This is a genomic window from Bradyrhizobium sp. 141, assembly GCF_023074055.1.
Taxonomy (GTDB): Bacteria; Pseudomonadota; Alphaproteobacteria; order Rhizobiales; family Xanthobacteraceae; genus Bradyrhizobium.
The window spans coordinates 1-103,620 of record NZ_JADPKR010000018.1 but is presented as its reverse complement, the minus strand read 5'-3'; the positions used below and the strand labels follow the sequence as shown (position 1 = coordinate 103,620).

Genomic DNA, 103,620 nt, shown 5'->3' with positions numbered 1-103,620 from the left:
AACTAAGCTTGCCGGGTTTGGGCGTATGCATTCACTCAGTCATCACGTCCTGCTCGGCTGGACGATTGCGGACTCGCAAGAATAGCAAGGCTAGAACAGGGTCGAGTGTAACAATATCGCTATTACTTCCCGCCCCCACCGCAAGCCGATCCAATAGACATTTCCCGGCCCCGGCGGCATCCTGCCGCCATCAACCGATAACAGAGCGCCACGAGAGGCGGGGGAAACACATCATGTTGCAGACACGGTTCACCAAGCTCGTCGGCGTCGAGCACCCGATCGTCCAGGGCGGCATGCAATGGGTCGGCCGCGCCGATCTGGTCGCGGCCGTCGCCAATGCCGGCGCGCTCGGCTTCATCACCGCGCTGACCCAGCCGACGCCGGAGGACCTCAGGAAGGAAATCGCGCGCTGCCGCGACCTCACCGACAAGCCGTTCGGCGTCAACCTCACCATCCTGCCCGCGATCAAGCCGCCGCCTTACGCCGAGTATCGCGCCGCCATCATCGAGAGCGGCATCAAGGTGGTCGAGACCGCCGGCAACAAGCCGCAGGAGCATGTCGACGAGTTCAGGAAGCACGGCGTCAAGGTCGTGCACAAATGCACCAGCGTGCGCCACGCGCTCTCGGCCGAGCGCATGGGCGTCGACGCCATCTCGATCGACGGCTTCGAATGCGCCGGCCACCCCGGCGAGGACGACACGCCCGGCCTGATCCTGATCCCGGCCGCCGCCAACAAGATCAAGATCCCGATGATCGCCTCGGGCGGCTTCGCCGATGCCCGCGGCCTCGTCGCTGCGCTGGCGCTGGGTGCCGACGGCATCAACATGGGCACGCGCTTCATGGCCACCAGGGAAAGCCCGATCCATCAGCTCATCAAGGAGAAGATCGTCGCCAATGACGAGCGCGAGACCGAGCTGATCTTCCGCACCATGCGCAACACCTCGCGCGTCGCCAGGAACGAGATCTCGACCAAGGTGGTCGCGATGGAGAAGGAAGGCGCCAAGTTCGAGGACATCCGCGAGCTCGTCGCAGGGGCCCGCGGCAAGATGGTCTACGCGACAGGCAATTCCGACGAGGGCATCTGGTCGGCCGGCCAGGTGCAGGGTCTGATCCAGGACATCCCGACCTGCGCCGAGCTCGTCTCCCGCATCGTGCGCGAGGCCGAAGCCATCATCCGCAGCCGGCTGGAGGGCATGATCGTTCAGCCGCAGCGCGAAGCCGCGGAATAATCACTGCAAGAAGCGAGAGCAATCCATGAAGGCTTACGTCTACGGCCCTGAAGGCGCTCGGATTTCCGACGTCGCTCAACCAAAGCCGAAAGGCACGCAGGTGCTGGTCAAGGTCCGCGCCTGCGGGCTCAACCGGGCCGACACCGGCATGCGCAAAGGCCACGCCCATGGCGCGGCCGGGGGCGCCGGCACCGTGCTGGGCATGGAATGGGCCGGCGAGGTCGCCGAGCTCGGGCCGGATGCCAAGGGCGTCAAGATCGGCGACCGCATCATGGGCTCGGGCGGCGCGGCGTTTGCCGAATACACACTGGCCGATCACGGCCGGCTGTTCCGCGCGCCGTCGAACATGAATTTCGAGGAGGCGGCCACCCTGCCCGTCGCGCTCGCGACCATGCACAACGCCGTCGTCACCGTCGGCGGCGTGCAGCCGGGCCAGAGCGTGCTGATCCAGGGCGCCAGCTCCGGCGTCGGGCTGATGGCGATGCAGATCGCCAGGCTTAAAGGCGCAAGCCTCGTGATCGGCTCGTCGACCGACGCCACCCGCCGCGGCCGGCTGAAGGAGTATGGCGCCGACCTCGCGGTCGATAGCTCTGATCCGAAATGGATTGACGAGGTCCTGACGGCGACGAACGGAGAAGGCGTCGACCTCATCGTCGATCAGGTCTCGGGCAAGGTCGCCAATCAGAACCTCGCCGCGACCAGGGTGAAGGGCCGCATCGTCAATGTCGGCCGGCTCGGCGGCACCCATGCCGATTTCAACTTCGACCTGCATGCGGCCCGCCGCATCGACTATGTCGGCGTCACCTTCCGCACCCGCACCATCGAGGAGGTCCGCGAGATCTTCGAGGAGGTCCGCAAGGACATCTGGGGCGCGGTGGAGTCGCGAAAACTGCAGCTGCCGATCGACAAGGTGTTCGCGTTCGACGACATCGACAAGGCGTTCGAGCACATGGAGGCGAACAAGCATCTGGGGAAGATCGTGGTGACGGTATGAGGCGCCAAAGCGGCGGTCCCGTAGGGTGGGCAAAGGCGCGTTAGTGCCGTGCCCACCTTTCGTCAGTGATGGATACAGATCGTGGGCACGCTGCGCTTTGCCCACCCTACGAGACTGGCGCACGCGGCCGCTCAATTCGGAAGCATTCGCAATTGCTTCGCTCCTGCAACTCACTAGCGACTACAGCTGTGGATCGCGCTTGATGTTCACCCACGCCCTGCTAAATCCCCCGCCATGACCTCCCAGCACAACAAGACTTCGGTCGCCGCGATCTCGATCTTCGCCAGCGGCGGCATGGCGGCGGCCAAATTCGCGGTCGGGATCGCGATCGGCTCGCTCGCGCTGATCTCCGAGGCCCTGCACTCCTCGATCGACCTGGTCGCGACCATCATCACCTGGGCGGTGGTGCGGGTGTCCGACAAGCCGGCGGACGATGAGCACCATTACGGCCACGGCAAGCTGGAGAGCGTCTCGGCGCTGGGCGTCACCGCCCTGCTCTACGTGCTCGCCGGCGGCATCCTGGTCGAAGCCTACAGCCGGCTGCGCGAGGGGACCTCGCCGCCGACCATTTCGGCCGTGCCCTTCGTGGTGCTGGTGATCGACATCGTCGTCAATCTCTGGCGCGCCCGCGCCCTGCACCGCGCCGCGCGCGAGACACGGAGCCAGGCGCTCGCGGCCGATGCGCTGCATTTCGCTTCCGACGTCATGGGCTCATTCGCCGTCATCGCGGGTCTGATCCTCTCCGCCCTCGGCTTCTGGTGGGGCGATGCCGCCGCGGCCGCCGCGGTCGCCGTGATGATCGCCCTGCTCGGGCTGCGCATGGCCGGCTCGACGGTGCAGACGCTGGTCGACCGCGCCCCGGAGGGTGCGCAGGAAAAGGCCACGGCCGCGATCCGGAGCGTGCCCGGCGTGATCGACGTCGAGCGGCTGCGGGTGCGCATGGTCGGGGCGACCACATTCATCGACACCATCGCCAAGGTGCCGCGGACCTATCCGATCGACCGGGTCGAGGACATCAAGCGCAACGCGCAGACCGCCGTCACCAAGGCGTTCGGCGATGCCGACCTCACTTTCGCCGCGGTGCCCGTCGCGCGCGACAACGAGACCGTGCGCGACCGCATCATGGTGATCGCGCGCAATTCCGGGCTCGCCATCCACCACGTCACGGTGCACGATCTCGGCGCCAAGCTGATCGTCAGCATCGACCTCGAGGTCGACGCCGGGATGCAGCTCGACGCCGCCCATGACGTCGCCAACACGCTGGAGCGCAACATCCAGGAGGAGTTCGGCGAGGACGTCGAGGTCGACGTTCATATCGAGCCATTGGAACCGGAACTGCCGTTCGGGGTCGATGCCACGCCGGAACGGGTGCGGACGATCGCCGCCGCGCTGACGGAATATGCCGCCGGCGGCGAGATCCACGACATCCATAATGTCCGCGTCCGCAACACCGATGCCGGCGAGATCGTCAACTTCCACTGCCGCGCCACACCGTCGATGAGCGTGATCAAGGTGCACGAGCATGTCGACGCGATCGAGCGCGCGCTGCGGCGCGCGTTCCCGAGCGTGAAGCGCGTGATCAGTCACGCCGAGCCGCCGCGCGCATGACGAGGCGCACGAGACGAAGAACGTGCGAGGAGTCACACGTTCTCGTTTCGGACTCCTCGCGCCCGTGAGTTTGCGGGCGCACGACGCGCAAACTGCCCGTTGGATAAGAATAATTTCGCGTTAACGATTCGTTGACTCTCGACAGCCCGCGAAAACTGGATTCAAATCGCTGTGATTCGGAAGCGATGTGGGGCTGCTTCCGGACTTCAGTTGCAAGCTGGTTTTCAGGGGGCCGAAGGCATGTCGCGTGCAGACGCCGCGAACGCGTGCGTCCAATCCGATTCGATCAAAGGATTGGCGCAATCGATCGCGAAACCTGCCTATCATCGGCTCTTGATCGCAGAGCCGGCGCTTCGTCGCGCCGTGCCGACGCTCATCATCGCATTCCTGATCACGATCTGCCTCGGCGCGTTCGTGCAGGTCGTCGATCAGACGCGTCAGAAGCGGCTGGTGATCCGCCACGACATCTCGGCGCTCGCCGATCTGCTCTCCGAACGCATCGACCGCCTCACCTCGGTGCGGCAGGAGCGGCTCAAGAACATCGAGAGCCTGCCGACGCTGCTGCCCGATCTGATCCCGACCTGGGGCACGGCCTCGGGCCGGCACGTCATCGTCACCTCGGCCGGCATCGACCGCCGCGTCCTCGCGCGCATCCCGATCGACAACGCCCCCTCAGGCAACGACCGCCTGCTCGATGCGATCACGACGGCGCAATTGCTCGCGGCGCCCACGCGCGACGGCAACATCTCCGACATGACGCTGCCGAGCGGCAACGCGGCAATGGCGACCTCGCGGCAGATCAAGTCGATGCCCGGCTTCGTCACCGTGATCCAGGAGCGCAACGAGCCGATCTGGGGCTCGGACGCCGCGCTCTCGGTGACGCTGTCGGCGACCACAGGCTTCGTCGTCCTGATCCTCGGCTTCGCCTTCCACTGGCAGTCGACCCGCGCCCGCGAGGGCGACCTCATTAACGACGCCGTGCGCGGCCGCATCGACACCGCGCTCAACCGCGGCCGCTGCGGACTGTGGGACTGGGACCTGTCGCGCGGCCGGATCTTCTGGTCGCAATCGATGTTCTCGATGCTCGGCCTCGACGGCCGCCACGAGCTCCTCACCTTCGGCGAGGTCAACGCGCTGGTGAAGTCCGACGACATCGACCTGTTCGAGATCGCCGACCAGCTCATCTCCGAGAAGATCGACCACATCGACCAGACCTTCCGCATGCAGCATGTCGACGGCCACTGGATCTGGCTCCGCGTCCGCTGCGAAAAGACGCGCGGGGCTACCGATTCCAGCGTGCACCTGATCGGGATCGCCGTCGACATCACCGAGCAGAAGAGCCTCGCGGAGAGGACCGTGGAAGCCGATCTCCGCCTGCGCGACGCCATCGAGACCATTCCGGAAGCCTTCGTGCTGTGGGATGCGAGCGACCGCCTGGTGCTCTGCAACTCGCACTTCCAGCGCCTGCACAAGCTGCCCGACAGCGCCGTCATTCCGGGCACCTCCTACGAGACCGTGCTCGAGGTCGGCCGCATGCCGGAGGTGCGCACCCGCCACAACGAGACCGCGAGCCAAGGCCCCGGCGCGCGCACCTTCGAGGCGCAGCTCGACGACGGCAGCTGGCTGCACATCAGCGAGCGCCGCACCAAGGACGGCGGCTACGTCTCGGTCGGCACCGACATCACCCGCATCAAGGAGCACGAGCAGAAGCTGGTCGACAACGATCTGCGCCTGCGGGCCACCGTCATCGACCTGAAGCGTTCGCAAGCCGCGCTGGAGCGCCAGGCGGTCGAGCTCGCCGATCTCGCCGAGAAGTACCAGCGCGAGAAGACCCGCGCCGAGGAAGCCAACCAGACCAAGTCGAAATTCCTCGCCAATATGAGCCACGAGCTGCGCACGCCGCTGAACGCTATCATCGGCTTCTCCGAGATCATGGGCTCGGGCATGTTCGGCGAGCTCGGCAGCGAAAAGTACCAGGAATACTGCCAGGACATCCTGACCAGCGGACACTACCTGCTCGAGGTCATCAACGACATCCTCGACATGTCCAAGATCGAGGCCGGCCGCATGAAGCTCGACATGGAAGAGCTCGACCTGGCGCAGACGCTGGCGGAATCCCTGCGGGTCGTCACCGGCCGCGCCCAGGACAAGCACCTGACACTCGACGCCGACATCGCAAAATCCATCTCCGTCGTCGCCGACCGCCGCGCCACCAAGCAGATCATCGTCAATCTGCTCTCCAACGCCGTGAAGTTCACCCCCGACGGCGGACGCATCGTGGTGCGCAGCCGGCAGCTCGACGACAGGATCGTGCTGATGATCGCCGACACCGGCATCGGCATCGCGCCGCATTCGCTGACACGGCTCGGCCGCCCGTTCGAGCAGGTGGAGAGCCAGCTGACCAAGACCTACCACGGCTCGGGCCTCGGCCTCGCGATCGCCCGCTCGCTGGCGCAGCTCCACGGCGGCTCGATGCGGCTGCGCTCCAAGCTGGAGGTCGGCACCGTCGTGCGCGTGACCCTGCCGCGCGACGCGATCAAGGCGGCGTCCGGGATATCGGCCGCGGCCTGATCCCTACAATTGCAGCGTCGGCGCTACTTCGCGCGCGACATTGACCAGGGCTGCGATCAGCGGCGTCATCGGATCGCGCTGCGGGATGACCATGCCGATGCTGTAGTTGACGTCGGGATCGACGATCGGGATCGAGCGCACCGTGTCGGAAAGACCGAGCGTCTCGGCAAGCTTGGCCGGCATCACGCTCGCCCAGCGCCCCGTCTTCACATGCGTGAACAGCACCAACAGCGAGTTCGAGGTCAGCGTCGGCGTCGCCTCGGCGCCGACCGAGCGTAGCGCGCGGTCGATGATGCGGCGGTTCTGCATGTCGGGCGTCAGCAGGCATAGCGGGACCTGCCCGACCTCCGTCCAGGTCACCGTCTCGCGGTCACCGAACATCGCGTCCGGCGCGGTCAGAAGACGATAGCTCTCATTGTAGAGCGGAATGGTCCGCACCTTGCCGATCGGCTCGTTCTCGATATAGGTCAGCCCCGCATCGACCTCGAGATTCTCGAGCAGCCCCAGCACCTCGGACGAGGTGGTGGACTGGATCCGGAAGCGCACCTCGGGATGCCGGGCGCGGAACGGCGTCGTCAGCGCGGCGACCATGCCGAGCACGGTCGGGATCGCCGCGATACGGATCTCGCCGGAGAGATGGTGCTTCAGCCCGTTGATCTCGTCACGCATCGCGCGGGCATCGCCCACGATCCGCCGCGCCCAGTCCAGCGCCCGCTCGCCTTCCGGCGTAAAGCCCTGGAAACGGGACCCGCGCTGGACCAGCATCACGCCGAGGATCTCCTCGAGCTGCTTGAGCCCGGTCGACATCGTCGGCTGTGTCACGCCGCAGACCTCCGCCGCGCGTCCAAAATGACGCTCCTTCGCCAGCGCCAGCAGCAGTTCAAGCTTGTCGAGCAACCGGGCGTCCCCTCGAATTCTGTCGTGGCATGCAAGCTAGCACGCCTGCGCTCTCCCAAACACGCAAAAACGCGCTGCGGAACGCCCTCAATTGCAATTTCGCATCGCTTGATCGCATTCGCCAATCGATCGGAATCCGCAATCGCCGCACGGGACAGCTTTATTGATCTTCGAATGATTCCAACTAGTTTGCGGCGAGGGAACGCTCAATTTGAGAACGAAGAATGACAGCGAGTTACGGGCCTTGGGACGAGACGCGCGGCGCCGAAATCATCGCCGAACATGCCAACCAGGAGGGCGCGACGCTGGTCATCCTCCACGCGCTGCAGGAGGCATTCGGCTACGTGCCGGAGGCGGCCATTCCCATGGTGGCGCAAGCGCTCAATCTGTCGCGCGCCGAAGTCCATGGCGTATTCACGTTCTACCATGATTTCCGCCACAAGCCGGCCGGCCGTCATGTGCTCAAGCTCTGCCGTGCGGAGGCCTGCCAGGCCGCGGGCGGCGATGCGCTGGCTGCGCGCGCGGAAGCCAAGCTCGGCGTGTCGCTCGGCAACACCACGGCCGATGATCGCGTCACGCTGGAGCCGATCTACTGCCTCGGCCTGTGCGCGACGGCGCCGTCCGCGATGCTCGACGGCCGCCTGATCGGCCGTCTCGATCAGAAGCGCCTCGATGCGCTGGTCGCGGAGGCGCAGCGATGAGCATCCGTCTATTCGTCTCACGTGATGCCGGTGCACTGGCCGTCGGCGCCGACGAGGTTGCGCTGGCGCTGGAGCAGACCGCCGCGAAGCGTGGTGTGGCCGTCGAGATCGTCAGGACCGGCTCGCGGCATGTACTGGCTGGAGCCACTGGTCGAGGTGGCAACGCCGCAGGGCCGGATCGCCTTCGGCCCTGTCACCGAGACCGACGTACCCTCCCTGCTCGATGCGCTCGCCAGCAACACGCCGCATCTGCTGCGATTGGGGGCGACCGAGGAAATCCCCTGGCTGAAGCGTCAGACCCGGCTCACCTTCGCCCGCTGCGGCGTGATCGATCCGCGCTCGCTCGACGACTACCGTGCGCACGACGGCTACAAGGGACTTGAGCGCGCCCTGTCGCTCGGCTCGGACGGCATCCTCACCGAAGTCACGGCATCGGGCTTGCGCGGCCGCGGCGGCGCGGGCTTCCCGACGGGCATCAAGTGGAAGACCGTCGCGCAGGCCAAGGCCGACCGCAAGTTCATCGTCTGCAACGCCGACGAAGGTGACAGCGGCACCTTCGCTGACCGCATGATCATGGAAGGCGATCCCTTCCTCGTGATCGAGGGCATGACCATCGCCGGCATCACCGTCGGCGCGACCAAGGGCTACATCTACATCCGCAGCGAATATCCGCACGCGGTGGAGGCGATGAATGCCGCCATCGTAGCCGCCAGGCGCAGCGGCTATCTCGGCGACAAGATCGGCGGATCCACGTACAGCTTCGATCTCGAAGTCCGCGTCGGTGCCGGCGCCTATGTCTGCGGCGAGGAGACCTCGCTGCTGGAAAGCCTCGAAGGGCGCCGCGGCATCGTGCGCGCCAAACCGCCGCTGCCGGCGCATCACGGACTGTTCGGCAAGCCGACCGTCATCAACAACGTGTTGTCATTCGCGGCAATCCCCTTCATCCTCGCCGAAGGCGCCAAGGCCTATGCAGATTTCGGCATGGGCCGCTCCCGCGGCACGATGCCGATCCAGCTCGCCGGCAATATCCGCCATGGCGGGCTGTTCGAGACCGCGTTCGGCGTGACGCTCGGCGAGCTCGTCGATGACATCGGCGGCGGCACCTTCACGGGCCGCCCGGTCCGCGCCGTGCAGGTCGGCGGGCCCCTCGGCGCCTATTTCCCGCGCGCGCTGTTCGACACGCCGTTCGACTACGAGGCCTTCGCCGCGCGCGACGGCCTGATCGGCCATGGCGGCATCGTCGTGTTCGACGACAGCGTCGACATGCGCAGGCAGGCGCGCTTCGCCATGGAGTTCTGCGCCGTCGAATCCTGCGGCAAGTGCACGCCGTGCCGGATCGGCTCGACCCGCGGCGTCGAGACCATCGAGAAGATCATCAACGGCGAGCGCGTGAGCGAAAACCTCGCGCTCGTCGAGGACCTCTGCAACACCATGAAATTCGGCTCGCTCTGCGCGCTCGGCGGCTTCACGCCCTACCCTGTGCTCAGCGCATTGAAGCACTTCCGGGAGGATTTCGTCCCAGCGCCGACCACGCTTCAGGCCGCGGAATAGGAGAACGACAATGTCTCTGATCGAAGAAATCGACTTCGGCACGCCGCGCTCGAAATCGGAAACGATGGTGACGCTGACCATCGACGGCAATGAGGTCACGGTGCCCGAGGGCACCTCCATCATGCGGGCCGCGATGGACGCGGGCCACCAGATTCCAAAGCTCTGCGCCACCGACATGGTCGACGCGTTCGGCTCCTGCCGTCTCTGCCTCGTCGAGATCGAGGGTCGCGCCGGCGCGCCGGCGTCCTGTACCACGCCTGTCATGAACGGTCTCGTCGTCCACACCCAGACCGAGCGGCTGAAGAAGCTGCGCAAGGGCGTGATGGAGCTCTACATCTCCGACCATCCGCTCGACTGTCTCACCTGCGGCGCGAACGGCGACTGCGAATTGCAGGACATGGCCGGCGCAGTCGGTCTGCGCGACGTGCGCTACGGCTATGAGGGCGAGAACCACGTCTTCGCGAAGTCGGACGGTTGCGCCAACGACCATTGGATGCCAAAGGACGAGTCCAACCCCTACTTCACCTACGATCCTTCCAAGTGCATCGTCTGCTCGCGCTGCGTCCGCGCCTGCGAGGAGGTGCAAGGCACGTTCGCGCTGACCATCTCCGGTCGTGGCTTCGACAGCCGCGTCTCGCCGGGCATGAGCGAGAGCTTCCTCGGCTCCGAATGCGTCTCGTGCGGCGCCTGCGTGCAGGCCTGCCCGACCGCAACGCTGACCGAAAAATCCGTGATCGAGATCGGCCAGCCCGAGCACTCCGTCGTCACCACCTGCGCCTATTGCGGCGTCGGCTGCACCTTCAAGGCCGAGATGCGCGGCGAGGAAGTCGTGCGCATGGTGCCGTACAAGGACGGCAAGGCCAATCGCGGCCATTCCTGCGTCAAGGGCCGCTTCGCCTGGGGCTACACCAACCACAAGGAACGCATCCTCAACCCGATGATCCGCGAGCGGATCGAGGATCCCTGGCGCGAAGTGTCGTGGGACGAAGCGTTCTCGTTCGCCGCCGCCAGGATGCGCGGCATCCAGAAAAAATACGGCCGCGACGCTATCGGCGGCATCACCTCGTCCCGTTGCACCAACGAAGAAACCTATCTGGTGCAGAAGCTGATCCGCGCCGGCTTCGGCAACAACAATGTCGACACCTGCGCCCGCGTCTGCCATTCGCCGACCGGCTATGGCCTCGCCACCACCTTCGGCACGTCAGCAGGGACGCAGGACTTCGACTCGGTCGAGGATACCGATGTCGTCGTGATCATCGGCGCCAATCCGGCCTCCGCTCACCCGGTGTTCGCCTCGCGGCTGAAGAAGCGGCTGCGCCAGGGCGCCAAGCTGATCGTGATCGATCCGCGTCGCACCGAGATGGTGGAATCGCCGCATGTGAAGGCGCTGCACCTGCCCTTGATGCCGGGCACCAACGTCGCCGTCATGACCGCGCTGGCGCATGTGATCGTGACCGAAGGCCTCGTCAACGAGGCTTTCGTGCGTGAACGCTGCGACTGGAGCGAGTTCGAGGAATGGGCGGCGTTCGTCGCCCAGCCGAACAACAGCCCGGAAGCCACAGCCATCCTCACCGGCGTCAATCCGAAGGATCTTCGCGAAGCAGCCCGCACCTACGCGACCGGCGGCAACGGCGCGATCTATTACGGCCTCGGCGTCACCGAGCACAGCCAGGGCTCGACCACCGTGATCGCGATCGCAAACCTCGCGATGGTCACAGGCAATATCGGTCGTCCCGGCGTCGGCGTGAACCCGCTGCGCGGGCAGAACAACGTGCAGGGCTCCTGCGACATGGGCTCGTTCCCGCACGAGCTGCCCGGCTACCGCCACATCTCCGGTGATGCCGTACGCGACCAGTTCGAGGCGCTGTGGAACGTCAAGCTCAATCCTGAGCCGGGCCTGCGCATCCCTAACATGTTCGATGCCGCGGTCGAAGGCACGTTCATGGGGATCTACGTTCAGGGCGAGGACATCCTCCAGTCCGACCCCAACACCAGCCACGTGGTGGCGGCACTGTCGGCGATGGAATGCGTCATCGTCCACGACCTCTTCCTCAACGAGACCGCGAACTACGCCCATGTCTTCCTGCCCGGCTCGAGCTTCCTCGAGAAGGACGGCACCTTCACCAATGCCGAGCGGCGCATCCAGCGCGTGCGCAAGGTGATGACACCGAAGAACGGCATGGCCGACTGGGAGGTCACCATGGGCCTTGCCAAGGCGATGGGCTTCGAGATGAACTACAGCCACCCGTCCGAGATCATGGACGAGATCGCAGCCCTCACCCCGACCTTTGCCGGCGTCTCCTACGCCAAGCTCGACGAGCTCGGCTCAGTGCAGTGGCCCTGCAACGACAAGGCGCCCGAGGGCACGCCGGTGATGCATATCGACGGCTTCGTCCGCGGCAAGGGCAAGTTCGTCGTGACCGAGTATGTCGCAACCGATGAGCGCACCGGCCCGCGCTATCCCCTGCTGCTCACCACCGGCCGCATCCTCAGCCAGTACAATGTCGGCGCCCAGACCCGACGTACCGAGAACGTGGTGTGGCATGCCGAGGATCGCCTCGAGATCCATCCCCACGATGCCGAGCAGCGCGGCGTGCGCGAGGGCGACTGGGTGCGGCTGAAGAGCCGTGCCGGCGAGACCACGTTGCGTGCGGAGATCACCGACCGTGTCGCGCCCGGCGTCGTCTACACCACCTTCCACCATCCGGATACGCAGGCCAACGTCATCACGACGGAATATTCGGACTGGGCGACCAATTGTCCCGAATACAAGGTCACGGCGGTGCAGGTGTCGCCCTCGAACGGCCCGTCCGACTGGCAGAAGGCCTATGACGCGCAGGCGCGCCAATCGCGTCGCATCGCGCCGGCCGAGGCCGCGGAGTAACGGCATGCACGTCCCGGTCCAGGCGATCGATCGCGAAATCTGGCGCAACGGTGTGGCGTCCGAAGGAACGCGATTCATTCCGGAGGAGACGCCGCTGGCGCTGACCTACAATGGCGGTACCTACGCCGTGATGATGGGAACGCCGCAAAACCTGGAAGACTTCGCCGTCGGCTTCAGCCTGAGCGAAGGCATCATAAAGTCAGTCGACGACATCAAGTCGCTCGAGGTTGTTCGCCTCGATGACGGCATCGAGCTCAGGATGTGGCTGGCGCCGGATGATGCCGCACGCATCAGCGAGCGCCGTCGCCATGTCGCCGGCCCCACCGGCTGCGGCATCTGCGGCATCGAGTCCATCGCCGAAGCCGTGCGGCCTGCGGCGGTGGTGTCGCAGGGGCAGAGCTTCACGCCGGAAGAGATCATGGCGGCGATGCAGGCCATCGCGCCGCTGCAATCGATCAATTTGCAGACCCGCGCCGTGCACGCCGCCGCATTCTGGTCCCCCGCCGGCAGCATCGTCGCATTGCGCGAGGACGTCGGCCGCCACAACGCGCTGGACAAGCTCGCGGGCTCGCTGGCACGCAGCCGCACGGATGCGCGCGGCGGCATGGTGTTGCTGACGAGCCGCGTCTCGGTCGAGATGGTGCAGAAGGCGGCCGCGATCGGCGCCCCGGTGATGATCGCGGTCTCCGCGCCGACCGCGCTCGCAGTGCGCACCGCGGAAGCCGCCGGCATTACGCTGATCGCAATCGCCCGACAGGACGGATTCGAGATATTTACGCACGGCAGCCGGATCGCGGCTCGCCATGCCACGGAGGTTGCCGATGTCGCCTGACCGCCTGATCTACATGGCCAACCAGATCGGCACGTTCTTCCGCAGCCAGGGCCACGGCAAGGCCGTGCCGGGGATTGCCGAACACATCAAGAAATTCTGGGATCCCAGGATGAAGCACGCGATCTTCGCGCATCTCGATGCCGGCGGCGCGGGCCTCGAGCCTGATGTCCGGGAGGCGATCGCCTCGCTGAAGCAGGCTACGCCTCTTCCAGTAGCGCCCTGAACACGCGCCGCACCTCGCTCTGCGTCTCCTTCACGCGCGCCTCCAGCGACGAGAAGTCCGGGGCGTCGCCGGCCCGCGCCATCACGTGCTGCAGATCGGTGCCGGCGGTTTCCGGCTTGAAACGGTCGCTGACGCAGAGCCGCAGGATCTGCGTCAGGTCGTGATAGAGCCGTGCCGCCGCACGCAAGATCTCGGTCTCCGACTGCGGGAGCACGCCGAGCCTGCATGCGTTCTCCAGCACCTGCATGGTGCTGACGTCGAGGATCTCAGGCTTGTCGTGCGCGTGCACGAGCTGGAGATATTGCGCGATGAAGTCGATATCGACCATGCCGCCGGCGGCGTATTTGAGATCCCAGCAATCGGCCTCGCCCTTCTCCTGAGCGATCGCGCGCCGCATGTCGGCGACGTCGTTGGCGGTGATTCCGGGATCGCGGCGGCGGGTCAGGACGTCGCGGATGACCCGCTCGATCCGTTCCCGAAATTCGGGCGAGGCCGACACCACGCGGGCGCGGGTCAGCGCCATATGCTCCCAGGTCCAGGCCTCGTTGGCCTGGTAGTCGGCGAACGAGACGAGGCTCGAGGCCACGGGGCCGGCGCGTCCCGAGGGCCGTAGCCGCATGTCGATCTCGTAGAGCACGCCGTAATTGGTGCGCGTCGTGAACGCGCTGATCAGGCGCTGGGTCAAGCGGGCAAAGTAATGCGCGCCCTGTAGCGACCTCGCCCCATCGGAGTCAGGATTGTCGCTGTCGAAATCGTAGAGCAGGATCAGGTCGAGATCGGACGAGGCCGTCATTTCGCGGCTGCCGAGCCGGCCCATCGCGATGATCGCGGTCTCCTGGCCCTGGATGCGGCCGTGCTGGGCGGCGAAGCGTTCGGCGACGAGGCCGTGCACGGTGTGGACGATGCCTTCGGCGACGTCGGCAAAGGCCGTGCTCGCCTGCTGCGCCGAGACGGTGCCGGACAGGATCCGCGTGCCGATCAGGAACAGGCTCTCCTGCCCGAACAGGCGCAGGCGATCGAGGAACTCCTCGTAGGAGCCGGCATCCTGCACGGTCGCAGCTAACCGTCCCGATAATTCCTGCCGGTCCGGCATGGCGCCGAAGAAGCGCGGATCGATCAGGCCGTCCATGAGCTGCGGCTGCCGTGCCAGCATCTCTCCGAGCCGGGGCGCTGCGCCCAACACCAGCGCCACCAGCGCGACGAGATCACGGTTCTGGCCGAGCAGCGTGATCAACCGGCCGCCGCGCTGGAGCGCACCGAGAAAATGATCGAACGCCACGGCGGCGCGATCCGGCTCCTCGGCATGGGCAAGGCCGTCGATCAGGGCCGGCACAAATTCGACGAAGGCGTTCCGCGTCGCCTCATTGCGGAACACGCGATACTCGCCGGTGACCCAGTCGCGTACCGTCTGCGCCAGGGCGGCCGGCTTCTTGAAGCCGAGCGTCGCCAGGTGCTGGAGCAGGCGCGGATCGTCGGGACCTGCACTGTAGTCGAGCGCCGGCAGCTTGGCCGTCCCGGTCGGATCGTCGCCCTCGAACAGTTTTTCGTAGTGCCCCTGCACGATCTTGAGCTGCCGCAGCAGGTCGCTCGCAAAGGCTTCGCGATCCGGATAACCGAAGAAGCGCGCGAAACGCTCGACCGCTTCCTTGTCTTCGGGCAGCGTATGGGTCTGCTCGTCGGCAATCATCTGAATGCGATGCTCGACCCGGCGCAGGAATTCGTACGCCCTGGTCAATTCGTCGCGCGCAGCGGAGGTGATCCAGTTGCTGGAGGCGAGAATGTCGAGCGCGCTAAGCGTCGGCCGCACCCGCAATTCCGGATGACGGCCGCCGGCGATCAATTGCTGGGTCTGGGCAAAAAACTCGATCTCGCGGATGCCGCCGCGGCCGACCTTGACGTTGTGTCCCTCCACCGCGACCTCGCTCTGGCCGCGATAGGTCTGCATCTGCCGCTTCATGTCGTGGACGTCGGCGAGCGCAGCGAAGTCGAGATGCTTGCGCCAGACGAACGGCGCGATCTCGGCGAGCAACGCCTCGCCCGCCCTGGAATCGCCGGCGCAGGCGCGCGCCTTGATCATCGCGGCGCGCTCCCAGGTGCGCCCTTCCCGTTCATAATAGTTCAGCGCCGCGTCCCGCGAGATCGCCACCTGCGTCGAGGACGGATCGGGCCGCAGACGCAGATCGACGCGGAAGACGTAGCCGTCGTAGGTGCGTTGCTGCAGGATACGCGCCATGCCTTGCGTGACCCGGACGAAGAACGGCTGCGGCTCGATGTCCGCTGCCAGCGTCGTCGCATCGGGATCGAAGAACACGATGAGATCGATGTCGCTGGAATAGTTCAGCTCGCCCGCGCCCATCTTGCCCATGGCGAGCACGATCAGCCCACAGCCCTCTTCGGGCGCCTCGGGATTGGGCGGCGAGAGCTTGCCGCGTGCGGCTTCCTGCCGCAGCAGATATTGCAGCGCCGCCTGCACCGAGGACACAGCGACATCGGTCAGCGCCGCCGTCACCCGCATCACCGGCCATACGCCGCCGATGTCGCACAAGGCAGTCAGGAGCGCGGCCTCCGCTTTCATGCGGCGAAGCAGCCGCATCACCTCCGCCTCATCCGCCGCCGCAAGCACGGCGCCCCTCGCCTCCGCGATCAGCGCCGTCAGATGCGAATCCGGATCGCATTCGAGCAGCCGGATCAGGCGCAAGACATCGGCGCGCACCAGATCGAACAGATAGGGCGAGAATTCCGCGATACCGGCCAGGATATCCCTCGCGAAGGGATGAGCCAGCAGCGCTTCGAGACGGGCCGATTGTGCCGGCTCGAGCTCGCTCAGCCAGCTTTCGAAACGTCGTTCGTCGGTTGTGGAAGCGGCAATATGGGGAGCTTCCGCAAAGCGCGCGGCCAGCCTCTCACCATGCTTGTCCGCGTTTCCCGGCGCGGAGTGGTTCATGCCACCTTCTGTGGCACATCCGGTATTGGCGGAGCAACCCTGTCGCCGGCGCCGGCGCGCGCCGGCAGCACAAGCGTGGCGACGAGACCGGGCTGGGCGTCGCCCAGCCGCAATTCGCCGCCGTGCAATGTCGCAACCGCGGAGGCGAGGCTGAGGCCAAGACCGGAGCCCGGCAGCGTGCGACTGGCTTCCAGCCGCACGAATCGCTCGACGGCATGCTTGCGGTCGGCCTCGGGGATGCCGGGGCCGCGATCGGTGACGCTGAGCAGCACCTGGTCGCCGTCGCGCCTGGCCTCGATCGTGATCGGCCTGGAATCCATGCTGACCACGGTTCCGCCAGTCTGCGCGACCGGCTTGCCATATTTGATCGCATTCTCGACCAGATTGGCCAGCGCCTGGCTGATCAATTCGCGATTGGCGTGAACCGGTGCCGGCTCGGCCCTGACCTTCAAGGTCATGCCGTCGTCCTCGGCGAGCGGCTCGTAGAGCTCGTGGATGCCACCCGCGACCTCGGCGGCGTCGAAATCATCCATGTTGCCGCGCGCCTGTCCGGACTCGGCGCGCGCGATCATCAGGAGCGCGTTGAAGGTGCGGATGAGACCGTCGGATTCCTCGATGGTCCGCTCCAGTGCCGCCCGGTAATCGGCCTCGCAGCCCGATTTCGCCAGCGCCTCCTCGGCGCGGTTGCGCAACCGCGTCAGCGGCGTCTTGAGATCATGGGCGATGTTGTCGGAGACCTCCTTCAGCCCCGCCATCAGCGCCTCGATCCGCTCCAGCATGGCATTGAGGTTTTCGGCGAGGCGATCGAGCTCGTCGCCGCTGCGCCCGACCGGCAGGCGCTCGCTGAGATCGCCGGTCATGATGCGCTGCGCGGTCCCCGTCATGGCGTCGATGCGTCGGAGCACGCGGCGCGCGACGAAGACGCCGCCGCCGAGGCCGAGCACCACGACGATCAGGACCGACCATTGCGCGGCCTTGGCGACGATGCCGAACAGCCGCCGTCGCTCGGCAAGGTCGCGGCCGATCAGGAGTCGGAAGCCATTTTCCAATTCGGTGACGCGCACCAGCGCACGATGGTCGCGGTCATCCGCGTCCTCGATGCGCCGGTAGGCGGTCTCCGACCAGCCGCGCGTCGCCATCACGCCGGGCGCCAGCGAGCCGACATTGCCGGCAATCGCCTGCCCGGTCGGCGTGGTCACGAGATAGAGGTTAGCGCCCGGCCGCAGCGCCCGGTACTCGATCGCGAGCACCAGGCCGCGCAGGCCGCGGCGGCCGTAGATCTCGGAGATCTCCGAGGTCTCGGCATTGACCGTCTGCGTGATCTCTTCAGTGATCAGCCGCCGCGTATTCCAGGCGAAATAGGCCAGCAGCGACGCCGCGAACATCGCGAACAGCAGCAGATAGACCAGCGTGAGCCGGAACGCCGTGGTGCGGACGAGTTTACCGAATGCCGTCACGGATCATGTACCCGGCGCCGCGGATCGTGTGCAGCAGCGGCCGCTCAAAACCCTTGTCGATCTTGGAGCGCAGCCGCGAAATGTGCACGTCGATCACGTTGGTCTGCGGATCGAAATGATAGTCCCAGACGTTCTCCAGCAGCATGGTACGCGTCACCACCTGTCCGGCATGCTTCATGAGATATTCGAGCAGGCGGAATTCACGCGGCTGCAGCGTCAGCTCGTCCTTGCCGCGGGCGACGCGGTGGGAGAGCCGGTCGAGTTCGAGATCGCCGACGCGGTAGAGCGTGTCCTCGGCGGGACCGCCGCGGCGGCGCGACAGCACCTCGACCCGGGCCAGGAGCTCGGCGAAGGAATAGGGTTTTGGCAGATAGTCGTCGCCGCCGGCACGCAGGCCCTTGATGCGGTCGTCGACTTGTCCGAGCGCGGAGAGAATCAGCACCGGCGCCGTGTTCCCCTTGTCGCGCAGCGCGCCGATCAGCGACAGGCCGTCGCGCTTGGGCAGCATGCGATCGACCACCAGCACGTCATAATCGCCGTTCTCGGCCATGGCGAGGCCCTCCTCGCCGTCGGCGGCGTGATCGGCAATGTGTCCGACTTCGCGAAACGCCTTCACGAGGTAGTCGGCGGATTCGCGGTCGTCTTCGATGATGAGGAGGCGCATCGTGCGTTCGGCGGCGGTCAAGGAGGTCAACCTTCTCTAAACATGGCGCGAGCGGCAATCGCATGCAAGCCGAGGGGGAGACTCTGGCATCGAGAAAAAGGCGGGCGGTGAAGCTGGGGGACTCCACCGCCCTAGGCCTTCCGACGGAGGGGGGCGTAATTCCACCGGAAGGTAGATTGGGGAAGCGAAATTTACGCTGCTTCCCCGAAGGGCGCCGGCGGCGGGGGCGACTGATGCCGACGACACCCTTCATCTCAAGAGCCTCCTGAGGCTTACCCCTTGGCGATGGGCACGGCGACGAAGCGCGACTGGCCGCCGCTCTTCACGCGCATCAGGACGCTGTTCTTGTTGTCGGTCCGCGCCGTATTGATGGCATCGCGGACTTCGCCGGCGGTAGCGACGCTCTTGCCGCCGACTTCGAGAATCACGTCGCCTTCCTTGAAGCCGCGTTCGGCCGCGGCGCTCTTCGGATCGACTTCGGTGACCACGACGCCTTCCTTGCCAGCGCCGGCCACGGAATTGGCGGGTGCGACGGTCATGCCGAGCTTGGGCACGTCGGTGCCCTTGCTCGCACCCTTGCCGCTGTCAGTGTCAGTGTCGGCCTTGGCTTCCACCGTGTTCGGCAGCTGGCCGAGGGTGAGGTTGATGACCTTGTCCTGGCCCTTGTGCAGCACGTTGAGCTTCACGGTCGCGCCGGGCGCCATGCCGCCGATGGTGCGGGCAAGCTCGCGGGCGTCCTTGACGGATTCGCCGTTGACCGACGTGATGACGTCGCCGGACTCGATGCCCGCCTTCGCCGCCGGACCGTTGGCCTGCGGCTCCGCCACCAGCGCGCCTTCGGCCTTCTTCATGCCGAGGCTGTCGGCGATGTCGGACGTGACGGGCTGAATCTGCACGCCGATCCAGCCGCGGCTGACCGAGCCCTTGTCCTTGAGCTGGGCGACCACGCTCTTCACAGTGCTCGCCGGGATCGAGAACGCGATGCCGACGCTGCCGCCGGAGGGCGAGTAAATCGCGGTGTTGACGCCCATCACCTCGCCGTTGGTATCGAAGGCCGGACCGCCGGAATTGCCCTTGTTCACGGGCGCGTCGATCTGGATGAAATCGTCATAGGGACCATTGCCGATGTCGCGGCCGCTCGCCGAAACGATGCCCGCGGTCACGGTGCCGCCGAGGCCGAAGGGATTGCCAACGGCGAGCACCCAGTCGCCGATCCGCGGCTTGGCGTCGGCGAGCTTGGCGAACGGGAAGCTCGAGCTGCCCTCGACCTTGATCAAAGCGAGGTCGGTGCGCTGGTCGGTACCGATCACCTTGGCGGTGTAGGTCTTGCCGTCGTCGGTGGTGACCTCGACCTTGTCGGCTCCGTCGACCACGTGGTTGTTGGTCACGGCGAAACCGTCGGCCGAGATGAAGAAGCCGGAGCCTTGGCCCTGCACGACGCGGCCACGGCCGCCGCCCTTCAGACCGGGGATGCCGTCCGGACCGCCGAAGCGGCGGAAGAAGCGTTCCATCGGCGAGCCCGGCTGGAACGGCGAGGAGGAATCATCGCCGTCGTCGTTGCTCGCGGTCTTCTCCTTCATGTTGACCTTCACCGAGATCACCGACGGCTTCACGCGCTCGACGATGTCGGCGAATCCGACCGGACGCTCGACCTTCCGGACCTCGTTGTTGACCTGCGCATGCGCCGGGCTCGAGAACAGGTCGGCCGGCGAGGTCGACGGGCTGAACCCATAGACGGCCGCGCCGAGACCGGCGACGACCGAGGCCATCAGCGCGATCTTGCGCGCTGAGAAGACCGAGCGGGGCTGCCGGTTGGAGGGGAGGTTCGAGAGGTCGGGACGGTCGGTCATGCAGAGATCTCCAGGGCCTTGAAATCCATTTGGTGCCTGAGGGCGGCGCCTTACGGACCTGAAGATGGGGGCTCCCGCCTTACCGCGCGCTGGCGAGCGGGTTAAACTTTTGTAATGAAGGGACGGAGCGGATGCGGCAGTTCAGCGCAGGCCGAAAATCGTGGCCTTACAGGAACTTAATCGAGTTCCCGCAACAGCGTGCAAGCGCGATTTTCTTGAATGATCAGCTCGCCCTGACGCTGACGATGAACTCGTCGACCTCGCGCTTCAAGGTTTCGGCTTGCTGCGACAGGTCGACCGCGGAATCCCGCGCCTCGGCGGCCATGCGGCCGGTCTCCGCGGAGGTCGAGGTGATCTGGACGATATGATTGGAGACGTCGAGGGTTCCACGCGCGGCGTCCTGGGCGCTGCGCGTGATCTCCTGCGTGGCGTTGCGCTGCTGGGCGGTGTCGACCTCGATGCCGGACATGATGGACGAGATCTCCGACAGCGTCCTGGAAATGCCGTCGATCGCGCCGCGCGTCTCCGCGGTGATGCCTTGAATGCTGGCGACATGGGAGGTGATCTCCTCGGTCGCCTTGCTGGTCTGATGCGCCAGATTCTTGACCTCGGAGGCGACCACCGCAAACCCCTTGCCGGCCTCCCCTGCCCGTGCCGCCTCGATGGTGGCGTTCAGCGCCAGGAGATTGGTCTGCGAAGCGATCGCCTGCACGAGCTGCACGACCTCGCCGATCTTGTCTGCTGCGTCCGACAGCGTGTGGATGGTGTCACGACTCTTCTCCGCCTGCTCCGCCGCGCCCTCGGCGCGCTGGGTCGCATCCGTGACGCGGCGGCTGATGGTGCCGATCGAATTCGTCATCTCCCCGGCAGAACCTGCGACCGTCTGCACGCTGGCGCTGGCCTGGCTCGCGGCGCTCGCGACCGCATTGGCCTTGGTGCTGGTGTCGTTGGCCGTCCGCGACAGCGTCTCGGCGTTGCTCTTCAGATGCACGGCCGATGACGCCACGCTGTCGACGACGCTGGCGACGAGATCGTTGAAGCGCTTGATCCGGTCGTCCAGGAATTTCGATCGCTCGGCCTGGTGCTGCGCTTCACGCAGCTGCCGTTCGGTGAGGTGGCGCCGCTCGAGGCCGTTGGTCTTGAACACCTCCAGCGCACCGGCGAGCAGGCCGATCTCGTTGGTGCGGCCGAGGCCCGGCACGGGCGTCTCGAATTTCTGGTTGGCGACCTCGCGCATGGCATGCACGATCGCCGCCAGGGGACTGAGGATGCCGTTGCGCACGGCGAACCAGGTGGTGAGGCAGATCGCGACGGCGACGATGGCGATCACGCCGCAGGCGATCAGGAAGTACGAGAACGCGGTTTGCGCCTGCTGATAGATCTGCATGGCATGGTCGCGCACGGGGCCGCTCAGCGCGGCAAAGTCCGAGGACAGGCTGGTAATCTCGTTGTTGAGATAGAGCACCGCAATGAAGCCGGTGCCGCCGCCGATGCCCAGCAGGAACAATAATGCAGCGACGACGGCGCCAACCAGGAAGCGGATCGTCAGATTGCTGTTCGCGAACATCGGGCACTCAGAGTCTGGAATCGAATGTCGCGACAAGGTTCCAGACAAAGGTCAATATAGCATGAAGCACGCGCTAACGGCCGCTACGTAGCGTTGCGCTACCAGGACGACGTCACGTCGCTAGGAAGATTTGGCTTCGTCCGACATCAACGCAGCGAGCCGCGCCTTCTCGTCGGGCGAGAGCGGCGGTGCTGGTACATCTGCACCGCTTCGCGCGCGACGCCGGATTTGCAGCCACAGCGCCAGGCCGCCCCCGATCAGCAGCAGCGGCCCGAGCAGCCACAGCAGCAGGTTCTGACGCTCGAAGCGTGGTTTCAGCAGCACGAACTCGCCGTAGCGCGCGACCAGGAAGTCGAGCACCTGCGAGTTGCTGTCGCCGGCGCCGATGCGCTCGCGCACCAAGAGCCGCAGATCGCGCGCCAGCGGCGCATCGGAATCGTCGATCGACTGGTTCTGGCAAACCATGCAGCGAAGCTCGCGCGACAGTTCGCGCGCACGGGCTTCCTTGGCGGGGTCCGACATGATCTCGTCGGGCTGCACCGCGTGCGCCGCAGGCAGAGCCAGCAGCATCAGCAGGGCGAAGGCGGCCATCATCCGGCGCATCGGATCACTCCGCCGGCTGAAGGCGCTGCTTGGCCCGCGCCGGCTTCGGCGCGCCGACCCGCAAGCGCCGGTCGGATAGGGACAGCACGCCGCCGAACGCCATCAACACCGGCCCCCACCAGATCAGGAGCACCAGCGGCTTGTGATAGATGCGCACGGCGATGGCGCCCTCGGCGGTGGCGTCGCCGAGTGAAATGTAGAGCTGGCTCGCCCCGCGCGTCAGCAGCGCGGCCTCGGTGGTTGACGAGCCGCGAGTGGTGAAGCTGCGCTTGGAGGGCGTCATGACGCTGAGGGTCTCGCCATCACGGCTGACGTTGAACTCGGCGATCATCTCGCGGTAGTTCGGGCCCTGACGCTGAAGCAACCCGTCGAGCTTGACGTCGAAGCCGGCGATCTGGGCGACGTCGTTCTGCTTCATCGTCGCGATATGTTCGCTGTTCCATGTGGTCTCGCAAACGATCCCGATCAGCGCGACGCCGAGGCCGGCATGCGCAAGCGCCGAGCCCCAGGCCGAGCGCGGCAGGCCGCGCGCCCTGTGCAGCGCCGTTGCGAACGGCAGCCGCACGAGGCCGGTCCGCTCGACGATGTCGGTGACAGCGCCGGCGATGACGAAGATGCCAAGCCCGATCGCCAGCGGCGCCAACGCACTGCCGCCACGCGCCCAGCCCCAGACGATGGCGACGGCAACAAGGCCGGCAACGCCTGCCGCGAGCAGGCGTTGCGTCACGCCGAGCAGATCGCCGCGTTTCCATGCCAGCATCGGCCCGAATGGCACGGCAAGCAGCAACAGGGTAAATAGCGGCGCGAAGGTGAGGTTGTAGAAGGGCGCACCGACCGACATCTTGAAGTCGGCGAGCATCTCCATCGCCAGCGGATAGAGCGTGCCGAACAGCACGACCGCGCAGGCGACCGTGAGCAGCAGATTGTTCAGGACCAGCGCGCCCTCGCGCGAAATCGGCGCGAACAGGCCGCCCTGCTTCAACGAGGTGGCACGGCCCGCGAACAGCGCCAGGCTGCCGCCGATGAACAGGCAGAGGATCAGCAGAATGAACACGCCACGGGTGGGATCGGTGGCGAATGCGTGCACCGAGGTGATGACGCCCGAGCGCACCAGGAAGGTGCCGAGCAGCGACAGCGAGAAGGTCAGGATCGACAACAGGATGGTCCAGACCTTCAGCGCGTTGCGCTTCTCCATCACCAGAGCGGAATGCAACAGCGCGGTGCCGGAGAGCCACGGCATCAGCGAGGCGTTCTCGACCGGATCCCAGAACCACCAGCCGCCCCAACCGAGTTCGTAATAGGCCCAGTACGACCCCATGGCGATGCCGAGTGTCAGAAAGATCCAGGCGACCAGCGTCCACGGCCGCACCCAGCGCGCCCAGGCCGCGTCGATCCGTCCCTCCATCAGCGCCGCGATCGCGAAGGAGAACGAGATCGAGAAACCGACATAGCCGAGATAGAGCATCGGCGGATGCACTGCGAGCCCGATGTCCTGGAGCACCGGATTGAGATCGCGTCCCTCGATCGGCGGGCTCGCGATGCGCAGGAACGGATTCGATGTCACGAGGATGAAGAGGTAGAAGGCGCTGGCGACCCAGGCCTGGACGGCCAACACATGCGCGCGCAGCGACAGCGGCAGATTATTGCCGAAAGCCGCGACCAGCCCGCCGAACAACGCGAGGATCGACACCCACAGCAGCATCGAGCCTTCATGGTTTCCCCAAACGCCCGTGATCTTGTAGAGCAACGGCTTCATCGAGTGGGAGTTCTCGTAGACGTTGGCGACGGAGAAGTCCGAGTTCACGTGCAGCATGACGAGAGCTACGAACGAGGCGCCGACGAACAGGAGCTGCGCCAGCGCCGTGGAGCGCGCCACGTTCATCAGCGCGGCATCGCGCAGACGCGCACCGATCAACGGCACGATCGACTGGATCAGTGCGAGCCCAAGCGCCAGCACAAGCGCGTAATGTCCTGATTCCGCGATCACCGCACCGCTCCCTGCGGATTGCCCTGCGCCGTCGTGGCTTGAGGCTTGCTGCCGCCCGAAGCTTTGGGGTCGTAATCGTCCTTCCAGTGCCCCTGCTTCTTCAGGGCATCGGCGACGTCCTTGGGCATATAAGTTTCGTCGTGCTTGGCAAGCACGGTATCGGCCTTGAAGACGCCGTTGGCGTCGAGCGCGCCTTCGGCGACGACGCCCTGCCCTTCGCGGAACAGGTCGGGCAGGATGCCCTTATAGGCCACCGGAAGCTTGGCGCCACCGTCAGCGACCTCGAAGGTCACCGCGAGATTGTCGCCGCGCTGGAGCGAGCCGGGCTGCACCAGCCCACCGAGGCGAAACCGCTTGCCAGGCTCGACGTGCTTCTCGGCGACCATGGTTGGCGTCGAAAAGAACACGATGGAGTCGCGAAGTGCGTTGAGCACCAGCGCGGCCGCGAGCGCGAGCACGGCGATCGAGCCGCCGATGATGGTCATACGTCGCTGCTTGCGCGTCATGGCGTATCAATTCTCCGCTCGTCTCGTCCCGACATCGTCATCCGCCGAGCCCGAGAGTCCTGAGGCCTTCGTTGAGCTGGCGAAGCCGCTCGGCGTCGCTGGCAACCGCCTGCCGGGCATCGGCCGATGCTCCCACGGCCTTGTCCCGGTCGCCCATCACGAGATAGGCGCGCACCAGGCGCAGCCAACTCTCGACGTCGTCGCCGTTCTGCTTCAACCGGGTGGCCAGACGTTCGACCATGCCGCGCACCATCGCGTTGCGATCGCCTTCGGCCATATCCTTGGAAGCGGCAATCGTTTCATCGGACAGCGCCGGCATCGTGCCGCCGCCACCGACCCGCGCCAGCGAGGATTGCACCAGGGCACGCCACGGCGCATCCGCGGGCGCCCTCGCAAGCAGCCCGCGCCAGATCGTGGCGGCATCGTCCTTGCGGCCGTCCTGCTCGGCGGCGAGGCCGAGGAAGTAGTTCGCCTTGGGATCGTCAGCGTTCAGGGCGTGTGCACGCTCGAATTCAGTCTTGGCCTCGGCGGTCACCACACCGCCGGCGGCGGCCGAGAGCGCTTCGCCGAGATCGGACCGGCGCTCCGCGTTCTCGCCATTGTAGGTCAGCGAGTTGCGATAGGCGCGCACCGCGTCGTCGAAACGGCCGAGCCGCTCCAGCACCGGCGCGAGCACGTTCCAGCCGCGCCCGTCGGTCGGATTCTTCTCCAGATGGTCCTGGACCTGCGCGACGAGATTCTCGAGCGACTGCACCATGCCGGACCCGGATCCGCGCTCCCGCTCCGCCAGGGGAAAGTCCTCAAGCCGGGGCGAGCCGAGCGGCATGTAGACGCCGATCGCAACGAGCGGCAGGCCGGCGAGCGCCAGCACGGCCGCCACGCGGCGCCATTTGAGATTCGACGTCGGCGCCACAGCGGGCTCGCTGGCGGCCGCGGCGAGCAGCCTGCGGCTGATCTCGACCCGCGCTGCCTCGGCGTCCGGCGCGGGGATCGAGCCTGCGGCGAGATCACGCTCGATCTCGGCCAACTGGTCCTTGTAAACCGCGACCTCGCTGCCCTGGACTTGCGGGCGTCCGTTGCGGCCAAGCGGCAAGAGCACGGCGAAAATCGCCGCGACCGTCATCAGCGCGAACACGAACCATAGCGTCATCTGGCAAGCTTCCGGCAGCGCACGAACCGCGCCCATAGGTGGCTTTACACCACGGCCGGACGATGCGGCAATTGACAATTGTCAATTCGGCGCGACCGCACACAGTCCCGAAACGGTGAAAATCCAACGGCTTAGCCGATTTCGAACTCCGCGCTTTGCGCGGCGTCTTCGCCGTGCCCGTTGAAGGCCTTCAGGAAGTATGTTCCCGGCCGGACTGCATCCGGCAATTTGATGCGCAGCGCACCGACCGGAACCGGAGATGCAACCCTCGTGATCGTCTCGGAGAGTTGCCGACCGCTTGCCTTCTCGACCACCACCACCTTGGCGCCGACCATCAATCTTTGATACTTGGCAACAATGACGCGGTTCTCAATTTCGATGGAGCTGATAACGGGTTTCATGCGCCCACAAATAGAAGGTCCCCGGACTTGCGCGGGGACCGTACGGCGCGCAACCGGCACCGTCAACCACAAATTGTGATCACGAAATATGCGCTTGAGTTAGCTTGCGCGCGACGATTTGCGCTCGCCGGTCGCTGCGTTCTCCGCGGCCCGGCTCATCAGCGAGGCGTAATCATCGCCGAACAGCACCTGGCAGAAGCGGATCGCGGCCTGCACCTGCTGTTGCCGATAGGTGCGGACCTTGTGATCGGCGGCGCGCAACGACTGCACCAATTGCTCGGTTGAGCGTTCGACATATTGCTGGAGGTCGGAATAGGTGCGCAGCGTCACTTCGTTGATCGCAAGCTCACTCGCATAGTTGCGGCAGGTCGCGACGAAATCGATCAGCGCCACGGTTTCCTCGACCTCAGTGGTATCGATCCGCGCGCCCGGCGGAATGTCCTTCTCCGGGCGCTGGCGCAGGATACGGCGAACGCGGCCGGGAACGCTGTCGATCTCGGATTGCAGTGCATTGGAGATGTCGGCCCGGATCGAGGTCAACTGCTTTCCCCAGGCGGAATCGTTGCGCAGGTCGAGCTCGGTGCGCAGGCCGCGCACGCCGTCGTGCAACGCCTTGAGATTGCCGGCAACGTTGTCGAAATGGCCGCGCTTGATGTCCATGCGCAGGGTGGCGGCAACACAGGACAGATCGTGCAGCGCGATCGTGACGGCGACGCCATAGGGCGTCGCCGCGACGCGGATCTCGTCGTCGGACGCAGCAATCTTGATGGCAAGGCGAATGATCTGCCACGGGGCGGTCATCCGCTGCACCACGATCGACAGCGCGAAGGGTAGCATCTGCGGGGTCTGGAGCACCGGAATGTTGAGCGCCGACGTCACCGAGGCGATCTGGGAATCGCCGAAAGCGCGCAAGGTGCGCGGCAGCTTCTCGTTCAGGCTGGCGATGGCCTCCCGGACCTGAAGCACCGCGCCGATCGAATAGAGGTCCTCGATCACGTTGGGCGGGCCGACCCGGGCCAACGCGCGCGACTTGTCGCCGCCGCCGGGACCCGTCAGCTCGAAAATGGCGTCCGTAGCCACCGCTTGGAGCTTCGAGGCCAGCGCCTCGACCTGTCCCACACTATCTGCCGGCATGCGAGCCAGCGCCGCCTCGAATTCCTTCACCTTGTCCGGGGCGCCGTCGCGGCCGAGCCATTGCCAGATCGGATGCAGCGAGGAGCGGCGGATCTGCCCGACCCGGCTCGGGGCGACCGCCTCGACCAGGAACGGTTCCAACACCTGGAACAGCAGCCGCGACAGATCGTCCGTACGCGGCGGCGCGGCCTCGTCGGCTTCGGTCTTGCGGACGATCTTGCGCAACTGATCGAGTACGAGGGTCGCGACAGCCGTGTCCTGGCCGCGCTCCAGCGCGCGCTCGAACTCCCGCATCAGCAGGGCCTGCGCCTGCGGCGGGAGCTGCGCGAGATATTCCCTCAGCCGCTCGATCGATGTCTGGCTCATGCGCCCGGGTAATGCACGGTAAAATGGCGGACATGGGATGCGTCCGGGCGCGATCATAGGAGGGCCCACTTAAGAAGCCGTTTAGGAAGTCGGACGGAATCCCTCCGGTTGGCTTCGTCCGGACCTTGGCGAGACAAAAAATCAAGCCGGAACAAGGGATTATACTCCCGGAAGGACCAGGTCGGCCCGCAGGCCACCGGTCGGTGCGCCGCCAAGCGAGAGGCTGCCGCCATAGAGCGCGGCGAGGTCGGTCACGATCGACAGCCCCAGTCCCGAGCCGGGCTTGGATTCGTCGAGCCGCTGGCCGCGCCGGGAGACCTGGGCGCGCTCGGCCTCCGACAGACCGCGGCCGTCGTCGTCGACGATGATCCGCAGACGCGGGCCCGCCCCCGCCTTGTGCGGCGTCTCCACCAGGACCTCGATGAAGACGCGCGAGGCCGCCCATTTGCAGGCATTGTCGACGAGATTGCCGACCATCTCCTCCAGATCCTGGCGTTCGCCGCGAAATTTTGCCGACGGATCGGCCTTGGCTTCGACCACGATGTCGCGATCGCGATGGATCTTCTCCATGGTCCGCCGCAGCGCCTCGATGGCAGGCGCCACCTCCGTCACGGTCGAGACCACCGAGACCCGCGCCGCGATGCGCGCACGCTCCAGATGGTGGGCGACCTGGTCGCGCATCACATCCGCCTGCTCCATCACCTTGGCCGCGAAGGGATCGGCGAAATGGGCGCCGGCCTCGTTGACGATGACCGAGAGCGGCGTCTTGATCGCATGGGCGAGATTGCCGACATGGGTGCGCGCGCGCTCCACGATCTCGCGATTGGCATCGATCAGCGCGTTGGTCTCGCGCGCCAATGGCGCGATCTCGACCGGGAATTCGCCCTCGAGCCGCTCCGCCCGCCCGGAGCGGATGTCGGCGATCGATTCGGAGATGCGTTTGAGCGGCGCCAGGCCGAAACGGACCTGGAACACGGTCGTCAGCAACAACACGATGCCGAGCGCAGTGAAGGTGCCGCCGAGATAATAGTCGAAGCTGCGCGTCTCGTCGAAAATCTCGGTGTCGTCGCCGGCGACGCTGACCAAAAACTTGCCGTCGGCGCCGAGATCGACCGGACGTTCGACCATGCGCAGGTTCTGCCCCTCGGGCCCGTCGACATAAGCGAGGCGAATGCCGGCGGCGGTGAGCTCGGTGCCCTGCTCTTCAAGCTTCGGCAGCTTCTTGTCCCAGAGCGAGCGCGAGGAGCGCACTTCCGGCTTCTCGGTGTCGGTCCGCGTGATCTGCCAATACCAGCCGGACAGCGGCAGCTCGAACAGGGGCTCGCCAAGCGACTGGAACTGACGGTCCGGCGGCTCGTCGGGGGTCGCGACCTCGGCGATGAGGGTGCGGAGATAGAGATTGAGCCGGCGGTCGAAGGCGCGCTCGGTGGCGCTCTTGTAGACCGACGACAGCACCACGCCGGTGATGGCCAGGATCACCACGAGCCAAGCGGTCGCCGACAGGAACAGGCGGTTCGCAAGCGAACTAGCGCGCATCGGAATGATCCCGGGAGGCGCAGGATGGCAGGGCGTCAGAGCTCATGTCCGGACCAAGGCCCCTGTCGGGCTGCCCGTCAAGTCCGAACGCGTCAGGCGGCCGGCGGGGTCAGGAGATAGCCGAGGCCACGGACGGTCTGGATGATGTCGACGTCGAGCTTCTTGCGGATGCGGCCGACGAAGACTTCGATGGTGTTGGAGTCGCGGTCAAAATCCTGGTCGTAGAGGTGCTCGACCAGCTCGGTGCGCGAGACCACCCGCCCGGAATGGTGCATCAGGTAGGCCAGAAGCCGATATTCGTGCGAGGTCATCTTGACCGGATTGCCGGAGACGCTGACCCGGCCGGTCCTTGTGTCGAGGGTAACAGGGCCGCAGCTGAGCTCGCTCTGGGCATGGCCGGTCGAGCGACGCAGCAACGCGCGGATGCGCGCCAGCACCTCCTCGAGGTGGAACGGTTTGGGGACATAGTCGTCGGCGCCGGCGTCGAAGCCCTGCACCTTGTCGCTCCAGCGGTCGCGTGCGGTGAGGATCAGGACCGGCATGGTGCGGCCGTTGCGGCGCCAGGCCTCCAGCACCGAGATGCCGTCCTTCTTCGGCAGACCGATGTCGAGCACGACGGCATCATACGGCTCGTTGTCGCCGAGATAGTGCCCCTCCTCCCCGTCGAAGGCCCGATCGACGACATAGCCGGCGTCGGTCAGCGCCTTGGTGAGCTGGCGATTGAGATCGGGGTCGTCCTCAACAACGAGCAAGCGCACGCTTCTCTCCAGAAATAGGCCGCATCAACACTGCACCAGATGAGCAATTCCGGCGTGAACCGAATATGAACGCCGGGAACCGGCCGCGTTACTTTTTGGTCATATACGATGTGTTTGCAGCCAACGCGACTGCGCCCGCCCTGCGACCGGACGAGCCGGCAGCAGGGCGGGCGCAATGTGCCGCGTACCGCGGCGCGCCGGAAGGTCCGCCCTTCCCGTGAATTCGGCCGTCAGGTCCGGAAGAACACGAACCAGACGACGGCGAGGATCAGGATCGCAAGTCCGGTCGAGATGGCGAGCAACGCCGCCACCGAAGGCCCAGGCTCGCCCTGACGCGCCTCGGTCGGAGTTTCCACGATCTGACGCTGCTCTCGCGTGGTTGCCATGATGCCCTCAATCTCTGGATGTCGCTTTCGATAGCCGCGACCTCCTCGCAGCCGATGTCCGAAGCCAACGCGTGATTGGATATGATGTTCCGGTTTTTGCGCTCGGATCGGGGCAGCGGCAGCAGGGCCCAGCGGCCGGTTAACGCAGTTGGAAGATTCAGCAACCGACCTTGCTTTGATTCGTTGTTCCCCGATGGTATCCTAGTCGTCTGTCCCTGTTGCGTTTGGAGTAGCCCATGGCCCCCCGCGCCAATTGGAAGGGTTTTCTGCGTCTGTCGCTCGTGACCTGTCCGGTCGCGCTCTATCCGGCCACTTCGGATACCGAGAAGGTCTCCTTCAACCAGATCAACCGCAAGACCGGCCACCGGATCAAGTACCTCAAGGTCGACGCCGAGACCGGCGACGAGGTGACCTCCGAGGACATCGTGAAGGGCTACAAGGTCGACACCGACACCTATATCGAGGTCACCAAGGACGAGCTCGACGACATCGCGCTCGACTCGACCCACACGATCGACATCGACGAGTTCGTGCCGAAGGCCGACATCGACAACCGCTATCTGATCCGCCCCTATTATCTCGTGCCGGACGGCAAGGTCGGCCACGACGCCTATGCCGTGATCCGCGAGACCATTCGCAGCATGGACAAGGTCGCGATCGGCCGCGTGGTGCTGACCAACCGCGAGCACATCATCGCGCTCGAGCCGCTCGAGAGCGGGCTGATGGGCACGCTGCTGCGCTATCCCTACGAGGTCCGCAGCGAGCAGGAATATTTCGACGACATCCAGGACGTGAAGCTGACCAAGGACATGCTCGACCTCGCCAAGCACATCGTCGAGAAGAAGTCCGGCGCGTTCGAGCCCGAGCTGTTCGAGGACCATTACGAGACCGCCCTGATCGATCTCATCAACAAGAAGCGCAGCGGCATGCCGATCGCAGCCAAGGCCACGCCGAAGAGCGGCGGCAACGTCATCAATTTGATGGACGCGCTGAAGAAGAGCATCGCGAACGAAAAGGACGCCGCACCCGCGGCGAAGGTCGCCAAGGAGACTGCCAAGGAGGCCAGCAAGGCCAAGAAGCCGAAGAAGCGCGTCGAGGGCCAGCGCGAGATGCTGCTGCCGATATCAGGCAAGGGCGGCAAGGACGCTGCGGCGAAGACGGCGAAGGAAGCCCCGAGAAAGGCTACCGACAAGCCGGTGCGCGCGCCGGCGCGGGCCAAGAAGGCGGGCTGACAGCATCGCATCTGCAATCACGCCGTGATGTCACTCCTCGCGGATCAGGCGGCCTGACATGCCGTGGTCGACGGCGTTCGACGATCCCGTTCGCGTGGACAACAAACGCGAGCTGCTCACGCTTCAACAGGCAGCGGACTACATCATGCGGCTGCCCAAGGACACCCAACACGAGGCGCACTGGCAGACCGCCGTCGAGACCTTGATCAAGGCGGCCGAAACGGGCGGCGGCTGGGTGATGTTCGCCCGCATCGCCATGTTGCGGGCGCTGAATGCAGGTGGCCGGCGCGGATAAGCGCGATGGCCCGACAAACAGCCTCAACAATCCGTTAAGCGGCACTCCCCTCCCCAATGCGGCGAGCGGCTTCTGGCGCGCTTCACCACCCCTGCCGGCGGGGGTCCGCCGATTTGAATCCATTTGGACGCACCGATGGAACCTTAATTTAATGACTGCCGTCGTATGAGCGGAGGCGCGCTCGCCCGGGCTTAATTCTTTTGGCGCGCATAAAGACTTATTCGATCTATTTACGAGTCCGATGACGACGCGACCATACGTTGGATCGGACGAACAGGAGTTGGCAATGCGTTTGCTTAAGTCGTTCCTTGCCGATGAGAATGCTGCAACCGCGATCGAGTACGGCCTGATTGCCGCAGGGATCGCGCTCGCGATCGTCACCATCGTGAACAGCACGGGCGGCGCACTGCTCAACAACAAGTTCAACTCGATCGACGCCGCCACGAAGTAACCGGCCGACCCGGCGAGACGCCGCGTTCTCACGGTTCGCACGTTCATCTGCGGACACACCTTCACCTTCTCGCGGCGTGTTTCGCCCGAGCTTTGCTGTCTTCTTCCGCCCTCTTCAAAGCAAGGGCGCAGGGAAGGCCGGGCGCCGGCTGGCACCCGAAGTCCCGCGTGTGCTGGAGAACGCGCACGGGGTGGACGACAGGTGACGCCGGGACATCCCCGGCCTTCCCTGCGCGACGGTTTTCACGGTGTCCTTCGTGCTCTCCCCGGGGAGCGATGCACTATTGCCCCCGTCGCCTTGCGGCTGATCGATGCGCGCACCGGTTGGCCGCCACATCACCGCAGGACTTGACGCACAGACCCCGGGCGTCAGGACCACACGACTTCTCCGTCCGCGCACATCCCCATCCGCATTCCCGGCGACTGGCGTGCGCTCGCCATCGGGACCGAACGAAGGACGCTGTCAGCGCCGTGTCGTATCGCGCCTGTCGTTGCTCACGGGGTCTCCGCCCTGCAACCAACATGACGCGCCGACGCCGTCGCGGCCACCGCATCCCGGCCCGCGTCCCGTGACGATCGCGAAACGCCCCTTGTGGCGGGCGGGATGTCCAGGCTTGTACGGCAAAACCGAACTTCTGTAAATTCGAATATTTTTGCGAGCAGTTATCGACCCAGCGCTGGCGTGTTTTGCCCGTCGGGCAACACAACGCTCAATAGGTAGCATCCGCCGAGCCGCCGCGAAACACGGCTGCGTGAACTGCCGTTTCGCCCCGCCCTCCCGAAAATCAAGCAGCTCTCAAGAAAAACAGGAGCCCGTCCGAAGACTTCAGCCAAGCTGGAACTGCCATCCCGCCCTACAGACGAGATCGTCTGCCGTTCGCCCCGGCATCGCCCAAAGCGTCACGATACCGCCGCACGGCCTATTTCGATCACGTAAAGCGAGAAGCACACATGGCTGTCACAGCGAATTTTTCCGCCGGAATCCTCACCGTCCTTGGCAACGGCCACAACAATTCGGTCGTGTTAGGCCGCAATGCGGCGGGGACGATCGTCGTCAACGGCGGGGCGATCACCGTCAAAGGCGGCCCCGCCACGGTCGTCAACACCAAACTGATCCAGGCCTTCGGCCAGGACGGCAACGACATCATCACGATCGACGAGAGCAACGGCGCGATGCCTGCCGCGAACCTGTTCGGCGGCGCCGGCAACGATAGGCTGACCGGCGGATCCGGCGCCGACATGCTGTTCGGCCAGTCCGGCAACGACACGCTGCTCGGCAAGGGCGGCAACGACCTGCTGTTCGGTGGCTCCGGCAACGACGTGCTCACCGGCGGCGACGGCAACGACCAGATGTTCGGCGAGGCCGGCAACGACCGCATGATCTGGAATCCCGCCGACGACAGCGACCTGATGGAAGGCGGCGAAGGCATCGACACCGCCGAGGTGAACGGCGGCAACGGCAGCGAGACCTTCGCCATCACGGCCAATGGCTCGCGCGTGCGCTTCGACCGCGCCGATCCGGCACCGTTCTTCCTGGACATCGGCACCACCGAGAATCTCGTGCTCAACGCCGGGGGTGGCGACGATGTCATCAGCGCCGCCGGCAATCTCGCCGCGCTCATCAATCTGACGATCGACGGCGGGACGGGCAACGACACGATCCTCGGCGGCAATGGCGCGGACCGCCTGCTGGGCGGCGACGGCAACGATTTCATCGACGGCAACCAGGGCAACGACACCGCCCTGCTGGGCGCCGGCAACGATACCTTTCAATGGGATCCGGGCGACGGCAGCGACAAGGTCGACGGACAGGCCGGAACCGACACCCTGCTGTTCAACGGCTCGAACATCGCCGAGGACATCACCCTGTCCGCCGCCAACGGCGGACGCACGCAGCTCGCCCGCAATGTCGGCGCCATCACTATGGAGCTCGACGGCATCGAGACCATCACCATCAACGCGCGCGGGGGCAGCGACAAAATCGTCGTCAACAACCTGGCCGGAACCGATGTCAGGCAGGTCAATGTCGATCTCGGATCGGCTGGGGCCGGTGACGGTGCGGCCGATACCGTGACGCTCGCGGGCACGTGCAGCGCCGATACGATCGAGGTGTCCGGCTCGGGCACTTCGATTGCGGTCGCGGGACTGCCGGCCGCTGTCGCCATCACCAACGCGGAAGGCGCGAATGATGCGCTTCTCATCGAAGGCCTCGGCGGCAACGACACGATCTCGGCGGACGTGCTTGCCGCGGGGGTCGTGCACCTGACGATCGACGGCGGCGCCGGCAACGATACGATCCTCGGCAGCGCCGGCAGCGACACGCTGATCGGCGGCGACGGCAATGATTTCATCGACGGCAACCAGGGCAACGACACCGCCCTGCTGGGCGCCGGCAACGATATCTTCCAGTGGAATCCGGGCGACGGCAGCGACACCATCGAGGGCGGCGCCGGCGTCGACACGCTGCGGTTCTTCAGCGCCAACATTGCCGAGACCATCGCCATTGTGGCGAACGGCGATCGCGCGCTGCTCACCCGCGACGTCGCAAACATCACCATGGACCTGCACGGGGTCGAGCGTGTCGATGTCCACGCGCTGGGCGGCGCCGACCGTATCACGGTGGGCGATCTGACCGGGACCGACGTGACGCGGGTGAACATCGACCTCAGCGGTTCGACTGGAGCGCCCGATGGCGCCGTCGATACCGTCACAGTCAATGCCACCCAGGGCGCCGACACGTTCGGCGTCAGCGGCAATGCCGGCGGCGTGACGGTGTTCGGCTTGCATGCGGCCACCCACCTGACCTTCATGGACGGGGCCGATCAGCTGACGCTCAATGGCCTCGGCGGCGACGACGTCATCGACGCGAGTGGGCTCGCCGCCGGCGTGCTGCAGCTGACGATCAACGGCGGAACCGGCAACGACACCATCCGCGGCAGTCAGGGCGACGACCTGATCACCGGCGGCGACGGCAACGACGTCGCGCTGATGGGCGCGGGCAACGACACGTTCACCTGGAATCCGGGCGACGACAACGACACGATCGAGGGCCAGGGCGGCAGCGACACCCTGCTGTTCAACGGCGCCAACATCGCCGAAACCATCAACATCTTCGCGAACGGCGCGCGCGCCGAGCTGGCCCGAGACGTCGCCTCCGTCACGATGGACACGCACGGCGTCGAGACGATCGCGTTCGATGCGCGTGGCGGCGCCGACAAGATCACTGTCGATGACATGAGCGGCACCGACGTGACGCAGGTGAAGATCGATCTCGGCGCGGTCCCCGGCACCGCGGGCGGCGACGGCGCGGTCGACAACATCGTGATCAACGGCACCAGCGGGGACGATATCATCACGCTTTCGCTCAACAGCGATGGCGCGCTGGTGATCGACGGTCTGGCAAGTCAGGTCGTGATCGAGAATTTCGACTTCAACGACACGATCACCATCAACGGCCTCGCCGGCGACGACGTGATCGAGGCGTCGGGCGTCGGCCCGGGCGGGCCGCACCTCGTTCTCGACGGCGGCGCCGGCAACGACGTGCTCATCGGCAGCGCGGGCAACGATACGCTGCTCGGCGGGCTCGGCGACGACGTGCTGATCGGCGGCGGCGGCGTCGACGTGCTGGACGGAGGGCCCGGCGACAACGTCGTGATCCAGTCGTTGCTCGCCCATGCGAGCTTCCATTCGGGCACGCTGGTCTGAGCGGGCGGTCGCAAATGCCTGAAGCGCGACGAGATTGATGGATCATCGTCGCGCTTCGGCGCTCCCATTTGCGCGGGCTTTGACGTCCATGCGAGTCCTGATATCCTTCAGCACAGCACCGCTCGACGAGCGATGCCGTCAATCGTTGAACAAGTGCGGCTTGAAGGATGCGGATGAGAAGCGCGACGCTCTTGGCTTTCGGCCTCATGTTGATCGGCGTCTGGTCGCAGGACAGGGCGAGCGGGCAGACTTCGGTCGCGCCGCCGGTTTCGCTTGTTCCGCCAACTGCCTCGCCGCCGCGCGCGAACACCAAGAATTCCAGGATTCCGCCGGCGGCTTCCGGCAGAGAGGCGTCACCATCCGTCGTCGGTCGGCCGGCACCGAATTCGGCGGCCGATTACGATGGCTTCAGCGCCGCGGACGACACTGACACCCCAAGTCAGGTGACACCGCCTGTGAGGTCCCGTGCCACAAAGGGCTCCAGCTCCTATCCAGATGCAGGCAGCCTCGACCAGGAGGACGAGGCGTTGAAACGCAAACTGACGATCTGCCGAAATTGCAAATAGCAGGTTCATGGCCCGGATGGAGCGAGGCGAAATCCGGAGAGCAACTCCCGCGGATGCGGTTATCCCGGACTACGCCGCGCTCGATCCGAACTATGGCAGTCCGCTGCATAGCTGACTGTCGCCTGCCCACGCTTTACCCACCCGGCATTTCCTGATCCTCTCTTCGCAACCGGCCGGACCAACCGGCCAAGCCTTGAGGAGAGAGACGCCATGAAGCTCGGCACCGCCATTGCGGAAATCATGAGGCGCGAGGGAATCGAGATCCTCTGCGGCTATCCGGTCAACCACCTGATCGAGCATGCGGCGAAAGCCGAGATCCGCCCTGTGATGGTGCGGCAGGAGCGCGTCGGCATCCACATGGCGGATGCGATTTCGCGGGTGACCTCGGGACGCAGCATCGGCGCGTTCTGCATGCAGCATGGGCCCGGTGCCGAGAATGCGATGGGCGGCGTCGCGCAGTGCTTTGGCGAATCCGTGCCGGTGCTGGTGCTGCCGATGGGCTATCAGCGCAGGCTTGCGCATATCGAGCCGAACTTCAATTCCAGCGAGGCGATGAAGCCGTTCGCGAAATCGTCGGAGCCGATCATCCTCGCCGCGGAAGTCGCCAACATCTTCCGCCGCGCCTTCACCAAGCTGAAGAACGGCCGCGGTGGTCCCGTGATCGTCGAAATCCCCTCCGACATGTGGAACGAGGAGGTGCCGGAGCCGCTCGACTACACGCCGGTGCTGCGGACCCGCTACGGCGCGGACCCTGTTCACGTGAAGGAGGCGGCCGGCCTGCTCGTCAACGCTAAGCGTGCGGTGATCTATGCCGGCCAGGGCGTGCATTACGCTCAAGCCTGGCCGCAGTTGAAGCGGCTCGCGGAGCGGCTGGCGATCCCCGTCACCACCAGCCTTGGCGGCAAATCGTCGTTCCCGGAAACGCATCCGCTCTCGCTCGGCTCCGGCGGCCTTGCGGTCCCCCGCGCGGTGCCGAGGTTTTTGAGCGAAGCCGACGTCATCTTCGGCATCGGCTGCTCGTTCACTGAAACAAACTTCGGCATCGCGATGCCGAAGGGCAAGACCATCATCCACTCCACGCTCGATCCCAACCATCTCAACAAGGATGTGGAGGCCAGGATCGGCCTGGTCGGCGATGCCGGCCTCGTGCTCGATGCGCTGCTGGAGGAGATCGGCAAGACCGTCACCACGGATCGCGATGCTTCCGCGGTCGCGGCCGAGATCGCGGCCTCGCACAAGGAGTGGCTGGCGAAATGGATGCCGAAGCTCACCAGCAATGACGCGCCGCTCAGCCCCTATCGCGTGCTCTGGGATTTGCAGCACACCGTCGACATCGAGAACACCATCATCACGCATGATGCCGGCAGCCCGCGCGACCAGCTCTCGCCGTTCTGGAAGTCGGTAAAACCCCTCACCTATCTCGGCTGGGGCAAGACGACGCAGCTCGGCTACGGCCTCGGCCTTGCGATGGGCGCAAAACTGGCAAAGCCCGACAAGCTCTGCATCAATGTCTGGGGCGATGCTGCCATTGGTTTTACGGGCATGGATTTCGAGACCGCGGTGCGCGAGCGCATCCCGATCATGTCGATCCTGCTCAACAATTTCTCGATGGCGATCGAACTGAAGGTGATGCCGGTCTCGACCGAAAAATATCGCTCGACCGACATTTCCGGCGACTATGCCGCAATGGCGCGGGCCTTCGGCGGCTATGGCGAGCGGGTGTTGAGGCCGGAGGACATCATCCCCGCGATCAAGCGCGGCATCCAGAAGACGCAGGAGGGCGTCCCGGTGCTGCTGGAGTTCATCACCAGCAAGGAGACCGAGGTGTCGCGACCGGGGACGTGAGACGGGCCGGGTCTTGGCGGCAAGGCTGTGAGCGCTGGCTCCGGCCGCGGAAGATGTGATAATCCGGCCCGGTGCCGCGCCTGTCGCGGCATCGAGCCGGATCAGGAATGACGACCCCTTCCCAAAAACTCGAGGAACTGGAGCGCCGATTGCAATCGGCCGCAGCCGAGAACGCGCAGCTGCGCAGCGAGCTTGCGATCGCGCGGGATCGCCAGAGCGCCAGCGCCGAGATCCTGCGCAATATCGCAGCCTCGCCCTCCGATGCCCGGCCGGTCTTCGCGGCGATTGCGTCCAGCTCCAAGCGCTTGCTCGACGGCTTCTCCGCCACCGTGCTTCAATTCATCGGCGACGAGCTGCATCTCGTGGCGTTCACGCCGACCAGCCCGGAGGCGGATCAAGGGCTCAAGGCCTCGTTCCCGCGCAAGATTGCGGACTTCCCGACCTTTGCCCTGGTGCGTGGCGGCGAGACCATCCAGTTTCCCGACAGCGAAGCCGACGACGTCCCACAGCTGAACCGCGAGCTGGCGCGGCTGCGCGGCTTCCGCAGCGTGCTGTTCATGCCACTGATGAACCGGGGCACGCCGGTCGGCATGATCAGCGTCACGCGCGCCGTAACAGGCGCGTTCGCGCCCGACCTCGTGCAGCTGCTCCAGACCTTTGCCGACCAGGCTGTGATCGCGATCGAGAATGCACGTCTGTTCAACGAGACGCGCGAAGCGCTCGAGCGTCAGACCGCCACGGCGGACATTTTGAAGGTGATGGCGGCCTCGCCCTCCGACGTGCAGCCGGTGTTCGACGCCATCGCCGCCAACGCCAACCGGCTGATCGGCGGCTTTTCCACGGCGGTGCTGCGCTACGCCGACGGCGCCGCGCACCTCGCCGCATTCACGCCGACCGATCCGGCCGGCGATCGCGTGCTCCATGCCTCGTTCCCGGTGCCGTTCGCGCGATTCCCGCCCTACCAGCTGGTGGCCAAGGGTGCCGCCGCGCAATTGCCCGACACCGAGCTGGAGCCGGCCGCACGCGATATCGCGCGTGCGCGGGGCTATCGCAGCATGCTGTTCGCACCCTTGATGAGCGAGGGCGAGGCCATCGGCATCATCATTGCGACGCGCCGTGCGACCGGCGCGTTTGCAGAGCATCACGTGCGGCTGCTGCAGACCTTCGCCGACCAGGCGGTGATCGCGATCAAGAACGTCAGCCTGTTCAACGCCACCAGGGAAGCACTGGAACGCCAGACCGCGACCGCCGACATCCTCAAGGTGATCGCGGCCTCGCCCGCCGACGTCACGCCGGTGTTCCAGGCGATCTCCGACAGCGCCAAGGCGCTGATCGGCGGGCACTCCTCCACCGTCACCCGCCTCAATGACGGCATGCTGCATCTGGCCGCCTTCACCACCGACAATGAGGCCGGCAACGCCGATCTGCTCAGCTCCTTCCCGGCGTCGCTGTCGTCGTCTGGCATTCACAGCCGGGTGGCGACAAGCGGACAGTATTCCTTCCGCAGCGACATGCAGAACGAACCCGACCTCACCGACGCCATGAAGGAGCTGGCGCGGACGCGCGGCTATCGCAGCATCCTCGTGGTGCCGATGCTGCGCGACGGCGTTGCGATCGGCACCATTGCCGTCACGCGGCCGGAACCCGGTCACTTCCCGGACAAGGCGATCAACCTGCTCAAGACCTTCGCCGACCAGGCCGTGATCGCGGTCGAGAACACGCGCCTGTTCAACGAGGTTCAGGACCGCACGCGCGAGCTTGCCCGATCGCTCGACGATCTGCGCGCGGCGCAAGACCGGCTGGTCCAGACCGAGAAGCTGGCATCGCTCGGCCAGCTCACCGCCGGCATCGCGCATGAGATCAAGAACCCGCTCAACTTCGTCAACAATTTTGCCTCGCTCTCCGCCGAATTGACCGACGAGCTGAACGAGGTGCTCGCACCCGCCGCCCTTGCGGACGATATCCGCAGCGAAGTCGACGAGCTCACGGGGCTACTGAAGGACAACCTCGAAAAAATCGTGCAGCACGGACGGCGCGCCGATTCCATCGTCAAGAACATGCTGCTGCATTCGCGCGAGGGCGGCGGCGAGCATCGCCTGAGCGACATCAACGCGGTGGTCGAGGAGAGCCTCAACCTCGCCTATCACGGCGCGCGGGCCGAGAAGCCGCAGTTCGACGTGACGCTCGAACGCGACCTCGATCCGGCTGCAGGCTCGGCCGATGTGTTCCCGCAGGAGATCACCCGGGTACTGCTGAACCTGATCTCGAACGGATTCCATGCCGTCGCCAAGCGCAAGGCGGAGAACGAGGCCGCCGGTTACGCGCCGGTCGTGACCGCCGCGACCCGCGACCGCGGCGATCACATCGAGATCCGCATTCGCGACAACGGCACGGGCATCCCGGACGAGGTGAAGGAAAAGATGTTCAATCCGTTCTTCACCACCAAGCCGGCCGGCGAAGGCACCGGGCTCGGATTGTCGATGAGCCACGATATCGTGGTGAAGCAGCACGGCGGCACGATCGACGTCGCGACCGAGCCGGGCAAGTTTACCGAATTCACGATCGTGCTGCCGCGCAAGAGTGGTCTGTCAGACAACAGCTGAGGATAATTCACGCGGTGGGTGCTTTCAGCAAACTGGCGTGGCTCATTCGGCGGCAATTGCTGTCGTTGTCCGGCGTCGGCCTCATGCTGGGTGCCCTGTTCTTCGCGGCCGCGCTGACGCCGACGCTGATCCCGCGGAGCTATCTCACGCAGGGCGCCATCGCCGGCGCCTGCTTCGGGATCGGCTATCTCGCCGGCAATGTCTGGCGCTGGCTGTGGCACTATCTCGAATTGCCCGAGCCGTCGGCGCGCCTGAGATCGACCGCAAACGCGCTGGTCGCGGCCGCCTGCCTGCTCGTCGTCATTCTTTTTCTGTGGCGGGCGGCCGAATGGCAGAACTCGATCCGCGCCGTCATGAAGCTGGCGCCGGTCGAGACCGCCCATCCGCTCAAGGTCTGCGTCATCGCCCTGATGACGTTCGTCATCCTGCTGCTGCTGGCGCGGCTGTTCGCGCTTGCCGCCCGCTTCACCGCCGCGCGTACGAGGCGCGTCGTTCCGCGGAGAATCGCGAACGTTATCGGCGTGCTCGCCGCGGGCCTGTTGTTCTGGTCGATCGCCAGCAATGTCCTGATCCGCACGGCATTCAACGCGCTCGATTCGTCCTTTCGCGAAGTCGACGCCTTGCTCGAGCCCGAGCGGCCACAGCCGACCGCGCCCGAACGGACAGGAAGTCCCGCCTCGCTGGTGAAGTGGACGCAGCTTGGACGCATGGGGCGCAGATTTATCGCCTCAGGGCCGACCGCAACCGAGATCAGCGCCGTTACGGGAAGGCCCGCACGGGAGCCCGTGCGGGTCTATGTGGGCCTTGGCGGCGCCAAGACGGCGCAAGCGCGCGCCAGGCTTGCGCTCGACGAGCTCAAGCGGCAGCACGGTTTTGAACGCGAGACACTCATCGTCGTCACGCCGACCGGAACCGGCTGGATCGACCCTGCCGCGATGGACACCGTCGAATATCTCCACCATGGCGACGTCGCCAGTGTCGCGATGCAGTATTCCTATCTCAACAGTCCGCTGTCGCTGCTGTTTCAGCCCGAATTCGGAGCAGAAGCGGCGCGCGCCCTGTTTTCCGAAATTTACAGCTATTGGACGACGCTGCCGAAGGATCGGCGGCCGAGGCTGTACCTGCATGGACTGAGCCTCGGCGCGATGAACTCGGAGAAATCCGCAGAGCTGTTCGAGACGATTGGCGATCCGATTGCGGGCGCACTTTGGAGCGGTGCGCCGTTCGAAAGTCGCATCTGGCGCTCGATCACCGCGAACCGCAATCCGGGCTCGCCGGCCTGGCTGCCGGAATTCCGCGACGGCCGCTTCGTCCGCTTCATGAACCAGAATGGACCAACGGTGCCGGCAGATGCGCCCTGGGGCCCGATGCGCGTCGTCTATCTGCAATATGCGAGCGACGCGATCACCTTCTTCGCCTATCGCGACGCCTATCAAGCCCCTGACTGGATGACGGTGCCGCGCGGGCCGGATGTGTCACCGGAGCTGCGATGGTATCCCGTCGTGACGATGCTGCAGCTCGCCCTCGACATGGCAGTCGCGACCAATACGCCGATGGGCTTTGGCCACGTCTACGCGCCCGAACACTACGTCGATGCCTGGGTAGCCGTCACCGATGTCCATGATTGGTCCGCCGACGCACTGGCGCAGCTCAAGACCCATCTTGCAGCGGCGGCGCGAAAGGCCGCCGAGGGTAACGTCGCGGAGGAGCCTTACGCCGATCGAGGCGGCTAGCCTACTCCGCCATCTCGACGTGCTTGGTGACGGAAGGGCCAGCCAGCGGCCGCTCCTCCATCGCGATCAGGCAGAGCGCGGCACCGGTCATCAGCGCGGTGGCGGCGCCGAAGACGTAACGGAACGCGTGCCGCATGTCGTCGGCGGGAATCGCGACGGCGCCTGCGGCGTGATGCTCGCCGGCGAGCGGAACGTCGATGCCGAGCGCGATCAGCAGGATGGCTGCGAAAGCGGCGACCGTGAAGGACGACATCAGCGAGCGGAAGAAGTTCAAGGCGCCGGTGATGGTGCCGACCTGCGGCCGCGCGACCGAATTCTGTACTGAGACCACGCAGACCGGAAAGGTGGTGCCGAGGCCGAGCGCAAACGCCGCCATCAGCGTCAGCAGGCCCCATAGCGGGAGCGTTGTCAGCGTGAGACCAAGGCCGCACAGCGCGGCCCAGGAGGTGCCGATGATGGCGACGCGCTTGTAGTGCTTGGCCCGCGCCATCGTACGGCCGGCGATGGCCGCACCGCAGGTCGAGACGGCCGCGAGCGGAATGAGCGCAAGGCCCGCCTCGCTGGCGCTGAGGTGATAGACGGATTCGTAATAGAGCGGGAGCTGGACCGTGAGGCCCGTGATGGCGCCGAGAGCGCAACCGCCGGCCGTCAGCCCGAACGGCACGACACGTCCGCCGAGCAGCGGCAGCGGCAGGAACGGCTCGTCGGCGCGACGCGCGTGCCAGACGAAGGTGACGACGAGCGCGACCGCGCCGCCCACCATCGCGAGCACCGTCGGCGACAGCCAGGGAAAGCGCGTGCCGCCCCAGGTCAGCACCAGCATGAAGACGACGGCGGAGGCCATCAGCAGAACGCCGCCGAGCCAGTCGACCTTGCGCTTGCGGTGGAATACCGGGATCTTCTTCATCTTCGGCAGCAGCAGCGCGAGCGCCGCGGCCGTCAGCGGCAGATTGATCCAGAAGATCATCGACCAGTGCAGATGCTCGGCGAACACACCGCCGATGACCGGGCCCAAGATGCCGCCGACCATCCACACGCTGGAGAAATAGGCCTGGTACTGGCCGCGCTCGCGCGGGCTCACGACGTCCGAGATCACGGTCTGCACGACAGGCATGATGCCGCCGCCGCCGAGCCCCTGAAGGCCGCGCGCCAGGATCAGCATCGGCATGTTCGGCGCGATCGCGCACAGCACCGAGCCCGCGACGAACAGGCTGAGCGAGATGATGATCATGGCGCGCCGGCCGTAGATGTCGCTCAAGGTGCCGAACACCGGCGCGACCGCGGTCGAGGCGAGCAGATAGGCGGTGATGACCCAGGAGAGATTGGAGACGTCCTGAAACTGGCGTCCGATGGTCGGCAGCGCAGTCGCCACGATGGTCTGGTCGAGGGCGGCCAGGAACATCGTCAGCATCAGACTGATGACGATGGTGCGGACCTCATCCTGTGACAGCGGCGCCGGCGGCGCGATCGACGGGGCGTCATCGACGCTGATGACTTCACTCGGAAGCCGGGACAGCTCTTCGGCGATATCGTCGGGCAAAGTCTGGATATCGGCAGAACTGCTCTGCCGTTCGAACTTGTTCATCTCGATCGGACGTCGTAGGGCGGCGCAACGCCGCGAAGGGGATTCGTTCTACCGAAACAACATAGACGGCAAAGTCCTTCTCCGGCAGGCACCGCCGCGCATGGGTGCATCCCACCGACGCGCCATCGCGTTTGCGTGAGTGACGTTCCTGGCCTCCCAGTCCGGGCGCTCGGGACGGCTTCAGAAAGCCGCCCCCGTAAAGTCCCGGACCCTACAGGCCCAGCGGCTCGAGCAGATCGATCAGATGCGGCTTGTCGGGATCGACGATCACCACTTTTTTGGCGAGCTTGGGATTGTTCTTGAAGAGAGCGCCAAGGCTGTGTTTTGCCGGCGACCAATTCTCCCTGACCGGCTTCTTTGACGCCGGATTTTTCTTCTTTCGGGCCTTTTCCTTGGCTTGCTCCTTTTCCCAGTCTGCTTGTCGCGCGATATCGATTTCATCGACCGGATACGTAAGGTGGATCGTGTAGTCAGCGTCGACGCCCCGAGCCTGCAGCAGCATCTCGAGCGTGGCACGTTCGGGATTGCCATGCTCGCCATCGCCGGAGAAGACGTAGTGATCGGCCGGCACGCGCTCGAAGAAGATCGTCTCCATGTTGTTATCGCTGCCATGGTGCGGAACCTTCAAGAGATCAACGTGCTTCTTGCCGCCCTCTTTCAATAGCCCGGCCAGCTCCATTCCCTCCAGAATCTTGTCGCCTCGGGCGTCGCCCGTCAGCAGCATCGACTGGCCCGCGAGTTCGGCGAGGACGACGATGCTGGACAGGTTCGGAATGGACTCATCGACGAAAGCCGCCAGCGCGGCTTCGGGCGACTTCTTTTTTTTCTCTTTTTGCGCAAGCAGCCATTTGTCATGTTCCTCCTGCAGGGCAAGCAGTTCCGGCTGCATCGGCCCAACCACCGTTATCGTCAGGTCGCCGAGCGTCACCGGCTTCGCAATTTCGGCCGCAAGGATCAGCTTGCCCTTGAATTTGTGGTTGGGCCTCCAGCCGAGGGCCTCGGCATCGTCCCGCAAGGTGCGCCCCTGCGGAATGCTGGACAGCACTTCGACCGTTTGATGCATGTCCTCGTCTTCGATCTCGGCGTCATCCCTGAGCATGCTGGCTCCGAAGCTCGCCAGCACGCTCCCGGAATCGATGCCCGCCTCACCTGCCGCAGCCGTCGTCTCGACCGACGCGGTGCCGAAACCTGCCACCAGTTCATGGGGCTTGGTCTTGAGCAGATCATCGAAACTGTTGTGCCACAGGCTGGTCACGTCGAGCCGCACATCGGGGCTGTTGGTGCGCTGCTCCTTGGTGAGGTCGAGAATTCCCTTGATGTGGTCGTCGTCGACATGGCTCACCATGACGACGTCGACCGGTAAGGGCGCGTCTTCATCGAGCTCACGCGCTTCGTGAACGAGCTTCAGCCGCGGCTTGAGAAACGGCTTGTAGACATTGGACGGACCGCCATCGATCAGGATGAGGTGCGGATCCCCATCCGGTCCGAAATGGAGCATCAGGCAATCGCCCTTGCGGGCGCGCAAGACGTCGAGACTGAAGATCATCTTCACCTCCCTAGATGGATTGAAACGCGCGCAGAACGTCCAGCATGCCGTGGCCCTGGAAACTGCGTTCGCGACCGAGATCGGTCGCGCTTTCGCATAGGATACGCTTGACCCGCCGAGGCTGGCCGATCAGTTCCTCGTAACGCGCGAGCAGCATCGCAGCGGCGCCACTGACGTGCGGCGCGGCCATGCTGGTACCGGATTCGGGTCCCCACTCCTGGTGATCGCCGCCGACGACACACGATTGCACCCGCTCCCCCGGCGCCACCAGATCCGGCTTGAGGCGACCATCGCCCGTCGGGCCACGGCTCGAGAAGAAGCTCACACCATAGGTGTGCGGCCAGTTGCCGTGCGTGGACCCGACCGTGATGACGCTCTCGCTATTTCCCGGATCCGTGATGCTGAACGCGGCATAGCTTTCGAAAACGCCGCCGTCGGTTGTCGTGAGCTTCTGGAAGCCGCGATTACCCGCCGCGGCCACGACCACGACCCCGCTCTCCACGAGCCTCTCGCATTCGTTGCACACCGGCGTGCGCCCACAGGCGTAATTGCGAACGTTGTGCGGGATCGACAGGCTGAGATTGGCGCCGTGAATCGTGATGTAGTTGTGCCGCTCGTTCACGTAGCGAATGTATTGTAGCGCGGCGATGACCGCGAATTCAGTATCATCGATGGTCTTGCCCAGAACACGGAAATCGTAGATGCGGATGTCGGGACACATGCCGTCGGGATGGTTGGTCCTGCTTCCATCGGCGCCGATGATCCCCGCGACGTGGGTGCCATGCGGGCTGACCGGCTGCGGTGGATTCTTGAGCGTGATCAGCTTTTCGACGATCCCCCAGTTGATGGGGCGTTTTGCCCTTGCGTTCGCGGCAATCTCCTTCAGATAGTCCGACGCCGCGGCGGGTTCGATGCCGGCGGCATTCGCAATTTCCTCGAGTTCGGCGGCGGCGATGTCGTTTTCGTCGTTGCTGACAATCTCGCGAATCCTCGTGAAATCGAATGTCTTCCTGACGCGCGATCTGTCAGGCTTGTCCGGCTCGGCGAAGGCCTCGTGCCCGGCGTCGATGCCGGAATCGAGCACCGCCCAAATGATGTTCTTGCAGTTCACGTTGAACAGGGAGTGCGCGGCATCGGCCTTCACGGCCGGCACGGAGCGGTCGAGCGCCGCCGACGCGACGCGGTTGAGCGAGACCTGGAAGATGTAGCCTTCGCTCCCGGCTTCGTCGTCGTCGGGATCGTCCGATGCAAGCGCTTTAGGATTGGCCTGAATCACTCCGTAAAGCTCGAACATGCTTGCGATGATTTCGGGGACATGGGGAAGATAGGCGCGGAACGCCTCATCGATCTGGAGCCGCGGCAGATGCGGCACCGGCTCAGGCGGGGCGCTGCCCGGAATGGTCGGACGCTCGAGCTTGCCGATCCAATAGATCAAGCCCGCGAGCGCGATGTACCTTTCGAGCGACGTAAAGTTTTTCTGATCGTCGCCGCGCTGGTCAGGCTCTCGCTGCAGCAACGCGTGCAGGTTGGCCTTGTCGATCTTCAGTATTCTTTCCTGAAGCTTGGACTGGCTCCACCATTGCGTCAGAGGCACGAGGATGCGGAGCACTTCGTCGAAATACAGCCTCGCCCCCACGAGGCCCTGCAGATAGGCAACCTTCGCCCTCACCTTCGGCCGCTTCGATGGCGGCGGATCTTCGGCCTGGCGCTCCTGCAGGCGCAGATCTATCCCCCGCGGGATGATTTGGGCAACGGCCGCTGCGGTGACGTTCTTGTGCGGCGTTATCAACACGTCCTGAACGAGGCCCGGATCAAGCGCATAAGCGGCCCAGACGTCACCCAACAAGGGGGAATCCTGGAGCACGCGGCGGTCGTCGACGGGGCCTAACAGGATATGCTCGACGAGTTCCGCCGGAACCGAGAACTGCAGAGGCCTGTCCGCCTTGGTGCCAGCATCGCTCGGCGGAGGCTGAGTCGTGCCGGACTGCGGCTTTGGGGTCGGTGCATTTGCAGGTGCGCTCGAACCGGATGCGGCTCCCTCCGTCGCGGTCGATAGGGGCGCATCTGCCGATTTCGGCGCGCCCCGACGCGATCCACGTCCCTGCTTGCGTTGCTTTGCCACGTTCGAACCTCTGCGTCAGACCCCAGACTGCGGATAGGGGAAGGCCGGCGGCGGCCCGACCGCCGCCACATGCTTGCGCACAGCCGCATCGCAAACCGCGTAACCCCAGTTGATCAACTGTTCCTGGGTTTTCGGGTCGAGCTTCTTCAGCCGCGTCGGCAACTCGGCCAGCCGCATCGTGCGATCCGGTGGACAGTTGAGTGCATCAAACAGCTGGTAATCGGCAATGTCGGTGCGGATGCCCCAATAGGCGCCCTTGCGCGTTCCGGACTTGAAGGAGTCGACGACCTGGCGCTTGCGCAGCGAACGCACCTGGTTGTCGATCAGATTGAGAACCCTGTAGGAATGCCGCGGCCAGTCCGTCTCCGGCCGTTCCTCTTCCTGGGTCTTGCCGCCGGCATCACTGACTAGAACGGTCTGGTGCCGCTTCCATGCTGTCTCCAAGCCGAGATTGTCATAGACCCCACCGTCGCTGAGAACGACGCGCGTCGTGAATGGCGGGCGTTGGAGATCGAGCCCGGTGCCCGGCACGAAGTCCGCGTCCTTGAGGCGCAGTTCGAACGGGGACAGGACCGGTGGAAACGCGGACGACGCAGCGACCGCCTGCGCCAGGAGAATCTTCGGATTCTTCACCTCGCCAACTCGGTAGTCGCGCATATAGGGCTTCATGAAACGCCAGAGAACGCCCGATTGCACATTGGTCGCGTTGATCACGAAGCGCGGCTCGTCAGGCATGTCCTGCAGCGTCTTGCCGTGAAAGAGGTGATCGTCGTACGCCTCGGCGATACGGTCGCCGATGCTGCCCGGTAACAGCGCGCCCAGGATGACCGACTCGGCGTCGATTGTGACGCCGGCGAAGGCGCGCAACGGCGCGACGAATTTCGGAATGAAATCGCTGTTGACGCTGCCAGGTTTGAAACTGAGGCCGGGCCACGCCAGCGCTAACATGCCGGCAGTGATCGACCCGCCTGAAACGCTCGATATGCGCTTAACGTTCTCCAGCAGCCCCGTCTCATAGAGGCGCCAAAGGACGCCGATATGAAACACCATGGCGCGATATCCTCCGCCGGAAAGGCAAAGCGCGGTGGTCGGTTCCGGTGGCTTGTTCTCGTCGTCCGTCGGTATCGGGTGAACCGGATCAATATTCATCGGACCCCTCAAAAATTTAGGGTACCTCAATAACTCGAAACAACCTGAATAATTCCAGCCTTAAATCTACAACCAGATTAGCGCCTCAACCCTTGAATGTGAAGTGCCTCTGCATGCGACCGCTGCGCACAGCTGCTCAGGGCCGCTTCTTCAAGCGGGCTCGTTTCGGCAGCAAGGCCGGCCATTGCACGATGTGGTCCTCGAGCTCCTCGTCCGGGATCTCCTCCTCGCTGCCTTCGACCCGGCCGCGTACGGAGACGCCGGCTTCATGCACTGTGTTGGGATCGCCGGACACCAGCGGATGCCACCAATAGAGGTCGCGGCCCTCGGCAACGAGCTTGTAGCCGCAGCTCGGCGGCAGCCAATTCAGGGTGCGGACATTGGCCGGCGTCAGCCGGACGCAATCCGGAACCTTGTCGGACCGATTCGGATAGTCCTTGCAGGCGCAGCTGGCACCATCGAGCAGCTTGCAGCCGATATGGGTGAAATAGATCTCGCCGGTGTCCTCGTCCTCGAGCTTGTTCAGGCAGCAGCGCCCGCAGCCGTCGCACAGGCTTTCCCATTCGTGCCCCGACATCTCTTCCAACGTCTTGGTTTTCCAGAAGAATCCTTCCTGGCCTGAAGGTCGTTTGGGAACTGCGGTCATGCGCCTCAACAAAAGTTCAAAAGAGCTACGGCAACGCCATCTAGGGCGTGCGGCCGGGGTGGTGCAAGCAACGCACCTTTGAGGCCCGTAATGACCCGGGGTCAATTAGGCCTGTTGTTCAAAATCGCGAGCGTGACCATTGGTTTATGGGCTCCGCTCGGCTAGAAGGAACAGCAAGTCCCTCGGATGCTGGCCGGGCGCCTTGGGTTTGCCGCAACATTCCCCCAAGACGTCTCGATGCCGCCCCGGCCGGGTGCTTGAACGCTTTCGAAGCGAGCCTCAAGGGTTCTAGGTGCGCCAGATCATACCACCGCATTGGAAGCAGAAGGTCCGGAACTTCTTCCTGGACCTCGATGCGCGCATCGACTCCTCGCTGTTCTCCTCGGCCAAGGGCATCCGCGAGCTCTACGAGCGCTACTCGACCTTCATGGACCGCTTCTATGTCGGGCGGTGGAAGCGCTGGGTGTTCATCGAGCCGCTGTCGGAGGCCGCGACCCTCGGCCTCGGCGGCCTGGTCGTGATGCTCACCCTCGCCATCCCCGCCTTCCGCGAGACCGCGGACGAGGACTGGCTGAAGAAGTCCGATCTCGCGGTGACCTTCCTCGACCGCTACGGCAACCCGATCGGCAGCCGCGGCATCAAGCACAACGACTCGATCCCGCTTGAAGATTTTCCTGACGTGCTGATCAAGGCGACGCTGGCGACCGAAGACCGCCGCTTCTACGAGCATTTCGGCATCGACATCGCCGGCACCGCGCGCGCGCTCGTCACCAACGCCCAGGCCGGCGGCGTCCGCCAGGGCGGCTCATCGATCACCCAGCAGCTCGCCAAGAACCTGTTCCTGAGCAACGAGCGCACCATCGAACGCAAGGTCAACGAGGCCTTCCTCGCGGTCTGGCTGGAATGGCGCCTGACCAAGAACGAGATCCTCAAGCTGTATCTCGACCGCGCCTATATGGGCGGCGGCACCTTCGGCGTCGACGGCGCGGCGCATTTCTACTTCAACAAATCCGCGCGCGACGTGACGCTGGCGGAAGCTGCGATGCTGGCCGGCTTGTTCAAGGCGCCGACCAAATACGCACCCCACATCAACCTGCCCGCCGCCCGCGCCCGCGCCAACGTCGTGCTCGACAACCTCGTCGATGCCGGCTTCATGACCGAGGGCCAGGTGTTCGGCGCCCGCCGCAACCCCGCCTTCGCGGTCGACCGCCGCGACGAGGCTTCGCCGAACTACTATCTCGACTACGCCTTCGACGAGATGCGCAAGCTGGTCGATACGTTCCCGAAGTCGTACACCGAGCGCGTCTTCGTGGTTCGTCTTGCCATGGACGCCAACGTGCAGAAGGCCGCCGAAGACGCGGTCGAGAACCAGCTGCGCCAGTTCGGCCGCGACTATCACGCGACGCAGGCCGCGACCGTCGTGTCCGATCTCGACGGCGGCATCCGCGCCATGGTCGGCGGCCGCGACTACGGCGCCAGCCAGTTCAACCGCGCCACCGACGCCTACCGCCAGCCTGGCTCCTCGTTCAAGCCCTACGTCTACACCACCGCGCTCCTGAACGGCTTCACGCCGAACTCGATCGTGGTCGACGGCCCGGTTTGCATCGGCAATTGGTGCCCGCAGAATTATGGCCACTCCTATTCCGGCTCGGTGACCCTGACGCAGGCGATCACGCGCTCGATCAACGTCGTGCCGGTGAAGCTCTCGATCGCGATCGGCCAGAAGGAGCAGCCGAAGGCGCCGAACCCGGCCAAGATCGGCCGCGCCAAGATCGTCGAGGTCGCACGCCGCTTCGGCCTCAAGGCGCCGCTGCCCGACACGCCGTCGCTGCCGATCGGCTCGGACGAAGTCACCGTGCTTGAGCACGCGGTCGCCTACGCGACCTTCCCCAATCGCGGCAAAGCGGTGACGCCGCATTCGGTGCTCGAAGTGCGCACCGGCGCGGGCGACCTCGTCTGGCGCTGGGACCGCGACGGGCCGAAGCCGCGGCAGGCGATCCCCGCTTCCGTTGCCGCCGACATGGCCGGCATGATGAGCCACGTCGTCAGCGAAGGCACCGCGCGCCGCGCAGCCCTCGACGGCATTCCGACCGCGGGCAAGACCGGCACCACGAACGCGTATCGCGACGCCTGGTTCGTCGGCTACACCGGCAATTTCACCTGCGCGGTGTGGTACGGCAACGACGACTATTCGCCGACCAACCGCATGACCGGCGGCTCGCTGCCGGCGCAGACCTGGCACGACATCATGCTCGCGGCGCATCAGGGCGTCGAGGTCCGGGAGATCCCCGGCATCGGCATGGGCCAGAAGCTGCCGCCGCAGCATGTCAGCAACGCGCAGGCCAATGCGGCGCCGAAGATCCTGGAGACCAAGCCGGGTCCGCCGCCGGTGCTGACCAAGCGCGGCGCCGACATCCTGGTGCGCGTCGAGAAGCTGCTGGATGACGCGGCCAAGATCGCAAAGAAATCGGCCGATGCCGGCACCAAGCCGGCCGGGCCGTCCTCGGCGACGAGCGCGCTCGCCTTCCCGCAGAATTATGCGGAAGAGAATGCCAACGCCTCCGTCCCGCGCAAGAACTGATCGAAACAAGTGCGGCTGATCCTGATCACATTGACGGCCCTTCTGCTCGCGACCGTGGTCGGCGTCGGCGCCACCTGGATGACGACGACGCGCGGCACCGAGATCGGCGCGCTGACGATCGGCGCCTGGACCGCGCGGCCGCGCACCGGCACCGCCGACGTCGATCCCTATTCGCGCGCCACCATCGTGCGCAACGGCGAGCTGCCGATCGGCACCGGCGACGGCGTCGCCTTCACCGCCACCACTGACGACAAGAAGAAGGCGCTCGACGGCCGCTGCGACGTCGTCGTCTCCGGCGTGACGCCGCCGGCGCGGTTCTGGACGCTGACTCTCTATGACCGCAAGGGCCACCTCGTCGCCAATTCGCTCCAGCGCTACGGCTTCACCAGCCAGGAGATCGTGCGGCAGTCCGACGGCTCGTTCGAGATCCGCATCGCCTCGCGCTCGCGCGCCGGCAACTGGCTGCCGACCGGCGGCATCGAGCGCTACGCACTTATGCTGCGCCTCTACGACACGCCGGTTGGCGTGGCCACCCGCACCCAGCGCGATGCGCCGATGCCCACCATCACGACGGCGGGCTGCTCATGATCCGCCTGCTGTTCACCATCGTCGCCGGCATCGTTCTGGGCCTCGTCGTCCATCTCGTCAGCGTGCTGGCGCTGCCGCGGATCGCGACGCAGGATGCCTATTCGCGGCTGACGCCGATGACGAAGCTCAACGGCGTCAGCCAGCTTCCGCTCGCCGATCCGCAGACGTCACCGATGCCGTTCATGGACCCGGCTTTTGCGCTGGCGATCTGCCGCTACGACCTCGCAAGCGGGCCGATCAAGCTCACGGTGCCGGTGAGCCAGGCCTACACCTCGGTGTCGTTCTACACCCGCAACGAGATCGCCTATTACGCCATCAACGACCGCTCGGCGGGCCGCAAGGTGATCGAGCTCGACCTGATGACGGAAGCGCAGCACAACGAACTGCCCGAGGACGAAGAGGTCACCGCGGCCGACCGCCTGATCATCGATTCCCCGTCTACCACCGGCCTGATCGTGATGAAGGCGCTCGCCCCCGAGCCAGGCCTGATGCCGCAGGCGCAGGCAACGCTTGCGGCCGCGAGCTGCGGCCCGCAGACCGAGCAGCCGGCCAAGGCGGAGGCGCCGCGCGGCCGGCGGTGATGCGGGGCGGGTTCGGCACGTCAAAACAAGAATATGAAAAACAACCCCATGCACAGTAGTGGGGGTATTGAACCATTGGCTATTTTGGTTGGCGTGATAACAGGCGCTTGCCGGACTGAAGTCTCCCTGCCCGCCTCACTGTTCAGCTTTGACACGTCGGGCACAACACTGGCAGAATGGCAGCATCGAAAAATTCGTAACACCCGCGCGGAGCAATCCGTCGCGGGTTTTTTCATGTCGGACACAGATTGCCATGATCGAAGGATCGCTATCGTTCCCCCAGCAAGCGAGGCACCAATCCAGCAAAGACCAGCACTGGAACTGGTCGGTGGCCAACTGGATGCGCGATGCGTCTGTTCGGACAATCCAAGTGCGGCCAGCACGGCAGCGTGATCGATTGCGTGCGGAGGATTTGATGGTTGGCCTGGATCAGCCCGCTCGACCCGCATGCAGGAACGCAGCTTCCGCTTTTGGCCATAGCGGACGTTGTCGTGCTCACAGCTGACTTCAACACGTCGCTGTGGATTCCAGGAAAGGTTCTGGTTGCCAACCTTTTCCTTGGAGGCTTGAGGCAAACAAGCGACTTAATCCCGCAGAACACACAGCGAACATGAGGGTTCCAATACCCGACCCGCTGCATTGCGGAACCGAAACTGATGGACGTCGTCCCATAAAGGGAATTCACTGGTTCCACTCATCAGAACTGCCGGTCGCACTCCGATAAGGAGGGAGCCCGTAGCATGATCAGAGAACCCCACTTCGATACCTATTCGATCCCGGCCCGCGTCTGTTTTGCGATTGCCATGGCTGGCGGCGCATTCCTGATCGCCGTGGCAATCACGAGCGTTTACTTCATGGAATAACGTCGGTTGGAACCGCGCAACGGCGCGTGACGTGGAGACTCCATGCCTAAAGAGGTCGCCATAACGCTCTGGTCCCTTGCCGCCGCGTGCGTGGTGGCGTTCAGTGTGGCCGCGCTTGTATCCCCGCATTAGCTCTGACCGAAAATGCACCGAGAACGTGACAAGCGCATATTACAGGAACGGTTAGAACGCTGCCGGAAACTTGCCAGGGATTTCCCCCACGAGCCCACTGCAACGCATTTCAGCAGCTAGAAGCCGATAATTCTCGACGACCTTCGAACGTTAAAGCAAGAACTGAAGTAAGGCCGTCTCAGTTGGCGGCTTCTGTTATTCGGGGGCCGGTCTGGTCGGCTTTTGGCCCTGTGGCTGACTTCCGCTCTTGGCTTCGCACGGTCGGGCTTCCGAGAGCTGAGCGGAATAGCGTCGCGGAGTTGCTGAGGGCGGCGTTTGACCCTAACCAATTATGCAGCGAACCACCTCACCTTCGACAAGGTGACACCTGCAGCACAATCCCCGTCAGAACTTGACCGCTTTGACTCCTGCGCGAATTGCGAGCTGAAGCTCTGGTGCGAAACCATGGCACGCCGATCTTCATTGCGTATCGACTTTGTAAGCCAGAACAGTGCCGTCCATCATCATCGGGATCATGATGATGCCGTCCGACCCCACGCCGAGATCGGCGCTCCCCTTCGCAAGCGGAAGGAGGCGCGTCGGCTTGCCATTGTTCGCAACTTGGAACAGGCCGCCGCTTACCCAGTCGGTGACAAGATAGCCGCCCTTGCCATCGGGCACGACACCATCGAAATTGCCCGCCGGTGTCGAGTCACCAAGAGCAGATACTTTCTTCGTCGCGAGATCGACTACCTTCATGTGGCCGGGCACCTTGGTTGAGAGATCCGGGGCCATCTTGCCCCACGACGCGACCACAAGCCTCCCGTCCTCCGCGAGGAGCCCGTTCGGGTTGTCGAGCGTGTCATCCTGGATCAGGAGAGCCAGCTTGCCGCCGTCGAGCACCCAAATGCTGTTTGTCACCATGTCGGATGCGTAGACCCGTCCCGTCTTGTCAGCGGTGAGGTCGTTCAAGAACTTGGATCCGGGTGCCTCGTATCTCTGGATGATTTCGCCCTTGGCGGTGTCGATTTCCGCAATTCGATCGACGTCTGCGGCGTACAGCTTGCCGTTGGCCAGCGCGAGCCCGGTCGGACTATCAAGGCCTTTGACCCACTCGATTGTCACGACTTTTCCGTCCGGCCCGAGCTTTGAAATGAAGCCGTTGCCATCCTTTTTCATCGGACCGCCGTTGACGTTCGACACATAAATAGCCCCCCGGCTCGGTCAAAGACGACGGACTCGGGCTGCTTGAAGCCACTCGTCTCCCACAGCTTCTGAGGTTCCGCGGCGACGGCATTGAAGGTAAGCATAGCGAACACTAATGCGGAGAGCTGAGGTGTCCTCATGGTCGCCTCCTCGTGATCGCCCCCGAGAGGTAAGCCAAAAGCGCTCAGTCGGTTCCTGGTGACGAGGTGACCTCCGGCGATCAGAGCAGAATCGAAATCGTGACAACCCACCAATTCGGCATCCTCATCGCTTGAGCCTTTCACGCTCGTCTGCCATCCGAGCGGCCTTCCGGCCGCCCCAGAAACAAGGCAGTCAAGTCGCCCGGCCTCGATGTGTCGGCCGTCCTCCTCGCCACCGCCGACGAGGTGATCGAATGATATCGCCTATTGGCCCTGAGCCGAACCACGGACGAGTCGTCCCTACGTCTTTCGAGGAAGGAGCGCAGGTGGTTCGTGAGTGGCACCATTATTGGTGTGCGACGAGCTCCTGATCGAACAGCCGGGTGCTGATCCACGGTTCGGAAATTAACTGCTGCAGATACGCGCGTTCGATTTCGGTCAGGTCCACGGCTGCCTCTCCGACACGACGGGCATTAGTGCCGTTCCGCTTTAGTAAGGGGGACAAACCCCATCACGTGGGACCTAAAGCGCTTAAAAGCCCGATGACTATGGGGACGAGCCCAACGACGATCCATAAGACAGGTGAGCTGGACGCTAGGCCGGCAGCAATGATCCAGACGCCGAAGAGGACGATGATCGTCGAAATCGCATAAGCAACCGCTCTGTCCATGTGCGAACCGCGAGTTTTATCGCCATTCGACGCCGAGCCGGGCCAAACGTTCCTGCGCAAGCGCTTCCGAGGGATAACAGCGGGGCCGCCAGCGCGAACCAGCGCGCCCCTCGGAGTGACCCGAGGAGCTGCAACCTCTCTGGCATCCAGAAATGCAGCGGCCCCGGCGAACAAACGCCGGGACCGTTTTATTTAGTCGGCAAGCGGAACGACTTTCCCCATTCAGAGTCGAATCCAAGCTCTCGACCGTCCCCAAGTCAAAAGCCCCCCGTCGGGAGCAAACCTTCCCCAAGGTTGGCGACCTCGGACCCCAAACCGAGGTCGTTTGTGCGGATAACAATAGAAAAAGGCCGCCCGAAGGCGGCTGTCCACCAGCAAGCGGCCTGAACTTCTTGGACGATCTCGGCAGCTAACTCTCATTGAGAGACCCCGCCGCAAGGTGGGCCGCCTCAATTGGCCCCCTTTGCAGATCAGCACCAAACTTTGCGGCAAGAATTACTAGCGTCAGTCGGCAGGATCAGATCCGACAGCACCCAGTGGGGCCGGCCGATCAGTTCAGCTGGCACTCATCACGGAGGTTTTTAGTGCGCCGCCTGGCGTTATAGGCCACCTCGCCCTTCCCAATAGGTGGGCGTCCCATAATACCGGTGAGTCTGCGTTTCCCAGTCTCGATCTTGCCAAGAGTCATCGCTGAACTCAGGCGCGTCTCTCAGCTGTTGCTCAGTGATGTTGGTTCGAAAACCGTCAAGCGACGTATCATATTTCAGAGCGCTCCAGGGAATGGGGTAGTGGCTGTGACCCAAGCCAACAAATCCACCGAAGCTCATGACCGCATAAGCCACGCGGCCTGACACCTTGTCGACGATGAGGTGATCAATCTCGCCGATATTTGTTCCGTCTGCTCCATAAACTTCGGTTCCCTGAATGTCCTCGCTTGAGATGCAGTGATGATCCGGATGGGCTGTTGCGCGGGCCATGACTTTGTCTCCTTCACAGGTAGGTTTGTCGGCTTAACTCGGCCGCTACGAGCGTGTTCCTGCGTCAGGAGAACATGCCGCAGCTCGATCATCACCGTCGCGGACATCGAGTGTAACAACTCAGCCCTGGTCGCTCCGAGCAGGCACCGCATCTGGCGACAAGAGGCGGGTCGCTGAGCACCGACAGGCGAGAGCACGGCTTCCGGATAGGTGCAGCGACGTGTCGGTGCGGTTTGCCGCACCGACACACCGAGGGCCTCGGCGCGGTGTGACCCACGTCCCGCAGGCAATCGGCATGGTTCATCTGTTTACTCGAAGGCCAACAGGTGGGGCGCCAAGATCATTTCCTATTATCAGGTCAGGGAGGTTCGCCTGACTCGGCAACGCGCGGCAATGGTTCTACGTCTTTCTCGTTCGGCCAAGATCGGCTCGGCGGCCCGGTCCTTATGGGTGGCCGAGGTTCGCGACCGCAACTTCTTCTCTTGAACCACTACGGCATCAGTCGGATACTTAGTCAGGTCCCTGGCGTCAGCATTCCTAGGAGGAAGATCATGGCAATCCAGATCGTGATGGACCGTACCGGCGAGAGCCGTCACCCTTTCAATCCTGACGAAACACGAGAGCTGGCGAAAGCGGAGCGGCGGTTCTACGCGCTGACCGATGGCGGTTCTGCGTCGGCAGTCCGGACGGGCCTAGGCCAGGTCTCGCAGATCCAGTGTTTCGATCCGACCGCTGAGGAAACCACCGTCTTCCCAAGATTGGTCGGCGGGTGATCGGCCCGCGCCATGTTGTGCTTCAGCCCATCTCGCCGGGGTGAACGCTCGCGCAAGAGAGCCGTCCGGGCTATCTTCATCCGGCTCGGCGCCGAGAGAACGCCGGAGGGTCGCTCGCTGCGGCTCTTGAGGGAGTGGCTATCGCCGGTGCAATCGGCGCAGTTCTTGACAAGAGGCTATTTCGAGGTGATCGGCGGGGACACCGGCAAGCAGTACAGGATCTACGCGGGCACAGCGTCGAACGTCTGCGAGGTCGACGAAAGAGGAGCTCCGACGATCGGGCTGTGTTTCCTGCCGCAGGGCGAGCTGCCAATCGGAGACGTCATGCTCTCCCAGAAGATTGCGCTGGAACGCTGCGAAAGTCGCACGCTTGAGGTCTCCAGAAAGTTCGTTCCGACTGGTTTTATGTTCCGGCGGAATCGCCTTTTGGGTTAGAGCCGCGGACTGATCGGGGCTTGGATAAATCAGCTGAGTCATAGGCTGATCCTCGCCGCCGCAATGGTAACGCGGCCTGTTTCTGGACCGCTAGTTGCAGTGGCGGATTTGCTCGGTTGTGCGCAGCAGATTGGACGTCGGTTCCCGCGCATATCCGCGCGGCTTTTAACCCCGAGCCGGCATCGACCACTCAGCCGGACTCTCCAGTAAGAAAAGGCCGCCCGGAGGCGGCTATTCTTAGTCTTCTCTCTTCTGCTTATTTCTTGAGGGCGTCCGCGGCGTCCCGCGCTGCGTCCTTCACATCTCCTGCGACGTTGTGGGCGGATCCCTTGGCCTTATCGATCTTGCCTTCGGCTTCCATGTCCTTGTCGCCGCTGAGCTTGCCGGCACCTTCTTTGATAGCGCCCTTTGCCTTGTCGGCAGCGCCCTTCACATGTTCTCGGTCCATGCTCCTGTTCCTTTGCTGTCCAGAAGACCAGCACAACGAAAGCGTTGCGCAGTGGTTCCTCCGAGAACAAGCACCGGACTCGCACACGAAGACTTCTGAATTTGGTCCAAAACGAAGTCTGTACAGAGCCATCCAGTGTTGGCTCACAGAGTTAGACCTGGCCTCTTCGCGGGCGTGCCTGGCGGAAATCTCCGCGCCCATGATCCGGCCGCCCCAGATGACCTCTCGTGATTTGGTGCCCATGCCGCCATCAAGGCGAAGGCCGACAGCGTCGGCAAATTATCGATAACTAGTAGGTCGAACGTGCCGTTCGATACTGCGTGTCGTGGGTGTGGAGAATTGACGTTGCAGACTCCAGGCCACGCGGCGGCATCGAGGGCTTGGAACCTCCGACACGCCGCGCAAGCCACGAAAGACGACGGCTCTAGCGCAGCCACTCCTTGATCTGCCGCGTCACTTCCGCGGTCGAGATGCCGTAACGGTCGTGCAACGTCGGCAGCGCGCCGGCGGCCAGGAATTCATCGGGAAGCCCGATCTGCCGGAATGCCGGATGGATGCCCGCGCGCATCAGCAGCGCGGCGACGGCTTCGCCGAGGCCGCCGATCACGGTGTGGTTCTCGGCGACGACGACGAGGCGGCCGGGCTTGCCGGCTTCGCGCAGGATCGCCTCGGCATCGAGCGGCTTGATCGTGGGCACATGCAGGACGGCCGCATTGACGCGATCGTCCGACAGCGCCTTGGCCGCCTCCAGCGCGCGCATGGTCATGATGCCCGAGGAGACGATCAGAACGTCGGCGCCATCGCGCAGCAGCGCGGCCTTGCCGAGCTCGAAACGGTAATTGTACTCGTCGAGCACCAGCGGCACTTGGCCGCGCAACAGGCGCATGTAGACAGGCCCGCGATGCGCGGCGATGGCAGGCACGATCTGCTCCATCTCGTGCGCGTCGCAAGGATCGATCACAGTCATGTTGGGCATCGCCCGGAACAGCGCGAGGTCTTCGGCGGCCTGATGGCTCGGTCCATAGCCCGAGGTGAGGCCCGGCAGCGCGCAGGCGATCTTCACGTTGCGGTCTTCTTCCGCGATGGTCTGATGGATGAAGTCATAGGCGCGGCGTGAGGCGAACACCGCATAGGTCGTCGCGAACGGCATGAAACCTTCGGCGGCGAGACCCGAGGCGGCGCCGAACAGAAGCTGCTCGGCCATGCCCATCTGATAGTAGCGATCGGGAAAGGCCTGCGCGAAGATGTGCAGATCGGTGTATTTGCCGAGATCGGCGGTCATGCCCAGAACGTCTTCGCGGCTGCGGGCGAGTTCGACCAGCGCGTTCCCGAACGGCGCCGGCCTGGTGCGCTGCCCTTCCGCCGCGATCGAGGCGATCATGGCCGACGTCGTCGGCCGCGGCTTTGCCGAAGGAGTTGGTCCAGCGGACTTCATGGCTGCTCTCCCGCGTCCAGTGCCGACAGCGCCAGCTGCCATTCGTGCGGCTCGACGCGAATGAAATGGTTCTTCTCGCGTTGCTCCAGGAACGGAACGCCCTTGCCCATCAACGTATCAGCGACGATCATGCGGGGCTTTGGCTCGGAATGCGCCATCGCGGCGTCGAAGGCGCCGACCACCGCGCCGAGATCATTACCGTCGACCCGTTGCACGAACCAGCCGAACGCCGCGAGCTTGTCCACCAGCGGCTCGAAGCCGAGCATCTGCTTGGAGGGACCATCGGCCTGCTGATTGTTGACGTCGACGATCGCGATCAGATTGTCGAGCTGGTGGTGGGCCGCCGACATGATGGCCTCCCATTTGGAGCCCTCATCCAGCTCGCCGTCGGAGAACAGCGTGAAGATGCGCGAGGCCGACCGCTTGCGCTTCAGCCCGAGCGCCATGCCGACGGCGATGGCGAGACCAAGGCCGAGCGAGCCGCCGGACATTTCCATGCCGGGCGTATAGGAGGCCATGCCGGACATCGGCAGGCGGCTGTCGTCGAAGCCGTAGCTTTCCAGCTCCGTCTCGGGAATGATCCCGGCCTCGATCAAGGCTGCATAGAGCGCGATCGCATAATGTCCGTTCGACAGCAGGAAGCGGTCGCGGCCTTCCCAGGCGGGATCTTCGGCGCGAAACCGCATGGCGTGAAAATAGGCCACCGCCAGCACGTCGGCGATGTCGAGCGCCTGGGCGATATAGCCCTGGCCCTGAACCTCGCCCATCAGCAGCGCGTTGCGGCGGATGTTGCGGGCGCGCTGGGCGAGCGTCGGCGCGTTTGCGAGCGTTGGTGTTGCCATCATCGTCTCTCTCCTGCTCCGCTCAGTGGATCAGCATGCCGCCGTTGACGTCGATGACGGCGCCGGTGACGTAGGCCGAGAGGTCGGAGGCGAGAAAGGTGTAGATGCCGGCGACATCGGCGGCCTCGCCGAGCCGGCCAAGCGGAATGCCCTCGAGGATCTTTGTCCGCATCTCGTCGGTCAGCTTGCCGGCGGTAATGTCGGTGCCGATCAGGCCCGGCGTCACGCAGTTGACGCGGATGCCGTCGGGCCCGAACTCGCGCGCCATCGCCTTGGCAAGCCCGAGCACGCCGGCTTTCGCCGCCGAATAATGCGGTCCGCCGAAGATACCGCCGCCGCGCTGGGCGGAGACCGAGGACATGCACGCAATCGATCCGCTCCTGCGCTTCTGCATGTGCGGGATCACGGATTGCGACAGGAACAGGATGCCCTTGAGATTGACGTCCTGGATGCGGTCCCAATCTTCCGGCTTGATGTCGAGAAGCTTGACGGGCTGGGTCACGCCGGCGTTGTTGATGAGGATGTCGATCTGGCCGAATTTGGCGATGACCGCGTCGACCGCGCTGATGCAGGCCTGCTTGTTCGCGACGTTGCAGGCAAGGCCAAGATGCGGCTCGCCCACGGCCGGTTCGAGGCCGCGCGCGGCAGCTTCCGCCGCCGGGCCGTCGATGTCGAGAATAGCGACGCGGGCTCCCTCGGCCGCAAAGCGGCGGGCGGTGGCAAGGCCGATGCCGCGAGGAGACGCAGCTCCGGTGATGATAGCTGTCTTGCCGCGCAGCAGCATGATGATCCTCCCTCAATGGCATTGCTGGGCACCCGACGGTGCCGCCGTTCTTGACCCGTTTGATTATGCCGCAGCGCTGCTCCGGACAAACGCACTGTTGTCTTGCATGGGTGAATTTGGTTCACTTGTCGGATGCTGCTGTCGAGTATCCCGATATCCTCCATCCGCGCCTTCGAGGCGGCCGCACGCACCGGCTCGTTCCGGGATGCGGCGAACGAGCTTCATCTCACGCCGAGCGCGGTCAGCCACGCCATTCGCAAGCTCGAAAGCGCGATGAGCACCGTCCTGTTCGAGCGCAGCGCCCGGGCGGTCCGGCTGACGCCGGCGGGCGAGAACCTGATGCGTCATGCCGGCGCCGCGTTCGACAATCTGCGCCGCGGCATCGAGGAGGTCGCCGGCCGTGGCCCGCAATTGCTGCGCGTGCACTGCGCCCCAAGCTTCGCCGCGCAGTGGCTCGCCCCGCGCCTCGCCCGCTTCATGGCCGCGGAGCCCAAGCTCGAGGTCCGGCTCGCCGCCAACACCGAATACGCCCGGTTCAGCAACGACGATTTCGACATCGACATCGTCTACGGTCAGCCGAGAGCCGAAGGGGTCGAGATCATTTCGCTGGGCGAAGAAACCGTGACGCCGCTCTGCACGCCCGAGCTCGCGAAGAAAATTCGCAAGCCGAAAGACCTGCTCGATCAGGTGTTGATCCGCTCGGACGTCAAGCAGGTGCAGTGGCATCAATGGTTCACGGCCAACGGCCTCGAAGCGCCGGCCATCCACGGCATGCGCTTTGATCGCAGCTTCCTGGCAATCGCGATGGCCTCGAGCGGACTTGGCGTGACGCTGGAATCGACGCGGCTCGCCGAACGCGAGATCGCGACCAAGCTGCTGGTGGCGCCGCTGGCCGGACGGTCCACCGACATTCGCTATGTCGGCCATCATCTGGTCTTTCCCCGCGCCGGCCAGCAGCGTCGGGCCATCCGCGCCTTTACCGAGTGGATCACGCGCGAGCTTGCGGCCGGCTGCTCGGCCTGAGCCATGGCGCGCCCGCGATGGCAGCAGCTGTCAGGCGACAGTAGGACGCAATCGCAAACCGATTGCGCCATTGATGCAGCAAGCCTCGGGAGCTATCGATCTGCAAAACCTGCTCTCAAACGGGAGGAACGCATGAGCACCATCACCGGCGGCTGTCATTGCGGCGCAATCCGTTATCAGATCGAAGGCGAACTGATCGTGCACGCGCTGTGCCACTGCAGGGATTGCCGGCTGCACGCCGGCGCGCCGGTCGTCGGCTGGACGATGTACGCGGAGGATGCCGTCAAGGTCACCAAGGGCGAGCCCAAGGTGTACCGGTCTTCGGAACACGTGCAGCGGCGCTTCTGCGGCGACTGCGGAACCGGCCTGTTCTACGCCAACGCCAGCATGCCTGGGATCATCGACGTGCAGAGCGCCACCAATGACGATCCCGATGCGATCCCGGCGACGATGCACATCCAGGTCGCCGAGCGCCTGCGCTGGATGGAGCGTGCGCACGAGCTGCCGACGTTCGACCGTTTTCCTCCGCAGCCGTAGCGGCAATATCTGTCGGCAGAACGATCACCGCCCAGGTCCGCTCAGCTTACGCATTGCCTCCACTCGGGAGCGGCTCCGATGTCGTCCGATCCGCACGCAACAGCAGCAGCGCAAAAAACGCGGAGATCGAGGCCAGCGCGCTGATCCATAGCGCGCTGCTGCCGATCTGCTCCACCATCAGACCGAGTGCGAGCGGCGCGAGGGCACCCGTCATCCTGGACGGAAGCGAGATCATGCCGACACGCCTGCCGAATCCTGTTGGCCCGAACAGTGCCAATGGAAGCGTGCCGCGGGCAATGGTGATGATGCCGTTACCTGCGCCATACAGCACCGTGAAGGCCGGCGCGAGGAAAGGTCCCCCCGCGACCAGCGCAACGACACCGATCGGATTCATGAGCATGGCGAGCCTCGCCGACAGCAGCGGATGAAACCGGCCGAGCCATCCGGCTTCGAGGAGACGGGCTCCGACCTGGGCAGGTCCGACCAACGCCCCCGCGAGCAAGGCCTCTCCCGGGCTCGCGCCGAACGCGACCAGCATGGTCGGCAGGATTGCCGAGATGCCCGAGCTGACGAAGCTTGCGGCTGCGAACATGTAGGCCAGCAGCACCATCGCGAACGTCTCGCTCTGGCGTCCGGAGCCATGCCCCGGCGCTGATCCCGCTGGCGCCTGATCCTGCGACACGGCGCGCGGCAGCAAGAGGTTGAGCGGCAGCGCCAGGAGGATGTGTATCAGCGCCCAAACCTGACAGGCCACGCGCCAACCGTACACGGAATCCAGCCAGGTCGTGAGCGGCCAACCCAACGTGCTGGCGAAGCCGGCGATCAGGGTGATGCCCGTGATGGATTTTCGGGCGCCGGTGCCATAGATGCGGGCGAGTGTCGCAAAGGCCGCTTCGTAAAGGCCCATGCCCATGCCGATCCCGAGCAGCATCCAGGCGGCGATCAGCACCGCCGCCCCCTGCGCAAAGGACAGCAGAAGCAAGCCAGCTGCGAAGACAAGGTTCGAGATCGCAAGCAGACCGCGTCCGCCGAACGTATCGATGGCATGACCGACACGGGGACCGAGAAGGCCGGAGATGACCAGCGCGCCCGACAGCGCTCCGAACACGTAAGTCGGCGCGAGTCCAAGGTCTCGCGCGATCGGCGCAGCAAGGATGGCGGGAAGATAATAGCTCGATGCCCACGCAATGGTCTGGGTGGTGCCGAGTGCGATGATCAGGCCAAGCGGACCTGTCGCCCGACCGCCGACAATTTGCCTCATGAGCAGCCGCAGCCGGAAGCGCCTGCCTTCTTCGCCGTCTCGTCGGCGGCGCAACACGCCGAGACATCTTCCTTTGCCGGACCGCCGCAACAGCCGGAAGCGGCGCCTTTCTCCACGCCACCGCGCGTGCAGACGCCGGTCTCCGGCAACACCAGCTCGACCCGCGCCGCGGCCGCCTTGTCGCCGGCAATGTCGGCGGCGATCGAGCGGACCTGCTCGTAGCCGGTCACCATCAGGAAGGTCGGCGCCCGGCCGTAGGATTTCATGCCGGCGATGTAGAAGCCCGGCTCGTCATGCGCGAGCTCGCGCGCGCCGTGGGGGCGAACGGTGCCGCAACTATGTTCGTTGGGATCGATCAGCGGCGCCAGCGCGACCGGCGCCTCGATGGCCGGGTCGAGCCGAAGCCGCAGCTCGGACAGGAACGACAGATCGGGACGAAAACCGGTCGCGACGATCAACTCATCTGCAATCACGCTACGCGCGCCGCAGCAGGCGCCGGCCGAAATCCTGAGGCGACCTTCGGAGTCCGACACGTGCGTGACGCCGAAACCTGTCTCGACCCCGATCTTGCCGGCCGCGACGAGCGCGGCGAAGGTCGAGCCAAGCTCGCCGCGTGCGGCAAGCTGGTCGTTGCTGCCGCCGCCAAAGGCCTTTGCGGGTTCGGTGCCGCGCAGAAGCCAGACCGGCTTGGTACCGGGCGCCTCCTCAGCGAGTTGCACGAGATCGATCAGCGTGCCCACGGCGGAATGGCCGGCACCGAGCACGGCGACGATCTTGCCGGCATGTCTGGCGCGACCTGCGCCCCGCACGTCCGGCATCCCATGGGCGATGCGGTCCGCGCGCTCGCGTTCGCCGATCGCGGGCAGACCGTTGCTGCCGGCAGGATTGGGCGAGAACCACGTGCCTGACACGTCGATGACGGCATCGGCGCGCAGTACCTCGGGGCCTTTGCCGTTCTGATAGCGGATCTCGAACGGCGCCTGCTCCCTGCCCTTGGTCTTCGCCTTGTCGAAGCCGGCGCGGCTGATCGCCGTAACACGGCTCGAGGTCCGGATCGCCTCGCGCAGCGGCGTTCGCGTCGCGAGCGGCTCGAGGTAGCGCTCGATCAGCTCGCCGCCGGTCGGATAGGATTGCGGGTCCGGCGAATTCCATCCCGTCGGCGCGAGCAGGCGCGCCGTCGCCTTGTCGACATTGTATTCCCACGGCGAGAACAGCTGCACGTGCTGCCACTGACGGACCGCGTGAGCGGCCTCATCTCCGGCCTCGAGCACGATGGGAGACATGCCGCGTTCGAGCACGTGCGCGGCCGCCGCGAGACCGACCGGCCCTGCCCCGATGATCGCAACCGTCTTCTCGTTCATTTCGGCTTCTCCCATTTTTCTAGAATCATGGAATAAATCGACAAAAAAATCAGGCCGCCGTTTGCGTGCCCTTGCATTCGGCCTCGTCGGCACAACACTCTGCCGCCATGAAATCGAGCAGGCCTCGCATCGTGTCATAGTTCGCATGACAGACCAGGCTGGTGGACTCGCGCACCTGACTGACGAGCCCGACCGACACCAGGCTCTTGATGTGGTGGGACAGCGTCGAGGCCGGGATCTTCAGTTTGTCCTGCAAGCGGCCGACGGGCATGCCTGCGTGCCCGGCCCGGACGAGGGCCCGATAGATCTGGAGCCGGGTCCGGTTACCCAGGGCTTCCAGCCGTGCTGCTGCGTCATCGATCTTCATGGTGGGGACGATGCTCTACATCGTGCCCACCGTCAACTATATTTCTAGAATATTCGAAATAAGAAATCACGGATCTCGGATTGACGCCAGGTGAATAATTCCATAAGTCTGGATATATGGAAACCGAAGAAGCCGTCCTGGCGCTCGCAGCGCTGTCCCAATCGACCCGTCTGGAAGCCTTCCGGACGCTGGTCCGGCACGAGCCCGACGGCCTTGCGGCAGGCGATCTCGCCCGCCTGCTGGAAGTCCCCCAGAACACGCTTTCGGCCCACCTGGCGGTCCTGAGCCGCGCGCGCCTCGTGTCCTCCGAGCGGCACAGCCGCTCGATCATCTACCGCGCCAACCTCGCCGAATTTCGCGACATCGCGGTTTTCCTACTGCGCGATTGCTGCGGCGGACGCCCCGAAGTTTGCGAGCCTGTCGTTCAAACCCTGCAATCGTGCTGCTCGCCGAAGCGAAAGGAGCGAAGCCGTGGCTGACCATATCTACAACGTGCTGTTCCTGTGTACCGGCAATTCGGCCCGGTCGATCCTGGCCGAGTCGATTCTTCGCAAGGACGGCGCCGGCCGCTTTCAGGCATTCTCCGCCGGCAGCACGCCGAAAGGCGCAGTGCATCCGCTGGCGCTGCGCACGCTCCAGACCATGGAGTACCCGACCGACGGAATGCGCTCGAAGAGCTGGCTGGAGTTCGCCGCGCCCGATGCGCCGGTGATGGATTTCGTCTTCACCGTCTGCGACAACGCCGCGGGTGAAGCGTGCCCGATCTGGCCGGGTCAGCCCATGACGGCGCACTGGGGCATCGGGGATCCTGCCGCCGCCGAAGGCACGGAGCTCGACAAGCAGGCCGCGTTCATCACCGCATTCCGCTATCTGAAGAACCGGATCGATGCATTCGTAAGCCTGCCGCTACGAAGCATCGACAGCCTCTCGCTCGGCACCAGGCTGCGTGAGATCGGCCGCGCTGAGGGCGCGACACATTCAACGCCGAAGGCCGGCTGATGGACAGGTTCGACCTCTCGCGTCGCCTCGCCGCCGAAGCGCTCGGCACGGGCATTCTGGTTGCCACCGTGGTCGGGTCCGGCATCATGGCGGAAACCCTGACCAAGGATGTGGCGCTTGCACTGCTCTGCAACACCTTGCCGACCGGCGCCATTCTGGTTGTCCTGATCACGGTGCTCGGTCCGATCTCCGGCGCGCACTTCAATCCGGCCGTCACCCTCGTCTTCACCGGCAAGCGCGAATTGCCGGTGAACGAGGCCGCGCTCTACGTGATCGCGCAGATCGCCGGCGGCATCGCCGGAACACTGGCGGCGCATCTGATGTTCGGACTGCCGCTGCTCGACTTCTCGACCAAGGTCCGAACCGGAGGGCCGCAATGGTTCGCGGAAGCCGTCGCTGCGTTCGGATTGGTCGCGACGATCCTGGCCGGCATCCGCTTTCAACGGACGGCGGTGCCCTGGCTGGTCGGCCTTTACATCACGGCGGCCTATTGGTTCACGGCTTCCACGTCGTTTGCCAACCCGGCGGTCGCGATCGCAAGGTCGCTGACCAACACCTTCGCCGGCATTCGCCCCGTTGACCTGCCCGGGTTCATCCTTGCAGAGCTCTGCGGCGCGTTCATCGGCATGCTGCTGATGAACTGGCTGCTCGGCGCCTCGCAAGCACGCGGCCCTGTTCCAATTGCGGAGACACCTCGATGAGCGTCACCATCTATCACAACCCCGCCTGCGGCACCTCGCGCAACACGCTCGCGATGATCCGGCAGAGCGGCGTCGAACCCGTCGTGATCGAATATCTGAAAACGCCGCCGTCCCGGGAGAAAGTCAAGGAGCTGATCGCGAGAATGGGCATTCCGGTCCGCGCGCTGCTGCGTGAGAAGGGAACACCGTATAAGGAGCTCGGCCTGGACGATCCCAAATGGACCGATGACGAGCTGATCGATCAGATGCTCGCCCATCCCATCCTCATCAACCGTCCGATCGTCGTGACGCCAAAGGGCACGCGGTTGTGCCGTCCCTCGGAAGCGGTCATCGACCTGCTGGATCATCCGGTCGGCCGGTTCGTCAAGGAAGATGGCGAGGTGGTCGAAGCGCGATAGACTGGCGGGAAGGCGGCTGCGGGCCCTTGGCTTAACCGGAAGCGGACTTCGTTGAGGCTCTAAAAGCCGCTGGCGGGATTCCAGCGGCATGTTAGCATCACGTTCTTGCAGGTTCGTGAGCAAACGTCATGCATCGCACAATCTCTCGTCGCGTGGTGCTTATCGGCTGCTTGGGTTTGGCAACGCAGAAGGCTGTTGCGCAACGATCCCGGATCTGGCGCGTGGCCTACCTGGCGTCCGGAAGAGGCTCGGTTACGGCTCCCGTCATAAGGGATACACTCCGCTCCCTCGGCTACGAAGAAGGCAAGAACCTCGTTTTCGATGTTCGCGAGGCGAATGGCCGTTATTCGGAGCTGCCGGAATTGATGCAGCAGCTTCTCCAGTTGAAGCCCGACGTCATCATCGCCGAGGCCACTCCGGCGATCGCAGTTGCCCAGAAGGCCACATCGACCATCCCGATCGTCATGTCGCCATCGACCGATCCGATCGGCTCCGGCTTCGTGAGGAGTTTCGCCAAACCCGGCGGCAACATCACGGGTGTCGCCAACATGTTCGGCGACCTCACCGCCAAGACGCTCGACATCGTTCGGCTCGTCTTCCCGAACGTCAGGAAACTCGGAGTGCTGACGTCCAACAACCCGACACACGCCGCGCTGTTCGAGGTCGCCCGCGACGCGGCGGCGAAGATCGGGATTTCGGCGGATCGCTATATCGCACCGAACCCGGAGGACGTGAAGAAGGCCTATCAGGACATGAGAGCCGCCGGCTGCGACGCGGTGTATGTGCTTGCCGATCCGATCAGACCTTCGCTTCCTTCCATCGCGCTGGAGCACCACCTGCCTTCAGTTTTTCAGGTTAACAGCTACACCGAATTGGGCGGGCTCATGAGTTACGGTCCTGACATCCTGCCGTTGTTCGTCAAGGCCGCGCACTATGTCGATCGCATATTGAAAGGTGGAAATCCTGCCGAGATACCTGTCGAACAGCCAACCCAATTCGTGTTCACGATCAATCTGCGAACCGCAAAGGCGCTCGGCCTTTCAATTCCGGAAAACGTCTTGATCATGGCCGACAAGGTCATCGAGTAGCCTGCGTCAGACTCGGCTGCGGGACCGATCGCAGCAGCTGTCACGCGACAGTAGGAAGCAACTGCCTGTGGTCGATTGTATGAGCCGGTTCACACGCCGGTGCGATTTTCAGCGCAGCGATGGCGGGGAGGACTTCACCGAACGTGCGGCTTGATCTTGTTTTGGGCCGCAGGGCATCACACGGAGAGCGGATCCGGTCTCAAGTCACGCACTGCCAGGGATCGCTTGTGCGCCAAGGAGGAGCATGTTAGCGGTCGGTTTCGGGCCACATACAACCGCCCGACTAGCTTTCGAGCCAAGCGTTGTTTCGCTCCATTTCGGAGGTGAAACATGTCTTGCGACAGCACCACTGCCTCAACCGATACATCCCGCGCAGCTTTCGCCCCTTCTCCCACGCTCAGATGGTTCTGGAGATTGCCGCTCGCTCTCTTGAACGGAATAACGCGACGCCGCCAATACAACGAGCTTCTCGAATTGGACGACCGGTTGCTCGCGGACGTTGGTTTATCGAGAACAATCGTTGCGGAAGTTCGAAAATCTCACTTCGCCGACTGGCGCACCACTGGTTGATTGTTCATTTCCGTAGAGCAGGCGCCGCGCCTCGCCCAGCGAGGGCGGCACGTCTCCTCATCTCCGCGGGTCGGGCGGCCTGCCAAGGCCCGCGCCAACGTTCAAAGGCAGTCCAGCCGCGATGGCGTTCGCTCTCAGAAGTCCAGCTTGTCGCGTACGGCCTCGATCCCGGCTTTCGCGCACGCTTCGTCCGCGTCGCCGCCCGGTGCGCCGGATACCCCGACCGCTCCGACCAGAGAGCCGCCTGTTTCGACGATCAATCCTCCTCCGATGATGACTGCTCCAGGAAGATTGCGAATGCCCGCCTGCATCATGCCGGGCTGGCTGATCGCATTCAGATCGGTCGTACTGGTTTTGAACGACACGGCGGTCCACGCTTTGCCGGATGCCGTCGATGGCGAGTGGGGGCCTGCAAAGCGATCACGCAACATCACTTGCGTGACGCCGAAGCGATCGACGACAGCGACGGCGACCTGATATCCACGGCTACGGCAGCTGTCCAACGCGGCGCGCGCAAGATCGAGCGCCAGTTCCGGGCTAAGTGATTTGTAGGCGACGATGGCTTCTTCCGCCCGCATTGGACTGATGGACGCGATCAGCAGGGCGGTCGCGACCGACAAGCATCGAACATTCATGACAATCTCCGGCAAAGGTGGGCAAACGCCTATTTGACCTCACCATATGCCAGATCGTCGAACAACGTGACGCTGTCCGCCTTGGTCCACAGGCCAATCATGCCGGGGTCCGTCATGGTCGCGTCCTCCACCTCGAATAACGGCCTTCCGTCATAGGTCACCTTGAACCGACGTCCCGCGAAATCGCAGCGCAGGGCATGCCATTGCCCGGATGGCACTGGCGTGCCGACACCGTAGCCGCCCTTGCGACCGACGATCTCCAGCGAGGTTCGAACGCCGCTCACCATCTTGTAGAGCACGACATTATCCTCCAGCGCGTTGGCCCGCACGACGTAATAATTGTCGGCATCCCTCGCGCGCCAGATCACTCCCGCGGCGCGATCCTCAGAGCCGGTAATCGCCTTGAATTTGACCTCCACGAAGCCGTCACGGATGGCGGTGCCGCTCTTGAGGGCCACCGGAAACGTCGCCCGTCCGGATTGCTTGAGAACGTTCGGCTTGCTTGGGGCCGTGGCGTCGGCCTCAACGGTCCATTTCGGCTCTCCCTTTCCGGTCTTCGTCAAAGTCCAACCTTCCGGCGGCATTCCGGCAGGCGCGTTGTCAAAATTCAGGGTTTCAGCCACGGCATTCCCTCCCAGCAACAGAGCCAGCATGAACGCCAAGGCAAGCCTCGGTCCCGCAGAAGTTCGGAACGCAAGGCTTGCGGCGGTGCAGGTCATCGGCTGTCCCAACATCGACATTCAAGTATCGAACTTCCCGGGTTTGGAAATGCACAGCGTGTCGTCAACGCGGCCGTGACGAGGGTGCATGCGATGGCGTTTCGAAAGGAACGCTTCATTCTTGGACCGTTTCAAGGAGAAGTTCGGCTGGTATTTTGCGGCTAGGTCCGGCCAGCTCAGTTCTTCGTGCTGGCTGTCTTGTCGAGCGCGGCACGCAGGCCGTTGGCGAGCTTGATCGCATCTTCATTGGCCCAGAAGTGCATGAAGAAGAGCCGCGGTTGTTCGTCCAGCATGTGGCTGTGCAGCGCCGTGACCTCGATGCCGTGCGTCCGCAGCGCCACGATGACCGGATTCACCTCGTTGCTGGTCAGCACGAAATCGCCCGTGATGGCGGCCTCGCCTCCCCCAGTCGGCTGGAAGTTGATGGCGATCGCAACGCCCATCGCGCCGACCGGCGTCAGCGGCATGCCGTCTTCGATGATCGGATCCGACCGCTTGACATTGAACTGGTAGACGCCGCCGTTGGCCTGTCCTTTGACGCCGATGATCTGATCGAGCCTGGCCGTATCGAGGTCGATCGCGGGCGCGGGGTTCGCTGGCGCTGCGACCGTCAGCGGGGTTTTGCTTTCGGTAAGCGCATCATGGATCGCCGAGGCCAGCTTGACGGGGTCGCCGTGTCCGGCGACGTGCATATAAAACGTGGCCGGACTGGCACGTAGCAAATGATTGTGCACGGCGGTGATCTCGAGACCGCTCGCGATCATCTTGGCCATGACGGGATTGATCTCAGTATCGAGGAGCACGAGATCTCCCATGACCATGGCGCCGCCATGCGCAGGCTTGAACGCGATCCAGCCGCCGAGCGCCAGCGACGGCTTGATCGTCACCCCGTCCAACGTCACGGAGAGATCGGTGCGGGGAAAGCCGTAGCGGTGTACGTCATCCGCAACAACTGGCTTTCGGCCCAGCGTCTCGTCCACTTTCTTCCAGTTGAGTTCCTGCGCATGAGCGCTCGCGATGAAGCAGGTACTGATGGCGATCAGCGCCGAGATTGTCTTTCGCATTGATCTGCTCCTTGAGCTTGGATTTCAGGTTTCCGCGCCCCCGGCTCACTTCTGCTCTTTGATTTGGCCGCTACTATCCATGACAAGCCGCACCTCTTTGCCGTTCTTCACGGCCTTTGCGGTGGTGCCCTCCGCGGTCGACTTGATGTCACTGACCTGCGAATAGCCGGCGGCCTTCAGCCTGGCGACGAACTCCTCCTGTGTTAGAGCATGTGCGCTCGACAGCCCGGCAGCGATCGCCAGAAGCAGAGCCGTGTGAAAGATCGCTGGTGTCCGCATGATCGTTCTCCTGGTGGTCATCCCTGCCCCAGGTGAAGCCGGCTTTGTGACGTCGTCTCCGGCAAAGCGCGACCAGGTGCCGCCACTCCGCGGACGCCTATGCCGCGTCGGCGCGGCCGCGTTCTGGTCAGTTGAGACGATTTGTGGAATGGCTTGGTGACCGAAAACGACATACGGCGTCCTTGATGAAAGTCAGGACGCGATGCTTCGGCATGTCGCCTCGCGGGGAGATCGCACGCCCCGTCACCGCAAATAGAAACCGCCAGGGCGGAGCTGTCAATCCGCGGTTACCCTCAAATCGCCGGCGCGCGTCACGAAGAGTTCACTGGTCGAACGGAACCAATCGCCCCTTGAAACGACCGGACGATCTCACCTACATTGTCTGCGTGGGGACGAAGCAGACTCCCCGTGAGACCTAGGTCCAAGCTCTGCGCAGCACGCTAGTCGTGGAGCTTGCGCATGGACACCCACTCCTCTTCCCGCAATATTGTCGCCATCCTTTCGCGCGGAGATGCCGCCGCGCGCGCGGCCGCAACGCCTCAAAACAGCCGCTTCGTCCGCGTCTTCGAAGCACTCGCCGCTGTCGGCATCGAAGCGCATCCCGTGATCTACGACGAGAGCTTCACTGATGCGGTCCGCGACCAATTGCTCGCGGCCGACTGCGTGCTCGTCTGGGTCGATCCGATCCACCAGGACAAGACGCGTGTCGAGCTCGATCCCCTGCTGCGCGAGGTGGCGGCGCGAGGACCATGGGTCAGTGCACATCCAGACGTCATCCTGAAGATGGGCGTCAAGGAGGTGCTCTACCGGACCTGTCATCTCGGCTGGGGCACCGACACGCATCGCTATGACACGGCGACGGCGTTCCGCGCGGAGTTTCCCTCACGCCTTCGGGCCAGCGGCCCCCGCGTGCTCAAGCAAAATCGCGGCAATGGCGGCCAAGGGGTCTGGAAGGTGGAGGATCTGCCCAACACGAACGCCATGGTTCGCGTGCTCCATGCACAACGCGGCAGCCAACCGGAGGACCTGCCGCTCGATGCATTCATCTCTCGATGCGAGCCGTATTTCGGCTGGGGCGGCTGTATCGTCGACCAGGCGTTTCAGTCTCGCCTGCCCAAGGGAATGATCCGCTGCTACATGAGCGGCTCTGAGGTCGCGGGCTTCGGGCACCAATTGATCAAGGCGTTGGTGCCACCGCCACCAGAAGGCCCTGATGCGCCCGAGGCGCAGCCGAGCCCGCGGATCATGCACGGGCCCGATGCCCCGACGTTCCAGGCGTTGCGAAGATCCATGGAGGACGAATGGACACCGCAGATGATGGAGACGCTCGGCATCGACGCCGCCTCGCTCCCCGTGATCTGGGACGCGGACTTCCTCTACGGGCCGCGCAACGCGGCCGGCGCCGACACCTACGTGCTGTGCGAGATCAACGCGAGCTCCTGCTTTGCCATCCCCGAGCAGGCGCCGGCAGCGATCGCGCGAACGGTCGAGCAGCGCCTGCTGCGGATGCAGGAGGCACGGTCCGGCTGAGATAAAGCTCGCGGAGCCGGACGACGTCTCGCCGATCCTATTCGGCCGTTTGCGGGGCGTGCATTCCGTTCACCATTTCGACGGCAGCTTCGTCGGCGAGCGCCGGTTGCTCGCCATCAGGCAGTCCCCGCCCCTTCACGAGGCCAAAGATCGCGGGGATCACAATCTCAGGGTTCAGCGAGATTCAGATTCGAGGAGGTCGGAAGGGAGGACTGCCGCCGCGGAAGGACACGACCTGATCCTCAGGAATCGCGATCTTGCTCGCCGCTACGGCGAAATGCCCGAAGGCGACGGGCCAGATGTCATCAAGCGCAATGGTCCCGCCGACGCAGCAGAAGTCCATCCCGCATTTGTAGCCGCCGGTCTGGGAGGGCGTCCCCTTCATGTCGAGGAGCAATCGTCCATCGCCATCTCGGCATCGCTGCCCATTTGCATGGTCACCTGCATGTCATCCGACGACATTGCAAGGCTGGATGCGGACGCACCAACGGGCAGCATCCAGCGACATGGCGAATGCCAGGATGGTACGGGCGAACCGCATCTCTATCGACTTATCTTTCGGAGGGAGCGCGTCCTTAGTAACAAGTGCCAGCGACGCTTGTTGATCCGGATCAAGCATTCGTGACCGAGGTGCTGGCCGGCACCGCCGCCTGCCCGGCTCAGATCTTCGGAATCTTCGCCCGCTCGACCACGCCGGTCCATTTGGCGATCTCCGTCTCGATCAGCCTCTTCATCTCCTCCGGCGAGCTGCCGCGGACCTCGCCGCCGACGGCCGTCTCCAGACGCTGCTTGATTTCAGGGTTTCCGAGTGCGTCCAGCGTCGCTGCGTTGAGCGCGGCGATGATGGCGGGCGGCGTTCCCTTGGGGGCCAACAGGCCTGCCCAGGTGCGCACGTCGTATCCCTTGAGGCCGGCTTCCTGAACCGTCGGGACATCGGGAAGCAACGCGGTGCGCGTCGGCGAAGTTACCGCCAAGCCACGGATCGCGCCGCTCTGGATTTGTGGGGCCAGCAAAACGGGCGTGCCGACGATGACAGGAATTTCTCCACCGAGCAGCGCGGTGATGGATTGCGAATCGCCGCGATACGGCACGTGCACGATCTCGACGCCGGCGGTTGCGTTGAGCAATTCTCCCGCGAGGTGATGGGTGCTGCCGAAACCAACCGATCCGAAACTGAGCGAGCCGGGCTTTGCCTTCGCGATCGTGATGAGATCGCCCAGTGATTTTGCCGGATAGTCGTTACGCACCGCAATGACGAGCGCGTAATAGACCAACGTCGAGATCATCTCGAAGCTGTCGGCGGGCTGGTAAGCGAGGCTCTTGTAGGTCGCCGCGGAAATCGCATGCGCGCCGGTGACGAGACCGAGCGTATAACCGTCAGGTGCCGCCTTGGCGACCGCGTCCGCGGCGATGTTGCCGCCGGCGCCCGGCTTGGCCTCGACGATGACCGGCTGCCCGAGCTTCTTCGACAGCCCGTCGGCGATGATGCGCGACAGCGCATCGGCCGCGCCGCCGGCGGCAAAGCCATGCAGCAGGCGGATCGGGCGCGACGGATAATTGTCCGCCGACGCCGGCCCGGTTGCGAGAAGACCGCCAGTCAGGAAAATTGCCGCAGCAAGCCGCCTCATCCATTGCATGGATGCATCCTCCCTTTGATTGTTATGTCGTTGGCCGCAACGCGCGGCGTTATTCAGATCGAATTGAATCCGCTACCGCGCAAACTCCGTGCATTCAGGCGATGGTGCCATGCCCCAGACGTCGCGCGGCAGCCCGACCCAGACCTTCGGTCGTTGCGGACGATCGCGATGCCAGGGACGCGGCTCGAAATAGCCGAGCTCCTCGTCCGCCATCCGGTCGAGATCGCAAAACAGCTCGACCAGATGGCCATCGGGATTGCGGTGATAGATCGCGGTGTTGTGGCCGGGGCCGTGACGCACCGGGCCCCAGAGCACCGGGAGCTTGTGCCGCGCGAGATGATCGCAGGCCCGATGCATGTGGTCGGGGCCGCGCAGTTCGAAAGCAAAGTGATGCAGGCTGCGGACGGGCGCCTGCGCAAAGTTCAGCGTGTGATGTTCGAAGCCGCTGCGCATGAAGACGAAGCGATCCTCGATCCAGTCGGAGACCCGCAGGCCCATGACGTTCGCATAAAACTCCGCGGTCGCGCGTGGATCGGGCGTGCGAAGGGCGACATGGCCAAGCTTGCTGACGGCGAGCCCGTCGATCCGCTCCTGCGCGGGCGTCGGCGTCCAGCCCTGGATCAGCTCGAAGCGTGTCCCCTCAGGATCGACAAAGGACAGCAGCCTGGAGACGCCAGGCAGGGAATCGCTCCGAAACTCGGGCCGCAGATCGGCCTGCTTCAGTGCGGCGCCCAGCGCTTCGATCTCAACATCAGGCGATATCTCGAAGGCGATGCTCTTCAGCGCGGCGTCGCCGGGCTCGATCACGAGCGAGAGCTGCTCGGAATCGCTGGCGAGGAAGATGCGGTTTCCATCGCGGCCGACGAGGCCAAGACCGATCACGCCGCGATAATAGTCGAGCAGCCGCTCCGGGTCGGGCGAGGCGAAGGCCGCGTGCCGCAGCCGGGTGAAGCGTGCAATGGGTGCTTGTGTGCTCATCGTGCGGTCCATCCCCTCATGGAATCATGATGATCTTGCCGAGCGCGGAGCCCTGCTCCAGCAGCGTATGCGCTTTCCTGACCTCGTCGAGCTTCAGGACCGCCGAGATCGCCGGCTTGATCGCGTTGCGGCTCAGCGCCTCGATCACGCTGCGCATCAGGGCACGGCGGCCGTCGCGATCATGGTCGTAGATGTGGAAGGAGAAGCAGCGTATCGCCGGACAGATGTCGAGATGGTTGCGCATCGCCGCCATCAAATTCTCTTCCGGCAATCCGGCGAAGGCGTTGTAGGACAGCAGCGTGCCCCATTTGCCGAGCGCGCCGAGATAGGAGGTGAACTCCGGCCCGCAGACGTGATCGAGCACAAGGCCGACGCCCTCGCCGTTCGTCAGTTCCCGGCTCCGTGCCACCACATCTTCGCTCCGGTAGAAGATGACATGATCGGCGCCGTTCGCCTTCGCGAACGCGGCCTTCTCCTCGGTCGAGACCGTGCCGATGACGGACATCCGCGCGAGTTTTGCCAGTTGCACCAGCGCGGTGCCGACGCCGCCGGCGGCGCCGATCACCAGCACGCTTGCGGGCGCGCGCGGATGGCCGCACTCATGCAACAGCGCGTAAGCGACCTGGTAGTTCGACAGGCACACGGCGGCTTGCAGGTCGACATTGGCGGGCAGCGCGTGAACCGCGTCCGCCGGCGCGACCACGTAATCGGCATAGCAGCCGCCGCGCTGGGACAGATCGCGGGCGCTGAGCAGCACCTTCTGCCCGATGGCGAAGCCCTCGACGCCCGGCCCGAGCGAAGAAATGCGCCCCGCGACGTCGTTACCGGGATTGGCCGGCAGCGGCGGCATCCATTTGTAGACACCGCGCCGGATCAGCGCGTCGGGCTGACCGACCCCGAACGCCTCGGCACGGATTTGCACCTGGCCAGGTCCGGGCACGGGCACCGGAAGCTCGACCAATTCGAGTGCATCCGGCCCACCCGGCTGACGTACCAGCACCGCTCTCATGATCTTCTCGGCCTCCCAAACCAATATTTTCGAAAATCATACCGTTTACGAAAATTATTGCAAGATGGTCGTTGGCGCGGCATGTTGAGGCATCGATTCAGCGACAGACCCCATGTCCGAGAGCGCCATTCGCCCCCGCAAGGAATTCGGCAAGACCATTGCCGCCGACATCACGCATCGGCTGCGCGAGGAGATCATCGCCTGCGGCCTTCCGCCCGGCGAGCCGTTGCGCTTCGACGTGTTGCGCGAGCGGTTCGGCGCGAGCTTCACGACGCTGCGCGAGGCGCTGACCGCGCTTGCCGCGGAGGGGCTGGTCGACGCGCAGGAGCAGCGTGGATTTCGCGTGGCGCCGGTCAGCCGCCAGGATCTGATGGAGGTCACGGACGCGCGGGTGCTGATCGAGGTGGAATTGATCCGCCGCTCGATCGAGCGCGGCGACGACGATTGGGAAATCGCCGTGATCTCGACACTGCACCGATTGAAGCGAATCGAGCAGCGCGACCCCGAACACCCCTTGCGCGATCCCGAGTGGAAGATCGCGCATCGCCAGTTCCACCAGGCACTGGTCTCGGCCTGCGGCTCGGCGACGCTGCTCGCCATTCGCGCCGAGTTGTTCGATCGCGCCGAACGCTACCGGCACCTGTCGGCCAATTTCCGGCCGCGCCCGCGCGACAAGGCCGGCGAGCACCAGGCGATCATGCAGGCCGCCATCTCGCGCAATGCGGATCTCGCCGTGCAACTGATCGAGACCCATATCCGCTCGACCGCCGACAACGTCGCGACATACGCCGCCCATCTGCTCGACACCGAATAGGCGCCGGCAATTTTCACGGGGTGGGCTTGCGCCGCGGCTCATTTTCGAAAATAATACAGAAGATCGAAAATTGGGAACCCTTGGGGCGAAACCATGAAGCTGCTGTCGTTCTTGGACGGGAATCGCGAAAGCTGGGGAGCCGTTGTCGAAAACGGCGTGGTGGATCTGGGCCGCGCCCTGCCCCAATACCCGACGCTTGCCGACTTTCTCGGCAGTGATGACTACGCGAAGCGCGACGCGATCGTCGCCGGGCACAAGCCCACGCTAGCGCTGAGCGACGTCAAATATCTGCCGGTGATCCCGCGCCCCGAGAAGATCGTCTGCGCCGTGCGCAATTATCTCGACCACCACAACGAGGCGGTGGCGTTCGGCATGAAGCGCGAGATCACCGAGTTTCCGCCGATCTTCCTGCGGGTCTGGCGCTCCCAAGTTGCGCACAACGCGCCGGTGATCCGGCCAAAAGTCTCCGACAATTTCGACTGGGAGGGCGAGCTCGCGGTCGTGATCGGCAAGGGCGGCCGTCACATCAGCGAGACCAATGCCTGGAGCCACGTCGCGGGCTACTCGATCTATAACGACGTCAGCGTGCGCGACTGGCAGCGCCACGCCCAGCAGATCGCCTCCGGCAAAAATTTCGTCGGCACCGGCCCGTTCGGTCCGTGGCTGGTCACGCCGGACGAGATCGGCGATCCCACCAAGCTGAAGCTCGAGACGCGCGTCAACGGCGCGGTGGTGCAGTCGTCCGACACCTCGATGCTGATCTTCTCGATCCCGCGGCTGATCGAATATTGCTCCACCATTTTCGACCTCGTCCCCGGCGACGTCATCGCCACCGGCACGCCGGCCGGCGTCGGCTTCACCCGCAAGCCGCCAGTCTTCCTCAAACCCGGCGATCTGGTCGAGGTCGAGATCGAGAATATCGGCGTGCTCAGCAATCCCGTCGTGGACGAGGCCTAGCTTTCGCATGTCGTCCTATGACATTCGCAAGACCGCGCTCGGCGTCGAAACCGTCTGGCACGAGCGCGGCCCGCGGCTGGAGCAGCCGCTGCTGGTCGGAACGGTCGTCGCGGTGATCCGCAATCCCTTCGCCGGCCGCTATGAGCCTGACCTCATGCCGTTCCAGGCGTCCCTGCGTGAGCTCGGACGCGAACTCGCGAGCGCGCTGATCGCACAGCTCGGCGGTCCAGCGCGCATCGAGGCCTATGGCAAGGGCATCATCGTCGGCGAGGACGGCGAGCTCGAGCATGGCGCCGTCTGGCACGAAGCCGGCGGCCAGGGCATGCGCGAGGTGCTTGGCCAGCCCAAGGGTCAGCAGCCAAAGGCGATCGTCCCGGCCGCGAAGACCATCGGCGGTCCCGGCACGCGCCTGATGGTGCCGCTCGGCCACATCCACGCCGCCTATGTCCGCAGCCATTTCGGCACGGCGGAGATGACGCTGTGGGATGCGCCAAGGCGTGACGAGATCGCCCTCGGGCTCGTGATGGCAACCGGCGGCCGCCCCCACGCGCGCATCGGCGGTCTTGCTGCGTCGGATATCTCCGTGCACGATGGCCAGCGCTGACGCGCGCGCCGTCGATGCCCGCTGCACCGGCCGGCTATCCGAGCAAGCCCTTCAATCCCGCGTAGATCGAGCCGACCGCGGTCGCGGCGACGCCGGCCAGCGGCCCGACGGTCTGCATGAGGTCCTGGATCAACCGGGCGCGGCGGCGCAGCTGCTCCTCGCCGACATGCTGTCCCAGCAAGCGCGCCACGCGGAAGGCGAACGCATTCGGCTTGCCACCCTGTGTCAGCACGCGTGGCAGCACCTGGAAGACCACGACGCTCAAGATGTTTCCGGAGACGAAGGCGAGCAGGATGCTGGCGCCGTATTCGAACACTTCCCGCCATTCGATCCAGGCTTGCGGCAGGATCGGGACATGATCGTGAATCCCCGTGACCATCAGCATCGACAGCACGCTGACGGCCGCCGCCAAGAACGCCAGCACGAAGGCCGCCAAGGCCGAAACCCGGTGCAGCGGGTAGGCCACGAATCCGAACAGCAGCGGCACGGCGATGGACGCAATCCGAAGCGGGATCGGAGAGACGTTGAAAGTGATGGTCACGAGTACGTGCGCGATCACCAGAAGAAGGGACGGTATCGCGACGTAGAGAACCGCATGCGTCGTGAAATAGCGCAGCGGATTCTTGTACCGTTCGAGCCGGACATTGACCCGGTCGAGATCACGCCTGAGCCTGTCCAGATCGGCGACGATCTCTTCGATCTCGAGCAAGGTCGGCCGCACCACGCGCAGGTCGCGCGAGCAGTGCTTGCACGCAATGGCTTCGTCCTTGATCGTCTCGGCGCAGAACGGACATTCCATCGCTAACGCGAATGCCTCCGCCTCATGAAGGCCTCGGCCTCGTCCCTGGCCCGTTTCAGCTCGTCGCGCAGCTCCTGGCGCTTGCGCAGGAGATCGTCACGCTCCGCAATCAGCGTCGCGGGAGCGGCGATGTCGCGCCCGCAGGACGCGCAGACAAACGCTCCCTCCCCGGTCCCTGCCTTGCAGTAGGGACACGTCACTTGGGTGCGACCTTCAGCGTGAAGATGGCCGTGCCCGAACGGCCGTCACTGTCCCTGATATCGACACGCACCGTGTATTCGCCGGGCGGCAGCTCCGCATCCTGCATGTTGATGCCGTCGGCCTTCACGAACGGCTTGACGCGTGAGGTCAAGTCGACATTCGGGGTCCGGAGGAAGATCATCTTGACCGACTCCGGATCGATCTTTGCCCCGCCATAGGACTGGAATTTCAATACCAGCGGTAGAGGTGAGCTCGCCGTGTCGCCCGGTGAGACGAACTCGACCTTGGGGCCGCGCATGATGCCGCGCTGATCGACGGCAACCGCGCCTTTCGGCGGCGGCAGCTTGGCTTCCTCCTCCGTGATCAATGGCGTGGCACGCGATGATCCCGAGAACAACAAACCTGCAGCCACGAGGCCCAGCAAAACATTCCGCTTCATTTTCCGTGCACCCCTTCCCCAGTTCGTCAACGCAAGCCGCCATCGCCGATAATGGTGTAAGGCGCCCAGAACAGCGGATGCGCATAGGCAAACTCGGTCTTGCCCTCGCTGTTGAGATAGCCCGGACCATCGACGAGGGCCATCGTCGCCTGGCGCAGCGCCTCGCTGCGCGACAGCTTCGGATCGTCGGCCTGCCGCTTGAACAGGTCTGTCACCAATTGCCGCGCCGACTGTGAATGCACCGACCAGTTCGTCACCAGCAGGGCGCGCGTGCCGGCGTAGAAGAACGCACGGCCGAGCCCGGATGCCGCCTCGGCCCCTGCGCCTGCGCCGGCACCGGTGTTACAGGCCGACAGGACGACCCAGTCCGCGTCCAGCTTGAGACCGAGGATCTCCTCCATGGTCAGAAGCCCGTCGCCGCCCTCGCCCGTCACCACCGGCGACGACAAAGCAAGCGCCGGCTGCGTCAGTCCGTTTAGCTCGCCCGGGACCAGACCGTGGGTGGCAAAGGCGAGGATCTTGAAGCCGGAGAGGTTCATGGTCTTCACCGCGCTCTCCGTCGCGCTCTTGCCGAGGAACAACACCTTCGCGGGGTCCGCCTGCAACGCCAGCGCGATCGATTTCAACTCGTCGGCCGTGTCGGGAAGCCGGGGCAAGAGACCGAGCTCGGCGCTGTCGACACCGTCGAGCTTCGGACTGTTGCGCCGCTTCAGCGGCCCGCCGCGCGTGATGTTGCCGCTGGCGTCGGCGACCTGAATCTTCTGCCCGCCGCCTTCCGCCTCGGCCTGCTGATCGCTGTTGAAATAGGGATCGCCGAAGGCGATGAGCTCACCGCGGCCGGGCTTGCCGGCCGGCAATTGCCGCAATGTCCGCAATGCCGCCGCCGACGGCACCGTCGACACCGCATGGGTTCGCGCCAGCCACGGCACGCTCCGATAACCGATGAAGAGCGGATCCTCGTCCGCGGCCACCGCCGCTGGTGCCGTCGGCAACAAGGACAGCGGCAGCAGTCCCAGCGCGCCGTTGGTCACGACGATCAGCTTCTTGGCCGGCTTCCAGCCGCTCTCGACCGGCTTGAGCAGCAGCTCGTAGAGTTCATGGCCGAGCTTGAGGTCGAAGGGCGGAATGTCCGAGATCATCGCAGCCTGCGGCTCGAGCGCTTCGCGCAGCTTGCGGATCTTGCTCTCGATGTCGCCGATCTTGGCCTGGACGGCGGCGAACGCCACCGGCCCCGACTTCGGCACGGCCCAGACGAAGCTGCCGTTCTGGCCGAAATAGAATGACAGCATGGCCTCGTCGTCGGCGAGTGTCGCGCGGATCTCGGCGACGCTCGGCGGCTTGGGCGAGACGAGATCGGCGTAGATCGGAAACTTCTGCTTGATCTCCTGACGCGCCTTGTCGCGCTGGCCGCGCAAGGCCGCGATCGAAGCCTGAATCTGTGCAACGCCCTTCTCGTCGCGCTCCGCCGCGGGAAGCGCGAGCACGTTGTTGAGGGTGCCGAGCTGAGCGTTGACCTGCTTGGTCAGGTCCTGCTCCTTTCGCACGAGCTCGGCGAGCGCAGGATCCTTTGCCGCCGCACGCGCACTCGAGGCCGCAAGCGCCTGCTGCACCGAGCGGCCACGGACGGCATCGGCGAGGCTGAACGTCTCTTCGCCGACGTCCTTGCCGGCTCCTTCCGCCCTGCCGAGCAGCAGCAGATAGCTCTCGACGATAGTCTGCAGCCGCTGGCTGCGCGCGGCCACCACGGTCGTGTTTTCGTCATCGGCGTTTTCGTTGGCGCTCGCCATCATGACCGGAATGGCGGCCTTGAACTCCCTGATCGCATCGGCATCGCGCCGAGCGCGCATCAATCCGACCGCCAGCGTGCCGCGCGCCGAAGCGGCATCGAAATGATTTTCCCCGACGCGGGCGATCTGCTTCTTCACGAGCTGCTCGGCGGCGGCAATGCCTGCGTCCAGCTGCCCGGAACCATAGAGCGACAGGATCCGGGACGGATTGAGCTCGAACACCTGGCGACGCTGCGAATCCCAACCGGCAACGGCCTTGTCGATCCGCGCAAACATCGCGCTCGCTTCGGCGTTCTGACGCCGCAGCGTCAGGATGCCGGCGAGCTGCGACAGCAGCTGCACCGTCGCTTGCGACTCCTCCGGCACGCCGACGGTCTTGTTGATCTCGAGGGCGACGCGGCCGAGCTTCTCGGCCTCTTCGTAACGGCCCTGGTCGACCAGAATGCCCGCCAGCCCCATCACGAATCGCGGCGTGACGGAGTTGTACTTGCCGGTATCCTTCAGCCGCGAGAGCAGCGCGCGGCGCGCATCGATCTCGGCCTCGGCGAGCCTGCCCTGCTTCGCCTTCATGCGTGCCTGGTTCAACACGGCGCCGTCGATCGCCTGCAGCAGAATGGTCTCGGCCGGCGGATTGTCCGCTGCCATGATGGCCTTCGTGCTTGCCCGCTTGCGCAGCTCGGCGTTGCGATAGGCGGCCTCGGCGTCGGCGAACTGTCCGCGCGCCTCGAAGATCAGGGCGCGCGCGAGCTCCAGCTCGCCTTCCCAGCTCTGGCCGAACCTCGCATAGGACGCTCGCCAATTGGGATGGCCGCTGGTGCGGGCCTCCTGTATCGCGGTCTGGCTGCGACGGAGATAGGCTTCGGCCTGTGCGACGTCGCCTATCTGGATCAGAGCGGACGCGATCCCGCGGTTCGTACTGAACTGCAATCCCTTGGCGCCCGGCATGCTGGCCGATTCGCGTAAGAGCCTTTGCATGATCTCGAGCGAGCGCTTCGGATCGCCCGCGAGAGCGTGTTGCAGGGACTGAAGCTGCAGTATCCGCCCCAGCATATTCGGACCGACGGCGCCGCGCCCGACTTCCGCGGCCTTGTCGGCGTCAGTCATCGCTTCGGCGAGCCGACCGAGTTGCGCGCGCGCATTGGCGCGATCGAAATAGAACTGTGCGAGATCCTGGCGGGACTCCTTCCCGGTCGGCACTGCGTCGGCGTCCGACTTCAATTCCGCGATCATCTTCTCGTCGGGCTTGTCGCCGTCGAGGATCGCCGTGATGTCGGCGATGCTGCGTGGCGGCGCGACGAAGTCCTTGGGGAGCGCCGCACCTGCCTCGAGCTTGGGTGCCGTTTCCTTGGGAAGCTCGACCGCGACATTGGCGCGGCCATTGGCGGCATTCAGCGCCGCCATCACACAGGCCCTGACCTGAGGCGTTGCCTTGGCGCGGCAACCCTCGAGATCGGCACCGGCTTTGCGGCCCCCTTGGGCCTGCATGCACGCCTGCACGATCGGCCGGCCGACGGTCATCCGGCAATTCTCGATCGCCGCCTCCTTGGTCAGCGCGGCTGCGGAGCCGGTGGATCCGAGAAGAATGGCACATGCCAGCAGGTGGCGGAGGGAAACGTCCAGACGGCTCTTGAACGGACGCGTGGCGTCTAAGCTCATCTCGAAGGACCTTCGGGTAAAATGACTTTGAAGAAACGAGACAATCCTATCCCGCCGGCCCGGAAGGACAAGGGCATTCAATCGGGTTCCCGGAAGACCTCAACAGGGTTGGGGCGGCTGCGGCCGGCAAGAGCCCGGGTCGCGCGCATTGGCCGCGGGCTAGGATGCCCAGCCGGGTGAGTGGCGGGAGCGCGCGCTCAGCCCTTCGAGACGACCGCGCGGCCGTAAGGCGGTTGCCCCTGGACCGGCGGGTTGGCGGTCTGGGCGGCGAGCTCGCCGATCAGGCGGTCGGCATCGGCGGCCATGCCGTCGGGGGCCTGGATCACCAGGCGCTCCAGCGCCCAGCGGTAGGACGAGACGCGCTGCTCCAGGCACTGCTGCACCCATTGCACGATCAGCGAGTTCTCCTGCATGCGCGCGACCGCGTCGTCCTTCTCCCTCGGCGAGAGCGCGGAGACGCGCGCCATGCTGGCATCGCGCTTCCTGTCGAGATCGATGACGCGGATCGCGCTGGCGAAGAACGGCTCGAAACGGGTGATGTCGTTGCGAACGTCCTCGATCAGCTGCGCATAGCGCGAGGAATGCGAGCGGTGCGGCTCGTCGATCAGCGTGCGTCCGTACATGGTGCGGTCGAACACGATCTTCTGACGCCAGGGCGATGGCAGCGGCTTGTAGTCGCCGAACACGCTCTTCCATGCGGGGCGCGACAGCGGCGGCTCGATCATGGGATAGGCGAGGTCGCGCAGCTGGCGCTCTTCGTCGGTGAGCTGGAATTGCGAAGGCTTCAGGCCGACGCTGGAGGTGACCTCCGCGCCCAGCCAGCGATGCATGTCGTCACTGCGCATGTCGGCGCGGGTGCGGCCGAAATCACCGCCGCTGCACGCACCGAGCGTGGCGGCGAGCAGCGCGAGCAGGACGGCCGATAAGACGGGCCGGATCTGGCGGATGGTGTCCGGCATTGCACAAAGCCGGATGTCAGCGACGGCGACGACGGCGCCCCGGCGCTGTGCCCTGCTCGGGCCCGCGATCGCCGCTGGTTTCATCTGCCTCGCGCTCGATACGGATGACGGGGAGGATCAGGATCGTTCCCATGTCCGCGAGCGGAGCGACATCCCCCGACGAGCCCACCCGGCGACCGGCCGGAAATTCAATGATGGTCCCCATGTCAGCTCTCTTCAATTGCCGCGCGACCGAAGCGCCCCTGCAACATGCAATTCATTAAGATCAGTTCATGGTTAACGGGGTGTAAACGCGGCGTTCGGACCGTAGCCGCACGGGCCGGCCGCGACGTCCCATTGCGGCACGAGACCGCGACAAGTCGAGCGTTCGGCTTCACGCCTCGTTTTCCTTAACGAGCCTTTAAAGGAGCCTGCGATAGGCTGGCGGCGAGTATCCTTCCCAGGTCGCGTATCCCTCCATGACCAAGTCGCTGTTTCCCGGATTCGACGGGCTGATGTCCCTCTCCCGTCGTGAAGGCGTCGATGTTCGGCCGACGCTGCTGCGCGTGCTGACCGACCTTTACGTCCAGACCCGCATCCACAGCGACGACGAGCAGCGTCAGTTCACCGAGCTTGCGACACGGCTGATCGACCAGGTCGACGATGCGACGCGCGCGGCCATCAAGGCCAAGCTCGCGATCTATCCGCAGACGCCCGTCCCGGTGCTGCAGAAGCTCGGACTGGTCGCAGCGCAGGAAGGCCGCAGGGTTCCGCTGGCCCGCGAGATCCCCGCTCCCGCACCCACCCCCGCGCCGGTTCGCACGCCGACCGACGCCGAGCTGCGCATGGCCTCGAACATGGCGATGCAGCCGAAGGACGCCGCCGAGATCCACGACATGTTCTTCCGCGCCGGCGCATCCGAGCGCGCGCTGATCCTGCACAATCTGGCGCAGACCCCGCTGAAGGCCGCGCCCCGCATTCCGACCGTGCGTGCCAAGCGCGCAATCCAGATCCTGGAGATGGCGGCCATCGCGGGCGACACCGAGAACTTCACCCTGGAGCTCGGCGACAGCCTGATCCTGCCCTCGCGCGTCGCAGCCGAGATCGTCGACGATGCCGGCGGCGAGGCGCTCGCGGTCGCGGCGCGCGCGCTCGACATGCCGAGCCCGAACTTCCAGCGCATTTTGCTGTTCTTCAAGCCGGAGATCGGCACCTCCGTGAACGAGGTGTACCGGCTGTCGCGGCTTTACGACCGCCTCGGCGATCGCTCGGCGCTGGTGATGCTGGCGGCCTGGCGCGGCTCGACGCTCGCCGTCACCCGAGCAAAGTACCAGTCGTCGCTGCACGACGGTGAACGCCAGCGCGCCCGCGCGGGCGCAAACCAGACGCGGCCCGGCGTGCAACCCGGTGCGATGCCGCCGCGCCGCACCGGCACCGAGGGGTCGTCGGATCGGTAACGCTCAATTCGACCGACACCGCCGCCACAAACTCGTCATGCCCGGGCTTGACCCGGGCATCCACGTCTTTGTTTCGGCGCGGAAGAACGTGGATGGCCGGGACAGGCCCGGCCATGACGACGTAAAAGCGGGGCCTAATCAGGTCTTCGCCAGTTCTAGAAAATGCCGCCCGGCGCGGTCTTCCGTCTCGACGATCCAGGCGTCCGGATCGAAGCGGATTTCCCTGGTCAGCCGTTCCTCGATGGTATGCTCCGGCAAGGACTGCGGCGCGACCGGCACGAAGAAGCGATCGACGGGGCGGCCATCGTCATAAACGGTCTGCGGCGCCGGCACGTAGAGCATCGCATGGCCGTCGAGCAGCGACACCTTCACGAACACCGCGCCCGCCTCCTCGGCACCGCGACGGCGTACCGCGCCGAACACGCCCTCGGTCTGGCACCGGCGCAGGTAAGCTGCGACCCATATGTTGGATTTCAAACGCATGAGTCGAACGATAGGCCAGCCGCGCAGTCAGCGCCAGCCGTCGCACGCGCGTGGAAATTATTCGACGGGATGGCCGATCGCAGCCCCGAGCTCGCGCAGCAGCCGATCGGACAGCTGGCCGGTGACCTGCATCTTGTGCTCGCGCTCGAACTTCTGGATCGCGGACTGGGTCTCGCCGCTCATCGTGCCCGTGATCTTCAAATTGCCGTAGCCAAATTCGGACAGCGCACGCTGCACGCCGGCGATACGCCGTGCGGCCGGGCTCTGCGGCACGGGAATCGGGGCCGGCGGACGCATAGCGGACGGCGGCGTCGACGTCGTTTGCTTGACCAGATTGGTCATCGGATCGTTCGAGCGCGTCGAGGCGGTCGCCTCGACGGGTTTTTCGGGCGCCTTCTCGGCGGCGCGCTCGGCGGGTTTGGGCTCGGCGCGGAACTCCGTTGCGCGCGGCTCGAGCGGCGATGTGTCGGCGCCGACGGGGCGCGGACGCGGCAAGGGATTCGACAGCGGCACGGAGGACGGCGCGGGAAGATTGATTACTGTGCCGAACATCGGCGCGGGATGCCGGCCGGTCTGGAGGAACAGCGCATTGGCAACGATCGCACCGATCGCGGCGACGGCGACGAGGCCAGCCAGCGTGTCCTTGGGGCTGTGCAGCAGCACGCGCATGACGAGATTGCGCTCGGTCTCGACATCGACAACCGCGGCTTTGGCGCCACGGCGGCGGGGCGCGGCTTCGTCCTTGGCAGACTTCTTAGGCACTTTTCTTCACCAGAGCGGGTTGGTCCTGAATTTGGTCATGAGATTCTTGGCGCAGCACCGGCGTCAGCGTGGCGATCTTGCTCTCGGCCGGCTTGACCTGCGGCGGCGTGTAGACGAGCGGCAACTTGACGGTGACGGCGGTGCCCTCCCCGAGCTTGCTTTGTACCGTCAATTCGCCGAGATGCAACGCCACGAGACTCTTCACGATCGAAAGTCCGAGACCGGTGCCTTCGTGACGGCGCTGATAGGTCTTGCCCGCCTGGAAGAACGGCGCGCCGATGCGCTTCAGATCGTCCGGCGCGATGCCGACGCCGGTGTCGCTGACGCGCAGCGTCAGCTGCGATCCGGTCACCGCAGCGGAAACGGAAACCTGGCCGCCGCGCTCGGTGAACTTGATGGCGTTGGCGACGAGATTGAGCACGATCTGCTTGAAGGAGCGCGGATCGCCGGTCATGACGGGCAGGTCCTGCGGCGCGTCGGTGACGAGGTCGATGCCGTTCTCCCGCGCCTTCAGCGCCAGCAGATTGCAACAATGCATGAGCGAGGCGCGCGGCGCGAACGGCTCGGACGCGATCTCGAAATTGCCCGACTCCATCTTCGACATGTCCAGGATGCCGTTGACGACCGACAGCAGATGCTGGCCGGAATCGTTGATGAGCTGGGCATATTCCTTGCGCTGGGCTGCACCCAGCATCAAGGTCTGCTCCTGCGCGATCATCTCGGAGAAGCCGATGATGGCGTTGAGCGGCGTCCGCAGCTCGTGGCTCATGGTGGCGAGGAAGCGCGTCTTGGCGGCATCGGCCGCTTCAGCGGCGCTACGCGCCTGATCCAGCGCCTGCTCGGAAAGCTTGTGGCCGGTGACGTCGCGCAGCACGGCGACGACTTCGGCCACGCGCGTGACGTCACGGCCGATCTCGTGGTCGAGGGGGCGGCAGCGCATCTCGACCCAGAGAAAATCGATCTGACCGCGCTCCGAACCATCCGGCTCACGCCGCAGCCGGAACTCGACGCTCCGCACATCACCGCGCGCAGCATCGGACAGCGCGGTGAGATAGGCCGGGCGATCGGCGACATGGACGCGGTCGAACAGGCCGTGACCGAGCAGTCGCGCCACTGATATGCCGAGCATGGCCTCCGCCGCCGGCGAGATGAACTGCACCGCGCCGTTGCGCTGATGCCGCGACACGACGTCGCTCATGTTGCGCGCGAGCAGGCGATAACGCTCCTCCTCGCGCGACAGCAGCGCAACGCTGGTGCGCGCGAGCGACTCCGCGCCAAAGGCGAGGCCCGCGGCATAGAGCGTCGCAGAGGCGACGCCGAACGCCATCAGCACGCCGCGTTCTGCGGCGCTGGTGTCTGCTGACGGCAGCCAGCCGAGCTGGCTGAGGAGGATCAGGATTCCCGCACAGGACAGCGCGAGCAATGAGGCGAAAGCGGTGACGCGGCGCGAGGCCGACAGCGCGGCTTCGAGGGGAACCACGACCAGCCAGACCGCGGCGAACGATTCGATGCCGCCCGTGGTGCCTGCGACCGCCACGATCAGGCCGGCGAGCGCCAGCGACGACAGCACATGCGCGCCTTCATAGCGGCCGGTGCGCGACAGGAACCAGGACAGCAGGATCGGCGCGATCAGCCATGCGAAAGCGGCGACCTCGATCGCGCTCGGCGCGCCGCGCATGGCGAGATAGACCGGGAATGCGGCAAAGGCCGCCAGGCTGCCGAGCAGCCGCGGCGCCATGAAGGCACGATGGTGCGCTCGCATCAGCGCATCGTAACGCGCGGAGGGATGCAGCAGCGCATCGAGACAATCGCGGATGATACTCAAAACTGTCACGGGTCTCGCGCTTCGGCTCAATCGTCTTAGAAGACGCGCCGGAACGCCTCCTTGTCGTTGAGCCACCGTGTCAGAGCGACCTTAAACGAGTGCTAAGGCGACGCGGCGTGCGGCCGGACGCCGGGACATCGCGGGGCTTTTTAGACGATTTGCCGACGTCTTCAGCGAGGATGGTGAACACAGGGTTTCACCTTCCCGCTCATGGTTTCGAATTGGTGGATGCGCATGCCAGCAGAATCACGGGCGCCGGCGTCAATCGAAAATTTACGACACCTTCGATCCCGAAGAATTTTGCGTAAATTTTCCGCGAATTAAGCTCAAGGCAATCACTTGCGATTTATCGAGAGTTGCTAGGTCCGACTTCCGCGGAGATCGCCGCGGGCGGGATCGAACGTACAGGTCGCAAGATGCGCTTTCTGCTTCGCATCACATTCTGGCTCGGGCTGGTGCTGGTGCTCCTGCCCAGGGACAAGACACCCGAATCGGAGAAGCTGCCGCAGATCGGCGCCGCCGACGCGGTGCAGGCTGCGACCGCGGCCGTCTCCGACATGACCCAGTTCTGCAAGCGCCAGCCGGCGGCCTGCGAGGTCGGCGGACAGGCCGCGACCATCATCGGCCAGCGCGCCCAGGACGGCGCGCGCAAGATCTACCAGATCATCAACGACAAGAAAGACCAGATCTCCAACGACAAGAACGACAAGAACGAGAAGAGCGACAAGAACGACAAGAAGGCGCCCGACCATACCGGATCGATCGTGATGGCCGGCGAAGGCGATGCCGTCTCGAGCGAAGCGCCGCACGACACGCTGAGCCAGGACGACCTCGCACTGGAATGGCGCGGCCCGCAGCCGGCGAATTAGCGCCCAAACCCTATCGATTTCGGCTCCTCGCATCCCTATATTGGCGGGAAGCGGGAACACGGGCCAGCATGACCACGATCAACGAAATCAGGGACAATTTCGAGCTTCTGGACGAGTGGGACGACCGCTACCGGTACGTCATCGAGCTTGGCCGCACCCTGGAACCGATGCCGGAGGCGGAACATTCCGCCGCCAACAAGGTGAATGGCTGTGTCAGCCAGGTCTGGCTCCAGAAGCTGGTCGAGCGCAGCAATGGCGCGCCGATCCTGAAATATCGCGGCGACAGCGACGCGCATATCGTGCGCGGGCTGGTCGCGATCGTGCTGTCGCTCTATTCAGGCCGCACGCCGCGGGAGATCCTCGATACTGACGCGATCGCCGTGTTCAACGAGTTCGGGTTTCGCGATCATCTGACGCCGCAGCGCTCTAACGGCCTGCGCTCGATGGTCGAGCGTATCAAGACCGACGCGAAAGAGGCGCTCGCGGAAGCGTCGTAACAAATCTTCGTAGTCTCGTAGGGTGGGCAAAGCGAAGCGTGCCCACCTTCTGAGTGTGATCGGAGAAAACTCGTGGGCACGGCGCTTCACGCCTTTGCCCACCCTACGAGACCTACCAAGCGGCGGCCTTTCGCACCCGCTCTACTTCCCCTTCTTCCGCTGCTGCTGTCCGAGGCCCATCTGCTTCGCCAGTTGCGAGCGCGCCACCGCGTAGTTCGGCGCGACCATGGGATAGTCGGCCGGCAGGCCCCATTTCTCGCGGTATTGCTCCGGCGTCATGCTGTACTGCGTGCGCAGATGACGCTTCAGCGACTTGAACCGCTTGCCGTCTTCCAGACAGACCAGATAATCGGGCGCGATCGACTTTTTCAGCGAGACCGCCGGCTTGGCCGGCTCGAGCGGCGCGGTCTCGGTGCGGCCCGACGACACCCGCACCAGGGCGCCGTGCACTTGGCTGATCAGGTTCGGAATCTCGGCAGCCGGCGTCGGATTGTTGCTGAGATAGGCCGACACGATGCTCGCCGTCAGCTCGATGAAATTCTTAGCCCCGGCATCCGACATGGGCCCCGCCCTCTCTCCACCTTGCGCCTCTTGGGATAGACGACGCTGAACTATTGCGTGTCAACAATACGTTCGGCGGAAATACGACAACTGACGTGGATGAGCTGATGACTGGTGAGGGGGTGCTTTACTTGGGGCAGCCGCCTCAGCCCCGCTGGTCGAGATGGGCGCGCAGCTCGTCGATCGAGGCAAAGCGCATCATGCCCTCCGGCATCTGCGCTTCGATCGAGCCGTCGGAATAGAGCGAATAGGCCATGCCGTCGACGATTCCGGATTTGAGCACGGTTACGGCCGGCTGCTCGACAGCTGGCGGCGTCGGCTCGGGTGCAGGCGGCGGTGCGGCCTCCGCAAAGGTCGATGGCGAGCGCGGCGGCTGGCGACGCAAGGCGGCCGGCGGCTCCGGCGGACGCATACGCTCCGGCTTCGGCCAGGCATCGTCGAAACTGGCGGGCGGAATGTCCAGAGCCTCACTGGGCTCCAGAGGAAGCTGCGGCGGCGCCCCTTCGGTGGCTTTCGCCTCCGCGCGCTCGCGCTCCTTGCGCGAGGTCGAGGCGAACATCAGGTTGCGCCGGCGCGGCCCTTCCGGAGTTGCGGGCGGCGTCGGAGCTTCCGGCTCCGGCGGCACCTCGACACGCGGACGCTCGCGCGCGGCAGCCTCGCTCTGCCACGGCGGCGGGCCTGCGGCGGGTGGTGGCGGTGGCGGCTCGGTCCTTGCGGACGAGGCGGGCATCGGCTCGGGCGCTGCAGCGCCTGATACGGCGAGGCCCGGCAGCACGGGCCTGACCCGAACCTCGGACGACGCGGCCGCACCGGCCAGCCGGCGAGCGATGCCCTTCAGTTCCGCGACCACGACATAGAGGCCGGACAGTAACATTCCGGAGCAGACTGCGATCGTGCCCGAGATTATGAGGGGGCTGCCGAGGCTGAACTCCCTGACGGAGAAGCCAAACAGGATCGAAAGGAGGCCCGCCACGACGGCGAAAATCCCCGCGATCAACAATGCCAAGGTCATTGAACTCACCCCCGGCCGCGCATCCACACGCGACCCGTCACGCCACGATACCGTCATACGATGTTCCACGCCAACGGCGAATTGCAAGCCACGTTCCTAATGGGAAGGAAATCAGGGACTTATTCACATTCCCTTCAGCTAGGGCCCGTTACTGCTAGGCTGCTGTCAATAATCCGGAATTGCTGCATCGCATCAGGAATTTAGCCATAATGCCCAATTACTTGCTAATGGAACTGCGCTATAGGGAGTCCGGGGTTGAGGCCCGCGCGCGCCAGCAGGGCCAAGAGGGGATTCCGGGGCACCGATAGCCATGACATCCATCACGACTTCGGCGATCGACACGCCTCAGCGGCGCTCGGTCGAACGGACTTGCGACGATCTGGCCATGCTGGTGCTGGCTGCGGTCGCCGTCATTGCCGGCTTGACCTTCCGCGACTACGGCCTCGGTTGGGACGATTATACCCACGCCGAATATGCCGACCTGTTGCTGCGCATGTTCGGTTCCGGCTTCAAGGACACCGCGGCGCTCTCCTTCGCCAATCTCTATATGTATGGCGGCGGCTTCGACATGGTCGCGGCCCTCCTGCACAAGATCATTCCGCTCGAATTATTCGAGACGCGGCGTCTGGTCGGCGCCATCGTCGGCGTGATCGGACTTGCGGTGACGTGGCGGCTTGGCCGCCGCATCGGCGGCCCCCTTGCCGGTCTTGCCTCACTCCTGCTGCTCGCGCTGTGCCCGATCTTCTACGGCCACATGTTCATGAATCCGAAGGACGCGCCCTTCGCGGTGGCCATGATCATCCTGATGCTCGGCCTCGTCCGGCTCGCCGAGGAATATCCGCAGCCGTCGCCGCGCACGATCCTGATCGTCGGGCTCGGCGCGGGCCTCTCGCTCGGCTGCCGCGTTCTCGGCGGGCTCGCGCTGGTCTACGCCGTGGTCGGCTTCATGCCGCTGTTCCTGGAGGAACTGCGCAGCGAGGGCCTGCGCGAATCGGTCCGCCGCTTCGCCCATGTCGTCTATGTGCTGCTGCCCGGCCTCGCGTTCGGCTACCTCGTGATGGGCCTGATCTGGCCGTGGTCGATCATGGAACCCGGCAATCCCTTCGAGGCGCTGACCTACTTCTCGCATTTCTTCGAGAAGCCCTGGAAGGAGATGTTCGACGGCGCGATCGTATCGGTGCCGGACATGCCCTGGTCCTATCTGCCGACGCTGTTCGCGCTGCAGCTGCCTGAGGTGATGCTGGTGCTGATGACCGGCGCCGTGGTCAGCACGTTTGCCATGCTGCCGCGACGCGAGGTTCCGGCGCGGCGCAAGACCATCCTGCTGATGCTGACGTTAGCTGCGACCCTGCCGCTCGCGATCGCGATGGTGAAGCGGCCGGCGCTGTACAACGGCATCCGCCATTTCGTGTTCGTGATTCCGCCGATGGCGGTGCTCGGCGGCGTCGCTTTCGGCTGGGCCATGGAGCGCCTGCGCGCCAATCACCGCACCTGGCAGCCGGTCGTGCTCGCCACCTTCTGCTTCGGCCTCGCGCTGTCGCTCGCCGAGATGATCCGGCTGCATCCCTATCAGTACACCCACTTCAACCACATCGCCGGCACCGTGCGCGGCGCCGACGACCGCTTCATGCTGGACTATTGGGGTCTCGCGCTGAAGCAGGCCTCGGACGAATTGCGCGAGCAGATCGTCGAGCGCCAGGAGGTGCCGCCGACCAATCGCAAATGGAAGGTCGCGGTCTGCGGTCCGCAGCGCCCGGCCCAGGTCGCGCTCGGCCCGGACTTCACCATCGGCTGGGATTCCAACGCGGCCGATTTCGCGATGACGCTCGGCGAGTTCTACTGCAAGGGCCTCACCGCGCCCGTGATGGTCGAGATCAAGCGCGACGACGTGGTGTTCGCCCGCGTCTACGACATCCGCGGCCGCAGCATTTCCAGCCTGCTGTCGATCCCGGCGCCATAGAAATTTTCTCCAGAATCGTAACCCCGTAGCCCGGATGGAGCGCAGCGAAATCCGGGACCCCTCTCAGAGCGGCCCCGCATTCCGCTGCGCTCCATGCGGGCTACGCTGAACTGCCACGCTCCTCACGCCTTGCCGCCAGCCTCCCCCAAGTCTACGCTCCCTCCCCGCAACAACGATGTTCGGAGAGATCAGCCATGTCGCCAGCGGAAGCCCGCCTGAAGGAAGTGCCGTCGAACATGACGGAGGCCGAGTGGCAGCAACGGGTCAATCTCGCCGCCTGCTATCGCCTGGTCGCGCTGTACGGCTGGGACGATCTGGTCGACACCCACATCTCCGCGCGCGTGCCGGGCCCCGAGCATCACTTTCTCATCAACCCCTACGGGCTGATGTTCGACGAGATCACCGCGTCGAGCCTCGTCAAGGTCGATTTGCACGGCAATCAGCTCACCGAGAGCGAATACACCATCAACCCGGCGGGCTTCACCATCCATTCGGCAATCCACGAGGTGCGCGAGGACGCGATCTGCGTGCTGCATCTCCACACCCTCGACGGCACCGCGGTGTCGAGCAGCGCAGAAGGGCTGCTGCCGCTGAACCAGACCGCTCAGCTCGTCACCCACGACCTCGCCTATCACGACTACGAAGGCATCGCGCTCGACCACGACGAGCGGCCGCGGCTGCAGAAAGATCTCGGTGACCACAACCACATGCTCTTGCGCAACCACGGCACGCTGACCGTCGGCCGCTCGGTCGCCTCCGCCTTCGAGCGCATGTATCACCTCGAGCGCGCCTGCTCGATGCAGGTGCGCACGCGCGCGCTCGGCACGCCGGTCTATCCGGTCGAGGAGATTGCGATCGAGAAGAACACCGAGCTGCTCGCCAACCGCGATCGCGCCGAGCTGCGCGCCACCAACCTCGTGTGGCCGCCGCTGCTGCGCAAGCTCGACCGCGAGCTTCCCGGCTACCGGACCTGAGATTTTCTGGATTTGGTGTAGGGTAGTGTCCAACTAACCTCTACGCCATTTGGAATGAAACGCCGCCCAATTCCGGGCGGCGTTTTTGTTTGCTTCGCTCGCAATGACGGGGATAGGTCTCGTAGGGTGGGCAAAGCGGAGCGTGCCCACGTTCTTTCGCAATCATTGAGAGGTGGTGGGCACGGCGCTGCGCGCCTTTGCCCACCCTACGAAGTCACTTCACCTCCGCCAGCGCCGCGAGGATGCGGGCCCAAGAGCGGATGCCTTTCTGGAAGCTGCGCAAATCGTACTTCTCGTTCGGCGAGTGGATGTTATCGTCGTCGAGGCCGAAGCCGACCAGCAGCGAGTCGAGGCCGAGCGTACGCTTGAAGTCGGCGACGATCGGGATCGAGGCGCCGGAGCCCATCAGCACGGTCTCCTTGCCCCATTCATCCGTGAGCGCCTTGCTGGCGGCGGCGAGTGGCTTCATGTTCCAGTCGAGTGCGACCGCTGGCGCGGCGGAATGGTCGCCGAATTCAACTTTGCAGTCACCGGGAATGCGTGCCGTGACGTAATCGCGAAAGGCTTTGCGGATCTTTTGCGGGTCCTGCCCTTCGACCAGGCGGAACGAGACCTTTGCCGAGGCATGCGAGGGGATCACCGTCTTGGAGCCCTCGCCGATATAGCCGCCCCAGATGCCGTTGACGTCGCAGGTCGGGCGCGACGAGGCCTGCTCGATCAGGAGGCGTCCCTTCTCGCCGGCGGGGATCGACAGGCCGATCGGCTTCAAAAACATCTCCGGCGTCAGGTTGAGCTTCTTCCATTGCTCGAGGATGTCGGGCGGCAGGTCTTTCACGCCGTCATAGAAGCCGGGAATGGTGATGCGGTTGTCGTCGTCGAACAGGCCGCCCAGAATTTTCGTGAGCAGGCGGATCGGGTTCATCGCGCTGCCCCCGAACACGCCGGAATGCAGGTCGCGATTGGCGGCGGTGATCTTCAGCTCTTCATAGAGCAGGCCCCGCAGCGAGGTGGTGATCGCCGGCGTGTTGCGATCCCACATGCCGGTGTCGCAGACCAGCACGTAATCGGCTTTGAACTCGTCCTTGTTGGCCTCGATGAAGGGGACGAAGTTCTTCGAGCCGACCTCCTCCTCGCCTTCGATCAGGAAGGTGATATCGATCGGCAGCGAGCCCGTCACCTTCTTCCAGGCGCGGCAGGCTTCGACGAAGGTCATCACCTGGCCCTTGTCGTCCTCGGCGCCGCGCGCGACGATGATCTTGCGGCCGTCGGCATGATCGGTGACGACGGGCTCGAATGGCGGGCGGTGCCAGAGATCGAGCGGATCGACCGGCTGCACATCGTAGTGGCCGTAGAAGATCACGTGCGGCCGTCCGCCGGCCCTGGTCTTGCCGACGATGGCGGGATGGCCGGCGGTCGGTCTCACCTCGGTGGCGACACCCAGGCTCGCGATGTCCTTCGCAAGATGCTCCGCCGCCGCCTTGCAATCCCCGGCAAAGGCCGGATCCGCGGAGATCGACTTGATCCGGAGCAGCGCGAACAGGCGCTCCAGGCTGTTGTCGAAATCCCTGTCGATGTGGTCGAGCACGGATTGAAGCTGCGCATTGGCCATGGTTGGATTCCTGACTTTTGAGTCTCAAGACGACATTTCGAGATGCTTGGGTTTTAGCCCCGTCGCAGGCTGGGAGCCAGCCGCAACCGGCGGATGGCGGATGTGCCATACGAGCGTACCCGCAAGAACGGCGGTCGCAGCGAGGTTGTTGCCCCAGGCCTGGAAGACAGTTGGAAACCACGGCAGCGCCAGCAGCATGAGAATGCCGGCAGCGCCGAGGGCGAGCCAGGTTCCGAGGCGCACCTTCGCCCGCTCGTCGAAGGCGGCGCGATGCATCAACACCGCCATCGGGAAGAACAGCCACATGAAGTAGTATTGTCGCGCCAGGGGCGAGGCCGCCGTGATCAGGCAGAACAGGATGCCGAGTTCCTCGGCATCCGAGCGCGCCGTCCGCTGCGCTTGCCGCGGCATGATCGCGACGAAGCCGAGCCCCAGCAATGCCGACAACGCCAGCACGATCCAGTTTGCCGTCCTGTAGTCGACGTCGATGATATTCATCGTGCGTGCCGGCTTGTTGGGACTGTCCTGATTGTAGTTGATCGGGCGGACGAGGCGGTGCGTGACTGCGATCAGCGACTGGTTGACCCACGACCAGTTCTGCTCGTCACGCTGGCCAAAGCCCTTATCCGAACTCGTTCCGACCATGCCCTGATACCAGAGCGCAAGCTCGGCCGCGTTGCGCTCGAAGCCGCGGATCGGCGCCGGCACGACATAGAGAAGGATGGCTGTGAAGGCGACCGTAGCGACGACGGCCTCCCATTTGCGCCGCCAGATCAGATAGGGCAGCACCGCAATCGGAAACACCTTGATGGCGGCGGCGAGCGCGAACATGAAGCCGGCGAGCCACGACCGCTGATGCCGCAAGCTCCAGAAACCGTAGAACATCATCGCCAGCAGGACGAGGTTGGGCTGGCCGAGGTCGAACATGACGAACACGAGGGGCACGGTGACGACAGCAGGCAGCGCTTCGAGCCAGGGACTGGGCTTGCGGTCCAAGCCGGCCATGACGTGGGAGAACGTTCCGGTGTACCACCACGCCGCAGCATTCAGGATCGACAGAACGAGATAGAGCGGGATCTTGCCGAACCAGCTCGGGATCGCCAGCAGGATCGCCGGGAGCGGTGGATAGATGAAGTCGAAATACTCGATGGCCGTGGCGGGATAGAGCGGCTCACCCTGCAAGACCTGCTGCCCGGCCCAGTACCACAGCGGGTAATCCTTGGTTTTGCCGTTGCCGAAGATCTCGGGGACGAGCACGTCGGCGGTCAGCAGGACGCAGCAGAGCAGAAATAGCAGGTCCAGCGGCGCGCGCAGCGACAGGCGTCTGGGCGCGTCAGGCTTGGCTAACGGGGCGGGCGAGGTCACGGGGTGGTCCTGTGCGGCGGCGAACAGGACGTAGCAGACCGGCGCAGGCTTGGAGAGCCCCTCACCTGAAATTGTAGCGGTGGTAACCCGACCTTCCCTGCGGGCGGAGCGAAGTCGGATCACCGACCGGAAGCGGATTGCCTCAAACGATGTCCCGAAACCGGCTGCCTAGCGCCGCAGCAATCCGCCGAGCGCGCCGCGGACCAGTGTACGGCCGATCGAGCCGCCGAGCTGGCCTCCGACCGACTTGCCGATATTGGCGGCCATCCCGCCGATCACCTGGTTGGTGACCGATCGCGTCACGTCCCGCGCAATGACCTGGCCGGCCGACAGGCGGCCCCGTTTGACGTTGGTGCCGAAGATAGTGCCGACGATCGAGCCGATCTGGCCGAGGATGCCGCCACCGCTTGCGCCGGCCGGGCCGTCCACCGTTACCGCCGTGCCGGCGATCCGCTTCTGAAGGATCTCATAGGCGGACTCGGCATCGACGGCGGTGTCGTATTTGCCCTTCACCGGGCTTGCAGCCATGATCGCCTTGCGCTCATCCGGCGTGATCGATCCGATGCGGGCCGATGGCGGTCGGATCATCACCCGCTCCACCATCGCGGGCGTGCCGTTACCCTCGAGGAAGGACACCAGCGCCTCGCCCTTGCCGAGCTCCATGATCACCTTGGCGGTGTCGAGCTTCGGGTTGGGCCGGAAGGTCTGGGCCGCAGCGGCGACCGCCTTCTGGTCGCGCGGGGTGAAGGCGCGCAGCGCGTGCTGCACCCGGTTGCCCAATTGTCCGAGCACGCGGTCGGGCACGTCGACCGGGTTCTGAGTCACGAAGTAGACGCCGACGCCCTTGGAGCGGATCAGGCGGACCACCTGCTCGATCTTGTCCATCAACGCCTTGGGCGCGTCGTTGAACAACAGATGCGCCTCGTCGAAGAAGAACACGAGCTTTGGCTTCGGCAGATCGCCGGCCTCGGGCAGCTCCTCGAACAGCTCCGACAACATCCACAGCAGGAATGTCGCGTAAAGCCTGGGGTTCTGGAGCAGCTTGTCGGCGACCAGGACGTTGACCATGCCGCGGCCATCGCGGTCGGTCTTCATGAAGTCTTTCAGTGTCAGCGCCGGCTCGCCGAAGAATTTGGTGCCGCCCTGGTTCTCCAACACCAGGAGCTGGCGCTGGATGGTGCCGACGGTGGCCTTGGTGACGTTGCCGAACCCCTGCGCGGCCTTCTTGACGTCGGCCAGCGGGCTCTCTTCGCCATCCGCACCCTTCTTGCCGGCATCCGGCACGATGGCATCGAGCAGCGCGCGCAGATCCTTCATATCGATGAGGGTGAGGCCGGCGTCATCGGCGACGCGGAAGGCGACGTTGAGCACGCCTTCCTGCACATCGTTCAGGTCGAGCATGCGCGCGAGCAGAAGCGGCCCCATTTCCGTGACGGTCGCCCGCACCGGATGGCCCTGCTCGCCGAACACATCCCAGAACACCGTCGAGAACTGGTCGGGCTGGAACGTTAGCCCCATTTCGGAGGCGCGTTTGAGGATGAAGTCCTTGGCTTCGCCGATCTCGGAGATGCCGGAGAGGTCGCCCTTGATGTCGGCTGCGAAGACCGGAACGCCGGCACGCGCAAATCCTTCCGCCATCACCTGCAGCGTCACCGTCTTGCCGGTTCCGGTTGCGCCGGTGACGAGGCCGTGGCGATTGGCGAGCGCCAGCGTCAGCCATGCCTGCTCGTCTCCCTTGCCGACGAAGATCTTGTCGCCGGTATCGCCGAGCTTGCTGTCCTGTGCGGTCATTATTCTCTCTGATCTCTCTGCCGGGTTTCGCGTATTGAAACTCAAAGGCGGCAGTTCCTTAGTTTAACGCAAATCGCACGTCGATTGAAACCGTTCAACGCGCCCGACATGCGACATTGTTGGATAGGTGGACGACATCAGCCGAAAGTAGGAATGAGGCGTTCGCAACGCGGCAATTTTCCGCCGATTCCATCTCCGCTCTTGCACCGCTGCAACACCTCTCACGCGTTCGAAGATGAATCGCGACAACGGCTGCGTTCATCGCTTGTATTTCACATCACACCGGCTCAAGATCATTTTCGAAAGCAATATTCCGGCAAGCAAACCGGCTGAGGGGCGGGCCAATGGACGAGCTGATCGGGCGGCTGGCGACAAACGCCAGCATAGATGGTGCTGTCGCCGAAAAGACCGTCGGCATCATCCTGGGCTTCCTCCGCAGTGAGGGTCCTTCCGACAGCGTGCAGGCCCTGATCGATCAGATCCCCGGAGCGGAAGCCGCGATCGAGGCGTCCAGGAGCGGCGGCGGACTGTCGCGGCTGATGGGCGGCGGCTTGATGGCGGTCGGCACGCGCCTGATGGGCCTGGGACTTGGCATGTCCGAGATTCAAAACGTCGCCCGTGAACTTTTCCGCTTCGGCCGAGACAAAATCGGAGCGGATCAGATGGGCAAGATCGTTGCGGGGACACCGGGCCTCAGCCAGTTCGCCTGAAGCCTTGGCATTTCATATCGAGTATCATGACATATCCGATTTCCGAGATTGAGGGCCTGTCGGTCTTTGCCGCCAACAAGTTGAAGGCGCAGGGCATCCGCACCACCGATGCGCTGCTCGAGGCGGCCGGCACGGTGAAGGGCCGCAAGGCGCTTTCCGCCAAGACCGGCATCAGCGAGCAGCTGCTGCTGGAATGGGCCAATGTCTCCGACTACATGCGTATCCCCGGCATGGGCCGCGCCAAGGTCGGCCTGGTCCGCGCCGCCGGCGTCACCACCGTGCGTGAGCTCGCCTATCGGAATCCGGCAAGGCTCGCCCAGAGCATGCGTGACGCCAACGAGAAGAAGAAGCTGCTCCGCATCCTGCCTTCCGAGAAGTCGGTCGGCGACATCATCGCCAAGGCGAAGAAGCTGCAGCCGAAGATTACGTATTAGCGTTTTTTCCGCCCCCTTACGTCCAGCGAGCGTGCACTCACTCTCGTGTCCCGGACGCGCTGCAACGCCCTTAGCGTTGCTGCGCAGAGCCGGGACCCATATCGCGCAAAGTCCCCTCTCGGCAACATGGGCCCCGGCTCAGCAGCGCACCGCTGAAGGAGCGCTGCGCTGCGTCCGGGGCACGAGAGCGCTCATCTTGCGAACATATTGGCCAAGCGCGCCACCCCCTCCCGCGCTTGAACTCCCCCTC

General features: G+C 64.7%; 91 protein-coding genes and 1 pseudogene. 43 read left to right on the top strand and 49 right to left on the bottom strand.

Annotated elements, in window-relative coordinates:
- The first annotated feature begins 233 nt into the window (after positions 1-233).
- The 4 genes from IVA81_RS06485 (at position 234) to IVA81_RS06470 (ending at position 6,402) form a co-directional block, all read left to right on the top strand.
- Positions 234-1,229 carry a nitronate monooxygenase family protein gene (locus IVA81_RS06485; RefSeq protein ID WP_247313926.1) on the top strand — a complete coding sequence of 332 codons (996 nt, stop codon included), beginning with the start codon at positions 234-236 and terminating at the stop codon, positions 1,227-1,229.
- A 25-nt stretch (positions 1,230-1,254) separates the two neighbouring features.
- Positions 1,255-2,223 carry a zinc-binding dehydrogenase gene (locus tag IVA81_RS06480; RefSeq protein ID WP_247313925.1) on the top strand — a complete coding sequence of 323 codons (969 nt, stop codon included), beginning with the start codon at positions 1,255-1,257 and terminating at the stop codon, positions 2,221-2,223.
- A gap of 234 nt (positions 2,224-2,457) precedes the next feature.
- Positions 2,458-3,831, top strand: a complete 1,374-nt coding sequence (locus IVA81_RS06475) for a cation-efflux pump (protein WP_247313924.1) — start codon at positions 2,458-2,460, stop codon at positions 3,829-3,831.
- Positions 3,832-4,071: 240 nt separating this feature from the next.
- Positions 4,072-6,402 (top strand): PAS domain-containing sensor histidine kinase, encoded by a 2,331-nt coding sequence (locus IVA81_RS06470; protein WP_247313923.1) that lies wholly within the window; start codon positions 4,072-4,074, stop codon positions 6,400-6,402.
- A 3-nt stretch (positions 6,403-6,405) separates the two neighbouring features.
- On the opposite strand, the gene IVA81_RS06465 is transcribed toward IVA81_RS06470, so the two are convergent.
- The gene (locus tag IVA81_RS06465) at positions 6,406-7,299 is read right to left on the bottom strand and encodes a LysR family transcriptional regulator (RefSeq protein WP_247313922.1); all 894 of its coding nucleotides are present in this window, start codon (positions 7,297-7,299) and stop codon (positions 6,406-6,408) included.
- Positions 7,300-7,523: 224 nt separating this feature from the next.
- Between IVA81_RS06465 and IVA81_RS06460 the strand changes: the two genes are divergently transcribed.
- The 5 genes and pseudogenes from IVA81_RS06460 to IVA81_RS06440 all read left to right on the top strand — a co-directional run bounded on the left by IVA81_RS06460 (position 7,524) and on the right by IVA81_RS06440 (position 13,490).
- Positions 7,524-8,000, top strand: coding sequence for a formate dehydrogenase subunit gamma (locus IVA81_RS06460; protein ID WP_247313921.1), 477 nt, complete (start codon positions 7,524-7,526; stop codon positions 7,998-8,000).
- Positions 7,997-9,551 (top strand): annotated as a pseudogene (locus tag IVA81_RS06455) (NADH-quinone oxidoreductase subunit NuoF). Before IVA81_RS06460 ends, IVA81_RS06455 begins: the two are co-directional and overlap by 4 nt.
- Positions 9,552-9,561: 10 nt before the next feature.
- Positions 9,562-12,435 carry a formate dehydrogenase subunit alpha gene (gene fdhF / locus IVA81_RS06450; RefSeq protein ID WP_247313920.1) on the top strand — a complete coding sequence of 958 codons (2,874 nt, stop codon included), beginning with the start codon at positions 9,562-9,564 and terminating at the stop codon, positions 12,433-12,435.
- Between the two features lie 4 nt (positions 12,436-12,439).
- Positions 12,440-13,267, top strand: coding sequence for a formate dehydrogenase accessory sulfurtransferase FdhD (fdhD, locus tag IVA81_RS06445; protein WP_247313918.1), 828 nt, complete (start codon positions 12,440-12,442; stop codon positions 13,265-13,267).
- Positions 13,257-13,490 carry a formate dehydrogenase subunit delta gene (locus tag IVA81_RS06440; RefSeq protein ID WP_247313916.1) on the top strand — a complete coding sequence of 78 codons (234 nt, stop codon included), beginning with the start codon at positions 13,257-13,259 and terminating at the stop codon, positions 13,488-13,490. Before fdhD ends, IVA81_RS06440 begins: the two co-directional genes overlap by 11 nt.
- Here IVA81_RS06440 and IVA81_RS06435 read toward each other — a convergent pair.
- From IVA81_RS06435 to IVA81_RS06370, 14 genes are all read right to left on the bottom strand, one after another.
- Entirely contained in the window at positions 13,465-16,434 is a 2,970-nt protein-coding gene (locus IVA81_RS06435; protein ID WP_247313914.1) for a bifunctional [glutamine synthetase] adenylyltransferase/[glutamine synthetase]-adenylyl-L-tyrosine phosphorylase, read from the bottom strand. The two genes, IVA81_RS06440 and IVA81_RS06435, sit on opposite strands and share 26 nt — an antisense overlap.
- Entirely contained in the window at positions 16,431-17,891 is a 1,461-nt protein-coding gene (locus IVA81_RS06430) for an ATP-binding protein (protein ID WP_247313912.1), read from the bottom strand. Before IVA81_RS06430 ends, IVA81_RS06435 begins: the two co-directional genes overlap by 4 nt.
- On the bottom strand, positions 17,875-18,555 hold the full coding sequence (locus IVA81_RS06425) for a response regulator transcription factor (RefSeq protein WP_039185038.1): 681 nt from the start codon (positions 18,553-18,555) through the stop codon (positions 17,875-17,877). Before IVA81_RS06425 ends, IVA81_RS06430 begins: the two co-directional genes overlap by 17 nt.
- Before the next feature lie 272 nt (positions 18,556-18,827).
- Positions 18,828-20,405, bottom strand: a complete 1,578-nt coding sequence (locus IVA81_RS06420; RefSeq protein ID WP_247313909.1) for a Do family serine endopeptidase — start codon at positions 20,403-20,405, stop codon at positions 18,828-18,830.
- Between the two features lie 223 nt (positions 20,406-20,628).
- On the bottom strand, positions 20,629-21,972 hold the full coding sequence (locus IVA81_RS06415; RefSeq protein WP_247313907.1) for a methyl-accepting chemotaxis protein: 1,344 nt from the start codon (positions 21,970-21,972) through the stop codon (positions 20,629-20,631).
- Between the two features lie 120 nt (positions 21,973-22,092).
- A complete protein-coding gene (locus IVA81_RS06410; protein WP_247313905.1) occupies positions 22,093-22,575 on the bottom strand; it encodes a cytochrome c-type biogenesis protein in 483 nt (160 codons plus the stop codon).
- A gap of 4 nt (positions 22,576-22,579) precedes the next feature.
- Positions 22,580-24,562: a heme lyase CcmF/NrfE family subunit gene (locus IVA81_RS06405; RefSeq protein WP_247313902.1), complete on the bottom strand. Its 1,983-nt coding sequence runs from the start codon at positions 24,560-24,562 to the stop codon at positions 22,580-22,582.
- Positions 24,559-25,068, bottom strand: coding sequence for a cytochrome c maturation protein CcmE (ccmE, locus tag IVA81_RS06400; RefSeq protein ID WP_247313900.1), 510 nt, complete (start codon positions 25,066-25,068; stop codon positions 24,559-24,561). The genes IVA81_RS06405 and ccmE overlap by 4 nt, the downstream gene beginning before the upstream one ends.
- Before the next feature lie 37 nt (positions 25,069-25,105).
- Positions 25,106-26,218: a c-type cytochrome biogenesis protein CcmI gene (gene ccmI, locus IVA81_RS06395; RefSeq protein ID WP_247313897.1), complete on the bottom strand. Its 1,113-nt coding sequence runs from the start codon at positions 26,216-26,218 to the stop codon at positions 25,106-25,108.
- A gap of 131 nt (positions 26,219-26,349) precedes the next feature.
- Positions 26,350-26,619: a hypothetical protein gene (locus tag IVA81_RS06390; protein WP_247313894.1), complete on the bottom strand. Its 270-nt coding sequence runs from the start codon at positions 26,617-26,619 to the stop codon at positions 26,350-26,352.
- A 99-nt stretch (positions 26,620-26,718) separates the two neighbouring features.
- Positions 26,719-28,119 (bottom strand): hypothetical protein, encoded by a 1,401-nt coding sequence (locus IVA81_RS06385; protein WP_247313889.1) that lies wholly within the window; start codon positions 28,117-28,119, stop codon positions 26,719-26,721.
- Between the two features lie 159 nt (positions 28,120-28,278).
- A complete protein-coding gene (locus tag IVA81_RS06380) occupies positions 28,279-29,655 on the bottom strand; it encodes a sensor histidine kinase (RefSeq protein ID WP_247313888.1) in 1,377 nt (458 codons plus the stop codon).
- A 92-nt stretch (positions 29,656-29,747) separates the two neighbouring features.
- On the bottom strand, positions 29,748-30,413 hold the full coding sequence (locus tag IVA81_RS06375; RefSeq protein ID WP_063195961.1) for a response regulator transcription factor: 666 nt from the start codon (positions 30,411-30,413) through the stop codon (positions 29,748-29,750).
- Positions 30,414-30,643: 230 nt separating this feature from the next.
- Positions 30,644-30,799, bottom strand: coding sequence for a hypothetical protein (locus tag IVA81_RS06370; RefSeq protein WP_187435894.1), 156 nt, complete (start codon positions 30,797-30,799; stop codon positions 30,644-30,646).
- A 236-nt stretch (positions 30,800-31,035) separates the two neighbouring features.
- Here IVA81_RS06370 and IVA81_RS06365 point away from each other — a divergent pair, with 236 nt between their 5' ends.
- The 8 genes from IVA81_RS06365 to IVA81_RS06330 all read left to right on the top strand — a co-directional run bounded on the left by IVA81_RS06365 (position 31,036) and on the right by IVA81_RS06330 (position 43,228).
- Positions 31,036-32,031, top strand: coding sequence for a Ku protein (locus IVA81_RS06365; protein WP_247313885.1), 996 nt, complete (start codon positions 31,036-31,038; stop codon positions 32,029-32,031).
- Between the two features lie 58 nt (positions 32,032-32,089).
- Positions 32,090-32,326: a hypothetical protein gene (locus IVA81_RS06360; protein ID WP_247313883.1), complete on the top strand. Its 237-nt coding sequence runs from the start codon at positions 32,090-32,092 to the stop codon at positions 32,324-32,326.
- A gap of 286 nt (positions 32,327-32,612) precedes the next feature.
- The gene (locus IVA81_RS06355) at positions 32,613-32,777 is read left to right on the top strand and encodes a Flp family type IVb pilin (RefSeq protein WP_247313880.1); all 165 of its coding nucleotides are present in this window, start codon (positions 32,613-32,615) and stop codon (positions 32,775-32,777) included.
- 950 nt (positions 32,778-33,727) lie between these two features.
- Complete coding sequence (locus IVA81_RS06350) at positions 33,728-36,481, top strand: calcium-binding protein (RefSeq protein ID WP_247313877.1); 2,754 nt, start codon at positions 33,728-33,730, stop codon at positions 36,479-36,481.
- Between the two features lie 37 nt (positions 36,482-36,518).
- Positions 36,519-36,911 (top strand): hypothetical protein, encoded by a 393-nt coding sequence (locus IVA81_RS06345; RefSeq protein WP_346659368.1) that lies wholly within the window; start codon positions 36,519-36,521, stop codon positions 36,909-36,911.
- A 346-nt stretch (positions 36,912-37,257) separates the two neighbouring features.
- Complete coding sequence (locus IVA81_RS06340; protein WP_247313870.1) at positions 37,258-38,892, top strand: thiamine pyrophosphate-requiring protein; 1,635 nt, start codon at positions 37,258-37,260, stop codon at positions 38,890-38,892.
- A 107-nt stretch (positions 38,893-38,999) separates the two neighbouring features.
- Positions 39,000-41,495, top strand: coding sequence for a GAF domain-containing protein (locus IVA81_RS06335; protein WP_247313867.1), 2,496 nt, complete (start codon positions 39,000-39,002; stop codon positions 41,493-41,495).
- Between the two features lie 83 nt (positions 41,496-41,578).
- Complete coding sequence (locus IVA81_RS06330; RefSeq protein ID WP_247313935.1) at positions 41,579-43,228, top strand: alpha/beta-hydrolase family protein; 1,650 nt, start codon at positions 41,579-41,581, stop codon at positions 43,226-43,228.
- A gap of 1 nt (position 43,229) precedes the next feature.
- Here the strand turns inward: IVA81_RS06330 and IVA81_RS06325 are convergent, their stop codons facing one another.
- The 5 genes from IVA81_RS06325 to IVA81_RS06305 all read right to left on the bottom strand — a co-directional run bounded on the left by IVA81_RS06325 (position 43,230) and on the right by IVA81_RS06305 (position 50,276).
- Positions 43,230-44,813: an MDR family MFS transporter gene (locus IVA81_RS06325; protein ID WP_247313863.1), complete on the bottom strand. Its 1,584-nt coding sequence runs from the start codon at positions 44,811-44,813 to the stop codon at positions 43,230-43,232.
- 211 nt (positions 44,814-45,024) lie between these two features.
- Positions 45,025-46,158 (bottom strand): hypothetical protein, encoded by a 1,134-nt coding sequence (locus IVA81_RS06320; RefSeq protein ID WP_346659369.1) that lies wholly within the window; start codon positions 46,156-46,158, stop codon positions 45,025-45,027.
- 211 nt (positions 46,159-46,369) lie between these two features.
- Positions 46,370-48,205 (bottom strand): S8 family peptidase, encoded by a 1,836-nt coding sequence (locus tag IVA81_RS06315; RefSeq protein WP_247313860.1) that lies wholly within the window; start codon positions 48,203-48,205, stop codon positions 46,370-46,372.
- Positions 48,206-48,496: 291 nt separating this feature from the next.
- Positions 48,497-49,630 carry a patatin-like phospholipase family protein gene (locus IVA81_RS06310; RefSeq protein WP_247313857.1) on the bottom strand — a complete coding sequence of 378 codons (1,134 nt, stop codon included), beginning with the start codon at positions 49,628-49,630 and terminating at the stop codon, positions 48,497-48,499.
- A 136-nt stretch (positions 49,631-49,766) separates the two neighbouring features.
- Positions 49,767-50,276: a YcgN family cysteine cluster protein gene (locus IVA81_RS06305; protein ID WP_247313854.1), complete on the bottom strand. Its 510-nt coding sequence runs from the start codon at positions 50,274-50,276 to the stop codon at positions 49,767-49,769.
- Between the two features lie 292 nt (positions 50,277-50,568).
- Here IVA81_RS06305 and IVA81_RS06300 point away from each other — a divergent pair, with 292 nt between their 5' ends.
- The 5 genes from IVA81_RS06300 to IVA81_RS40455 all read left to right on the top strand — a co-directional run bounded on the left by IVA81_RS06300 (position 50,569) and on the right by IVA81_RS40455 (position 54,889).
- Complete coding sequence (locus IVA81_RS06300; protein ID WP_247313851.1) at positions 50,569-52,857, top strand: PBP1A family penicillin-binding protein; 2,289 nt, start codon at positions 50,569-50,571, stop codon at positions 52,855-52,857.
- Positions 52,858-52,866: 9 nt separating this feature from the next.
- On the top strand, positions 52,867-53,445 hold the full coding sequence (locus tag IVA81_RS06295; RefSeq protein ID WP_247313849.1) for a DUF1214 domain-containing protein: 579 nt from the start codon (positions 52,867-52,869) through the stop codon (positions 53,443-53,445).
- On the top strand, positions 53,442-54,026 hold the full coding sequence (locus IVA81_RS06290; RefSeq protein WP_247313847.1) for a DUF1254 domain-containing protein: 585 nt from the start codon (positions 53,442-53,444) through the stop codon (positions 54,024-54,026). Before IVA81_RS06295 ends, IVA81_RS06290 begins: the two co-directional genes overlap by 4 nt.
- 33 nt (positions 54,027-54,059) lie before the next feature.
- Positions 54,060-54,419, top strand: coding sequence for a hypothetical protein (locus IVA81_RS06285; protein WP_247313844.1), 360 nt, complete (start codon positions 54,060-54,062; stop codon positions 54,417-54,419).
- A 347-nt stretch (positions 54,420-54,766) separates the two neighbouring features.
- A complete protein-coding gene (locus IVA81_RS40455) occupies positions 54,767-54,889 on the top strand; it encodes a hypothetical protein (protein WP_256469313.1) in 123 nt (40 codons plus the stop codon).
- A 591-nt stretch (positions 54,890-55,480) separates the two neighbouring features.
- On the opposite strand, the gene IVA81_RS06280 is transcribed toward IVA81_RS40455, so the two are convergent.
- Positions 55,481-56,203 (bottom strand): SMP-30/gluconolactonase/LRE family protein, encoded by a 723-nt coding sequence (locus IVA81_RS06280; protein ID WP_247313841.1) that lies wholly within the window; start codon positions 56,201-56,203, stop codon positions 55,481-55,483.
- A gap of 1,412 nt (positions 56,204-57,615) precedes the next feature.
- A complete protein-coding gene (locus tag IVA81_RS06275; RefSeq protein ID WP_247313835.1) occupies positions 57,616-57,993 on the bottom strand; it encodes a PRC-barrel domain-containing protein in 378 nt (125 codons plus the stop codon).
- 551 nt (positions 57,994-58,544) lie between these two features.
- On the opposite strand from IVA81_RS06275, the gene IVA81_RS06270 reads away from it, so the two are divergent.
- Together IVA81_RS06270 and IVA81_RS06265 are read left to right on the top strand one after the other, a co-directional pair.
- Entirely contained in the window at positions 58,545-58,766 is a 222-nt protein-coding gene (locus IVA81_RS06270) for a hypothetical protein (protein ID WP_247313832.1), read from the top strand.
- Between the two features lie 147 nt (positions 58,767-58,913).
- Positions 58,914-59,201 carry a hypothetical protein gene (locus IVA81_RS06265; protein ID WP_346659367.1) on the top strand — a complete coding sequence of 96 codons (288 nt, stop codon included), beginning with the start codon at positions 58,914-58,916 and terminating at the stop codon, positions 59,199-59,201.
- A gap of 256 nt (positions 59,202-59,457) precedes the next feature.
- Here the strand turns inward: IVA81_RS06265 and IVA81_RS06260 are convergent, their stop codons facing one another.
- The 4 genes from IVA81_RS06260 to IVA81_RS06245 all read right to left on the bottom strand — a co-directional run bounded on the left by IVA81_RS06260 (position 59,458) and on the right by IVA81_RS06245 (position 62,710).
- Positions 59,458-59,649, bottom strand: a complete 192-nt coding sequence (locus IVA81_RS06260) for a CsbD family protein (protein WP_247313827.1) — start codon at positions 59,647-59,649, stop codon at positions 59,458-59,460.
- Between the two features lie 424 nt (positions 59,650-60,073).
- The gene (locus IVA81_RS06255; protein ID WP_247313824.1) at positions 60,074-61,084 is read right to left on the bottom strand and encodes a transketolase family protein; all 1,011 of its coding nucleotides are present in this window, start codon (positions 61,082-61,084) and stop codon (positions 60,074-60,076) included.
- Positions 61,081-61,926 (bottom strand): transketolase, encoded by an 846-nt coding sequence (locus tag IVA81_RS06250; RefSeq protein WP_247313932.1) that lies wholly within the window; start codon positions 61,924-61,926, stop codon positions 61,081-61,083. Before IVA81_RS06250 ends, IVA81_RS06255 begins: the two co-directional genes overlap by 4 nt.
- Before the next feature lie 22 nt (positions 61,927-61,948).
- The gene (locus IVA81_RS06245; protein ID WP_247313820.1) at positions 61,949-62,710 is read right to left on the bottom strand and encodes a glucose 1-dehydrogenase; all 762 of its coding nucleotides are present in this window, start codon (positions 62,708-62,710) and stop codon (positions 61,949-61,951) included.
- Positions 62,711-62,845: 135 nt separating this feature from the next.
- Here IVA81_RS06245 and IVA81_RS06240 point away from each other — a divergent pair, with 135 nt between their 5' ends.
- Entirely contained in the window at positions 62,846-63,733 is an 888-nt protein-coding gene (locus IVA81_RS06240) for a LysR substrate-binding domain-containing protein (RefSeq protein WP_247313930.1), read from the top strand.
- A gap of 132 nt (positions 63,734-63,865) precedes the next feature.
- On the top strand, positions 63,866-64,270 hold the full coding sequence (locus IVA81_RS06235; RefSeq protein WP_247313816.1) for a GFA family protein: 405 nt from the start codon (positions 63,866-63,868) through the stop codon (positions 64,268-64,270).
- Positions 64,271-64,316: 46 nt separating this feature from the next.
- Here IVA81_RS06235 and IVA81_RS06230 read toward each other — a convergent pair whose 3' ends face one another.
- The 3 genes from IVA81_RS06230 to IVA81_RS06220 are packed head-to-tail and all read right to left on the bottom strand — an operon-like array spanning position 64,317 to position 67,259.
- Positions 64,317-65,531 (bottom strand): MFS transporter, encoded by a 1,215-nt coding sequence (locus IVA81_RS06230; protein WP_247313813.1) that lies wholly within the window; start codon positions 65,529-65,531, stop codon positions 64,317-64,319.
- Positions 65,528-66,892, bottom strand: a complete 1,365-nt coding sequence (locus tag IVA81_RS06225) for an NAD(P)-binding domain-containing protein (protein WP_247313810.1) — start codon at positions 66,890-66,892, stop codon at positions 65,528-65,530. The genes IVA81_RS06230 and IVA81_RS06225 overlap by 4 nt, the downstream gene beginning before the upstream one ends.
- 49 nt (positions 66,893-66,941) lie before the next feature.
- On the bottom strand, positions 66,942-67,259 hold the full coding sequence (locus IVA81_RS06220) for a metalloregulator ArsR/SmtB family transcription factor (protein ID WP_212081320.1): 318 nt from the start codon (positions 67,257-67,259) through the stop codon (positions 66,942-66,944).
- A 116-nt stretch (positions 67,260-67,375) separates the two neighbouring features.
- On the opposite strand from IVA81_RS06220, the gene IVA81_RS06215 reads away from it, so the two are divergent.
- The 5 genes from IVA81_RS06215 to IVA81_RS06195 all read left to right on the top strand — a co-directional run bounded on the left by IVA81_RS06215 (position 67,376) and on the right by IVA81_RS06195 (position 70,445).
- Entirely contained in the window at positions 67,376-67,738 is a 363-nt protein-coding gene (locus IVA81_RS06215; RefSeq protein ID WP_247313807.1) for a metalloregulator ArsR/SmtB family transcription factor, read from the top strand.
- Positions 67,731-68,258: an arsenate reductase ArsC gene (locus IVA81_RS06210; RefSeq protein WP_247313804.1), complete on the top strand. Its 528-nt coding sequence runs from the start codon at positions 67,731-67,733 to the stop codon at positions 68,256-68,258. Before IVA81_RS06215 ends, IVA81_RS06210 begins: the two co-directional genes overlap by 8 nt.
- Positions 68,258-68,959 carry an MIP/aquaporin family protein gene (locus IVA81_RS06205; RefSeq protein WP_247313801.1) on the top strand — a complete coding sequence of 234 codons (702 nt, stop codon included), beginning with the start codon at positions 68,258-68,260 and terminating at the stop codon, positions 68,957-68,959. Before IVA81_RS06210 ends, IVA81_RS06205 begins: the two co-directional genes overlap by 1 nt.
- Positions 68,956-69,357 carry an arsenate reductase (glutaredoxin) gene (gene arsC / locus IVA81_RS06200; protein ID WP_247313798.1) on the top strand — a complete coding sequence of 134 codons (402 nt, stop codon included), beginning with the start codon at positions 68,956-68,958 and terminating at the stop codon, positions 69,355-69,357. The genes IVA81_RS06205 and arsC overlap by 4 nt, the downstream gene beginning before the upstream one ends.
- A gap of 221 nt (positions 69,358-69,578) precedes the next feature.
- Positions 69,579-70,445, top strand: coding sequence for an ABC transporter substrate-binding protein (locus IVA81_RS06195; protein WP_247313796.1), 867 nt, complete (start codon positions 69,579-69,581; stop codon positions 70,443-70,445).
- A gap of 704 nt (positions 70,446-71,149) precedes the next feature.
- Here IVA81_RS06195 and IVA81_RS06190 read toward each other — a convergent pair.
- The 4 genes from IVA81_RS06190 to IVA81_RS06175 form a co-directional block, all read right to left on the bottom strand.
- On the bottom strand, positions 71,150-71,650 hold the full coding sequence (locus tag IVA81_RS06190; RefSeq protein WP_247313794.1) for a heme-binding protein: 501 nt from the start codon (positions 71,648-71,650) through the stop codon (positions 71,150-71,152).
- 29 nt (positions 71,651-71,679) lie between these two features.
- On the bottom strand, positions 71,680-72,303 hold the full coding sequence (locus IVA81_RS06185; protein ID WP_247313928.1) for a hypothetical protein: 624 nt from the start codon (positions 72,301-72,303) through the stop codon (positions 71,680-71,682).
- A 242-nt stretch (positions 72,304-72,545) separates the two neighbouring features.
- A complete protein-coding gene (locus tag IVA81_RS06180) occupies positions 72,546-73,433 on the bottom strand; it encodes a DUF1259 domain-containing protein (RefSeq protein WP_247313791.1) in 888 nt (295 codons plus the stop codon).
- A gap of 45 nt (positions 73,434-73,478) precedes the next feature.
- Positions 73,479-73,712 carry a hypothetical protein gene (locus IVA81_RS06175; RefSeq protein WP_247313788.1) on the bottom strand — a complete coding sequence of 78 codons (234 nt, stop codon included), beginning with the start codon at positions 73,710-73,712 and terminating at the stop codon, positions 73,479-73,481.
- 459 nt (positions 73,713-74,171) lie between these two features.
- Here IVA81_RS06175 and IVA81_RS06170 point away from each other — a divergent pair, with 459 nt between their 5' ends.
- Both IVA81_RS06170 and IVA81_RS40605 read left to right on the top strand, forming a co-directional pair.
- Positions 74,172-75,242: a Cj0069 family protein gene (locus IVA81_RS06170; protein ID WP_247313783.1), complete on the top strand. Its 1,071-nt coding sequence runs from the start codon at positions 74,172-74,174 to the stop codon at positions 75,240-75,242.
- 58 nt (positions 75,243-75,300) lie between these two features.
- Complete coding sequence (locus IVA81_RS40605; RefSeq protein WP_346659366.1) at positions 75,301-75,867, top strand: hypothetical protein; 567 nt, start codon at positions 75,301-75,303, stop codon at positions 75,865-75,867.
- A gap of 34 nt (positions 75,868-75,901) precedes the next feature.
- Here IVA81_RS40605 and IVA81_RS06160 read toward each other — a convergent pair whose 3' ends face one another.
- From IVA81_RS06160 to IVA81_RS06150, 3 genes are all read right to left on the bottom strand, one after another.
- The gene (locus IVA81_RS06160; protein ID WP_247313779.1) at positions 75,902-76,879 is read right to left on the bottom strand and encodes a tripartite tricarboxylate transporter substrate binding protein; all 978 of its coding nucleotides are present in this window, start codon (positions 76,877-76,879) and stop codon (positions 75,902-75,904) included.
- A 72-nt stretch (positions 76,880-76,951) separates the two neighbouring features.
- Positions 76,952-77,857, bottom strand: a complete 906-nt coding sequence (locus IVA81_RS06155; protein WP_247313777.1) for a VOC family protein — start codon at positions 77,855-77,857, stop codon at positions 76,952-76,954.
- Between the two features lie 16 nt (positions 77,858-77,873).
- On the bottom strand, positions 77,874-78,866 hold the full coding sequence (locus IVA81_RS06150) for a zinc-dependent alcohol dehydrogenase family protein (RefSeq protein ID WP_247313774.1): 993 nt from the start codon (positions 78,864-78,866) through the stop codon (positions 77,874-77,876).
- A 112-nt stretch (positions 78,867-78,978) separates the two neighbouring features.
- On the opposite strand from IVA81_RS06150, the gene IVA81_RS06145 reads away from it, so the two are divergent.
- The 3 genes from IVA81_RS06145 (at position 78,979) to IVA81_RS06135 (ending at position 81,241) form a co-directional block, all read left to right on the top strand.
- Positions 78,979-79,680 (top strand): FCD domain-containing protein, encoded by a 702-nt coding sequence (locus tag IVA81_RS06145; protein WP_247313771.1) that lies wholly within the window; start codon positions 78,979-78,981, stop codon positions 79,678-79,680.
- Positions 79,681-79,773: 93 nt separating this feature from the next.
- A complete protein-coding gene (locus tag IVA81_RS06140) occupies positions 79,774-80,637 on the top strand; it encodes a fumarylacetoacetate hydrolase family protein (protein ID WP_247313767.1) in 864 nt (287 codons plus the stop codon).
- Positions 80,638-80,644: 7 nt separating this feature from the next.
- Positions 80,645-81,241: an amino acid synthesis family protein gene (locus IVA81_RS06135; protein ID WP_247313764.1), complete on the top strand. Its 597-nt coding sequence runs from the start codon at positions 80,645-80,647 to the stop codon at positions 81,239-81,241.
- A gap of 34 nt (positions 81,242-81,275) precedes the next feature.
- Here the strand turns inward: IVA81_RS06135 and IVA81_RS06130 are convergent, their stop codons facing one another.
- From IVA81_RS06130 to IVA81_RS06110, 5 genes are all read right to left on the bottom strand, one after another.
- Positions 81,276-82,040, bottom strand: a complete 765-nt coding sequence (locus IVA81_RS06130) for a hypothetical protein (RefSeq protein ID WP_247313760.1) — start codon at positions 82,038-82,040, stop codon at positions 81,276-81,278.
- 196 nt (positions 82,041-82,236) lie between these two features.
- A complete protein-coding gene (locus tag IVA81_RS06125; RefSeq protein ID WP_247313757.1) occupies positions 82,237-82,680 on the bottom strand; it encodes an Ig domain-containing protein in 444 nt (147 codons plus the stop codon).
- A 26-nt stretch (positions 82,681-82,706) separates the two neighbouring features.
- Positions 82,707-86,123 (bottom strand): CHAT domain-containing tetratricopeptide repeat protein, encoded by a 3,417-nt coding sequence (locus IVA81_RS06120; RefSeq protein ID WP_247313755.1) that lies wholly within the window; start codon positions 86,121-86,123, stop codon positions 82,707-82,709.
- A gap of 197 nt (positions 86,124-86,320) precedes the next feature.
- The gene (locus tag IVA81_RS06115; protein ID WP_247313752.1) at positions 86,321-87,082 is read right to left on the bottom strand and encodes a hypothetical protein; all 762 of its coding nucleotides are present in this window, start codon (positions 87,080-87,082) and stop codon (positions 86,321-86,323) included.
- A 16-nt stretch (positions 87,083-87,098) separates the two neighbouring features.
- On the bottom strand, positions 87,099-87,287 hold the full coding sequence (locus tag IVA81_RS06110) for a hypothetical protein (RefSeq protein ID WP_247313749.1): 189 nt from the start codon (positions 87,285-87,287) through the stop codon (positions 87,099-87,101).
- 253 nt (positions 87,288-87,540) lie between these two features.
- Here IVA81_RS06110 and IVA81_RS06105 point away from each other — a divergent pair, with 253 nt between their 5' ends.
- A complete protein-coding gene (locus IVA81_RS06105) occupies positions 87,541-88,518 on the top strand; it encodes a DUF2336 domain-containing protein (RefSeq protein WP_247313744.1) in 978 nt (325 codons plus the stop codon).
- A gap of 138 nt (positions 88,519-88,656) precedes the next feature.
- Here the strand turns inward: IVA81_RS06105 and IVA81_RS06100 are convergent, their stop codons facing one another.
- From IVA81_RS06100 to IVA81_RS06090, 3 genes are read right to left on the bottom strand one after another with little or no spacing between them, the layout of a single operon-like run.
- Positions 88,657-89,001 carry a DUF1491 family protein gene (locus tag IVA81_RS06100; protein WP_247313742.1) on the bottom strand — a complete coding sequence of 115 codons (345 nt, stop codon included), beginning with the start codon at positions 88,999-89,001 and terminating at the stop codon, positions 88,657-88,659.
- Between the two features lie 57 nt (positions 89,002-89,058).
- Positions 89,059-89,763: a peptidoglycan-binding domain-containing protein gene (locus IVA81_RS06095; protein ID WP_247313739.1), complete on the bottom strand. Its 705-nt coding sequence runs from the start codon at positions 89,761-89,763 to the stop codon at positions 89,059-89,061.
- On the bottom strand, positions 89,756-91,597 hold the full coding sequence (locus IVA81_RS06090) for an ATP-binding protein (RefSeq protein WP_247313736.1): 1,842 nt from the start codon (positions 91,595-91,597) through the stop codon (positions 89,756-89,758). Before IVA81_RS06090 ends, IVA81_RS06095 begins: the two co-directional genes overlap by 8 nt.
- Before the next feature lie 407 nt (positions 91,598-92,004).
- Here IVA81_RS06090 and IVA81_RS06085 point away from each other — a divergent pair, with 407 nt between their 5' ends.
- Both IVA81_RS06085 and IVA81_RS06080 read left to right on the top strand, forming a co-directional pair.
- Positions 92,005-92,457: a DUF5330 domain-containing protein gene (locus IVA81_RS06085; RefSeq protein ID WP_247313734.1), complete on the top strand. Its 453-nt coding sequence runs from the start codon at positions 92,005-92,007 to the stop codon at positions 92,455-92,457.
- Positions 92,458-92,525: 68 nt separating this feature from the next.
- Positions 92,526-92,954 carry a SufE family protein gene (locus tag IVA81_RS06080; RefSeq protein WP_247313731.1) on the top strand — a complete coding sequence of 143 codons (429 nt, stop codon included), beginning with the start codon at positions 92,526-92,528 and terminating at the stop codon, positions 92,952-92,954.
- Between the two features lie 141 nt (positions 92,955-93,095).
- On the opposite strand, the gene IVA81_RS06075 is transcribed toward IVA81_RS06080, so the two are convergent.
- Both IVA81_RS06075 and IVA81_RS06070 read right to left on the bottom strand, forming a co-directional pair.
- Positions 93,096-93,515: a MucR family transcriptional regulator gene (locus tag IVA81_RS06075; protein ID WP_247313727.1), complete on the bottom strand. Its 420-nt coding sequence runs from the start codon at positions 93,513-93,515 to the stop codon at positions 93,096-93,098.
- Between the two features lie 145 nt (positions 93,516-93,660).
- Positions 93,661-94,527, bottom strand: coding sequence for a DUF308 domain-containing protein (locus IVA81_RS06070; RefSeq protein ID WP_247313725.1), 867 nt, complete (start codon positions 94,525-94,527; stop codon positions 93,661-93,663).
- 310 nt (positions 94,528-94,837) lie between these two features.
- On the opposite strand from IVA81_RS06070, the gene IVA81_RS06065 reads away from it, so the two are divergent.
- A complete protein-coding gene (locus tag IVA81_RS06065) occupies positions 94,838-96,487 on the top strand; it encodes a glycosyltransferase family 39 protein (RefSeq protein WP_247313723.1) in 1,650 nt (549 codons plus the stop codon).
- A gap of 194 nt (positions 96,488-96,681) precedes the next feature.
- Positions 96,682-97,461, top strand: a complete 780-nt coding sequence (locus IVA81_RS06060) for a class II aldolase/adducin family protein (RefSeq protein ID WP_247313720.1) — start codon at positions 96,682-96,684, stop codon at positions 97,459-97,461.
- A gap of 214 nt (positions 97,462-97,675) precedes the next feature.
- Here IVA81_RS06060 and IVA81_RS06055 read toward each other — a convergent pair whose 3' ends face one another.
- The 3 genes from IVA81_RS06055 to IVA81_RS06045 form a co-directional block, all read right to left on the bottom strand.
- Positions 97,676-99,070, bottom strand: a complete 1,395-nt coding sequence (locus tag IVA81_RS06055; protein ID WP_247313717.1) for a M20/M25/M40 family metallo-hydrolase — start codon at positions 99,068-99,070, stop codon at positions 97,676-97,678.
- A gap of 24 nt (positions 99,071-99,094) precedes the next feature.
- Positions 99,095-100,435 (bottom strand): glycosyltransferase family 87 protein, encoded by a 1,341-nt coding sequence (locus tag IVA81_RS06050; protein WP_247313713.1) that lies wholly within the window; start codon positions 100,433-100,435, stop codon positions 99,095-99,097.
- Positions 100,436-100,603: 168 nt separating this feature from the next.
- Positions 100,604-102,226: a helicase HerA-like domain-containing protein gene (locus IVA81_RS06045; RefSeq protein WP_247313710.1), complete on the bottom strand. Its 1,623-nt coding sequence runs from the start codon at positions 102,224-102,226 to the stop codon at positions 100,604-100,606.
- Positions 102,227-102,570: 344 nt separating this feature from the next.
- Here IVA81_RS06045 and IVA81_RS06040 point away from each other — a divergent pair, with 344 nt between their 5' ends.
- Positions 102,571-102,936 carry a DUF2267 domain-containing protein gene (locus tag IVA81_RS06040; RefSeq protein ID WP_247313707.1) on the top strand — a complete coding sequence of 122 codons (366 nt, stop codon included), beginning with the start codon at positions 102,571-102,573 and terminating at the stop codon, positions 102,934-102,936.
- Between the two features lie 26 nt (positions 102,937-102,962).
- On the top strand, positions 102,963-103,370 hold the full coding sequence (locus IVA81_RS06035) for a DUF4332 domain-containing protein (RefSeq protein ID WP_097662917.1): 408 nt from the start codon (positions 102,963-102,965) through the stop codon (positions 103,368-103,370).
- Positions 103,371-103,620 lie beyond the last annotated feature (250 nt).

Bases quoted from the DNA above. Each gene is read 5' to 3' on its own strand.
- IVA81_RS06485 (WP_247313926.1), top strand. From the start codon at position 234: ATGTTGCAGACACGGTTCACCAAGCTCGTCGGCGTCGAGCACCCGATC.
- IVA81_RS06480 (WP_247313925.1), top strand. From the start codon at position 1,255: ATGAAGGCTTACGTCTACGGCCCTGAAGGCGCTCGGATTTCCGACGTC.
- IVA81_RS06475 (WP_247313924.1), top strand. From the start codon at position 2,458: ATGACCTCCCAGCACAACAAGACTTCGGTCGCCGCGATCTCGATCTTC.
- IVA81_RS06470 (WP_247313923.1), top strand. From the start codon at position 4,072: ATGTCGCGTGCAGACGCCGCGAACGCGTGCGTCCAATCCGATTCGATC.
- IVA81_RS06460 (WP_247313921.1), top strand. From the start codon at position 7,524: ATGACAGCGAGTTACGGGCCTTGGGACGAGACGCGCGGCGCCGAAATC.
- fdhF (WP_247313920.1), top strand. From the start codon at position 9,562: ATGTCTCTGATCGAAGAAATCGACTTCGGCACGCCGCGCTCGAAATCG.
- fdhD (WP_247313918.1), top strand. From the start codon at position 12,440: ATGCACGTCCCGGTCCAGGCGATCGATCGCGAAATCTGGCGCAACGGT.
- IVA81_RS06440 (WP_247313916.1), top strand. From the start codon at position 13,257: ATGTCGCCTGACCGCCTGATCTACATGGCCAACCAGATCGGCACGTTC.
- IVA81_RS06435 (WP_247313914.1), bottom strand. From the start codon at position 16,434: ATGAACCACTCCGCGCCGGGAAACGCGGACAAGCATGGTGAGAGGCTG.
- IVA81_RS06425 (WP_039185038.1), bottom strand. From the start codon at position 18,555: ATGCGCCTCCTCATCATCGAAGACGACCGCGAATCCGCCGACTACCTC.
- IVA81_RS06420 (WP_247313909.1), bottom strand. From the start codon at position 20,405: ATGACCGACCGTCCCGACCTCTCGAACCTCCCCTCCAACCGGCAGCCC.
- IVA81_RS06415 (WP_247313907.1), bottom strand. From the start codon at position 21,972: ATGTTCGCGAACAGCAATCTGACGATCCGCTTCCTGGTTGGCGCCGTC.
- IVA81_RS06410 (WP_247313905.1), bottom strand. From the start codon at position 22,575: ATGCGCCGGATGATGGCCGCCTTCGCCCTGCTGATGCTGCTGGCTCTG.
- ccmE (WP_247313900.1), bottom strand. From the start codon at position 25,068: ATGACGCGCAAGCAGCGACGTATGACCATCATCGGCGGCTCGATCGCC.
- ccmI (WP_247313897.1), bottom strand. From the start codon at position 26,218: ATGACGCTATGGTTCGTGTTCGCGCTGATGACGGTCGCGGCGATTTTC.
- IVA81_RS06390 (WP_247313894.1), bottom strand. From the start codon at position 26,619: ATGAAACCCGTTATCAGCTCCATCGAAATTGAGAACCGCGTCATTGTT.
- IVA81_RS06385 (WP_247313889.1), bottom strand. From the start codon at position 28,119: ATGAGCCAGACATCGATCGAGCGGCTGAGGGAATATCTCGCGCAGCTC.
- IVA81_RS06380 (WP_247313888.1), bottom strand. From the start codon at position 29,655: ATGCGCGCTAGTTCGCTTGCGAACCGCCTGTTCCTGTCGGCGACCGCT.
- IVA81_RS06370 (WP_187435894.1), bottom strand. From the start codon at position 30,799: ATGGCAACCACGCGAGAGCAGCGTCAGATCGTGGAAACTCCGACCGAG.
- IVA81_RS06365 (WP_247313885.1), top strand. From the start codon at position 31,036: ATGGCCCCCCGCGCCAATTGGAAGGGTTTTCTGCGTCTGTCGCTCGTG.
- IVA81_RS06360 (WP_247313883.1), top strand. From the start codon at position 32,090: ATGCCGTGGTCGACGGCGTTCGACGATCCCGTTCGCGTGGACAACAAA.
- IVA81_RS06355 (WP_247313880.1), top strand. From the start codon at position 32,613: ATGCGTTTGCTTAAGTCGTTCCTTGCCGATGAGAATGCTGCAACCGCG.
- IVA81_RS06350 (WP_247313877.1), top strand. From the start codon at position 33,728: ATGGCTGTCACAGCGAATTTTTCCGCCGGAATCCTCACCGTCCTTGGC.
- IVA81_RS06345 (WP_346659368.1), top strand. From the start codon at position 36,519: ATGGATCATCGTCGCGCTTCGGCGCTCCCATTTGCGCGGGCTTTGACG.
- IVA81_RS06340 (WP_247313870.1), top strand. From the start codon at position 37,258: ATGAAGCTCGGCACCGCCATTGCGGAAATCATGAGGCGCGAGGGAATC.
- IVA81_RS06335 (WP_247313867.1), top strand. From the start codon at position 39,000: ATGACGACCCCTTCCCAAAAACTCGAGGAACTGGAGCGCCGATTGCAA.
- IVA81_RS06330 (WP_247313935.1), top strand. From the start codon at position 41,579: ATGCTGGGTGCCCTGTTCTTCGCGGCCGCGCTGACGCCGACGCTGATC.
- IVA81_RS06325 (WP_247313863.1), bottom strand. From the start codon at position 44,813: ATGAACAAGTTCGAACGGCAGAGCAGTTCTGCCGATATCCAGACTTTG.
- IVA81_RS06320 (WP_346659369.1), bottom strand. From the start codon at position 46,158: ATGGTGAGCCATGTCGACGACGACCACATCAAGGGAATTCTCGACCTC.
- IVA81_RS06310 (WP_247313857.1), bottom strand. From the start codon at position 49,630: ATGAATATTGATCCGGTTCACCCGATACCGACGGACGACGAGAACAAG.
- IVA81_RS06305 (WP_247313854.1), bottom strand. From the start codon at position 50,276: ATGACCGCAGTTCCCAAACGACCTTCAGGCCAGGAAGGATTCTTCTGG.
- IVA81_RS06290 (WP_247313847.1), top strand. From the start codon at position 53,442: ATGATCCGCCTGCTGTTCACCATCGTCGCCGGCATCGTTCTGGGCCTC.
- IVA81_RS06285 (WP_247313844.1), top strand. From the start codon at position 54,060: ATGAAAAACAACCCCATGCACAGTAGTGGGGGTATTGAACCATTGGCT.
- IVA81_RS40455 (WP_256469313.1), top strand. From the start codon at position 54,767: ATGATCAGAGAACCCCACTTCGATACCTATTCGATCCCGGCCCGCGTC.
- IVA81_RS06275 (WP_247313835.1), bottom strand. From the start codon at position 57,993: ATGGCCCGCGCAACAGCCCATCCGGATCATCACTGCATCTCAAGCGAG.
- IVA81_RS06270 (WP_247313832.1), top strand. From the start codon at position 58,545: ATGGCAATCCAGATCGTGATGGACCGTACCGGCGAGAGCCGTCACCCT.
- IVA81_RS06260 (WP_247313827.1), bottom strand. From the start codon at position 59,649: ATGGACCGAGAACATGTGAAGGGCGCTGCCGACAAGGCAAAGGGCGCT.
- IVA81_RS06255 (WP_247313824.1), bottom strand. From the start codon at position 61,084: ATGAAGTCCGCTGGACCAACTCCTTCGGCAAAGCCGCGGCCGACGACG.
- IVA81_RS06250 (WP_247313932.1), bottom strand. From the start codon at position 61,926: ATGGCAACACCAACGCTCGCAAACGCGCCGACGCTCGCCCAGCGCGCC.
- IVA81_RS06245 (WP_247313820.1), bottom strand. From the start codon at position 62,710: ATGCTGCTGCGCGGCAAGACAGCTATCATCACCGGAGCTGCGTCTCCT.
- IVA81_RS06235 (WP_247313816.1), top strand. From the start codon at position 63,866: ATGAGCACCATCACCGGCGGCTGTCATTGCGGCGCAATCCGTTATCAG.
- IVA81_RS06230 (WP_247313813.1), bottom strand. From the start codon at position 65,531: ATGAGGCAAATTGTCGGCGGTCGGGCGACAGGTCCGCTTGGCCTGATC.
- IVA81_RS06225 (WP_247313810.1), bottom strand. From the start codon at position 66,892: ATGAACGAGAAGACGGTTGCGATCATCGGGGCAGGGCCGGTCGGTCTC.
- IVA81_RS06220 (WP_212081320.1), bottom strand. From the start codon at position 67,259: ATGAAGATCGATGACGCAGCAGCACGGCTGGAAGCCCTGGGTAACCGG.
- IVA81_RS06215 (WP_247313807.1), top strand. From the start codon at position 67,376: ATGGAAACCGAAGAAGCCGTCCTGGCGCTCGCAGCGCTGTCCCAATCG.
- IVA81_RS06205 (WP_247313801.1), top strand. From the start codon at position 68,258: ATGGACAGGTTCGACCTCTCGCGTCGCCTCGCCGCCGAAGCGCTCGGC.
- arsC (WP_247313798.1), top strand. From the start codon at position 68,956: ATGAGCGTCACCATCTATCACAACCCCGCCTGCGGCACCTCGCGCAAC.
- IVA81_RS06190 (WP_247313794.1), bottom strand. From the start codon at position 71,650: ATGAATGTTCGATGCTTGTCGGTCGCGACCGCCCTGCTGATCGCGTCC.
- IVA81_RS06185 (WP_247313928.1), bottom strand. From the start codon at position 72,303: ATGCTGGCTCTGTTGCTGGGAGGGAATGCCGTGGCTGAAACCCTGAAT.
- IVA81_RS06180 (WP_247313791.1), bottom strand. From the start codon at position 73,433: ATGCGAAAGACAATCTCGGCGCTGATCGCCATCAGTACCTGCTTCATC.
- IVA81_RS06175 (WP_247313788.1), bottom strand. From the start codon at position 73,712: ATGCGGACACCAGCGATCTTTCACACGGCTCTGCTTCTGGCGATCGCT.
- IVA81_RS06170 (WP_247313783.1), top strand. From the start codon at position 74,172: ATGGACACCCACTCCTCTTCCCGCAATATTGTCGCCATCCTTTCGCGC.
- IVA81_RS06160 (WP_247313779.1), bottom strand. From the start codon at position 76,879: ATGCAATGGATGAGGCGGCTTGCTGCGGCAATTTTCCTGACTGGCGGT.
- IVA81_RS06155 (WP_247313777.1), bottom strand. From the start codon at position 77,857: ATGAGCACACAAGCACCCATTGCACGCTTCACCCGGCTGCGGCACGCG.
- IVA81_RS06150 (WP_247313774.1), bottom strand. From the start codon at position 78,866: ATGAGAGCGGTGCTGGTACGTCAGCCGGGTGGGCCGGATGCACTCGAA.
- IVA81_RS06145 (WP_247313771.1), top strand. From the start codon at position 78,979: ATGTCCGAGAGCGCCATTCGCCCCCGCAAGGAATTCGGCAAGACCATT.
- IVA81_RS06140 (WP_247313767.1), top strand. From the start codon at position 79,774: ATGAAGCTGCTGTCGTTCTTGGACGGGAATCGCGAAAGCTGGGGAGCC.
- IVA81_RS06135 (WP_247313764.1), top strand. From the start codon at position 80,645: ATGTCGTCCTATGACATTCGCAAGACCGCGCTCGGCGTCGAAACCGTC.
- IVA81_RS06130 (WP_247313760.1), bottom strand. From the start codon at position 82,040: ATGGAATGTCCGTTCTGCGCCGAGACGATCAAGGACGAAGCCATTGCG.
- IVA81_RS06125 (WP_247313757.1), bottom strand. From the start codon at position 82,680: ATGAAGCGGAATGTTTTGCTGGGCCTCGTGGCTGCAGGTTTGTTGTTC.
- IVA81_RS06120 (WP_247313755.1), bottom strand. From the start codon at position 86,123: ATGAGCTTAGACGCCACGCGTCCGTTCAAGAGCCGTCTGGACGTTTCC.
- IVA81_RS06115 (WP_247313752.1), bottom strand. From the start codon at position 87,082: ATGCCGGACACCATCCGCCAGATCCGGCCCGTCTTATCGGCCGTCCTG.
- IVA81_RS06110 (WP_247313749.1), bottom strand. From the start codon at position 87,287: ATGGGGACCATCATTGAATTTCCGGCCGGTCGCCGGGTGGGCTCGTCG.
- IVA81_RS06105 (WP_247313744.1), top strand. From the start codon at position 87,541: ATGACCAAGTCGCTGTTTCCCGGATTCGACGGGCTGATGTCCCTCTCC.
- IVA81_RS06100 (WP_247313742.1), bottom strand. From the start codon at position 89,001: ATGCGTTTGAAATCCAACATATGGGTCGCAGCTTACCTGCGCCGGTGC.
- IVA81_RS06085 (WP_247313734.1), top strand. From the start codon at position 92,005: ATGCGCTTTCTGCTTCGCATCACATTCTGGCTCGGGCTGGTGCTGGTG.
- IVA81_RS06080 (WP_247313731.1), top strand. From the start codon at position 92,526: ATGACCACGATCAACGAAATCAGGGACAATTTCGAGCTTCTGGACGAG.
- IVA81_RS06075 (WP_247313727.1), bottom strand. From the start codon at position 93,515: ATGTCGGATGCCGGGGCTAAGAATTTCATCGAGCTGACGGCGAGCATC.
- IVA81_RS06070 (WP_247313725.1), bottom strand. From the start codon at position 94,527: ATGACCTTGGCATTGTTGATCGCGGGGATTTTCGCCGTCGTGGCGGGC.
- IVA81_RS06065 (WP_247313723.1), top strand. From the start codon at position 94,838: ATGACATCCATCACGACTTCGGCGATCGACACGCCTCAGCGGCGCTCG.
- IVA81_RS06060 (WP_247313720.1), top strand. From the start codon at position 96,682: ATGTCGCCAGCGGAAGCCCGCCTGAAGGAAGTGCCGTCGAACATGACG.
- IVA81_RS06055 (WP_247313717.1), bottom strand. From the start codon at position 99,070: ATGGCCAATGCGCAGCTTCAATCCGTGCTCGACCACATCGACAGGGAT.
- IVA81_RS06045 (WP_247313710.1), bottom strand. From the start codon at position 102,226: ATGACCGCACAGGACAGCAAGCTCGGCGATACCGGCGACAAGATCTTC.
- IVA81_RS06040 (WP_247313707.1), top strand. From the start codon at position 102,571: ATGGACGAGCTGATCGGGCGGCTGGCGACAAACGCCAGCATAGATGGT.
- IVA81_RS06035 (WP_097662917.1), top strand. From the start codon at position 102,963: ATGACATATCCGATTTCCGAGATTGAGGGCCTGTCGGTCTTTGCCGCC.